The organism is Synechococcus sp. CS-205, from assembly GCF_025128255.1.
Lineage (GTDB): Bacteria > Cyanobacteriota > Cyanobacteriia > PCC-6307 > Cyanobiaceae > Regnicoccus_A.
In genome coordinates, this window is sequence record NZ_JAHLZB010000049.1 from 1 (window position 1) to 108521 (window position 108521).

A 108521-nucleotide genomic window follows, 5' to 3' on the forward strand; every position below is an offset into this window, starting at 1 on the left:
GCGGAGCCCAGGGCCGCCGCGGCGATGCGGGAGTGCTGAGCTGGTGAGTCCATCGGAGGTGAGGGGGAGTGCGGCTCAGCGTTGCAGGTCGAGCTGGCTCGGGGGCAGCACGACCCACTCCGTGATTCTGGGGTTGCCTTGGTGTTGTGAACAAGTCGATCAGAGGCACACCATCACTGCTGGGCTGTTCATCGATGACGAACCCCGCCAGGCAAGACCAGCCGCCGGTTGACAGCGCAGCAGACACACGAGGCCCTTGCTCTCCAGGAAGGCCTCCCCTGCAGGGGCGATGCTGCAGGGGTCGAGCGATCATCCCTGCCCATGTCCTTCAACCCGGAGACGCTGGGTCGTTTTGCTCTACGGGGCCTCCGCATCGGTGCCAGCACGGTGTCGATCGTGGAGCTGCTGCGCAGCGACTGGACCGGTGGCATCAGCGCCGGGGTGGCCTGGCTGGTGTTTCTGCAGGTGGAACGGCGGCTGCCGCCACCAACAGAGGAAGCCGAGGGCTGATCAGGTCCCCACCAATGGCTCGTCGTCCCCGACCTCACCTGATGCGGGCGATCGGTCGGATCTGCTGCGGGGATGCCGCCGGGGCCAGGGGCATCCAGTAGGAAGGCGCCCCATGTGGGGGCGCCTTTGCACCGGTTGCGAGTGGTCACCTTGGCCGTTGGGGTGCCCTCGGTCGGGTGTCTGGGTTCCAACGATCAGCCTGTCGGGGGCCTGGCAGGTAAGGATTCAGTCACGACGCTGGGGAGAGATGCTCGGGGCTTGACCTCCTCAGTTGTGACCGATGCCCGGGTTATGCAGCCCGGGATTTCAACGGACGGGAACCAGATGTGGCGTATGACTCAACACGTACGGGGTGGCGTTCTCGCTGCGCCACCGAGGCGACGTTCAACAGCAATTGCACCTCCTTTTGCCTAAACCGGCTCTGGCGAACCCTGGCCGGACTCTCCTGGAGGGAAAGGTTGAGTTGGCTCCCATTCCTTCCCTCAACTACATAATATTCCCACCAGCAGCAGGTGGAGGCGTCACGGCGTTCCTGTTCCCGTACCTCCCATGGCCTCTGCGCTCTGGCGGCGAACGATGACCCCACATCATTCCTTCGCTAACCCTTCGCCAACCCTTCGCTGGGAACCCTGTGTGTTTCCTTTCCCTTCGATCGCTCCGGTCGCTTCGAGCAGCAGGTCAGGAGGCTGACAGAGTCGGTGTGGCCGCGTCCTGAGACGTCCTGTTCGGTGCTGACAAAAGGCCGTGCATCGCCCCCGCGGATGCTGAACCTCGTGCATCATGAAGGCTGATGTTTCCTGGTTCCAGGGCGCTGGATCGGAGGCGTCTCTGGTGATCAGTCTGACTGGGCAAGATCATCTGCTTCCATCGCTTCTCTCCTTGATGATCATTTCCGGCCCCACCCTCACGCAGCCCGATCGCCTCGATCAGCTTCTTGCGGAGGGTCTGGCCCGGGATCCGCAGGGACCCGCCCTGCAGGATCTCCACACGAGCCTCAGCTGGCAGCAGCTGGAGGAGCGAGTGGAGCGGTTGATGGTCGCCTACGGCGCCCTGCCACTGCAGGTGGGCGATCGGGTGGCCTCATTGATGCCCAACCGTCTGGAGCTGGTGATCCACTATCTGGCCTGCCTGCGTCTCGGGCTGGTGATCACTCCGCTCAATTACCGCTACGTGGTGCCGGAGATTGACCATGCCCTGAGGGTCAGCGGGGCTGTGCTGTTGCTCTACCACCAGGAGCGCCTTGCCGATCTGCAGGCCACGGAGCTGGCGGGATCTCTTCCTTATGGGCTGATCCGTTTCGACGACGCACCGACAGAGCCGTCAACGGATGGAGAGCTGCGCTTTCACGACATGATCTCCTCCAGCGCCTCCTCCACCGCCAAAGCCACGGGCGTTGAGGTACCCGAGCTGGCCCCTGAAGCCCCCGCGATCATTTATTTCACGTCCGGCAGCACCGCCAAGCCCAAGGGCGTGACCCACAGCCGAAGGAGCTACGGAGCGACGCTGGCCAGCCTTGCCCAGGCAATGGAGTATGCGCCTGGAGAGCGCCTGATGGTGGGCTGCTCGCTGGCCCATGCAGCGGCCTCGATGTACGGGCTGGCGGCTCTCTCGGTGGGCACCACGCTGGTCGTGGCCACCGAGAGCGACAATCACAGCCTTGAGGCCGTGCTGCACCACCGGCAACCGAACCTGCTGCTGATGCTGCCCGCGCCGCTGATGGGCCTGATGCACGACCGAGAGTTGAATCCGGCAGATTTCGCCTACGTCCGCCTCTGCATCTCCGGCGGTGACAAGGTGCCTCTGCAACTGCAGCGGGATTTCGAGGCGTCCGTGGGCTTTGCCATCGACGAGTGTTTCGGTATGAGTGAGTGTGGGGTCGCCACCGTCTCCCCCCCCTCCGGCGAGAACCGCATCGGTTCAGTGGGCCGGGTCTGTCCTGGCTTCGAGTGCTGCATCCGCGATGAGGAAGGCCGGCAACTGCCCGTGGGTGCTGAGGGAAGGCTCTGGCTTCGTTCCGCGTCGGTGATGACGGGCTACTGGGACAACCCCACTGCCACGGCCGAAACCATCGTGGAGGGCTGGCTCGACACGGGTGACGAGATGCGCCTGGATGACGACGGTTACCTCTGGTTCTGCGGCCGCCGGAAGCAGATCATCGTGCATGACGGCTCCAACATCTGCCCCCAGGATGTGGAGGATGCCCTCTGTGAGCACTCCGCCGTGGAGCTGGCCGGAGCGATCGGCATTCACGACCTCATGCATGGGGAGAACGTGCGTGCCTACGTCACGCTCAAGGAAGGGGCCTCAGTCCCGACGGTTCCAGAGTTGATCAGCTTCAGCCGCGAGCGCATTGGCTACAAGGCTCCTGAGGAGATCGTGGTGCTAACCGAGATGCCCCTCAACCCGAGCGGCAAGGTGGACCGGGTTGCGCTCAAGGCGATGGCGGCCGAAGCCCCAGCAAGCTGAACTGAGCAGCTCCAGCCGTTTTCCAAGCCCCTCGATCACTCCCCTTTGGGTGCGGTGGCTGGTTGACCGCTGGGCCTCGTTGCGGGCACCGCCCTCGCAGGAGCCTCGACAAGGATGGCCGACTCAGAGCCTGTGGCAGCGCATGTCAGCAGTTGTCTGCTGACATGCGCTGCAGGATTTCACGACCACTTCCTCCAGAAAGTTATCGATAGCAAACAGAACTGGTTGGGTGTTGGCAATTCTTGCAAGCTGACTGTTCCGGAGAATGCTCCAGCCAAGGATTTCTGCTCGATTGCATGAGGCAAGCAAGAAGCAAACGAGCTTGCTAGCAAGAGAAGCACCATGCCAGCGTCTTCACCTTGTGACATATTGAAGGCGAAGTCAGACAGCTTGACTGGCTTGAGCTTTGAGCGGAATTGCGTCCGAAGGAAGGCTTGGGAAGTGGGATAACAGTGTCTCAACAAGGGTTCATTTTCTGGCTCCGCCTCTATCATTTCAGCGAGGGTCCCTCAGGGCGGAGACAGGTGAGATCACTCATGGTGTCTGATCAGTATATCAACTGCCTTGTACGGAATGTGAAGCCATGCCTGGGGCTTTCCTTTGGCCATGCTAAAGGTGAGGAAAGGAAATCAGAGGAAACATCTCGAATGCAATTGCAGCAGGCAGAAATCGACGAGTTCAAAGGACACTTCGAGGGAGAGGTGCTTTCCCCTGGCGATGGGAGTTATGACGAGGTGCGCCAGATATGGAACGCGATGACGGACCGAAGGCCTGCACTGATCTCGCGCTGCACGTCTCCTGAAGATGTCGTCCTGGCTGTAAACTTTGCGCGCAAGCATGACCTATTGGTCTCGATCCGAGGGGGCGGTCACAACATCGCGGGCAATGCCGTCTGCGACGACGGCATCATGATCGACCTCTCGTTGATGAAGAACGTTCGGGTTGACCCGAGCGCCCGCCGGGCGACCGTCGATCCCGGCTGCACACTTGCCGACTTTGACGCGGCTGCACAGGTTCACGGCCTCGCAACACCGCTGGGCATCAACTCAACAACGGGTGTGGCCGGCTTGACGCTCGGCGGCGGCTTTGGTTGGTTGAGTCGCAAGTACGGCATGACCGTCGACAACCTGCTCTCAGCTGAAGTCGTCACGGCGGATGGCAGGCGGGTGCACGCCAGCGAGACGGAAAATGCCGACCTCTTCTGGGGTCTTCGTGGCGGCGGTGGGAACTTCGGTATCGTCACAAGCTTCGAATTCCAACTCCATCCCGTCGGGCCGGATGTGCTGTGCGGTCTGATCGTCTTCCCGTTGGCCCAGGCGAAGTCCGTGCTCACGCAATTCGCCCGCTTCACCGAGACGATGTCGGATGAACTCAGCGTCTGGATGTTCACCCGGAAGGCCCCCCCACTTCCCTTCCTGCCCGAGGATGTCCACGGAACAGAGATTGTCGCGCTCGCCCTGTGCTACGCAGGCCCCCCCTCCGAGGGAGAGAAGCTGCTTGATGTCCTGCGCCGTTTCGGCACGGCTCATGGCGAGCACATCGGCGTGCAGCCGTACACCGCCTGGCAGCAGGCCTTCGATCCATTGTTAACGCGTGGTGCGCGGAACTACTGGAAGTCGCACAACTTCTCTCAACTCAGTGATGGCGTGATCGACGTCGTTATCCAATATGCCGGCACCCTGCCTTCACCGCAGTGTGAGATCTTCATCGCCGCGATCGGCGGCCAGACGGCCCGCATCGCGCCTGACGCCATGGCCTATTCGAGCCGGGACGCCAACTACGTCATGAACGTGCATGGTCGCTGGGAGTCGCCTGCCGAGGACGACTGCTGCATCGCCTGGGCGCGCGAATTCTTCGCGAAGTCACAGCCGTTTGCCAGCGGTGGTGCGTACATCAACTTCCTCACCCAAGATGAGACAGACCGCGTAGCCTTCGCCTACGGTGGAATGTACAGTCGGCTTGTTGATCTCAAGAAGAAGTACGATCCGACCAACTTCTTCCGAATGAATCAGAATATCAAGCCGGTCTGATAGAAAATCAAACACAGAAAAAGCAAACACAGAAAATCATATCCAGCAGATCATTCTTCGCGCTATCGCCGCTGCCTTGCGACCTCCTGGAGTTTCTCCAGTTGATGGTGACGTGGCCAAAGCGATAGCGGACAGATCGGGCAAGACTGGACGGCCCCACCGGCGGAGGCGTTCGGACCCGATCGAGAACTGCGGCTTTTTGCCAATGACTGGCCTGGCCGCTACGGAAATAACCGTGAGCTTTCACAGCGTCTGGGTGGTCCGCTCTCCCTCACGATCACCAGCACCTCCTGAGGCCGATTCAAGGGAGAATGGGTACATGCTCGCTCGCCAGGATCAGGGTGATCGGTGGCCAGCAGACATCCCGGCCTCGTGGTTGAGCCGACTGCAAATCACCTGAACGCCGGACAACCCCCACTGACGATCGATCCCTCCGTCAGGGGCGGCGGTTCAACGTGCTGTTCGTTTCACGGATCCACTTCGTTGCCTTGATCCATTTCCGCGGAGACCCCCATCTCCAGGTTCAGCAGCTGGCCGGCCTCCTGGTCGGGACTGATGTCCGCGACCTGGGGCGGGTTCAGCGAGCTGATCGCGCCGACCATCACCGCCAGGGTGATGGCGATGGCCAGGACGCCGACCATGATCTGCCGCAGGGTGATTTCGGGCATCGTTCCAGGCCTTAGCGCCATCGGAGGTTCGCTCCTCTGACCATAAATCCGGAGGACCCGATCGGCTGTAGATGCGGGTGGCTCACCGCTCAGTCTGAGGCCTCTCAGCCCCGTGCGTCCCGTGCGGCCGCCACTGGGTCGGCGCAGCGCTGCCGGTCGAGGTGGCTGATGTGCCGCCGTTCGTTGTAGTACAGCTCCTGAAAGCGCAGGGCGTCGCCGTTCAGTTCGGCGAACATCGAATCGATGCGGCTTTCCATGCTCAGGGCGGCGGCGGCGCTGGCCTCCGCTTCGCTTTCTTCCAGCAACCGGGCGATGCAGCGCTCCAGTGTTTCCAGCCGCTGGGACCCCCAGGCATCGAGCAGATGGCGGCAACGCTTGAGGCTGCGCTGGCGTTCGAGCACGGCGGTGGTTCCGCGCAGCTGCAACAGCGGTTCAGCCAGGGCCATGCGTTGCAGTTCGCTCGGCTCCAGCAGGGGCGTCAGCCGGTTCAGCAGCTCGTTTTCCTCCACCAGCAGCCGGTCGCCCAGCAGCCGTGGCAGGTCCAGATCGGCCAGGTCGTCGCCAGGATCGTTGCCCCGGTTGATCGCCTCGAGCCGGCCCACGCCGAGGTTGTCTTCCTCCAGTTCGCTGATGCTCGCCCAGAGCAGGCGGTGGTGGGCGATGGCGAAATCCTCCAGCTCCCGCTGGCGCAGCTCCCGCCGGATCGCGGCGCGGTGGCGGCCCGCATGCAGGTAAAGCCGCAGCAGTTCCGCTTCGGCGCGTTCGCGCAGGCCGATCTCCCCGGGTTGCTCCCAGCGGCTGGCGCGGCCATGCCAGCGCTCACCCTTCACCTGCTGACGCAGATCTTCCTCCAGTTTCTGCGCCAGCCGCGCCTGGCCTCCACTCAACCGCTCGGCCACCTGCTGGAGGTAATGGCTGCGCACGGCGCTCTGGGGCAGCTTGCCGAGCAGTTCCACCAGGGAAGCCACCGCCTGCTGGAACTGGTCGGAGCGGGCCAGATCCCTGCCCTCCAGCACCTGCTCGATCTGCCAGTCGAGCCAGAGCGGCGCCCGCTCCAGCAGGGCGCGGTACTCGCCGGCCCCGTGCTGCTGGAGGAACTCATCGGGATCCTTGCCGGCGGGCAGGTGCAGCACCCGCAGCTCCAGCTGCCCCTGCAGCGCCTGCTGCTCCACCGCCCCGATCGCCCGCTGGGCGGCGCGCACGCCGGCGCCGTCGGTGTCGAAGTTGAGCACCAGCCGTCGGCTGTCGCAGCAGCGGCAGAGCTGGGTGATCTGCTGGCTGCTCAGGGCCGTGCCCAGGGACGCCACCGCATTGGTGATGCCGGCGGCGTGGAGCGCGATCACATCGAAGTAGCCCTCCACCACCACCGCCTGGTCGTCCTTGCGGATGGCGTTGCTGGCGCGATCCAGGCCGAACAGGTGCTTGCCCTTCTCGAAAACCTCCGTTTCCGGTGAGTTGAGGTATTTCGGCTCCCCCCCGTCGAGGCTGCGGCCGCCAAAGCCGATCACCCGGCCCTGACGGTCGCGGATCGGCACCATCACCCGGTGGCGGAAGCGGTCGTAGAAGCCGTCGCCGCCCTTGCGGGGCACCACCAGCCCAGCGGCCTCCAGCAGCTCCGGCGGGAGATTCTCCACCTGGCCCAGGTGCTTGAGCAGTCCGTCCCAGCGCTCGGGCGCATAGCCCAGATCGAAGGCGTCGATGGTGCCCTCACTCAGGCCCCGCTCGCCGGAGAGGTAGGCCAGGGCGCCGGCCCCTTCGGGGCTGCGCAGCTGGCTGCGGAACCAGCCGGCCGCCAGGGCGAGAGCGCGCAGCAGCGCTTCGCGGCGCGAGAGCTGCCTGCGCAGCCGCTCCTGCTGGGGACCATCCACCGTTTCCACCGGCAGCTGGTACTTGCGGGCCAGATCCAGCACCACCTCGCTGAAGCTGGTGCGCTGCAGTTCCATCAGGAACTTGATCGCGTTGCCGCCGGCTCCGCAGGAGAAGCAGTAGTAGAACTGCTTGGCCGGTGACACCGTCATCGACGGCGATGTGTCGTCGTGGAAGGGGCAGATCCCCACGAACTCACGCCCCTTCTTCTTGAGCACCACGTGCTCGCCCACCACATCAACGATGTCCGCACGCTCCTTCACCGCTTCGATCGTGCGGGGGTGCAGGCGGGCGTGGGGTTGGGGCTGGCTCAAGGGATGGCGCTACCGCTGGGGTCGCTCAGGCCTCCATTCTGCCCCACCCCACCAGAAGTGGCGTGACCCCGATCACGCTCAACCGCCTGCCTGGCGGGCCGGCCTGTGGATGCTCGCCAGTGCCCTGGCCTTCAGCCTGATGGGTGTGTGCGTCAAGGCCCTCGGCGGCCGCCTGCCGGTGGCGGAGGTGGTGCTGGCCCGGGCGGTGGTGAGTCTGCTGATCAGCTGGTGGATGCTGCGGCGCTCAGGGCTCGACCCCTGGGGCCAGAGGCGGGGGCTGCTGGTGGGGCGCGGCATGCTGGGCACTGCCGGCCTCTACTGCGTCTACCTGGCCCTGACCGGCCTGCCGCTGGCGGTGGCCACGGTGCTGCAGTACCTCCACCCCACCTTCACGGCCCTGCTGGCCTGGCCGCTGCTGGCCGAGAGGCCGGGCTGGCGGGTCTGGGGGGCGGTGCTGCTGGGCTTTCTGGGGGTGGCTGTGCTGGTCGCGCCCGGCGGGGGCGGGGCGGCCGCGGGCTCAGCTCTTCCTGCCCTGCCGCTGCTGTTTGCCCTGGCCGGTGCGCTGCTCTCGGCCCTGGCTTACGTGAGTGTGCGCGCCCTGCGCCGCAGCGAGCATCCCCTGGTGGTGGTGTTCTATTTCCCGCTGATGGCCCTGCCGCTCAGCCTGCCCCTGGTGCTGCTGCAGCCTGTGGCACCCACTGGCCCCGAGTACGGCTGGCTGCTGGGGGTGGGGGTGTTCACCCAGCTGGGGCAAGTCGCCCTCACCTATGGCCTGATGGGCATGGCGGCCGCCCGGGCCACCGCGATCAGCTACGTGCAGGTGCCGCTGGCAGCCCTCTGGGGGGTGTGGTGGTTCCAGGAGGCGGTACCGGCCCGGGCAGGGCTGTCGGCCCTGCTGGTGCTGCTGGCCACCCTGCTCAGTCTCCGGGCCAGGCCAGTCCCGGCCAGCGGCTCCGCCTCGTCGTGATGGACCGGCTGAGGAGAGAGTCAGGAGGGAACGACGGATTCGGGAAGCATCAGCAGGGAACCGATCAGAAAACCCATCGCCCCCACAAGGGTGAAAATCAGCGACACCGTTGGAAAAGCCGGCCCCACGGTGGAGGGCAGCACAACGCTGACCAGAGCTGACAGCAGGAACCCCACACAACCAAGCAGGTTCGTGCTGGTGACCCACCAGGACAGGCTGCGGGGTTGCCATGCCCACGGGGAATGGCAGGTTTCCATGAAGGACAGATAGCCGGAGGCCATGAACAGCACCGAACCGAGAATGTTGGGCGTCCAGATCGCCAGGTCCTGGTCGTACCAGTCCAGCCCGGTGTTGAGCGCGTTGTAGGTGTTGAGGTTGAACAGCAGCGTTCCGGGGAACTGCAGGGCACAGCTGAGCCAACCCAGATCCCCGGGCCTCCACCCGAACCAACGCCAGTGGCTTCGTCTGCGCTGGGGCTGGTCGGCGACCAGAGGGGAGTTGGCGGCCTGAAACAACTGCAGGTAGGCGGCCGCGGTGAACGGGAAGGAACCCAGCAGGAACACCGTGCTCACAGCCTCCGGGCTCAGATGCCACCGGTGGGCCAGCAGTGGCTGGAGGCTCAGCCAGCTTCCGAGCCCGAACAGCACCGATCCAAGGGCGAACAACACGCCGATCCACCAGTTCAGCTCCCGTGGCATCCACAGGCATCGACTCAGGGCCATCTCCAGAGCCAAGGTGTGGGCCGCACCTTTCACAGGCAGACCCTTGCGGTGGTGGCGTGAGCGCCACAGGCTCACGATCTGCCCCTCTCTCCAGGTCACGCGCCTGGTGATGAACGGCCATGGGCCCTCCTGCACCAGGACGGAGCGTCCAGGACGGCCGGCACCGGTCGTCATCGCAGCTGTCTCAGTGATGGAATCCCGAGGCTTCTTCGCGGCTCAGCGATCTGCTGACTGGATGCCGCTGGAGATGGTCGATGGCGTTCCTGATGTCCTCCAGCAGCAGGTCGGCGAGATCACGGCTGACCCCGTGCCGCACCAGGATCCTCTGGATGGCCTGATCGGCGCAGTTGGCCGGCAGGGTGTACGCGGGCACCTGCCAGCCCCGCACCCGCAGGCGATCGGCCAGGTCGAAGAGGTTGAAGCCCGGATCCACGCCATCCTTGATCCTCCAGCACAGGGCCGGGATTCCCGTGTCGGGATCACCGCCATAGATGATCTCGAACGGGCCAAGGGTTTCGATCTCCTTCGCCAGGTGCTGGGCGGTGGCGTAGCAGGCGTTATGCACCTTGCGGTAACCCTCTTTGCCCAGACGGATGAAGTTGTAGTACTGGCAGATCACCTGGCCGCCGGGCTTGGAGAAGTTCAGGGTGATGTCGCGCATGTTGCCACCCAGGTAGTTCACCCAGAACACCATCTCATCGGGAAGGTCCTTTGCCTCTCTCCACAGCACCCAGCCGGCGCCAAGCGGTGCCAGGCCGAATTTGTGGCCTGAGGCATTGATCGATTTCACCCTGGGCAGGCGGAAATCCCAGATCAGATCCGGGCTGCAGAACGGAGCAAGAAATCCCCCGCTGGCAGCATCCACGTGGATGGGGATGTCGAGGCCGCTCTGCCGTTCATAAGCATCGAGCGCTTCTGCCACCTGCTGCACCGGCTCATACTGCCCGGTGAAGGTGACGCCCAGGGTGGGCACCACTCCGATCGTGTTCTCATCGCAGTGTTTGAGCACTTGCTCCGGTGTCATCATCAGACAACCGGGTTCCATCGGGATCTCCCGGTGCTCGATGTCCCAGTAGCGCGTGAACTTGTGCCAGCAGATCTGCACAGGACCCGTGACGAGATTTGGCCGGTCCGTGGGCTTCCCCTGCTGATGTCGTACCGCTTCCCAGCGGCGTTTCATGGCCATCCCACCGAGCATGGCCGCTTCGCTTGATCCGAGTGTGGTGCAACCGATGGCCTCATCGATCTCCGGGGCATTCCAGAGATCGGCCAGCATGCGGGCGCAGCGGGACTCGATTTCGGCAGTCTGGGGATATTCGTCCTTGTCCTCCATGTTTTTGTCGATGCACTCATTCATCAGCTGATGAACTTCCGGCTCCAGCCATGTCTGGCAGAAGGTGGCCAGGTTCTGGCGGGAATTGCCATCCAGCATCAACTCGTCATGGATCGCGGCATACACCGTTCTGGGATCCTTCTCCTGGGCGGGAAAGGTGCGCTTCGGCATGCCGATCGATAAGTCGTTGGAGGCATAGATGTCGTCATCCTCGGAGTGCCGCTCAAGTTGGCGATCTGCGGGTGATTCTGAATCGCGCTTGGGATGAAGATCTGGCTCGGAAGTCATTGAATGGCGTGGCGATTCTGCTGTGGAGACTTTATGGCAGGTTCAGGTCCAGCGCGGTCATCACCGTTGCTACCGGGCCAGCCTTGATGGGGGCTTCACGGCCTCCGCGGGCCCCGCTCAGGCCGGACGGTCGCCCGCCAGCGGCAGCGGATCCACCAGCCACTCCTGGTTGAGGCTGTCGCCGGAGGCTCCGGTTGGGCGTGCCAGCCGCCAGCTCTCGCCCCGCTCCCCACGCAGCAGGTACAGCTCAAAGGGGCTGTCCACCCGATAGGGGTCGTCCGCCAGGCGCCAATCGAACTGACCGGTGAGGTGCAGGCCCTTGCCCAGCCCGATCGGGATGGTCTCCTGGCGGTCGACGCGGACGCGGCTCACCTGGGGCCGCCGCTCGCTCGGCTCGAGCTCGAGGGCCTCGGCGATCGACTGCTGGGTGAGCTCGATCTGCAGACCCAGGGCCTGCAGCAGCACCGCCCGGGGTGGCTGGCCCGCCGCCTGGCAGCCGTTCAGTCCGAGCAGGCCCAGCCCGATCAGGGCCACCAGCAGGGCGGCCAGCAGGGGTCGCTGCCAGGGAGGCTGCGGCAGGGTGATGGCCTCAGACCGACTGGCGGGGGTTGGCGGACCGGGCAGCATGGGGCGGATCGTTGGTGGTCTCCATGATCGGCTGGCTGCAAGGCCATGTGGCAGAGCCGTGGCAACAGGGCAACCGTTGTGGTCTCCTGCTGGCCTGCTCTGGCGTGGGTTACGAGGTGCAGATCACCCGCCGCCACTGGGAGCTGCTGCCCCCGGCGGGCAGTCAGCTCAGCCTCTACACCCACCAGACGATCCGTGACGACGGCTGGACCCTGTTCGGCTTCGGTGCCCGCCACGAGCGCGATCTGTTCCGCCTGCTGGTGGCCGTGAGCGGGGTCGGGCCGCAGATGGCCCTGGCCCTGCTGGGGACCATGCCCTGCGAGGAGCTGGTGCGGGCGATCGTTCAGGCCGACCTGCGCCGGCTCTGCCGGGCGCCTGGGGTGGGCAAGCGCACGGCCGAGCGGCTGGCGGTGGAGCTGCGCGGCAAGCTGGCGGAGAGCTACGGGGCCGCCGCTGGCTTCGATGACGACACCCTCGATGGCGCAGGCGGCAGCACAGACGGCGATCCGGGGCCGACCGCCTCCACCCGTGAAGAGCTGCAGATCACCCTCACCGCCCTGGGCTACGAGCCCCTGGAGATCAGCCGGGCGCTGCGCGGCCTGGGCCGTGACGGCCTTGATCCGGCCCTCGATGCTGACGCCTGGCTGAGCGCCTGTCTGCGCTGGCTTTCCCGCGAGGCCGCCTGAGGCTGGAGGTGAGCCGCAGAGATGGTTCGCGGCTTGGTCGCCAGTCCCCTGAGGCGTTAGGTTGTCTGTTTGCACCGTCAGGGCCCGACGCCGGCATGCCGCTCGATACCACCAAGAAGCAGGAACTGATCAACTCCCACCAGACCCACGGCACCGACACCGGTTCGGTCGAGGTTCAGGTGGCGATGCTGAGCGAGCGGGTGACCCAGCTCACCGGCCACCTGCAGAAGAACAAGCACGACTTCTCCTCCCGCCAGGGGCTGCTGAAGATGATCGGTCGCCGCAAGCGGCTGCTCGGTTATCTGCGCGCCGAGAGCGAGGAGCGCTACAGCCAGCTGATCGCCAAGCTCGGCATCCGGGGCTGAGCCCAGCCATGGCGGCCAAGCGCAAGCCCCTGCCGTTCGAGCCGGAGCGCCAGCCCAAGGCCATGCCCAAGGGGTCCCAGGTGATCCCGCCGGCCGTGGCCAACCGCATGGCCCGCCGCATCGGCGTGGCCACCGGGGTTCCTTCGCTGCTGGGCATGGGCGTGTTCATCGGCAGCTACCTGCTGGTCAGCCGCGGCCTGCTCGACATCCCCCCCGTGGTCACTCTGGCCAGCTCCGGCGGCCTGTTTCTGCTCGGGGTTCTCGGGCTGAGCTATGGCGTGCTCTCCGCCAGCTGGGAGCAGGCGCCGGGCAGCCTGCTGGGCACCGAGCAGATCGGCACCAACATCGCCCGCATGAAGGCCTCGATCAAAGCCATCCGTCAGGGCGGCAGCGGCGCCTGAGGGTTCAGGCGGTCTGCAACGCCGAGTGCAGCCTGGCGGTGAAGGCGGCGTCGGTGAGGGTGCTGACCGCGGCGGCCCCATCGCGGACACAGAACTGGTGGCCGAGGCGCACGTAGCGGGACTCGCCATGGAGCCGCACCTTCGCCACCACCGGAACCCGCACGCCGGCCTCCTCCTGCTCCGGCCGGTGCCGCACCAGGCATTCCCTCAGGCGGTGCTGCACGGTGATGTCGCTGGCCTGCTCCGCCATCAGCTCCACCAGCAGCACATCGAGGTCGTCGATGGCGCGGCAGTCATCCAGGATCAGCTGCACCCGTTCGTCGCGCCGGTCCACCGACCCCCAGATCATCAGCCGCGCATCCACCATCAGGTGGTCGCTCAGGCGGGCGTAGGTCTTGGGGAACACCACGCACTCGGCGCTGCCGCTGAGATCCTCGAGCTGCAGCACGGCCATGCGATCCCCCTTGCGGGTGGTCACCTGCCGCACCTCCGGTAGCATCGCCACCACGCTGACGCGGGCCTTGTCGGCCTGCTCCTCCAGCCTGCCCAGGCTGATCGGTGAGAGCATCTGAATCGGCCGGGCCAGCTGCCGCAGGGGGTGATCGGAGAGGTAGAACCCCACCAGCTCCTTCTCCAGGCGGAGTTTCTCCTTGGGGGGATAGTCGGCCACCGGCGCCGCCTTCGGGGCGGTGCTCTGATCAGCCTGGGCTGAAGTGCCGCCCGCCATCAGGTCGAACAGGTTGCCTTGCCCGCTGGCGCGATCCCTGGCGCGGGAGCCGGCCCAATCCAGCACCAGATCGAGGTCGGCCATCAACTGGGCGCGGTTGGCGCTGGGCTCCAGCCCATCAAGGGCACCGCAGTGGATCAGCGATTCCAGCGCCCTTCGGTTGATCAGCGTGGTCGGGATCCGATCGCAGAGATCGGCCAGGGAGGCAAAGGGCCCATCCTGGACACGGGCTTCCAGCAACTGGCGAATCGCGCCATCACCGAGGTTGCGCACCGCCGAGAGTCCGAACAGGATTCTTTCTCCTTTCGGGGTGAAATCGATGCCGGAGGCATTGAGATCGGGTGGCATCACCTCGATGCCCATCGCCTGGCAATTGGCGATGTAGCGCTGCACCTTGTCGGTGCTGCCGGCATTGACCGTGAGCAGGGCGGCCATGTAGGCCACCGGGTAATGGGCCTTGAGGTACGCCGTCTGGTAGGTGACGGCGCCGTAGGCGGTGGAGTGGCTCTTGTTGAAGCAGTATTCGGCGAACAGCACCATCTGCTCGAACAGCGCTTCGGCCACCGCGGCGCTCACCCCCCGCGCCGTGGCTCCCTCCACGAACTGGCTGCGGTGTTTCTGCATCTCCGACACCTTCTTCTTGCCCATCGCCCGCCGCAGCAGGTCGGCTTCACCGAGGGAATAGCCGGCCAGATCCTGGGCGATGCGCATGATCTGCTCCTGGTAGACCATGATCCCGTAGGTCTCCTTCAGGATCGGCTCCAGGCCCGGGCAGGCGAAATCAATCGCTTCGCGGCCATGCTTTCGGTTGATGAATTTCGGGATCAGACCGGCATCGAGCGGACCCGGCCGGTAGAGGGCCAGGATCGAGGAGATGTCCTCCAGCGACGACGGTCTGAGATCCCGCACGATCTGACGCATGCCGCTGGATTCGAGCTGGAAGATGCCCTCCAGATCGCCGCGGGCCAGCAGGGCGAAGGTGTCCGCGTCGCTGGGGGGAAGATCATCGGGATCGAGGCGCTCACCGCTGCTCTGCTCCACCAGATCGAGGGTCTTGTCGATCATGGTGAGGTTCTTGAGGCCGAGGAAGTCCATCTTCAGCAGCCCCATCGCCTCCACGTCCTCCATGAAGTACTGGGTGATCACCTGGCCGTCGTTGTTGCGCTGCAACGGCACCAGCGAATCCAGCGGTTCAGCCGCGATCACCACACCGGCGGCATGCACCCCGAAGGTCTTGTTGGTGCCCTCGATGCGGCGGGCCATGTCCACCCAGCGGCGCACCTGGGGATCGTTTTCGTATTTCTCGCGGAATTCCGGCGCGGGCGACTCGGGGCCGATCATCTCCGCCAGCTTGGCGGGCTTGCCACGCACGACGGGAATCAGTTTGGCCAGGCGGTCGGCATCGCCGTAGGGAATGTCGAGCACGCGGGCCACATCCTTGAGCACCGCCTTGGAGGTCATCCGGTTGAAGGTGATGATCTGCGCCACTTTGTCCTCGCCGTAGCGCTGGGTGACGTACTCGATGACTTCCCCACGGCGTTCGATGCAGAAGTCGGTGTCGATGTCAGGCATCGACTTGCGCTCGGGGTTGAGGAAGCGCTCAAACAGCAGGCCGTTGCTGACCGGATCGATGTTGGTGATCCCGAGGGCATAGGCCACCAGCGAACCGGCGGCGGAGCCACGACCCGGCCCCACCGGGATGCCCTGGTCGCGCGCGAAGCGGATGTAGTCCCACACCACCAGGAAATAGGTGGGGAAGCCCATCTGCTCCATCACCTGCAGCTCGAAGGCCAGCCGCTCGCCGTAGAGCGGATCGATCGGATCAGAACCGCTCAGCCGCAGCCGTTGGCGCAGGCCGGCCTCGGACACTTCCGCCAGATAACTCACCGCCGTGTGCCCGTCGGGGATCGGGAAGCGGGGCATCTGCTGGCGGCCGAGGATGTCGTAGGTCTCCACCTTCTCGGCCACCGCCGCGGTGTTGGCGATCGCTTCGGCCACCACGTCCGGCTCGAGGTGATCGGCGAAGAGGCGGCCCATTTCCGCCTCGCTCTTGATGTATTCGGTGCCGGTGTAGCGCAGCCGTTTCTCGTCGGTCACGAGCTTGCCGGTGAGCACGCAGAGCAGGGCGTCGTGGGCCTCCACATCGGCGCTGCTGAGGTAGTGGGCGTCGTTGGTGGCGATCAGCTCGATGCCCAGCTCCCGGGCGATCCGCACCAGCTCCACGTTCACGATCCGGTCTTCCGGTGAGCCGTGGTCCTGGATCTCGAGGTAGAAGTCGGAGCCGAAATGCTGCTGGTACCAGCGGGCCACATCGCGAGCCACCTCGGGTCGGCCGCGCAGGATCGCCTGGGGAATCTCACCGCCCAGGCAGGCGGTGGCCAGGATCAGTCCCTCGCGGTGCTGCTCCAGCAGCTGCTTGTCGATGCAGGCCCGCGAGAAGATGCCGCGGCCGCGCATGCCGCGCAGGTGGCTGAGGCTGGTGAGCTTCACCAGGTTGCGGTAGCCGGTGTCGTTCTTGGCCAGCACCACCAGGTGATAGCGGCGTTCGCCCTTCACCCACGGCTCGTCGATCGAGCCGTTGATCACGTACATCTCGTTGCCGATGATCGGCTTGATGCCGGCCCCCTTGCAGAGCTTCAGCAGCTCGATGGCGCCGTACATCACGCCGTGATCGGTGAGGGCCAGGGCCGGCATGCCCAGCGCCACGGCCCGCTCGACCATCTGCGGCAGCTGGCTGGCACCGTCCAGCAGGCTGTAGTCGCTGTGGTTGTGGAGGGGGACGAAGGCCAAGGGCTGAGGCGTCAGACGCCACCACGGGGTGCTGCCACGTTACCGGCCACCAGATGTGGTGTCAGCCAGGCGGCTGGTTCAGGGCACCAGGGCTGCGCTGGGTCTGGTGTCCATCACCCGGGCGGCCTGCTCATAGTGGTGGGCCACCTGCAGCAGGCGCGGCTCCTCGAGCACGCCGGTGATCAGCTGCAGGCCGATCGGCAGGCCGCCGTCGTCAAAGCCGCAGGGCACGCTGATCGCCGGCAGGCCGGCCATGTTGGCCGGGATGGTGAGCAGATCGGCCAGGTACATCGCCAGGGGATCCTCGGCGTGGGCTCCGAACCGGAAGGCTGTGGTGGGGGAGGTGGGTGTGAGCAGCACATCCACTGAGCCGAAGGCCGCATCGAAATCGCGGCGGATCAAGGTGCGCACCTGCTGGGCCTTCTTGTAGTAGGCATCCACGTAGCCGGCTGAGAGGGCATAGGTGCCGATCAGGATGCGTCGCTGCACCTCATCACCGAATCCTTCGGCCCGGCTGCGGGCCGTCATCTCCGCCAGGCTGGCGGCCTGCTCGGAGCGGTAGCCGTACTTCACGCCGTCGTAGCGAGCCAGGTTGGCGGACGCTTCCGAGGGGGCGATCACGTAGTAGGTGGCGATGCCGTCGTTGAAGCGGGGGCAGCTCACCTCCACCAGCTCGCAGCCGAGGGCCTCCAGCTGGGCGGCGGCGGTCAGCACCGAGGCCTTCACCTGGGGATCGAGCCCCTCGGCCTCAAAGCATTCCTTCACCAGTCCGACCCGCAGGCCCTTCACCGGGGCCTTCAGGGCGGCGCTGTAATCGGGAACGGGGGCCTTCAGGCAGGTGCCATCGCGGCGGTCTTCCCCGGCGATCACCTGCAGCAGCTCGGCGGCATCGGCCACGCTGGTGCTGAACGGCCCCACCTGATCAAGGGAGCTGGCGAAGGCCACCAGACCCCAGCGGCTCACCCGGCCGTAGGTGGGCTTGAGGCCCACCACACCGCAGAAGGCGGCCGGCTGACGGATCGAGCCGCCCGTGTCGGAGCCCAGGGCGGCGACACATTCGCCGGAGCCCACGGCGGAGGCACTGCCACCGGAGCTGCCACCGGGCACCCGCTCGGGGTTCCAGGGGTTGCGGCTGGGCCCGAAGGCGGAGGTCTCGGTGGAGCTGCCCATGGCGAACTCATCGAGGTTGGTCTTGCCGATCAGGATTCCGCCGGCCTGCCACAGCCGTTCGGTGACGGTGGATTCGTAGGGAGGCACGAACTGCTCCAGCATCCGGCTGGAGCAGGTGGTGCGGATGCCTTTCGTGCAGAGGTTGTCCTTGATCGCCAGGGGCACTCCGGCCAGGGGCGGCAGCGACTCCCCGGCGGAGCGGGCGGCATCGACACGGTCAGCATCGGCGCGGGCGCGCTCCGCGGTGACCTCCAGGAAGGAATGGAGGGTGCCATCGACGGCCTCGATCCGGGCCAGGTGCTGGTCGGTGAGCTCCCGGGCCGACACCTCGCCGCGCTCCAGTTGCCCACGCCACTCGGCGATCCCCATCAGCCCTTGCCTTGCATCGAGCGACGCTATCAGCCAGGCTCAAAGTCTTCGGTGAGGGGTTCACCGCGGCGGACCCGCAGCAGTTCGTGCTCGATCGAGCCGGGCTGTTCGCTGCCCACATCGCCGAGAAAAGCGAGCAGGCTCGCCTCGAGATGCTCCCGGCGTACGAAGGGTCCGAACCAGTAGACGACATGGGGATCGCGGGTTTCCACCCGGGCCCACCAGGCCACCCCAAGACCGTTGGCCAGGCTTCTGAGCAGCCGAATCAAGGGGTTCATCGAACCGTGGCGTACCGCACCATTGTGCCGATCGAAGGGCACCGCTCCCGAGCTGGATCCGGGCCTGCAGACGGCACCACCATCACAATCTGATGTCTCCCTGGAAGGGGGAGGTGGAGGAGGGGGCGAAACTCAGTTCGATCTCGCCGGGCAAGGCCACCTGCAGGTCCAGCTCAGGCGCGGTCTCCGCCTGTGGGTGCTCCGTGCTCTCCTGCTGGATGGTGTCCTGGCCGTCGGCCTGGTCGGCCTGGTCAGTTTGGCTGTCCTGGTCGTCTGTCTGCCTGTCGGCCTGATTCAGAGCTGGCTGAGGGTCCTCGCTCGGCTCCTGAACCACGGGCTGGATCTCCTCGGCGGTCTCAGGAGCCGAGGCCTGAGGGCTGCTGGCTGGAGCGGCGGTGGTGGGCACCTGGGGCCGCACCAGGCGTGGCGACGGGGCGTTGCCGCTGATGGTCTTCATCCAGCCCCGCCGGGCGATTTCATAGAGCAGCAGGGCAGTGGCCACCGAGGCGTTCAGGCTGGGGGTGGCCCCCCGCAGGGGAATGCGGATCAGCTGGTCGCAGTGCTTGCGGGTGAGCATCGAGAGGCCCTGGGCCTCAGACCCTGTGACCACCACCAACGGGCCGTCGAGATCAGCCTCCATCAGGCTCACATTGCCTTCCTCGGCCAGGCCCACCACGCGGTAGCCCGCGTCCTTGAGCTGCTCGATCGAGCGGTTGAGGTTCACGACCCTGGCCACGGGCAGGTGCTCGAGGGCACCGGCCGCCACCTTGGCCACCGAGCCGGTGAGGCCCGCGTTGCGCCGCTGGGGCAGCACCAGACCATGGGCCCCCAGTGCTTCGGCGCTGCGCACGATCGCCCCCAGGTTGTGGGGATCGGTGAGGCCATCGACAGCCATCAGCAGCGGCGCTTCGTCGAGACCACGACAGCCGTCGATCAGGCTGGGCAGGTCGAGGGTTTCAGCGGCTGCGGCCTGCAGCACGATCCCCTGGTGGACGGCACCGCTGCTGATCTGACCCAGGCGCGCCCAGGTGACCTCCTCCACCAGAACGCCACTGGCCTTGGCATCGCGCAGCAGCTGCAGGAAGCGGGGTGCGAAACGCAGCTCGGGGGTGCACCAGATGCGGTGAATCGGGCGATCGCTCTCCAGGGCGGCCTGAGCGGGGTGGCGGCCCCAGATCAGGTCGTCAGCGGGCTCGGCGCCGAAGCGCTCGGAACTGCCGCTGGCCTCGGGTCCGGGCGACTCTGGCTCGTTGAAGCGTGGGGCACGGCCTGGCGGGCGCCCAGGCTGGAAGCGGGGCCTCTCGCCGTCGGGCCGGCTGAAGCGAGGCGCACCGAAGCTGGGGCGTCGGCCCCCGTCGCGGCCCCCGTCGCGGCCCTCTTGGCGACCCTCAGGCCGCCGGCCCCCTTCCGGGCGCTGGTCGTCGAAGCGGCGTGCCGAGGGTCGGCTGCCGATCACCCGCGTGGGACGCCCCGATGGGCGGCCATCCCCCTGGGGACGCTGAAAACTCTCCCGCCGGGGGGCGTCGGGGCGGTAGCCACCCCGGCTCTCCGGGGGACGTCCTTCGCGCTTGTCACGGCTGTCCCGTTCGGAGCCGCCGCCGGATCCGCCGCTGCCACGCCATTCGGGGCGGGGCCCGCCGAAGCGGGAGGGTTTGCCCCCTCTGGCGCCTCCCGAGGGGCGATCACCTGAGCCGGCGCCCTTGGGACGGCGGCGCTCGAAACGTTGGCTCATGGGTCGCTCGTCAAGGGGTCAGAAGGGTCCGTTTCGTCCAGATGTTCCAGAAGCTGGGCAAGCCGCTCGGGATTCTGCAAAAAGAGCCAGCCCACCATTGTCTCAAATCCCGTAGCCCGGCCGTAGCTGGCTGGATCTCCGCCCCGGGGGCCCCGGCCGGCCCGGTTGCGGCCCTGGCGAACCAGCGCACGCTCCCGGTCGTCGAGCAATGGCTCGAGCCGCTCCAGCGCCCTGGCCTGGGCCTGGGCCCGCACCTGGGCCACCACCGCCTGGTGGAGCTCATCCGGGCGGCCGGGCCTGTTGCAGTGCCTCAGACGCTGGTGGAGCTCCCAGACCGCATCCCCCAGCCAGGCAAGCTGCAGGGCACCGAGCCTGTCGGGCTGACGCTGATGACGGGCAGCGGGCCGGATCTGGCGCAGCCAGGAGCGTCCGTCGGATTCAGGGTTTGGCAAGGGCGGCCAGGGCCGTGTCCAGATCGGGCTGAAGGTGCAGGAACTGCTCCAGCCGCACCAGCTTGACCGTCTGGATCACGCGGGCATTGCCCACCATCACGAAGCCGACCTTGGCATCGCTGCACTGCTTGGCCAGCTGCACCAGCACCCCCAGTCCGGAGGAATCGATGAAATCGATGTGGGTGAGATCCAGCAGCACCGCCCGCTTGTCGCTGCCGCGATGTTCGGTGACGAAATCCCGGAACTGCTTGTCGGAGTAGGCGTCGAGCTGGCCGGTGAAGCTGAACAGCAGACAACTGTCCCGTCGCTCGAAGCCGCCCCGGAGGGATACGGTCAACCGGTGCAGTTCAGGAATCGTTCCAGCCCTCGCGAGGAAACAAGAGGCTGAAGTGTAAGCAGCAATGGGCGCAGCTTCACCTGCGCCCGGGGCCTCAGGGGCGTCGCTCGGCCATCAGGCGCACGAAACGACCGAAATGGTGATCCGCGTCGTGGGGGCCGGGGCTGGCTTCGGGGTGGTACTGCACCCCGAACACCGGCTGGTGGCGATGGCGCAGGGCCGCAACGGTGCGGTCGTTGAGGTTGCGGTGGGTGACCTCCACCAGCTCCTCGGGCAGGGAGGTGGCCTCGATCGCGAAGCCGTGGTTCTGGCTGGTGATCTCCACCAGCCCCTCGCCGCCGCAGGGATGGTTCAGCCCGCGGTGCCCGTAACCGAGCTTGAACGTGCTGCCGCCGAGGGCCAGGCCCAGGATCTGGTGGCCGAGGCAGATGCCGAACACCGGCAGATCGGCCTGCCCCAGCAGATCCCTGGCGAGGGCGATGCCTTCGGCCACCGCGGCCGGATCCCCCGGGCCGTTGGAGAGGAACACCCCTTCGGGCTCCAGGGCCAGCACCTGAGCCAGGGTGGCGCTGGCGGGCAGCACCGTGACCGTGCAGCCATGGGCCGTGAGCCGCTCGAGGATGGCCCGCTTGATGCCGAAATCGATGGCCACCACCCGATAGGCCCGCTCCGGCGAGGGTTGCAGGCGCTGATCGAAGTCGGTGGCGCTGAGTTGCTGCCAGGGGTAGGGGCTGGGGGTGGTCACCCGCGCGGCCAGGTTGAGCCCCTCCATCGAGGGGCTGCGGCGCACCAGTTCCAGCAGCTCGCGGGGGCCGGTGCCATCGCTGCAGATCGCTCCGTTCATGGCCCCCCGCTCGCGCAGGTGGCGCACCAGGGCACGGGTGTCCACCCCGGCGATGCCCACCACCCCATGGGAGGCGAGCCAGCCGGGCAGGTCGCCCTGGCTGCGCCAGCTGCTGGGGGTGGGCGCCAGCTGGCGGGCGATCACGCCGCGCACGTGGGGGGCTCCGGCCTCCTGATCCTCCGGATTGATCCCGGTGTTGCCCAGTTCCGGATAGGTGAAGGTCACCAGCTGACCGGAGTAGCTGGGATCGGTCATCACCTCCTGGTAGCCCGTCATCCCGGTGTTGAACACCACTTCACCGATGGCGGTGCCCCGCGCTCCGAAGGCCGTGCCGCGCAGCACGGTGCCATCCGCCAGCACCAGCACCGCCTCGTTGGAGGCTGGGCTGCCGCTGGCGGGCTGTGGGGTGCTGGCCGAAGCCGGGGCTGCAGCGCTCAAGGGGGAAGGGTCGAGTGAAGCGATCATCTCCCAGGCGACGCTCAGCTGGCTGATGCCGGCGCCTGAAGTGCGGCGCTGAGCTGCTCCAGCCGCTGCCAGGGGCGCTCGCCTTCGAGGGCCTCGAGCGCCTGCGCCAGCCCGGCCTCCGCCGAGTCGGCCCGCCCGGCGGCCCAGAGCACCAGCGCCGTGTTCAGGGCCACCACGTCGCGCTGGGCGGTGCTGCCCTGGCCGCGCAGCACGGCTTCGAGGATCCGGCGGTTGGTGCCCAGATCGCCACCGGCCAGGGCCGTGAGAGGGGCCAGCCCCAGGCCCAGCTCCTCTGGATCGAGCTCCAGGGCCCGCACCGTGGCACCCTCCACCAACCGCAGCTGATTGACCCCGCTCAGGGAGGCCTCATCCAGGCCACCGTGGCCGTGGACCACCACCGCCCGCTCCAGCCCCAGGCGGGAGAGGGCTTCGGCCATCGGCTCCAGCAGCTCCGACCGGGCCACCCCCAGCACCTGGGCTTCGGGCCGCAGGGGATTCACCAGAGGGCCGAGCAGGTTGAAGACGGTGCGTACCCCCAGACGCCGGCGCACGGGGGCGAGCTCCACCAGGGCCGGATGCCAGCCCGGAGCGAACAGGAAGGTGACCCCGCTGCCGGGCAGGGCCGCCACCACCGTTTCGGGATCGGCCCGGAGGTTGAGTCCGAGTGCCTCCAGCACATCGGCGGAGCCCACCTTGCCGCTGGCGCTGCGGTTCCCGTGCTTGGCCACCGTGGCACCGCAGGCGGCAGCCACGAAGGCCACGGCCGTGGAGATGTTGAAGGTGTCGGCTCCGTCGCCGCCGGTGCCGCAGGTGTCGACCAGCTTCAGGGGCGGGCGCTCCCCTGGCAGGCAGGAGGCCTCGCGCAACACCCGTGCCATCGCCGCCAGCTCCTCGCCGCTCACCCCTTTGCAGCGCAAGGCCGCCAGCAGGGCACCGGTGAGTTCGGGCTCCAGGCTCCCCGCCAGCCAGGCCTGCATCAGGTCCGTGGCCTGCGGTTCCGAGAGTGCCTGGCCCTGCAGCAACTGCTCCAGCAGGGTCGGCCAGGCGGTGGGGGCAGCCATCGGTGGGGGGCGGAGGTCAGAACAGACCCGGTCAGAAAAAAACCCGGGTGCGAGGCACTCCGGGCCGGGTGATGGGGAAGTTTCCACTATCCCCCGCAGCCCTGGTCCGCTGCAGTCCACTCCGCCCCCCGACGGGCCCATGCTCACGGTTCGTTACCCCTCGGGAGCGGAGGTGTCGAAACCGCTGCCCACCGCCTCAGCGCCCACCACCGCCCCGGGCCGGTAACCCCGGGCCCAGAGGGCACGGGTGCGGCGTTGCAGGTCCTCCACGCTCAGGCCCCAGAGGCGGAGGGTCTTGCTCAGATCCTCGCGCAGGTCCTCGGCGCCGGGGAAGCCGTCGTAGCGGTTGAGCAGCCGGGCCAGATCGGCCAGTTGAGCGTCGCTTGGCTGCTGCGCCGCCAGCAGGCCGTCCACCAGTTCGCGGTCGGTGGCGTAGAGGGGATGGGCCTGGGAGTGGGCGGAGGAGCCGTCGGACGGGACCATGGGGCGAATCCTTAGGTTGGTTCGATCCTGCTCCGCATCATGGCCGCCATCCGTCTGGGCCTGATCTGGCGCTACCTCCGTCCCCATCGGCGAAAGGTGTTCATGGGTGTCACCGCCCTGGTGGTGGTGAACCTGCTGAGCGTCAGCATTCCATTGCTGGTCCGTGGCGTCATCGACGACCTTCAGGACGGGTTCGCCGCCTCCATGGTGCTGCGTCAGGCGGGGCTGATCGTGCTGCTCGCCACCGTGATGGGAGGTGCCCGTCAACTCTCGCGCATGCTCGTGTTCGGCGTGGGACGCCAGGTGGAGGCCAGCCTGAGGCAGCGCCTGTTCGATCACATGCTCCGCCAGGAGCCGGGCTGGGTGCAGGTCACCGGCAGCGGTGAAGTGATCAGCCGCTCCACCAGCGATGTGGAGAACGTGCGGCGCCTGCTGGGCTTCGCGGTGCTCAGCCTTTCCAACACCGCCCTGGCCTATGCCCTCACCCTGCCGGCGATGCTCTCGATCGACCCTGCCCTCACCCTGGCGGCGGTGGGGCTCTACCCCGTGATGCTGGTGGTGGTGCGCCTGTTCGGCGGGCGGATGATGCGGCAGCAGCGGCGCCAGCAGGAGGCGCTCGGCAGCCTCAGCGACCTGATCCAGGAGGACCTCTCCGGAATCAGCGCCATCAAGATCTATGGACAGGAGGACCACGAGCATGGGGCCTTCGCCCGGCGCAACGGCCGCTACCGCGACGCAGCCCTGTCCCTGGCCCGCACCCGCAGCACACTCTTCCCGCTGCTGGAGGGCATTTCCTCGATCAGCCTGCTGCTGCTGCTGGCACTGGGCAGTGGTCAGCTGGAGAGCGGCCGGCTCAGCATCGGCAACCTGGTGGCCCTGATCCTGTTCGTGGAGCGGTTGGTGTTCCCCACCGCCCTGCTCGGCTTCACCCTCAACACCTTCCAGACCGGCCAGGTGAGCCTGGAGCGGGTGGAGGAACTGCTGTCCCGGGAGCCGCAGGTGGTCTCACCGCCCGTGCCCGAGCCTCCGGCCAGGGTCGGGCGCGGGGCTGTGGAGGCCCGTGGGCTGAGCGTGCGCTACGACGGCGCCCAGCGCGATGCCCTCCGGGAGGTGAGCTTCCGGCTGCGGCCGGGAGAGCTGGTGGCGCTGGTGGGCCCTGTGGGCTGCGGCAAGACCACCCTGGCCCGGTCCCTGGGGCGGATGGTGGAGGTGCCTGAGGGGCAACTGTTCCTCGATGGGGTTGATGTCACGGCCCTCTCCCTCGATGACCTGCGCCGTCAGGTGGCCCTGGTGCCCCAGGAGGGTTATCTGTTCACAGCCAGCCTGGCCGACAACCTGCGCTATGGCGACCCTGAGGCCGACGATGCCCGCGTGGAGGCGGCGGCCCGGCAGGCACGCCTGGACGGTGACATCCGCGGGTTTCCCGATGGCTACCAGACCCTGGTGGGGGAGCGCGGCATCACCCTCAGTGGCGGTCAGCGCCAGCGGGCGGCCCTCGGCAGGGCCCTGCTGGTGTCAGCTCCCCTGCTGGTGCTCGACGATGCCCTGGCCAGCGTGGACAACAACACGGCGGCGGAGATCCTCGATTCGATCCGCGCCGAGAAGGGCCGCACCATCCTGATGATCAGCCACCAGCTCTCCGCCGCCGCCGCCTGCGACCGGGTGCTGGTGATGGAGGACGGCCGTCTGGTGCAGCAGGGCCATCACCAGGAGCTGGTGGCCATCCCAGGCACCTACCGGCGGCTTTGGGAGCGGGAGCAGGCCGAGGAACGCCTCCACCAGGTGGCTTGATTCGCACGAGTTGTTGAACAGCGCAGACAAGCCCGCGGGGAGGGGCTTAGCTGAGGCAGATCCCGCGAGGCCGATGGAGAACCCCAAGGGCTACAACCTGCGCTGCACCCTCACCTTCGGTGACATCTACGGCCAGGTGCTGGTGTGGATGCTCGTGATCTTCGTGAGCCTGGCGGCGGGACTGGCCCTGATGGGCTCCAGCAAGCCGATCTTCGCCCTGGTGGGGGTGGGCGTGATCCTTGTGCTCTCCCTGCCCTTTCTGCTTTTTGCGTTCACCACCACCCTGCTGAACCACATCGCCCTGGAACCCGCTCCGGCCCCCGACCGCGTTGCCTAGGCTCAAGGCCTAAGCAGAGCAGCGGTGTTCGGACTCTTCAACCAGGCCCCCGGCGCAACCAAGGGCAGGATTGTTTCTGCCGAGGAGGCTCTGCCGGGACGTGACACGCCGATTCCCACGGCCAGCACCCATGTTGTGCTCGGCACCCCTCTCCAGGCGCCTCTCCTGCCTGGCCAGGAGGAGGCCTTCTTTGGTTGCGGATGCTTCTGGGGTGCGGAGAAAGGCTTCTGGCGTCTGCCCGGCGTGGTCACCACCGCCGTGGGCTACTGCGGCGGCCACACCCCCAACCCCACCTACGAGGAGGTGTGCTCCGGCCGCACCGGCCACACCGAAGCGGTGCGGGTGGTGTGGGACACCGATCAGGTGGGCTTCGCCGATCTGCTCAAGCTGTTCTGGGAATGCCATGACCCCACCCAGGGCATGGGCCAGGGCAACGATCGCGGCAGCCAGTACCGCTCGGCGATCGTGACCAGTACCGAGGCCCAGGCCGAGCTGGCGCGCGCCAGCCGCGACCATTACCAGGAGCAGCTGAGCGCCGCCGGTTTCCCGGAGATCACCACCGAACTGCTGGCCGGCAAGCCCTTCTACTTCGCCGAAACCCACCACCAGCAGTACCTGGAACGGCCCGGCAGCAGGCCCTACTGCTCCGCGCGGCCTAGCGGGGTGACCCTGGGCACGTTCCCCGGTTCTCACTTCAAGCTCCCCGCCAAGGTCTGGGATCACTACGACTGGAGCCAGCCCCATTGCGTCCTGCGCAGCCCCGGCGGCCCGATCACGCTCTGAACCACACCGGTGACTCGTCGCCGACTTGCGGGTCCTCAGCACGGAGGAACAGGATCTGCAGAGCGCCACTCAAGAGCAATGCTCCCGGCGCTGAGGCGGTGTAGCGACAGAAGCAGGTCCTGGGCGTCTCGATGGCTGGATGGCTTCAGGGATTCAGAGGTCTTGCCGCTGCCCAGCCCAGCTTGCCTGTGCTGCCGTGGTAGCCACAACAAAGCCCAGGGCCTTGGCCCCGGGCTTTGTCTGGTCAGCTGTGTAGCCGGTGAAGGATCGCAGCTGGTTCAGCGGACGTTTCGTCCGATCTGGTGTCTTCAGTTGTGGGGCGGAGCTGCCTGGCGATGGCACCTGGGGCCATGGCTCTAGCGGGGCTTCCCAATTCGGTCCGGGGCACCTGAGGCAGGGCCGTGAACGGTGCATTGGACGGCGTCGATAGGGGACGCCAGGGAAACCAGTGATCCTTGAAGATTGTTGGAGCAGGGTCCGAACGTCAGTTCGCTCCTATCACCTGCTCAGGGGGGGTGTCGTCCATGGGCTGGAACCTCCGAATCCCGATGAACACACAATCGGACGGACGTCCGCTCCACGCAAGGGGAAGCGCTCCAGGCGCAATGGGTCTTCATCTCATGACAAAGGTCTTCACCTGAGCCAGGCCAGCAGAATCAAAGTCATGGAACTCCACGCTGATCTCGCCCAGCGGGTGGTGCTCGACACCGCGGCCCTCCCCTGGAGCCCCTCGCCGATGGCAGGGGTGGAGCGGCGCATGCTCGATCGCCTTGGCGGTGAAGTGGCCCGTGCCACCTCGATCGTGCGTTATGCCCCCGGAAGCCGATTCGAGCGGCACAGCCATGGGGGTGGCGAGGAGATCCTGGTGCTGGAGGGCACGTTCTCCGACGAGCAGGGCGACCACCCAGCCGGCACCTACCTGCGCAACCCGGCCGGCTCCGCTCATGCGCCCTTCAGTGAGCAGGGCTGCACCCTCCTGGTGAAACTGCATCAGATGCACCCGCTTGATCAGCAGACCGTGGTGATCGACACCTGCAGCAGCGACTGGTTGCCAGGCCTGGTGGCTGGCCTGCAGGTGCTGCCGCTCCACGCCTTTGGTTCCGAGCATGTGGCCCTGGTGCGCTGGGCTCCGGGTACGCGCTTCCAGTCCCATGGGCACCCTGGCGGCGAGGAAATCCTTGTGCTGGATGGCGTCTTCCAGGACGAGCAGGGCAACTATCCCACCGGCAGCTGGCTGCGCAATCCCCACGCCAGCTGCCACCGCCCGTGGAGTGAGGCCGGCTGCACCATCTGGGTCAAGACCGGGCATCTGCTCACTGATTGAGCCGGGTGGATGGGCCATACGGATTTCCTCACCCACAACGGCATCAATGCAGACCCATGCCTGATCCGAGCAGGCGGTAATCCGTCACTGGCAGATTCGGCCTGCGGCTTATGGGTTCGAGGAAAGTACTTCGACTAGAATTGTGGGTAGAAAGGGAAGATCGAGCAGAATTGATTCGATGCGTTTGATGAAAATTCCAGAAGATCCGCTGGCAAACGCCATGGAGATTGAGGCCATGGATGCTGCCCTCCGTTCCCTTCGCCACAGCCCATCACACTGATCAAGGTGAATGCCATGACAGCTCCATCAGAACTTTCCAAAGTCAAGAATTACGCAGAATCAGAGGGAGGCATGTGGGATTCCGATGGCTCTAAGTTGCTTGATCCCGCTGTCGTTGAGCCGAGGATGTACCGAGCCAGTCCAGATAGCGAAAGCGGGTGGGGCTTTCACCGCCGTGCAGAGCTCCTGAATGGGCGGCTCGCCATGCTTGGTTTCGTGATCGGGCTGTTGGTCGAGGCCCTCTCTGGCCAGGGGATTCTCCACCAGATCGGTCTCGGTGCCCTACTGAATTAAGTCAGCCCGTCAGGCCCATCCCGCCCAATGCCCGCCTCCCCCTGCCCTGATCAGCAGAGGGAGGCACCTCGGCGAAAGCGATCGGCTTATTGCCGCGCCATCGCCAGCTGGACCGCCACGGCCGGATCGATGAGGTGATCCAGGTTCTCGGCCGCGTCATCGATCGCCAGCTGCACGCCCTTGACCCGGCCATTGAAGGCATTGCCACGCGGCCCATAGTCTTCCGACACTGGCGCGCCGCTGTCCTCGCCTACGTCGCAACCGTCATCAGCGGAGAAGATCATCGCCAGGCTGGCGCCGATCGGCCCTTGGCCCACCTTCTGGCCGTCGGTGTAGAGGGTGACGGTGCCGCCCTTGCCCAGGCCGCCGCCGGCGTAGGAGAACTCCATCCGCACCTGGTGTTCACCGGCAGGGATGGGCGACTCCCCCTCCACATAGAACCGCTGGAAGCCTCCCCAGTTGTAGCAGTACTTGAGTTTCCCTCTTTTGGCATACAGGCTCCAGCCGCCGATGTTGGCGCCCTGAGAGATGATCACCCCCTCAGCACCGTTCTCCGGCACCACGATCTCGGCCGTGACCGAGTGTGATTTGTTCTTGATGTTGAGAACGCAGTTCTCTGACAGGCGGCCCATCCCACCGAACAGCAGTTGCGTCTTGCCCTTGATCAGGGTCGGCCGGCCGGCCGTGTCTGGGTTGAGCTTCTCGAGCAGCCGATCGTCGATCGGCAGCACCTTGTAGCGCGTGGCCTCGATCAACCAGAGACGCTTCAGCTCGTGCAGTTTCTGCGGCATCTCCCTGGCGAGATCCTTGGCCTGGCTCCAGTCTTGACTCGTGTCGTAGAGCTCCCAGACGTCGTCATCAAGGGCAGGCGGAGCGGCCTGCACCCAGGGCGTGGAGTGGTGGGTCACAGCCGTCCATCCCTTGTGATAGATGCCGCGGTTGCCGAACATCTCGAAGTACTGGGTTTCGTGCCGCTCAGCGGCGGCCGGATCGTCGAAGGTGTAGAGCATGCTCACCCCTTCGATCGGATCCTGCTGGATTCCATCGACGGACATGGGTTCAGGCAGGCCGGCGGCCTCCAGAATCGTCGGTGCCACATCGATCAAATGGGTGAACTGGGAGCGGATCTCGCCCTTGGCCTGGATCCCCTTGGGCCAGTGGACGACGGTGCCATTGCGCGTGCCTCCGAAGTGGGACGCCACCTGTTTGGTCCACTGGTAGGGCGTGTTCATCGCGTGGGCCCAGCCCACCGCGTAGTGGTTGTAGGACTCAGTCCCGCCCAGCTTGTCGAGCCGCTCGCTCAGGTACTCAGGCGTTTCAAGCGCCTGCAGGCCATTGAAATAGCTCATCTCATTGAAACAGCCATTCAACGAACCCTCGGCAGAGGCACCGTTGTCACCAATGATGTAATAAATAAGTGTGTTGTCGAGAATGCCGAGCTTTTCGAGGCCTTCGATAATTCGCCCCACGTGATGATCGGTATAGGCCATGAACCCGGCATAGACCTCCATCTGGCGGCTCAGCACCGGGCGGAAGGCCTCCGGCATCTCTTCCCAGGCGGGGATTTCACTGTGGCGGTCAGTGAGTTCGCATTCCGGCGGGATCACACCCAATTGCTTTTGGCGGGCGATCGTCTGCTCGCGTAGAGCATCCCAGCCTGCATCGAATTGGCCTTTGTATTGATCGGCCCATTCCTTTGGCACGTGATGCGGAGCATGAGTGGCGCCAGGCGCGAAATAGGTGAAGAAGGGCTGATCGGGCGTCAGTGCTTTCTGCTGCGCGATCCAGTTCATGGCCTTGTCGGCCATGTCCTCCACGAGGTGGTAGCCCTGCTCGGGTGTCTTGTCAGGCTCCACCGGTGTGGTGCCTTCATAGAGCGTGGGGTACCACTGATTGGCTTCGCCGCCGACAAATCCATAGAAATGATCGAAGCCGCCGCCGCCCGTCGGCCAGGCGTCGAATGGTCCGACGGGGCTGGTCTGCCACACCGGCACTTCGTGGCATTTGCCGAACTGCGCGGTGGCGTAGCCATTCAGCCTCAATGTTTTGGCCAGAGGGGCCATGCTGTTGGGCAGAACCGAGCAGTAGCCAGGCGCCCCTGTGGCGATCTCGGTGATTCCGCCCATGCCGGCAGAGTGGTGGTTGCGCCCGGTGAGCAGCGCCTGGCGCGAAGGCGAGCACAGAGCGGTGCTGTGGAAGCGGTTGAACTTCAGACCGCCAGCAGCCAGTTTCTCTGCCGTGGGCGTCTGGCAGGGGCCACCGAAGGCGCTGGAAGAGCCGAACCCGGCATCATCGATCAAAAGGAGCAGCACGTTTGGCGCTCCCTCGGGCGGTCGCAACTGCTCGATCGCAGGGGAGGAGGTATCCGGATCCTTCGCGTCGTAGGTGATCAGTTTCGGCCGAGCCGTGTTGGGCATTGGCAGGTGGGAACGGTGCTTCCTGTTCTGATCCCCCATGATCCTTTGCGTTCTCCGCTGGTGAGTGGCGTGCTGATGCAGCCGCTCTGGCTGAAGCTTTGCTATTCCCTGTGGCTTTGGTGAGTCGCCGCAAGGAAACGTTAGAATAACTGGATTGAACCTCGTGGCATAGCCCGCCAGCCAATCACTGATAGGCAATTAGCCGTCGATGGCATCACCAAAAAACGCCATCTTCCTGAGCAGACTCTTGCAGAGATTGCTCGATCGACCTCTAGATTGAATCGATATGAGTTAGGTTGCTCAACCAAGTTCCATTGACAACTCTTTATGATTGTTCTCCATTCACTCCTTTTGCTGATCCACGCTTTTCACCCTTTCTCAGGGTCCTCCAGATCGTGAGTTCAGTTTTCACACCGCTGTGCAGTCGTCCTCTTTCCGCAAACGATTCACCACCATGGCCCCCAGAATGCGCAGGCTCCTGCTGACCGTGCTTCCCTGCATGCTCCCCATCGTGCTGCCATTTGGACTTGTGCCAGCGGCGGTGCGCGCCGGTGAAGTGGTGCCCAACGCGACGATGGCCAGGAGCGATCCTGCTGGCATCCCCGCTGAAGCGGCCCTGTGCAGGGAACGGATCAATTCTTCAGATTGGCAGGGTGCTGTGCAGGCCTGCAGTGAGGCGATCAAGATCAATCCAAAGTTCGCCACGGCCTGGATCGACCGCTGCAGGGCCCAGCGCGAACTCAATCAGCTCAATCAAGCGATGGCGGATTGCCTGCAGGCGATCCAGCTGGAGCCAGATCATTCAGATGCCTATCTCCGTCTTGCTGATGTGAAAGGTGCTCTCAAGCCAGGGGATTATTCCAACGTGCTTGAGCATTACGGCAAGGCCATCGAGCTCGATCCGAAGAATGCAACGGCCTACAACAACCGTGGCGTCACCCGCCAATCTCTTCAGGATTACAAGGGAGCCCTTGACGACTACAACAAGGCGATTGAGCTGGTGCCCGACGAGGCCTTGTATTATTTCAATCGCGGTGAAATTCTCTTTCTCCAAGGGCGCCGTGAACTGGGCTGCTCCAGCTTTCGTCAAGGCCGTTCACTGAACACTGACTTCAACCTGAATACGCCGGACTTTGATTCCACCTACATCAAGGTCTGCAGCTGAGAGCGCCTTGGTTGGATCGTTTCAGGGGAAGCCCTCAGTTGTTGGTGCCATGGTCTGTCGATCAGGGACCATGGGGCTGATCCTGGTAGGCCCCCCGTTTCATCGGGCTGTCCTCAGGCCTCCAGGCACGCCGATGGCGATGGTTCCCTCCTTCACTGCTTTGATCAGCCCATGACTGTTCTGTTGTTCCTGCTCGTGGGTGTGGTCGCCGGATGGATGGCCGGTGGGCTGGTGATGCACCTGGTGGCCGGGGTCCTCGGTGCCCTGATCGGTGGCCTGGCGCTGGCGGGTCTGGGCCCCTCCCTGGGCGGTGCGCTGCTGGATGGCGTGATCAGGGCGGCCATCGGTGCTGCGCTGGCGGTGCTGCTGTTGCGACTGATCAAGCGCCCCTGAGCCAGTTGCCCACTGCCGTGGCAGCTTGGAGATGGGCACACGTCCCGTGTTGCCCAGCCACTGGCTTCACAAAGAGGAGGTGTCCCCATGACCGTCCATTCACTGGATCTGCCCGAAGCCCTGACCCTGCTCGACCTGGACGACCTGCCTGAGGATTTCGGCGAGCTCTCACGCCAGGTGGCCTGGCATCAGCCCGCCACCCAGCCATGGGGTGAATCCGAGACCCAGGCCTATCGCGTGGTCTGGGAGGCCGTTGAGCAGCACGTCGAGCACCCGGACGAGAGCCTCAGCGGTTGAGCCTCTCCATGCGCCAGGTCACGAAGCTGCCCACCGGGCTCCAGAGCAGGAAGGGAATCAGCAGCACCGCCGCCGGTCGCATCTGCGAGACCACCACCACCCCCAGCGCCATGCCCCAGGCCCAGCCGGCCAGGCCGATCAGGGTGCCGTTGCGCAGGCTGCGGCTGCGGCAGATCACCAGCGTGTAGCTCTGCACCAGCACCACCAGCACCAGGTACCCGCCCATCAGCGCCAGGCTGGCTGTGGCCTGCCACACCAGCAGTGCGGAGACATAGAAGCAGAGGTAGATCACCAGCCAGATCGCCGGGATCCAGCGCTCGAAAGTCAGCCAGCGAGGCCGGTGCAGCTGCAGAAACCAGCGGAAGTCTTCCCGGGAGGGATTGAGCAGCGCTGCAACTGCCACGATCACCGCCAGGATCACCAGGGCCGCCACCATGTTTGTCGTTCTGCGGGGCTCTCCAGGCTGATCGGCCGCGGGACGTTGAAGGTGCAGGTCGTGTTGCGCCGTCACCTTTCCAACCGCCCAGGGTTCAGACCATGGCCAACGACCCCAGCCTCCATGCCCTGTTGCAGGAACGCCGTGCCGGCCTCGAGCAGGCGCTGGCAGTCTTTGATGGATTGCCTCCGGTGCCTCTTGACCTCCTCTGGGGCCGCTGGGAAGGCCGCGAGATCCGCACCGGTCATCCCATGGAGGGCTGGTTGGAGGCCTCGGGTTGGTACGGCAAGGAGTTCCTCGATGCGGAGCATGTGCATCCCCTGCTGATGCGCCTCGGGGCTGGGGAACCCTTCCCCATCCGCGCTCTGCCAGGGTCGCTTGCCCTGGCACGCCGCCTCTCCCCCCGGTCGTTGCCCCTGCCGCTGCCCTTGCTGCGCCGGGCCTTGTGGCTGCTTCGCACCGAGCACTCCCAGGCCCGGCTGCGGCGGATGGAGGTGCGCGGTGTGGTGAGCGCCACGATGCTCTACGACCATCTGCCGGTGCAGGACACCTTTCGCCGGGTGGATGGCGACACCGTTCTGGGGCTGATGCAGGAGAAGGGCGTCCAGCGGCCCTATCTGTTCCTGCTGGAACGACGTCCATGAGGCTGCGTTACGTTGATTTCCCAACGCTGAGGACGGGTGGAGATCACCGTGTGGCAGGCGGCGGCCAAGGGTGCTCCGCTGGAGCGCTCCAAGGCCACGCTGCTGGATCCGGGCCCGGATGAGGTGCTGCTGGAGGTGCTGCACTGCGGGCTGTGCCACAGCGACCTCTCGATGCTCGAGAACGCCTGGGGGGTCAGCACCTATCCACTCGTGCCCGGCCATGAGGTGGTCGGTCGGGTGGCGGCGGTGGGTGCCGGAGTGGACAGCGGTCTGCTGGGAACGACCCAGGGCCTGGGCTGGATCGCCGGCAGCTGCCGCCACTGTGACTGGTGCCTCGGTGGCAACGCCAACCTCTGCCCCTCGCTCGAGGCGTCGGTGGTGGGGCGCCATGGTGGTTTCGCCAGCCATGTCATGGCCCATCAGGACTGGATCGTGCCCATTCCCGACGGAGTTTCGCCCGCCGATGCCGGGCCGTTGTTCTGTGGTGGAATCACCGTCTTCGCTCCGCTCTTCGATGAGGCCGTCTCGCCCACGGCGCGGGTGGCTGTGATCGGCATTGGCGGGCTGGGGCACCTCGCGCTTCAGTTCGCCCGGGCCTGGGGCTGTGAGGTCACTGCGCTCACCACCTCCCTGGCCAAGGCGGACGAGGCCCGCCGTCTCGGAGCCCACCGGGTGATGGCCCTCTCCGAGCTGGGTTCCCATCCGGGCGCCTTCGATCTGGTGATCAACACGAGCAACCACGCTCTCGATTGGCCGGTCCTGATCGCCAGCCTCGCGCCCCTGGGCCGGCTGCATCAGCTCGGTGTGCCGCTCAACCCCCTGCAGATCCCGGCCTTCCCGCTGATTGCCGGACGTCGCAGCGTCACCGGCAGCCCCACCTCATCTCCGGCCTCCCTGCGCCGCATGGTGGAGTTCTGTGCTCGCCACGGCATCGCGCCGCTGGTGGAGCATCTGCCGATGGCCGAGATCAACACCGCCATCGCCCGGCTGCACCAAGGCGATGTGCGCTACCGCTTCGTGCTCGATGGACCGGCCTGATGCAGGCCCTGCCTGAGCCGGTCTGATGGTGGAGGTGGCCCTGGCAATTCTCGAGCAGGAGGGGCGTTGGTTGCTGCAGCTCCGGGACGACCTCGCGGGCATCGTGGCCCCGGGCACCTGGGGCCTCTTCGGCGGTCATCTCGACCCGGGGGAGAGTCCCGAGCAGGCCCTGCGGCGGGAGCTGCAGGAGGAAATCAGCTGGTGCTCCGGCGACCTTCACTTCTGGTTCAGCCACAGCAGTCCCCAGCGCATCGCCCACTTCTTCCGCTCGGGTCTGCCCGTGCCCCTGGAGGCGCTGCAGCTTCTGGAGGGGCAGGACATGGTCCTCGCCGGCTTCGAGGAGTTGGCTTCCGGCCAGATCTGGAGCCCCAGACTTCAGCAGGCCCGGCCCCTGGCCCCCTCCCTTCAGCTGGCGCTGGAGGCATTGCAACAGATCCCATGACGGCCGCCGACCCCTACCTCGAGTTGCAGGCCGTGGAGGCCTGGCTGGGTCCCCGGCGGGTGTTCGACAACCTCAGCCTGCTCCTCCACCGGGGGGAGAACACCGTGATCCTGGGGCCGAACGGGGCCGGCAAGAGCGCCCTGATCAAGTTGGTCAGCCGTGAGATCTATCCCGTGGTCAAGCCGGGCTCCAACCTGCGCCTGTTCGGGAGTGAAACAGTCAACCTCTGGGATCTGCGTGCCCGGATCGGACTTGTCTCCCGTGACCTCCAGGCCGGCTACGTCCCGGGAGTCAGCGCCCAAGACGTGGTGCTCTCGGGATTCTTCGGCTCGGTGGGGATCGGCCCCAGCCAGCACCCCAGCCCCGAGCAGCGCGAGCGGGTGCGTGAGCTGATGGTCCGGCTGCGGCTGGAATCGCTGGCCGAACGGCCCTACCGCCATCTCTCCGATGGCCAGCGCACCCGCCTGCTGCTGGCGCGCGCCCTGGTGCACGATCCCCAGGTGCTGGTGCTGGATGAGCCCACCGCCGGGCTCGACCTGCGCGCCAAACACCAGCTGCTGATCGACCTGCGAGAGCTGGCCCAGGCCGGCACCACCCTGCTGCTCGTCACCCATCAGATCGAGTCGATCATTCCCGAGATCAGCCGCTGTGTGCTGTTGCGTGAGGGTGCGGTCATGGCGGATGGCCCGGCGGCGGAGCTGCTGGACGAGGCCCCCCTCAGTGCCCTGTTCGAAACCCCCCTGCAGGTGATCACTGCCGGCGGTTACCGCCAGGTGCTGCCGGGGTGAGGGATCGCTGATGCCTGGCGTTCCCTGGGCGGCTGGTGCAAACTCAAGGCTTGCCAGGTCATGGGGATGTCGTCGACAAAGCAGCACCGCAGGCCCGGCTGGCCTCGGCTTATGGCCTGGGTTCCCCTGCTCGGCCTTCCCTTCGCTGGCGCGGCCGTGGCGATGTCCTCGCCCTGGTGGGAGAACTACGAGGTGCGCGAAACCTTCCTCTGCAACGACTCCAACAAGGTGGTGGTGGAGCGCAACGACGCCCAGGCCTCGCTGCTGGCCGGCCGCTCCCGCACCACCCTCTTCCGCGAAGACTCGCCCCTCCCCGGCCTGCGCTACGGCACCGATCGTCTGCGCCTGATCCTGCGCGGCGATGAACTCACCCTGGAGCGGCTGCCGCAGCGGATGCTCTGCCTGCGTACGGATCAGGTCTGATGGCATGACCCCCCTCCCCGATCGAACCGTGCTGCTGCTGATGGCGATCACCCTTGGAGTGGTGGCCGCCTTGGTGTTCTGGAGCGTGCGGCTCCAGCCGGCCCGGGAGACCCCCCTGCTCTGGAAGGAGTCGCCGGGCCGCAGTGTCCCCGCCGCTCCGGCGGGCCAGCCGAAAGGCACCCTGCTCTGAGTTCCTTGGCATCCTCCGACGACGGCCCCGACGGCAAACGACAACTCCACCCCTTGCCCAAGGGTCTGGTGGAGCTCTATGGCCTGCTGGCGGTGCTGTTCGTGCTGGTGCCCGAGTGGATGGCCGGAGGCGCGATGCGCTCGATCCCGGGGGTGAACCAGGGCAATCCCCTGCCGGTCACAGCCAGCGCCTGGCGGCGTTTGCCGGAACTGCGCCTGGCGGCCCTGAACCTGGTGCAACTGCGGCAGCTGGCCCGGCAGCTTCGCCTCTGGGGCTACGCCAGTCAGGGCCGCGACCGGCTCACCGCCCGCATTCTGCGGCGGCTGAAACGGGTACGCGCCTGGGAGTCCTGGCTGCCGCGGGGGCTGTGATAGCTTCCCTTCTAACGGGGCGTAGCGCAGCTTGGTAGCGCACCACTTTGGGGTAGTGGGGGTCGTGGGTTCAAATCCCGCCGCTCCGATTGATCAGCCGTTCATTGCTTCTTCACCGGCTTCCCCAGCCGGTTTTTTTGTGTCCTGATCCGCCACCGCTGCCAGCAGGGCCAGCAGCGACCTGCGGCTGCTGTCCAGGCGAAGACGGCCTGAGAGGGCCAGCCAGTGCTGCCAGGCGTCGCTCTGCTGGCGCTCGATCCAGTGGCTGAGCTGGGGAAACGTCTGAGCGGGGGTGGTTCCGAGCACATCCCCGAGCACTTCGGCCAGCACCTGCAGATCGTGCAACTCTCCCAGGATGTCCTGGCCCTGCCTCAGATCGCCGATCCAGTGGCTCAGGGATGGCTGGAGGTAGGGCTCGAGGTTCTCGAGGCCGTAGCGCACCCCCTTGATTCGCTTGCGAAGGCCATGCAGCGCTGGATCGTTGGGGTCTGTGCTGAACCAGCCCGGTTCCAGAAACAATCCGGCCACGGCCTTGGCACCCCACTCCCCCAGCCAGGGTTGCAAGGGCAAGGCCCCCAGGCTCGTGTAGCAGGGGCGATCCTGCCAGCGATGCAGGCGCTCCAGCAGCTTCAGGTAGCGATGGCTGCGCAGGGCTTCCGCCAGACCCTCGAAGGCCCGGCGCCGATCCCGGCCCAGGTGCTTCAGGGCAGGCCTCAGTGCCTTGGCCTCTCGCTGGGGCAGCGAGGGCAGCAGCCCAGTCTCCAGGCGCTGGCGCAGCACGTCGAGATCACGGCAGAGTCCGGTGCGACGGGCCACCCGGGCGATTCGGCGCTCACTGACATGATCGGGAAGGATCAGGGCCGGCTGGAACTGCGCCAGAACCGTGCGCAACCGCCGGAGGCTCACCCGCAGCTGATGCAGCGGTTCGGGATCCGAGTCGGCCAGCACCTCGGGCTGCAGACGGCCCAGCCGACGGGTCTGTTTCTGGATCAGCTGGGCGGCATGGGCGCCGTTGCTGATGGCATCAGGGTCCCTGGCTGGTTCCATGTTCTCCCGTGGCGATGGCTTGATTCTCGGCCCGATCCTGTCGAGAACCGATCGGTTGGGTCCGGGTTGTGATGGCCACAACCCATAGGCTTTGGCGCAGTCGGTTCAGGGCTTGGGGGGATGGCCTATGGCATCGGAGCGCTCCAGCCCGTCGGCTGAGCAAGGCGTCAACCGGGCCCGCCCTGTTGCGGATCCGGCCTTCGATGATCGTCTCAGCGACCAGCCGCTCGAGCACTGGCCTGAGCTGGTGCGTCAGCGACGTCGCTGGTTCTGGGGGGAGGGTTATGCGTTGGTGCAACTGCTCCAGCGTTTTCTGCTCGAGGCGCCCCGCCTGGCCCAGGCCCTTGGGTATGCCGACAGCGAGAGCCTGTTGCGCGAAGGCTATGGCCTGGATCTTGTGCTGGGCGAGCTGACGGACTGCCGCTCGCTGCAGGACCGGAGCGCGCAGACCCAGCACCTCTGCGCCTGCTGCCATGAACCGTTCAAGGCCCGGCGGCGCGATGCTCGCTACTGCTCCAGCACCTGCCGCTCCCGGGCTAGTCGCCACCGAAGGCGCCACAATCAGTGGCCTTGAGTCAGGGTCCCCAACCCTTCAGAGCCCAGAGCAATTCCCCGGCGTCCCAGCCCAGGTTGTCGAACAGGGCCACGGCCCTGTCATCGTCGCTCTCCAGCAGCAGGTGGGCGAAACTCTTCACCAGTTCAGCCGGTGTGAAGGTGATTCCCACCTCGCCGGCCAGCTCGGCCAGTTCTTCAGCTTTGAGGGCTCGTTTCAGCTTCTGCTGCAGGTCGTCATCAGCTTTGACCTGTTCGATGAACTGTTCAACGGCTGGAAGCATCAGTGCCACAGATCTGAGCTGATCCTTAAGCCTCCTGCAGCACCCTGGATCTGTCAATCCAATCGACTCAACGTCACTTGCCTGCAATTGAATCCGCTCAAGAGCGAGTCAATCAATGGAGCACCACCTGGTGACAAGGTGAGAGGCGCGACAATGGTGGAGACGACTCACCAATCAGGACGGGGAGCATGTCATCAAGGAGATGGATCTGAAGTTCAGGCAAGGTGGGCTGACTGAGGTGATGGAATTGGTGTTGGGAGAAGTATTGCCGGGCCTCCGATGCCTGCGAAACGCCACCTCAGAAACGAATCGCGGTGTCCTTATTCCCCGTTATGGGTGTTGTATTCAGACCGGCCCGGCTTGGCTTAGCGATAAGGTCTGGCTGAGTCATTGAACATAAATGTAGGCAACTTTGAGCCGCCAGTTACATGGCCAATGCCCGCCAGGGCAAGGAAGCCTGCGATTAATGCAGCCACGAGTGTCTTGTATCCTGTAATTTGATTTAGCTTTTGACTTGCCTGTTCTTTCATGCATGCTGAGCGAAACCCAGGATCCTCAAGAAGTTCTTCCACAAGCGCCTGGTTTTCCTCGTAGCGACGCTCGACATCGTTTCTGTACTCTTTCCAGTCAGCATGACCCAGGGCCCACTGTTTCCAGCTTGTCCACACCTGCATCGCAGCGATTGTCTCTTGATTCTTTAAGTGAGCTCCGCCTAATGAAGCGGCAGGCCCCATTGCGCCGAAGAAGGCGCCGCTGAGAGCATCTCCAGCAGTCGTTCCACGAGGCGGGGTTACGTCAACACCATGCTTGCGAAGAAACATCACTACCATTGAATCAATAGTAGGCATTGGATCAAGAGATATTCCGCGTTTCTTGCATAGCCGTTGTACGGCTGGATCCTCCTTGGTAAGGACTTTTGTCGTCATGGCCCTGAGGTGAGGTTGCTGAAGAGGTCGCCCCCTTCCACCTCATCACCATCCCCAGGTGTCACCGTCACCACATCCCCAGGATGGGGGATCTTTCGGAGGAGCATCACCAGGCGAAGCCGTGGCTGGTCAAACGGTCGTTCCCAGTGAAGCTGCTGGAGCTCCGCAACCCTGCCAAGGGCTCCAGCAAAGTGGAACTGAAAAACGGCACATGCCGATTCGCTGGCCCCTCTTGCAGTAATGGCGACAGTCGCGAGCATCCGCTCCTGACCCGCTTGGTCGACGAAAGCCGTGAAAATGTCAGCTGATCTCCATGAGGCCTTGGCCGCCTTGGGCCTGAGAACCACCCCCAGAACCCGAGAGGACCTGGCCCGGCCCGGGGTGGTGCTGCTGGCCCTCAGCTGGGCGTGGCGCATGAGTCGAGCGACTCGGTGGCTGCCGATCGAACTGCTGGCCTGCTGAACGGAGCTCATGGCGAACCCGGGGGGCAGCCCCAGAAGCCGCGGTGCTGCATGCACACACTCGGGATGTCTGCGGTGATCACGGCGTTGTCGGCCGCCCGCTTTCAGGCACCTCCCACCGCTGCCGCCAGGCGTGGTAGCCGCTGCGGACCACCCCAGACGCGGTTCAGCCATGAGCGCCGTATAATTGGTATTCACCAGGTTCAGCAGCTAGACATTAAATCAACCGACCAAGTCGGCACGCTTCGAACCAGCTGCTGTCTCAATGGAGCGAGCCCTCCAGCCAGGAATAAGCTTATAACTACATCGCTCGCAATTCAAGTTAATTAATAGACATAATACTTGCCCACATTCAGCGATGTCGAGCATCCCCAAGGCATGATAGGAAGACAAATCAGATCTCCATTGCCAAGCCCTTTGGCAGCCAGCGCCGTTGCATCAGCGCCTGAGCTGATTGCCGATCTGCCGCTCCATCTCTCACGGCTTCTCATTAGTGCCGCAGGCACGAAAGCTACTTATCATTTCATCGAGCGAGTTCCTGCTGTTAATCGCATCATCCTTGTCAGCAACCACCGCAGCTTGCTGGACGCTCCGTTGCTGATGACAGCACTGAACCGGCCAATACGTTTTGCATGCCACTACTACATGAGTCGGGTGCCAGGCTTGAGGGAGATGGTCTCAGCTATGGGGGCATTTCCTCTCGATGCACCACAAAACAGACACAAGGACTTTTTCCAGAAGGCCATCAGTCTTCTGCACGAGAAAGAAGTTGTCGGGATCTTTCCAGAGGGTGCAGAACCCATGATTCATTCATCGACACCAAATCGAATCAGGTCCTTCCACCGCGGTTTTGCCCACCTCGCCATGCGGGGTTCAGTTGGCGATGTGGCCATCCTGCCAGTAGCCATCGCTTCGCTTCAGGAGAAGACAAGCAACCTCGCCCCACTCAGCCTCTTCAAACTGGCTGACCCATCAGAACCCTTGTTTGATCGTGGTGGCTGGCATCACAGCGTTCGTTATCAGCATGTCCGCGTACTTGCGGGACACCCCATATGGGTCAAGGACAAGCAAAGAGCAGAGTATTACGGGCGACAAGGTGGCTTGCTTGCACGAGAGCTGACCAACTCTTGCCGGAATCAGATTATCAAACTGATACGCGAAGGCTGCTCTTAACTGGCTCTTTCCTCAATGCCACTCTTAGTTAATCCACTGTCATCTCCCCTTGCCGGGTCTCTCAAGCCGTCCCGTCCCCTGTTTGTCTATCTGCCAGGGATGGATGGAACTGGAGCACTATTCAGGCCTCAGATTTCAGGGTTGAAGGCCTCATTTGACATCCGTTGCCTTTCCATTCCCTCGGATGACTTGGCCGGCTGGGAAACACTTGTCGCGCAAACTGCTCGATTGATCGCCAATGAGCAGCGTCAAGTCAAGTCACGTCCCACCTACATCTGCGGTGAATCCTTTGGTGGTTGTCTGGCCCTGCAGCTTGCAGCTTCCTACCCTTCTCTTTGCCAACATCTGATTCTTGTCAATCCTGCCACCTCTGCTGTCCATCAACCATGGGTCAGCTGGGGAGCATCAATCACTCAACGCTTGCCGCCCACCCTGTATCGGCTATCAACCTTCGGATTGCTTCCACTCCTGATCCAGCCACAGCGGGTTTCTCTGTCTAATCGACAGGCTTTATTGCAGGCCATGCAATCAGTTTCTCCCAGAAGTGCTGCCTGGAGGATTTCCCTGCTCACGAAGTTCACCCTTGAGACGTTGCCCTTGGGACGAATCAAGCAGCCCGTCCAGCTGCTGGCGTCAGGTGCAGACCGGCTCCTCCCATCCCTTGATGAAGCCGGAAGACTCGTTCGACACCTTCCCAATGCGCGTACTGTGCAGCTACCAGACAGTGGCCACGCTTGCCTTCTGGAATCTGAGGTGAATCTCGGAAAGCTCCTGAAGTCAACAGAATTTGATCCTTCCAGCCGCGCACTTCCCCTGAGCCTTAGCCACAGGTATTGAGATGGCCATCTCCACCCTCGTCGGCGAGACGGGCGGGAGCAAGAGATGGAATCCAAAGGAGATCGGCAGCAACTCACGCCGTGTGTATCAGGACGAAAAGTTGATTCACGGTCCCTTGAGCCATCGATAACTTTTGAAGGATAATGCGAAAAGCTCATGTCTTATCATGGGTTCATCTCATTACCGCAGTTACACCCCAGGTGGTTCCCGTGACGTGCCCCCCATCAGTGCTCCAGTTCCTATGAGAGCTGGTGGGGATACGTCAACCTTGAGACGACGATGTGAGACGACGATGTGAGACGACGACCCGGACGTGCCCCGCCCCATCACCACGGCCACCTCGATCAAGGCCACGGTCAGGGACCCAGCCAGCGGTTCGTGATCTCTTCGATGCGGCCGTTGCGGTGCAGATCCAGCAGGGTCAGGTTGAGGGGCAGTCGAAGGTCGCTCTGCGCGGGAATCACCAGGCCGTAGTTTTCGGTGGCGAGGCTGAACGAAGCAAGACGAAGATCTGACTCGGGATGCTGATGCAGGTAGTACCGCAGCGCCGGCTGATCGAAGACCAACCCATCCACCTCGCCGCGCTTCACCAGCGCCACTGCATCAGAGAGTGAGTCGCTGACGCGCACCCGGGCACCAGCCGACTCTCCCCATCGCCGGCTGGTGGTGCCGGCCACCACCGCCAGCCGAGCCCCTCGCAGATCTTCCGGATCGCGGATGCTGGATGTCTCCACCTGCGCGAGCGAGACCGTGAAGGCCGAAGCGAGGCCGGCGGTAATCGACGACACCGCCAACAGGGTCACCACCATCCAGACACCCGCGATGATCCGTCCCGCTTTGGTGAGCGGAGCCTTGTCGCCGTAGCCGACGGTGGTGAGCGTGACCAGGGCAAACCACATCCCATTGCCCAGGCCGCTGAGATAAGTACGAGGAAACTGAGCGTCATTGCGGCGCCGCTCCGCCAGCCAGATCAGATTGCCAACCAGGAACAGTGAGAGCAGAAGAATGCCCACCGAGGAAAGCGCCGCCAGCCCGAAAAACGGACGGATGCGCTGCCAGAGCGAGGATGGCTGGGCTGGCAGGAGCACGCCCACCTCCCCGTAGAAATACGGCTGGGTGGAGGTGATCCGGCCAGGCCGCAACCGCTCGGCCGTGATGCTGATCGGCCCGATCGCCAGATCGAGTTCTCCCTCGCCCACGGCCCTCACATTGGCCTCGGTGCTGGGCATCGGCACGAGCTCAAAGTCGAGATCGTTGGCGCCGGCGATCTCCTCCCACACATCCACGCTGATGCCTTTGGCGCCTCCGGCCATCTCCCTAGAGGTGCGGATCACGAATGGAGGAGAACCGCTCACTCCCACCCGTAGTTCGCGAGCTGGGGATGGAGCAGGCCGAGCAACAGGAAACACAAGGGCCGCAGCGAGCAACAGGAGCAGGGAGCGATAGCGAGCTGCCCTCATTGGCCTGATCGCTTCTGGCGTTGGACGCTCTCTCTCAGGGCAGGCGCGAATCATGGTTCCTCCTGGTGGCACGCGAACCGGGTGCCGTTCGTGCACGTACCTCAGGCCACCACCATGCGTATCATCTCCCCCTGGATGAAGTGGTCGTATGACTTCATCAGGTGCCTGGTGTCAACTACGTAGGCGGGCGCCGTTTGGCGACAAACACGTCGGCCGGTCAGGCCAGCCTTGAGGCACAGACCCATGGCGCCGCTGCTATCCCGGTGACCCGGCCGTGAATGCGGGAGCACCTGGCTCCGTTGCCGCAGCAGCTGTCTCCAGATGGTCACTGATCCGCTGCAGGTGCTGGCTCACCCGCCGCAGCCAACGGATCGCTTCCAGCCTCTGGGTCCCCTGGTCCACAGCGACGCCGCCGCTGGCCACCTCGGCCATCACATCGCGGCGAAAGGGTTTCACCCGTTGATGAAGGCGTCGACTGATGGCATGGCTGCATTGCGCTGCCGCGCTCCATTGCTCGCTCAGAACCAGCGGCTCCAACTCCCGCAGCGCCACCAGCAGATCCTGCCGATCGGCTTGCAGGGCGTTGGTCTGGCGCACGGTGCTGGCCCGCTCCGGCTCTTCCTCGCAGCGTTCACGCAGGCGCTGCAGGTGGTCGAGGCAGTGCAGAAGTTGCAGCAGCCGCTGGGCGTCGGGTCCCTCCATCCGGCGCAGGTGAATCTGATCGAGGAACTGCTCGATGCGTGCCAGGTCCGTCTCCAGGTCCTCGAGCCCCACTTCAGGTGCCTGACCCTGGCTGCCGGCCGCCTGCAGCGCGTGGTTCAGATGGTGCATCAGCTCCAGGAAGGCCCGTTGCTGGGCCTTTTGGGCCAGGTCCAGGGCCCGCTCAGTGTCGGCGGAGGGGGGTTCGTCGAGGTCATCGGCAGCGCGCCCCTCCTGGGCGGGCAGCAGGGACTGGATCAAGCGGGCGAAGGAGTGGGTGAAAGGCAGTAGCAGCGCCACCCCCAGCAGGTTGAAGCCTGTGTGGAAGGCGGTGAGCGCGAATTCGGGATCCGCGGCGATCGCCCCCGCCAACCAGCGCTGGCCCAGGGTCAGGTACACCGGCAGCAGGACAAAGGCCAGCCCTGCGGTGGCCAGGTTGAAGACCAGATGGGCGGCGGCCGTGCGGCGGGCGCTGAGGTTGGCTCCGAGGGAGGCGATCTGGGCGGTGATCGTCGTGCCAACGTCCATCCCGATCACCAGCGCGCCGGCCTGGGCCAGATCGATCGCACCCGCGGTGAGCGCCGTGAGTGCCGTCGCCACCCCAGCCCCTGACGACTGGGTGATCACGGTGGTCAGCAGACCCAGCAGCACCAGCTGAAACCGTCCGCTCAGGCTGGCTCCGTCAAAGCGCTCGGGTTGCAGCAGCACCCCATGGCCCGCCATGGCCTCCTGCAGGGTGCCGATGCCCAGGAAGAGAACGCCGAAGCCAGCCAGGGCGAAGCCGATCTGGGCCAGCCGCCCCCGGCCAAGCAGCCGCAGGCAGGCGCCGACGGCGATCACGGGTGGCATCAGGCCGGCCAGGTCGAGCTTCAACCCCAGCAGCGCCACCAGCCAGCCCAGGCCGGTACTGCCCACGTTGGCTCCGAAGATGATGCCCAGGGAGCTGGGAAAGCTGATCAGCCCCGCCTGCACGAACCCCACCGTGGCCACGGTGGTGGCCGACGACGACTGCAGGGCCGCGGTGGTGGCCGCACCGATCAGAGCCCCTGTCCAGGGGGTGCGGGTGAAGCGCAGCAGCCAGGCCCGCAGGCTGCTGCCGGCAAGGGTGCGCAAGGACTCGGTCATCACGGTCATGCCCATCAGGAACAGACCGAGTCCCCCCAGGGCGTTGACGGTGGCGCCCCCACCCATGCTCAAGCCAGCCTGGTCAGCGCTCCGTAGCCCTCGAGCCAACGGTTCACCCGCGGTCGGATCGAAGGCGGCACTTCCTGCAGAAGCTGAGCCAGCTCAAGCGCCCCCAGCCGGCGGAGATCCCGCACGTTCACGCGCCAGAGAGCCTCCGCCTCCCGGATCAGGCGTGCCCAGGTGCGGGCCTTCTGCCAACGGGACAACTGCTGCTGGTGGCGCCGCCGCTCCGGCGGGGCCGGTCCTGCCCTCTGCTCCATCGCCATGGCTGACTCCAACGTTTGCGCTGTTGACCACAGCTTGCGCATGGCTGCAGCACTTGACAGCCTCCGGCACGGATCGAGTCGTGATCGGATGCAAATGAAACGTTCGCCTGGGTCAGGCCGGTTCAGGCGGCGTGGGACTGGGCTGGATCCGGGTCCACCGGACTCACCGCAAAATCAAGCTCCCGCACCTCCCGCTCGCTCAGGCGCCGGCTCCAGGCCTTCGCCACAGGCTGGTTCCAGCGGAATCCCGCGTCCCGGGCTCGATGGCGCTGGTCGTAAGGCAACTCGGCCCGGTAAAGGCGCCGTGGCTCCAGCCCGGCCAGCAGCAGCGACTCCAGTTGATCGCAGCGCTCGAACACCTGGGCCAGGTAGATGCAGTCGGTGAGGGCCCGGTGCGCCGCCCAGACCGGAATGCCGTAGGCCAGGGCCAGATCCCGCACCGAGGGGGTGGCCTTCAGGCGGCGCTCCCTCGGCCAGCGCAGGTCCTCCATGGTGCACAGCCAGGGTTTCTCGATCCCGGGCAGGGGGCCGCGGCCGAACCAGGACCGGTCGAAGGCGGCGTTGTGGGCCACCATCACCTCGGCGCTGGCCACCAGGGCTCGGAAATAGGCCAGCCCCGCCTCCCAGGGCTGCTCCAGCCGGCTCACCGCGGCATCGATGCCGTTGATGTCCTGGGCCTGGTTGCTCTGGCAGGGAAGCAGCAGGGAGATCTGGCTGAGCACGGCACGGCTTTGCACATGAAACAGCACCGCTCCCACTTCGATGCAGTGGTCGCGCTCGGGGTCCAGGCCGGTGGTTTCCGTATCCAGGATCAGGAGCCGCTGGGGGCAGACGCCGGGAGAGCCGCTGGCTGGGGCGGATTCGCGCGGGGCTGGTTCAGACCTGGGCGGTTGTTCGGGCGGGCCCTGAGGGGCCGCGGACGGCACCAGGCTGAGCAGGCTGATCTGCTGCCAGCGGCTGGCCGCCTGGTCCGCCGGATCCTCAGCCCCAGGACATCCCGACTGTGCTGCCATGGGCGGGCTTCCCCAGGGTGGTTGCCTCCCATGATCCCAGCTTCGGCAAGCGGATCGGTGCGATCCTGATGCTGCCTAGGGTGGCCAGCACAGTTTTCGATGCACCCGTGGGCAAGGCCATCCAGGTCGGTGACAGAGCTCCCCTGATCAGCCTGAACGATCAGAACGGAACCGAGCGCCGCAGCGATCAGCTGGGGGGTCGGCCGCTGGTGCTGTTTTTCTATCCAAAGGACGACACCCCCGGTTGCACGATGGAGGCCTGTGCTTTCCGCGACAACTACGGCGAGCTGCAGGCCCTCGGCGCCGAGGTCTGGGGCGTCAGTGGCGATGACGGCGCCAGCCATGGGCGCTTCTCCCACCGGCATCAGCTCCCTTACCCCCTGCTGGTGGATCAGGGCAACGCCCTGCGCCAGTCCTTCGGGGTGCCCGGTGCCCTGCTGAATCTGCTTCCGGGCCGGGTCACCTATGTGATCGATGGCGACGGGGTGGTGCGCCACGTGTTCAACAACCTGCTCGATGGTGCGGCCCACGCCCGCGAGGCCCTGGCCGCCCTCAGGCGGCTCGTTCCCCAGGCCTGACTCCGGTGAGCCGCTGGCGTCAGCAGGGGAGCCTCTGGTGTCTGGAGCCGCCCGATCCCTCGGGGGTGATCGAGTTCATCGGTGGCAGCTACCTGGCGGCCACTCCCCAGATCAGCTACCGGCGCCTGCTGGAGTCGCTCGGCCGGCTTGGGCTAACGATGCGGGCCTGGAGTTACGTGCCAGGTTTCGACCACCAGGCGCAGGCCACCGAGGCCTGGCGCGCCTTCCGCTCAGCCCGGGCGGGCCAGGGCGCCCCGGCGGGAGATCCTGTCCTGCCGGTGCTGCGTCTGGGCCACAGCCTCGGTTGCAAGCTGCACCTGCTGGCCCCGGACGGGGGCAGGGGCAGCAACGCCCTGGTGGCCATGAGTTTCAACAACTTCTCCGCTGACCGCTCGATTCCCCTGCTGGCCGACCTGGCCCCCCGGCTGGGGGTGCGCACTGAGTTCAGCCCGTCACCGCAGGAAACCCTGCGCCTGGTGAGCCAGCTCTACGGCGTGCCCCGCAATCTGCTGATCCGCTTCGGCCGCGATCCCCTCGACCAGAGTCCCCCCCTGCTGGCGGTGCTCCAGCAGCGCCCCGGGGACGCCAGCTCACTGGTCCAGCTGGGGGGCGACCACCTCACCCCCGCCAGCGCCGGCCTGCGCCAGAACCTGCTGGGCACCTGGGCCGATGACCCCCTGCGCCAGCGGCAGATCGACCGCCTGGCCGCCACGATTGACAGCTGGTGGCGGCAGGACGGGGGCCGGGCCGAGCGGGGGTAGGACCGCTACGGTTGCAACCGATTGATTGACAGCACCAGCAGGCTCCGACACTGTTTGTGCGATCTGATACCAAACCAGGACAGCTTGACCATGCTTGATGCCTACATTTCCGGCTGGAAACGCGCCTTCGATTACAGCGGCCGATCCACCCGTGGCGACTACTGGTGGTACTTTCTGGCCAACTTCATCGTTGCCCTCCTGCTTGGGCTGGCGGCCAAGCTGGTCAGCCAATTGAGCACACTGCAGACCCTCTATGCCATTGCCGCCATCGTGCCGGGCATTCCCCTCTGCGTGCGTCGGTTGCGCGACGCCGGTAAGGGCTGGCCCTGGATCTTCATCACGCTGGTGCCTATCATCGGCGCCATCTGGTTGATTGTGCTGCTGGTGATGCCGTCGGTGCCTGGCTGAGCCAGACAGAGCGAACAGGCACGATCAGACCCGCAGAGCATCGAGCACGGAGCGGTCCTCCAGGGTGCTGGTGTCGCCGCTCACCTCTTCGCCGGCAGCCAGGGCCCGCAGGATGCGGCGCATGATCTTGCCGCTGCGGGTCTTGGGCAGGGCATCGCTGAAGCGGATTTCATCCGGCCTGGCGATCGGACCGATCTCGCTGCCCACGTGACGGCGCAGTTCGGCGCCGAGGGCTTCACCGCCGCTTAGGCCCGCCTGCAGGGTCACGAAGGCCACGATCCCCTCGCCCTTGAGGTCGTCGGGGCGGCCCACCACGGCCGCTTCGGCCACCGAAGGATGGCTGACCAGGGCCGATTCGATCTCCATTGAGCCCAGCCGGTGGCCCGACACGCTGATCACGTCGTCGACCCGGCCCATCACCCAGTAGTAGCCGTCGGCGTCGCGGCGGGCGCCATCACCGGCGAAGTAGAGAGGCCGGCCATCGTCGCCGGTGATGTGTTCCCAGTAGCTCTTGCGGAAGCGCTCGGGGTCGCCGTGCACGGTGCGCATCATCCCCGGCCAGGGGCGGCGCACCGCCAGGTAACCGCCCTCATCCACCCCCACGCTGTGGCCCTCGTTGTCGACCACGTCAGCGGCAATGCCAGGCAGTGGCAGGGTGGCTGATCCGGGTTTGGTCGGGGTGGCTCCGGGCAAGGGGCTGATCATCACGCCGCCCGTCTCGGTCTGCCACCAGGTGTCGATGATCGGGCAGCGGTCATGGCCGATCACCTCCCGGTACCACATCCAGGCCTCGGGATTGATCGGCTCGCCCACTGTGCCCAGGATCCTCAGGGTGCTCATGTCGTAGTGATCGGGCACCTCGCGGCCGCTCTTCATGAAGGCCCGGATCGCCGTGGGAGCGGTATAGAAGAGGGTCACCTTGTGCTTCTCGATCACCTCCCAGAACGCACCGGGTTTGGAGGGCCGCGGGGCCCCCTCGTACATCACTGTGGTGGCGCCATTGGAGAGCGGGCCGTAGACGATGTAACTGTGGCCGGTGATCCAGCCCACGTCGGCGGTGCACCAGTGCACGTCGTCGTCGCGGAGGTCGAAGATCCACTGAAAGGTGAGATGGGCCCAGAGGTTGTACCCGGCTGTGGTGTGAACCACCCCCTTGGGTTTGCCGGTGGAGCCTGAGGTGTAGAGCACGAACAGACGGTCTTCGCTGGCCATCGGCTCGGCCGGGCAGTCGGCGCTCTGGACATCCACAAGCTCATGCCACCAGCGGTCGCGGCCTGGCTCCATGGCGGCGGGCTGCTCGGTGCGGCGCACCACCAGCACGTGCTCCACCGTGGGGCAGGCGCCATCGGCGAGGGCCCGGTCCACGGCGGGCTTCAGTGCCACGGGCTTGTCCTTGCGGAAGCCGCCATCGGCCGTGATCACGGCCTTGACGCCGCCATCGATCAGGCGGTCGCGCAGGGCCTCGGCGGAGAAGCCGCCGAAGACCACCGAGTGGGGCGCACCGATGCGGGCGCAGGCCAGCATGGCAATGGCCGCTTCCGGCACCATCGGCATGTAGAGGGCCACCAGATCGCCCTTGCCGATCCCGAGGGCCTTGAGGGCGTTGGCGGCCCTGCAGACCTCCCCGTGAAGTTCGCGGTAGGTGAAGTGGCGGCTGTCTCCCGGCTCTCCTTCCCAGATCAGGGCTGTCTTCTCGGCACGCGGACCGTCCAGATGGCGGTCAAGGCAGTTGTAGGCCAGGTTGGTGGTTCCACCCTCAAACCAGCGGGCAAAGGGAGGATTGCTCCAGTCGAGCACGGTGTGGAAGGGCTCGAACCAGTGCAGCTGCTGCCGGGCCTGCTCACCCCAGAAGGCATCGGGATCGGCTTCGATCCGCTCCACCAGTTCCCGGTAGGCGGCCATGCTGCCGATGCGCGCTCCGGCCGCCAGCTCCGCCGGTGGTTGGAACACCCGCTCTTCCTGCAGAACCGATTCGATCGTGATCTGGCTCATCGGGTGGAGGGCGACACCACGTCATTGTGGACTGAGAGGATGCGGCCATGACCAGCCCCGCGGCCTGCCTGTTCGACCTCGATGGCCTGCTGCTCGACACCGAGCCGCTGCATGGCCGGGCCTGGCGGCAGGCGGCCCGGATCTTCGGCCTCGAGCTCAGCGATCAGCAGTTGCTGGCGCTGCGCGGACGCCGACGGCTGGACAATGCCGGCAGTGTGATTGCCTGGATCGAAGCGGCCGGCGGCACCCCCCCCAACCCCGAGCAGTTGCTGGCGGTGCAGCAGCCGATCGCCCGTCAGCTGCTGCCCGGGGCGCGGGCCATGCCAGGGGCGCCGGAGCTTCTGAGTCGCTGCCAGAAGCTGGCCATTCCCATGGCCCTGGTCACCAGCAGCACCCGGGAGTCGGCGGGCATCAAATGCGCTCCCCACCCCTGGCTGAAGCAGATCGAGCTGATGGTCTGCGGGGATGATTCCGAGCTGGCCGAGGGCAAGCCCGCCCCAGATATCTTTCTGCTGGCGGCCCGGCGGCTCGGCGTGGCCGCCAGGGCCTGCTGGGCGTTCGAGGATTCTCCTGCGGGTGCCCAGGCAGCCCTGGCTGCGGGAGCCCTGGTGCATGTGCTCCTCCCCGACGGGATCGACCTGGACCACTACCCGCCCCAGGTGCGTTGCCTGCGCTCCCTCGGCGAGCTGGAGCTCTGAGCAGGGCCCCTCGGTCCTGGCTCCCTGGCGGCCTTCAGCTGTCCTGGCTGGAGCCAGTGAACCGCTGGTAGAGGCGAAAGCCCAGCCCTCCCCAGATCAGCGTCCAGACTGTGAAGGTGGCCAGGGTTCCCAGCTGGTTGGTCTCGATCGAATACACCCCGGCCTGGATGAATCCGGCATCGATCAGGGAGCCACCGATCCCCCAACCCAACACCCAGCTGATCAGAAAGCCAATGGCCTGGAGGTTGCCGGTCATCTGTCAGCGTCCTCTGCAGCCGATCGCGGCCATGAACTGGTTTCTTTGCTCCGACGCCACTCCATCAGGCTCTCGATCGGAGGGCTGCATCCTGGCGCTCCGGATCGGATGCCCCCTGGCTCAGGGGAGCCTCAGTGACGGACACCGACGAAACAGTCACAGAGGAGGCCATGGCCTGCTGGCGGTAGGCGCGCAGGCAATACTTGCAACCGCCCGTGGTCTGCAGATGGCGCTCGGGCGTGATCACGATCAGCCGAACGGGATGATCCAGGCAACGGATCTTGATTGGGCTGCGATAACTGCGGTATTCGATGTCCTCGTAGCTGTAGCGATGTCCAAATCGCTCCATCGCCCGCTTCAGGAACGTTTCACGATCGATCCTCACAGCCATGGACTTCCTTGATTGGCGACAGGCCCAGAACGTCAATCCACTCTCAGCCTATGGGAGAGCTGCCGGGGGGTGCCCAGGGCCTTCCATCTTTCTGAAGATTCCCGGCGGCCAGGAGTTGTCTCCTGGCCCATGGCCACCCCCGCGCGGTGGATTCCTCAGCTGACCACGACGTTGGTGACCCTCCCGCCCAGGCGGTTGACCCGTTGCAGGGCCTGGTTCATGCGGCTGAACGGAACCCGGATCACGTAAGCGCCACTGCGCACGTAGTCGTTGTTGGCGATCCCCGTGGCCGAGATGGTGACCAGCCGGCCGCTGCCACTGCTGCTCTCGCCGGACGAGACCCTCAGAGCCTCCACCCGGTGCTCCTGGGAGGGGGCCCTCAGGGAGGTTTCCGGAGCGAACTCCGAGGAAATCCCTGATTGGTTGCTCACAACCGCCTTGAACGGTCCTTCCGTGGAGACGATCACCACCCGAGCCCCGGAACCCCGCACCGGCACGGCTTTGTCCTGGTGCAGGGCTTTGCCGAGGCGGAACTGGGTTCCGCTGGAATCCCCCTTCACCGAGGCAGCCGCCCCTCGGGCCAGTTGCATCAGCCAGGAGAACTGACGACCTTCATGGCCTTTGGAGTAATCCCAGCCGTGCAGGTAGGGCACACCATCAAGACCAAAACGTTCCTGGTACTCGTTGCTGTCGATGTAGGAGTCGATCTCGGCATCGTAGCCCTGCTCCTGCAGGATCGTGAAGTGATGCAGCATCTCTGCCTTGTTCTGCGGCGCTCGACCAAGCAGATGCTTGTGGTTCAGTTCGATGAACCGATAAGGGTTGCAGTTTTCAAAGAATCTGGAGCGATACAGGCCACTCTTGGCCACGGTTCGCACCAGTTCTCTTACATTCAAATCTCCATTGCGGAACAGGGACTCTGCCCCATTCAGTCGCTCGCTGGCCATCACGTACTGCTGACCGAGCACCTGCTGATAGACAGCCCGGAGGATCGTGTTCGTGTCCTGCTCGGAGCCGTGCGACCAGCTTTCCCTGTTGCGATCATTGGCGAAGCGATCAATGCCTAAGGCGGGCGCCTGGACCAGTGCCATGGGGGAAAATGCGTGTTGGAAGGGAGGAGAAGAGGGGCGACCAAAGGGGTTCCAGACAGGCGTTTATCGAAGCCTGATGGCGAACGTTCAGACCTTGGTGCCAGCAAGACTCTACGCTGAGTGAGCGTATCCGCGCATTTCTCCATAAGCCTTCAGACAACGCAAAATCTCTTCATGCTTGAGATGTTGCTATTGCTTGCTGTGCCGTCGTTTCAGCAGCCAATCGGCAATGGTTTTGATCTTCTCAACTCGAGGCTGATCACTGAGATCGTCAAAGGCCGTGAAGCCAACCATGCCGGCAAGCAGAACGCTTGTGGATCTGTGGGTCTTGGCGATCGTCCGCTCCCCATCCTTCATCTGCTTGTCAATGGCTCTGGATGGATGTTCAGTGAGAGATTCTCCTCCTCTTGCCGGCAATTCATTTCTCTGTTGATGCGCAGAGAAGACTGATTGAAGGCCGCCTCAGCATCCGCGATTCATCATCTCTTGTCACTGGAGTCAGGATCTTCTCTTTGTCGATCGAGCCCGCGTCAGCCACTGGCTTCGTGGCGAGTGATCAGCCGGTGATCACCTTGACGATCCAGTCACTGATCCGGCGGGAGAGTGGTGCCCGCAGGTCAAAGCCGGCGTCAGGTCCGTTTGTTGACTCCTTGGCAGGAGGCGCCACCCCGCCGAAGCCTTGCCCAGCGAGGCCCATGGCATTGTAGTGATGCCGTTTTCGTTGCCGATGATTCCCAGGTCATGCCTGATCACGCTGACATCCAGTCTTGTTGTGATCGCTCTGACCGGTGTCGCTCAGCTCTGGATCCGCACGGCTGAGCACAGATTGCATTGGAGTTGCCTTCTTTATGCCTCAGGTGAGAGTCCCGGTGTCGTCACCCGATCGATTCAGACGGTCCTGCCGGGATTCAAGGCGAAGGAGAAGGAATCCGTCGATGGGGAGCGCCTCTACCGCCTCTGCTCCACGGTGCTCGACTCCGTGGCCTGGTGAAACCAGCGGCAGGCCTGGTCTGGCCTCAATCGCCTGCGGCGTGATAACTGCTGCGCACCAGGGGGCCACTGCGCACCTGCTGGAACCCGAGCTCACGGGCGATCGCCCCGAGCCGCTCGAATTCCGCGGGTTGCCAGTAGCGCGCCACCGGCAGGTGGGCCAGGGATGGGCGCAGGTACTGACCCAGGGTGAGGCGCTGGCAGTCGACCCGCCTCAGCGCTTCCAGGGTGGCCACCACCTCCTCTGGTGTCTCGCCCAGCCCCAGCATCAGCCCTGATTTCGTCGGGATGCCCGGAGCCAGTTCCCGGGCCGCCGCCAGCAACCCCAGGGAGCGCTCGTAGGTGGCGCCCCGCCTCACCTCCCCCTGCAGCCGCTCGACCGTCTCGAGGTTGTGGTTGAAGCAGACGGGCTGGGCTGCCAGCACAGTGGCCAGCCGCTGCCGCTGGGCGGCCTCTCCTTCGCCCCGGTGGGTGTGGCCCCCCCAGAAATCGGGGGTGAGCACCTCGATCGCGATCAGGGGATTGCGCTGCCGGATCGCCGCCATGGTGCCGGTGAACAGCGCGGCTCCGTGGTCGGCCAGGTCGTCGCGGGCGACGGCGGTGAGCACCACGTAGCGCAGCCCCAGCTGCACCACAGCCTCCGCCACCCGCTCGGCCTCCCGGGGGTCGAAGGGCTGCGGCGCGCGGCCCTTCTCCACCTGGCAGAACGCACAGCTGCGGGTGCAGATCGGCCCGCCGAGCAGGAACGTGGCGGTGCCGGCGGCATAACACTCACCCCGGTTGGGGCAGCGCCCTTCCTCGCAGATTGTGTGCAGGCGCTGGCCCTTGACCACGGCCTGAACCGTTTCCAGGGCGGAAGCGCTGCCGATCGGGCGGCGCAACCAGGCAGGGAGCCGTTCGGCAGGGGGGATCGGGCTGTAACGGCTGGTGCGGCGAACCATGACGCTCACTCCATCCGGCGCCGACCCTCCAGGGCCCGCGCCAGGGTGACCTCATCGGCGTACTCGAGCTCGCTACCCACCGGCAGCCCGTAGGCGATGCGGCTCACCAGGCAGAACGGACGCAGCAGCCGGGCCAGATAGAGGCTGGTGGTGTCCCCTTCGACGCTGGGGGGCAGGGCCAGGATCACCTCCCCCATCGTCTCCTGATCGACCCGGTGCACCAGGGGCTGGATCTGGAGCAGTTCTGGCCCGATGCCATCCATCGGCGAGATCAGTCCGCCGAGCACGTGGTAGCCCCCCTTGTACTCACGGGTGCGCTCCAGGGCCAGCAGGTCGCGGGAGTCGGCCACCACGCAGAGCTGACCATTGCGCCGCTCCTCGTTGCGACAGATCTCGCAGAGAGGTTCGGCCGAGAGGTGAAAACAGCGGCTGCACTGCCCCACCTGACGCCGGGCGCCGACCAGGGCGTCGGCGAAGGCGTGCACCTGTTCCTCGGGCTGGCGCAGCAGGTGCAGGGCCAGGCGCTGGGCCGTGCGGGGTCCGATCCCAGGAAGGCGCTCGAACTGATCGATCAGCCGCGCCAGGGGCCTGGTGAAGCCGCTCAGGAATCCGCCGCAACTGAGGCCAATCTAGGAGCGAGGCCACCGGCAACAATGGTGTCGGTGTGATCCCACCCCATCCGCTTGCTCGGTATCCCATGGCGCAGCGCCCTTCGTTTCCCTGGCTCCCTTCCCTGCGTCGGGGTGTGCTCGGCCTGCTGCTGGGAACCCTTCTGATGGTGGGCGGCCTGGCCGGGTGCAGCGCCGCGGCGGCCGGGCTGAATTCCTTCCAGAGCCCGGATGGACGCTATGCCTTTCTCTATCCCACGGGCTGGACCCGGGTGGCGGTCAGCAACGGCCCCCAGGTGGTCTTCCACGATCTGATCAACAGCGATGAAACCCTCAGCCTGGTGATCTCGGAGGTGAACGCCACCAACGAACTGGATTCTCTCGGCAGCCCCGTGGCGGTGGGCGAGAAGCTGCGCCGCATCGTGATCGCCCCGGAGGGCAGCGGCCGCGAGGCCGAGCTGGTGCAGGCGGATGAGCGGAACGACGGCGGCCACACCTTCTACGACCTGGAGTATGCGGTTCATCTCTCCGACCGCGATCGCCACGAGCTGGCCACCGTGGTGGTGGACAGGGGTCGGCTCTACACCCTGGCGGCGAGCACCAATGAACTGCGCTGGCCGAAGGTGAAGGATCTGTTCCGCAGTGTGATCACCTCCTTCACCCTGCAGATCTGACGCTTGGCCGATGTGCTGGTGATCGGAGCCGGTCTGGCTGGCTCCCTGGTGGCGCTGGCCCTGGCCGAGCGCGGCGCCACGGTGGAACTCCTCGATCCCTGCACAGGCTCTGGCGCCACGGGTTTCAGTTACGGCGGAGTGCCCTGGTGGGCCGGTGCCCCAGGGCCGATGAACCAGCTGATGGCGTCAGCTCCGGCGGCCTGGAAACGGCTGGAGTCCCGGCATGGTCCTCTGGGCTGGCGCCCCTGCTCCCTGAGGCTGTACTGGAGCCAGGACGATGGGGCCTCGTCGGTGGACCGGGCCCTGGCCCAGGTGGACACCCTGGTGCGCCGCCATCTGGCTGCTGATCAGGTGGAACGCCTGGGCGCCTCGCCTGTCTCGGGAGTGGCAGGAGCGCTGCGAGTCGACTATGGCCGTGTCGACGGCCATGCGCTTGCCCTGGCCTTGCCCGTGGCCCTGCAGCGGGCCGGGGTGCACTGGCGCCGGGAGCGCTGTGCCCCGCTGCGGCCGGGGGCCCTGCCCGCCGGGCAGGTGGTGCTTGCCGCCGGGTCCGGTTGTCGTGCCCTCTGGCCGGGCCTGGCCGATCGCCTGCGGGTGAGCTGGGCCGGGGTGCTGCTGCTGGAGGATCCGCGGCTCACCCGGGAGCTGCTGGGCGCCTGCAGTCTCATGCCTGCCAATGACATCCTGATGCCCCTGCTGGCGGAGCGCATGGCCCTGGAGCAGCGCGCGGAGCAGCTGCGGCAGCCGGCCTGGATCATCGACGCAGGGCTGGCCCCCTGGGGCGAGGGCCTGTTGCTGGGTCAGAGCAGCCTGATCAGGCCAGGGACCGCCTGTGGAGCCCCGCCCGAGGCTGCACCGCTGGAACAGCGCCTGCGCCGGAGCCTGGGGAGGGTCGATCCCCGGCTCGCCAAGGTGCCCGCCTGTTTCCAGCAGGTGCCAGTCAGCTTCACGGGCCGTGGACCACCGTTGGTGGGCCCTGTGCCAGAAGTGGCGGGCCTGTGGGTGTTTGCCGGACTCAGCAGCCCCTTTGCCTTGGCGCCTCCCCTGGCGGAGCTGCTGGCTGATGCGCTTGGAGGAGATCCTCGGGCCGTGGTCCGGTTGCCGGGGGCCTCAGATGATGCCGGCTCCAACTGGGGCTGAGCCTGATCTCAGAACAGGTAGCGGTCGCCCTCCAGCCTCTCGCCGGAGGATGTGGATGTGGTGCTGGCTTCAACGGAGAGGGGGGGCCAGTCGGCCTCCCAGTAACTGATCCCATGCAGATCGAAGGGGCGTCCACTGAGACGCTCCGCATCGAAGCGGGTGGTGGCCATGGCGGTGATCAGTCCACCGATTTCCATCGGTCCCAGGTCGGTGTTGAGGTCCTGGCCGGCGGCTCCGATCAGGCTGGGCAGCCGTACCAGGTTCTCGGGCCGGGTCAGCTTGCTGAACAGGGCGGCCAGCACCAGCTTCTGCCGATCGATCCGGCCCAGATCACCCTCCTCATCGTGCCGCCAGCGCAGGAAGCCCTCCAGATCGCGGCCTTTGAGGGTCTGCAGGCCAGGCTGCAGATCGATGTAGAGGCCCTGGCTGTTGTCGACGTAATACATCCGCTTGGGCACGTCCACCTCCACGCCGCCGAGCACATCGCCCATGCGGCGGATCGCCCCCAGGTTCACCAGCAGGTGATGGTCGATCGGACGTCCGAGGCGCTCCGAGAGTTCCTGCTTGACCGCTTCGGCGCCACCGTAGGCATAGAGCGCATTGGCCTTGATTCCCCCGAAACGGGCCGAGTCGATGTAGGTGTCCCTGGGGACCTGGGTGATCCGGGTGACGCCGTCGGCGATCCGGATCGAAAACATCACATCAGTGTTGCCACCGCTCACGTCGGTGCCCAGCACGAGCACATCGCGTCCCTCACCTCCCCAGGCGGCGAAGGGATTGCTGAGCTGACCGGTGAGTTTGGCGGTCTGGGTGGCCCAGTCGCCCTTGAAGACTGAGGCCAGGGGGCCGGAGAGGGCCAGACCTCCAGCCAGTCCAAGCAGCGTCGCTAAGAGAAGCGGGACTCGGCGGGATCTGGGGCTGGAGGTCATCGGCACCGAAGGAGGGTGAGGCTTCATGGACGCCTGGCCGTGGAAGCCGGCCCGACGGCCCGGAGCTCAGAGGGGAGAAAACCTGAAGCGCTGGGCATGGGCGTCAGCCATCGATGGGACTGATCCCACCGGTTGTCACGTTGATGAAACCTTATTTCATCCACACCGTCCAGATCCCATTGTCCCTGGGTGGCAATGGTCCAGTTCCCCTGCTGAACCCGGGCTGGGCTGCCGGCCCGCGTTCAGGGGGCCGGCGGGCCGCCCTGCCCGCCCCGGGCGCGCACCAGGCGTCTGGCCTCGGGCAGCGCGGGGCCCAGATCCATCGAGTTGAAGGCCGGCAGGTCCTGGCGACGCAACCAGCTGCCCCAGTGAAACTCCAGGAAGGGCACCTGGGGCTGGGCGCGGATCAGACCCTCCTGCTTCAGCTTCCAGACCAGGCTGCGGAAGGGATCGTCCTCCAGGCCGGCCAGGTCCATGGGCAGGCGCTCCGGGGGGTGGGGCCCCCGGCCGCCGGCATCGCGCAGATACAGCCAGCCGCGGCGGTTGAGCTCTTCAAGGCAGTGGGTGCGACTGGCACCGGAGAGCACCAGCACCACCGCACAGAACGCCGTGGCATCGGCATCCACGTCCAGCAGAGCCCGCAGCCGGTGATGACGGTCGATCATCCAGTGCTCCCCGGCACTGCTCACGGCCACCGGTACCGGCCGGGTGCGCAGATAACGGCGCCGTTCCGCCGCCGTTTCCATGCTGAAATCCCGGGCTCTGGAGCGCACCTCCGCCAGCCCGAGGCACAGCTGGGTGGGCTGAAGCCGTCTGATGGGCAGCTCCAGGAGGTCCTGCCTGGCCAGGGGCGGCAGCTCGTAGGGACCGGATGTCTGGGCCATGGGCGAGGGCCCGCCGCCGCTGGGGACCTGGAATCACTGTGGCTCCATGGTGGAGCATTCAGGCCAGGAGTGCCTCGTTTTCGCGCAGGCCGGCCTGAACCCTCCAGAGCCGGGCGTAGGCCCCTCCTTCGCGCAGCAGGTCGTCGTGACGGCCCTGCTCCACCATCCGGCCCTGCTCCATCACCACGATCCGGTCGGCGTGGCGCACCGTGCTGAGCCGGTGGGCGATCACCAGGGTGGTGCGCTCGGCCGTGATCTGCTCGAGCGAGCGCTGGATGGCGGCTTCTGTTTCGTTGTCGACGGCAGCGGTGGCTTCATCGAGGATCAGCACGGGAGGGTTCTTGAGAATCGCCCTGGCCAGGGCGATTCGCTGGCGTTGGCCGCCCGAGAGCCGCTGCCCCCGCTCCCCCACAACGGTGTCGTAGCCCTGGGGAAGGGCCTCGATGAACACACTCGCTTCGGCCAGGGCCGCAGCCCTCGCGATGGCGGTAGGGCTGGCGGCGAAGCTCCCGTAGGCGATGTTCTCGGCCACGGTGCCGTGAAAGAGGAACACCTCCTGGCTCACGAGGCCGATGGCGTGGCGAAGGTCGCCCAGCTGCAGCTCCTGGATCGGCTGGCCGTCGAGCAGGATCTCGCCCTGCTGCACCGCGTAGAGCCTCAAGAGCAACTTGACCAGGGTGCTTTTGCCGGAGCCGGTGGCGCCCACCAGGCCCACCGTGTGTCCGGCTGGAACCGACAGGGAGAAGTCGACCAGCAGCGGCTCGCGTCCCTGGTAGCCGAAGCCCACGGAGCGGAACTCAAGCGCGCCGCGCACCCCTGCCAGGGGCAGCGGGCGATCGCCGCCTGGGATCGCGATCGGTGTTTCGAGCAGGTCGAGCACCCGGTTGCTGGAGGCCATGGCCCGCTGAAAGTCGTCGAGTGTGCGTCCCAGGGTGGTGAGGGGCCAGAGCAGCCGCTGGGTGATGAACACCAGGAAGCTGTAGGTGCCCACGGCGATGGTGCCCCGCCAGGCCTGCAGTCCACCGACCACCAGGATCGCCAGAAAGGCGAAGAGGATGGCAAAACGGATCAGGGGAATGAAGGCGGCGGAGACACGGATGGCCCGCCTGTTGCTGCTGCGGTAGGCCTCACTCTGGAGGCGGATCCGCTCCAGTTCCCAGGCTTCGGCGGCATAGCTCTTGATCGTCAGCATGCCGCCGAGATTGTTCGAGAGGCTGCTGTTGAGATCACCGGCCCGTTCACGCACCTCCCGGTAGCGGGGAGCCAGCCGCTTCTGAAACAGAATCGAGCCCCAGAGGATCACTGGAATGGGGAGAAAGGCTGCGCCTGCCACACCGGGGGAGAGGGCCGCCATCACACTCCCCACCGCCAGCACGGTGGTGGTCAGTTGCAGCAGTTCATTGGCACCGTGGTCAAGAAAACGCTCCAGCTGGTTGATGTCGTCGTTGAGAATGGCCATCAGGCGGCCGGTGCTTCCGGCCTCGAAGAAGGCCATCTCCAGCTGCTGCAAGTGGCCGTAAGCCTCGAGCCTGAGCTCGTGCTGCATGGTCTGGGCGAGGTTGCGCCAGAGCACCCCATAGAGGTACTCGAACAGGGACTCGGCACTCCAGATCAGAAAGGAAGCGACCGCCAGGGCGGTGAGCTGGGAAGGGACCGTTCGCAGCCCCAGGTCCGCCAGCCAGGAGGTCTGCTGGCGGACCACCACATCCACCGCCAGGCCGATCAGCACTGGCGGGGCCAGATCGAACAGTTTGTTCAGCACTGAGCAGACCGAGGCCAGCCAGACCAGACGGCGGTGGGGCCTCAGGGCCTTCAGCAGCCGGCGGATCGGGGAGCGGTTGCGCGGGTGGGTCATGGAATCAGGCAGTTCGCCTTCAGTCTGAACACCACCCGATCAGCCGAGGCCCAAGGCGGGTCAGCGCTGAAGGGTCACCAGCGGCCGCCACCTCCGTAGCCGCCACCGCCGCCACGCTGACCACCGCCGCTGCGCTCACGGGGACTGGCTTTGTTGACCCGAATCATGCGACCCATCCACTCCACATCCTGGAGATCGTCGATCGCCTTCTGCTCTGAAGCGTCGTCGGTGAGCTCCACGAAGGCGAAGCCACGCTTGCGGCCGGTTTCGCGATCAAGAGGCAGGCTGCATTGACGGACTTCGCCGTACTGGCCGAAAAGATCAAGCAAATCCTCCCGTTCGGCCTGGAAAGAGAGATTGCCAACGTAAATAGTCATTCCTTGAAGGGAACCTGGAACTGATTCGTGAATGCTTGGGGTTCCTCAAGGACTGCCCGTCTGGAGCGGGTCCTTTGGAGCTGATCGATGGGAGCCTTGGAGCCTGGAATCAAATCAATTTTACAAGATGTCCGCAGATCCCGCTGGCATCGTCTTGGCGCTGTGCCCTGGGACACCGTTTTTGGCCTGCACCCCAACGTCGTTCTGGCGGGCCTGAATCGTCCCGGCGTTGATGGCGAAGCATGAAGTGGAGTGGAAGGAAATCCGAAGAAAAGAGGGCGACGGAGCAGGGTGCTCCAGTGTCATGAAACCAAAACATAAGTGATCCCGAAGCAATGCCTGCCCCCGTTCCCTGGAGCCTGGACTGGTGTGACGATGGTGAACTCGCCGCCCAGGATCGTTTTGATCTCCTCCAGACCCTGGTCGTCTGTGAAACTCCAGAAGCTCAACCAAGCCTGATTGCCGCCATCGAAACCCTCACCGTCACTCAGCTGAGTGTGGTCGGCACCGATGATGTCACCGGCCTGTGCGCCTGAGCTCAGAGGCTGTAGCGGGCCATGGTGCGCTGACGGCAGGTGGTCTGGGCCACATCCAGCCCAGCGCCCTGGTTCACCTCATCGAGAAAGCAGGAGCAGGCGAAAGTTCCGAGGCCCGGGGGCAGGGCCTTGCGGGCTGCCTGGAAGGCCGCGCTGACGGTGGCGAGACAGAGCTTGCTGACCTGCTGATCACGCTGGCTGGTGGAAGCAGAGGCCATCACGGTGGCTTCTGCTTCCACGGCCCCGGCCATGGTCAGCTCCGCCAGGCCTGCCAGAGCAAGGGTGGCCAGGGGCAACAGCAGCACGGTGGTCGAAGTGGACTTGGTCCGTTGAGCGCTGGCCGCTGTGCTGTGAAGAGCTGGCATGGAAGGGGAGAGACGCCGGATTGAAGTGCAGGGCTGACTCAGGACTTGTGGCGGGTGATCTGGAGCTCCTTGTTCATCACCCGCAGCCGCCGCAGCGCATTGAACACATCTTCGGGCATCCCACTGGGAAGATCCACAGTGCTGTGCGTGTCGAAGATCTGGATGCGCCCGATGCTGCGACCATTCAGCCCTGCTTCATTGGCGATGGCACCGACGATGTTGCCGGGCTTGACCCGGTCCTGCCAGCCCACCTCGATCCGGAACCGTTCCATGTCGGCCTCCGGAGGTGAGGAGGCTTCCAGCCGGCTGGAACCACTGCGGGAGGAGCCCCCCCGGCGATCACTGCGGCGGTCGTCGTCGTTGCCGCGCTGGCGGTCCCGGCTGGGGGAAGTTTGGCGCCAGGTCTCTGGCCCTTGAATCAGCAGGGGCCTGTCGCCGACGGCCAGTTGCAGGGCGGCGAGGGCCAGTTGCTCAGGGGTGGCGCTGATCTCGCTGCCGACCCGCTGCAGGATTTCGCTGAGAAGGGCCAGTTCCTGTTCATTGGAGCGAGGGGTCCCCACCAGGGTGGTGAGCCGTTCGCGCAGGCGATCGAGGCGACTCTGGTTGATGTCGGCATTGGTGGGCACCTCCATCGGGCTGATGGGTTTGCCGACGGCCCGCTCCAGTCCGCCGAGGAAACGTCTTTCCCGGGGGGTGAGAAAGAGGATCGCGTCACCTTGACGGCCGGCCCTGCCCGTGCGGCCGATGCGGTGCACATAGGCTTCGCTGTCGAAGGGGATGTCGTAATTGATCACCAGGGTGATCCGCTCCACATCCAGCCCCCGGGCGGCAACGTCCGTGGCCACCAGCACATTCACCTGACCGCTGCGCAACCGCTCCACCGTGCGTTCCCGCTGGTTCTGGGGCACATCCCCGTTGAGCACCGCCACGTCGTAGCCCTGTTGTTCCAGGGCTTCCGAAACGGTGAGGGTGATGGCTTTGGTGCGGGCGAAGATGATCACACCTTCGCTGCTCTCGGCTTCGAGCACACGGGTGAGAGCTTCCAGTTTCTGGCCACCATGCACCACCAGGTGGCGCTGACGGATCGTGCTGTTCTCAGCACCCTTCTGCTGAATGGTGACCTCAGCCGGGTTCTGCAGGTACTTGCGGGACAGTCGGCGGATCTCCGCAGGCATGGTGGCGGAGAAGAGCACCACCTGCCGCTGTTCCGGCAGTTGCTCCAGCACCCACTCCACGTCGTCGATGAAGCCCATGCGCAACATCTCATCGGCCTCATCGAGAACAAGGCAGCGAAGAGCGGAGAGATCGAGGGTGCCCTGACGCATGTGGTCCATCACCCTGCCGGGGGTGCCCACAACGATCTGAACGCCCCGCTTGAGGCGAATGATCTGGTCACGGAAGTCGGCGCCGCCGTAGATGGGCAACACCCGCACCTGGGGAAGCTTGGCTGCGTAGCCGTTGAAGGCTTCGGCCACCTGGAGCGCCAGTTCGCGGGTGGGGGTGAGAACCAGCACCTGGGGGGTCCGCTGCTGGGGATCGAGGCGAGCCAGCAGGGGCAGGGCAAAGGCCGCGGTCTTGCCGGTGCCGGTCTGGGCCTGGCCCACCAGGTCGCGACCGAGCATCAGCTCGGGTATGGCAGCCTTCTGAATGGGTGAAGGATCGCTGTAGCCGCAATCCGCCACAGCGGCGAGGATCTCAGCCCCAAGCCCGAACCCCGCAAATCCACCGGCAGGCTCCTCTTGAGCGCCTTGAGGCTGCTCATCAAGCGGCCCGATCAAGGTGGATTCGACGGCTATGGCCGTAAGGTCGCCGCTGGCTTCACCAGGGGTTGACTCTGGCCCTTCGAGGGCACTCAGATCGACACAGCTGGAGAGGGTGGAGTTGCTGGGCTGGATGGAAGGGGTGGTGGTGATGGGATCGCTCGCGGTGGGATGAAATGGAGGATGGGCGGGATGGGCGCTCAAGTCGATGGAGCACGCAAAGCTCTCGCTCGCGTTGGGCTGGGTCACGATGAGTTGATGGGGCCTTGGCCTGGGAATTCCTTCAACGCAGGCCGGCAGGTACCCGTATCTCGCGGCCACAGGGCCTGAAGAAAGACTGCCTTGCCCTTTATCAAAGGGGGAATAGAGATCTTAGCACCCGAACACATCCAAGCCCTCAGGCCTGGCCATCAGCCCAGTCGTCCGTAGTCATCCTCGAACCGTTCGATGTCGTTGTCGCTGAGTTCCTCGCCACGCTGCACTTCCAGGATCATCAGTCCCCGTTTTCCGGCACTGGCCCGATGGATCGCCAGAGTGGGGATGCTCAGAGTGCTGCCAGGGAAAGCACTCAGCCGCTCGCCCCGGCACTCCAGCAGGCCGTCACCCTCAACGACCACCCAGAGTTCGCTGCGGTGGCGGTGCCGCTGCAGGCTGATGCGGCCGCCTGGATGGAGCCAGAGCCGCTTGATCAGATAGCCGGGACCGCTGGAGAGGATTTCGAACCAGCCCCACGGGCGCTCGCAACGGAGCTCGGGTCGCCCGCGGGGTTCTGCCGTCCGGGCTGGCGGCCCTGCGCCCTCAGACAAAGGCGGCTGGCTTCCAGGCCTGGGCCCGGGCCTGACTGATCTCGGCGATCTTGTCGTGGGCGTGAAGGCGGCGCTGGATCTGGTTGGTGCAGCCCTGCCAGGTGGGGGGAGTGCTGCTGGCGTCGAAGCAGGCCTCGCTGCGGTCGTCCATCATCCGGCCGAGGGTGGGTTCTCCTCCTTTGGGGTCCGGCAGCAGGAGGTAATAACGGATCATGGGGACCGAGCTGGGGACAACTCCAGTCTGTCCCATGGCGGAGGGGACGCCAGCTCGGCGGTGCCATCGGCACCGATCCAGTGTGCAGGCTGGACGGCTTCTCTGTAGCAACCGCTTCATCCCGGGGCAAGGCTGCCTACTTGGATGTGACCCAGACACACGGTCTTACATGCCCAGCTCCCCGCGTCTCGACGCCATTCAGCGCACCCAGGAACGACCGGCGGCGGCGACCGCCCCTGCAGCCCCCCTGCAGGACATCTGGGCTGTTGACGTCTTCAATCTCTCCAAGATGAAGTCGTCCTTGCCAAAGGAGATCTTCAAGTCAATTCAGAAAACCATCAAGGACGGCGGCAAGCTTGACGTCTCGGTTGCCAATGTGGTGGCTCAGGCAATGAAGGACTGGGCCGTGAGCCGCGGCGCTCTTTATTACGCCCACGTTTTCTACCCCCTCACCAACTCCACCGCTGAGAAGCACGACGGTTTCATCTCCACCCAGGGTGACGGCTCCGCCATCTGTGAGTTCACTGGCAAAGTGCTTGTGCAGGGGGAGCCTGACGGTTCCTCCTTCCCCAACGGCGGCATCCGCTCCACCTTCGAGGCCCGCGGGTACACCGCCTGGGATATCACCAGCCCTGCCTTCCTGATGGCGACGCCCAATGGCGTTACCCTCTGCATCCCCACGGTCTTCGTGTCATGGACCGGCGAGGCCCTCGACAAGAAGACCCCGCTGCTGCGCTCCAACGCAGCCATGAACAAACAGGCTCAGCGTCTGCTCAAGCTGCTGGGCAACTCCGACGTGGCTCCGGTCAACTCCAGCTGTGGCGCTGAACAGGAGTATTTCCTGGTGGACAGCGCCTTCGTGAGCCTCCGCCCCGACCTGCTGCTCTCGGGCCGCACCCTGTTTGGCAATCCGTCCGCCAAGGGTCAGCAATTCGACGACCACTACTTCGGCGCCATCCCCCAGCGGGTCCAGGTCTTCATGCAGGACGTGGAGCAGCAGATGTACAGGCTGGGGATTCCCGCCAAGACCCGCCACAACGAAGTGGCCCCCGGTCAGTTCGAGATCGCTCCCTTCTTCGAGGCGGCCAACGTGGCCACCGACCACCAGCAGCTGACGATGACGCTGCTCAAGAACACGGCGCGCAAGCATGGCATGAACTGCCTGCTGCACGAGAAGCCCTTTGAGGGCATCAACGGTTCCGGCAAGCATGTGAACTGGTCGGTGGGCAACTCCACCCAGGGCAACCTGCTGGATCCCGGCAGCAGCCCCGAGGAGAACATGCAGTTCCTGCTGTTCTGCGGGGCCGTGATCCGCGGTGCCCACCTCTATGGCCCGCTGCTGCGTGCCGTGGTGGCCACGGCCGGCAATGATCACCGCCTGGGCGCCAATGAAGCACCTCCGGCGATCATCTCGATCTACCTCGGCAGCCAGCTGGAGGAGGTCTACACGATGATCAAGAACGGGAATCTCGGCAGCACCGACCACGGTGGCCTGATGCAACTGGGTGTCGACACCCTGCCGGAATTCCCCAAGGATCCCGGCGACCGCAACCGCACCTCCCCCTTCGCCTTCACCGGCAACCGTTTCGAATTCAGGGCCGTGGGTTCGAATCAGTCAGTGGCAGGGCCGCTCGTGGCCATGAACACGATTCTGGCTGATTCACTCGAGTACATGTGCAACGAACTGGAGGCCAAGATGGGGGCCGGGGAGTCGCTGGAATCGGCTGCCGCCTCGGTGCTGAAGGCCATCATGGAGGCCCATGGCAGCGTCGTCTTCGGCGGCGACGGCTACTCCAACGAGTGGCATCAGATGGCTGTCAACGAGCGGGGACTGGAGAACCTGCCGACCACCGCCGATGCACTGCTGGTGCTGGAGCGCGACTCCGTCAAGGACCTCTTCGCCCGGATGGGTGTGCTCACACCGGTGGAACTTCAGAGCCGCTTTGAGGTCTACGCCGAGCAATACGTCCTGGCCGTCGAGGTCGAGGCCAAGCTGGCCCTGCAGATCGCCCGCACCCAGGTGTATCCCGCGGTGATGCAGTACCTCGGAGATCTGGCCAATTCCCTGCGCTATCAGGAAGATCTGGGCCTTCCCCCCGATCGTGCGATGGCCGGACGCATCGCTACTCTCAACCAGGAACTCCTGGCCAACTGCACGGCGCTTGAGTCGGCCCTGGCCAGCGCTCCCCACGGTTCTGCCGCCCACATGCGGCACTGCGCCGACGGCCTGCTGCCGCTGATGCACAAGATCCGGGAGGCCGTCGATGGCCTGGAGACCCTGGTCGATGACAACGCCTGGCCGCTGCCCACTTACCAGGAGATGCTGTTCATCCGCTGAACCGGCTCGGCTGCCCTCAGACGGGCAGCCACCCCTGGCCTTCGGGGGTGATCAGCACGGCCTCCTGCCGGGCCCTGGTGAGGGCCGTGTAGAGTAGCCGCCGGTCCCAGCGGCTCTCCCCTTCCGGCATCAGCACCAGCACCTCTTGGTACTGGCTTCCCTGGGATTTGTGGATCGTGATCGCGAAGGCCGCCTCGGCAGCCGCCATCCGGCTGGGATGAACCAGACGCGATCCGGCCATGCCCTCACCGCTGTCGTCACCAGGTTCCTGGCTTCCCCAGAACAGCAGCCTGCGCTCACCCTCAGCCTTCACCACCACCCCCACGTCACCATTGGCCAGCCCCTGCTCCGGCAGGTTGCGCTGGCAGAGCACCGGCGTTCCAGGAGGCCATCCGCCTGGTCCCCGGCTCCAGTCGGCTCCCAGAAGCTGCTGGTTCAGCCTCTCCACCCCCCAGGGTCCACGACGGGTGGGGGCCAGCACCACGCAACGCTCAAGACACGCCAGCAGCTCCAAGGCCAGCTCGTGCTGGCCGGGGGTCCAGCGGGAGGCCAGCTCAGAAAGCTGCGCCTGATGGGCCTGGAGCCGCTTGAGCAGCGCAGTGGGCAGTCGGCCTGAAGCGCAGCGCCACCAGCTGAGGTTGTCCGAGTCCCCCAGCTGGCTCAGACCCTGCAGAAATCCTCGGCCGTCACCCCGCCGCAGCCGCTCGGCAGCAAGGGCAAGGGCCCCGTCATTGCGGTAGGCGGTGGTCAGCTCGATCGCGGCGTTGCCCAGGGATGCGCGCCGGGCCGGGGCCTGGAGTTCCTGAAGCACCGCCCCGGGTCCCACCGGAGCCAGTTGCTCGGGATCTCCCACCAGCAGCAGCTGGGCCGCTGGGGGAAGGGCCTCCAGCAGGGCGGCCATCAGGGGGAGATCCAGCATCGACACCTCATCCACCACAAGCAGATCCAGCGTCAGCGGCTGCTCCCGGTTGCGCCCGAATCCGTCCCCGCGGCTCTCCAGCAGACGATGCAGGGTGGTGCAGGGGATGGCGGCCAGCTGCAACCTCAGGGGCCGCGACAGGCTGGAGCCAGCCACGGTGATCGCCTGGCGCAGGCGAGCGGCGGCCTTGCCTGTGGGCGCCGCCAGGTGAATCCGCCAGGCCGGACGCTCCTCGAGCACGGCGGCCAGCATCTGCATGACGGTGCTGGTCTTGCCGGTGCCGGGTCCTCCGCCGAGCAACACCAGCCCCTGGCTGAGCAGGGCCTCCACGGCCTCCTGCTGACGGGGGTCCAGGGTGCCCCGCCGCCTGGCCCGCTCAGAGGCGGCCTGCCGGCTCTCCAGGCTCAACGGGGGCTGCACGGCAAGCCTGGCCCGTTGCTCCAGCTCGGCCATGGTGGCCTCCAGCAGCATCAGCCAGCGTCGCCAGCCCAAGCCCCGTTCGTTGAGCACCACCGGTGAGGGGCAGTCTTCCTCCGGGGCCGACGTCTGCTCCGCTCGCTGGATCCAACCGCAACGCACCAGGGCCTGGCGGTGGCCCTCAGGCCAGTGCTCGGCGCTCTCAATGCCCTCGGGGGCAGGGCCCTCCAGGGGCAGCTGCAGGTCTCCTCGCACCAGAGCCGCGCTCAGGGCTTGGATCAGCTCGTTCAGCAAGGGATCGGCCTTCAGGCCGTAGAGCCTGGGCAGGGCTTCAGCAAGGGCAGGCCCCAGGGGGGTGAGGGTGGGCTGGTGTGGTGTCATCGCTGACCCTCCCGCAGCAGAGCATCGAGGGCTTCGAGCCTCCCCAGCGGGGCCGCTTCCACGAACACCCCGGGCACCGAGAGCTCAGCCATCGTCAGGCCTGGTGGTGGACAGATGGCACCGGGGACGCCCCGCAGGAAGATGTAGACATAGCCGCCGAGATCGCGTTCGGCCCTGTAGCCCGGCAGGCGCCAGCCCAGGTAGCGGTGCAGGGCCAGCAGGTAGAGATGAGCCTGCAGCGGGTAATGGTGGCTCTCCATCACCGCCGCCATGGCGGCTCGCCCGTAGTCGGCGGGCCCACAGGCGATCGGCCGGCCCTGGGGATCGCTCAACCCCAGCCAGTTGCTTTTCCAGTCGGCCACCCACCAGCGCTCCAGTCCGTCCGCCCCCGGGGCGGTGAAGACCAGATCGATCGAACCGGTGAGAAAGCCGCGGCTGGCCACCCCCAGCCCCGCCAGACGCCGGGCATAGGCCCCGGTGAAACTCCCTTCCGGGTGTCGGCTGAACACCTGGGCCAGACCCTGCGCCCTCACCAGCGCCTCTCCTGCGGAAGCACCTGAGTCCAGGGCCAGGGGGAGATCGAAGGACATCTCGCGCAGCTGCCGCCCAGGATCCAGCTCAGCCAGACGCACGTCGCCCAGGGGGCCTCCCAGCGGGGTGTGGCGGAGCTGCTCGAGAAACCGGAGGGTGGCCGGGACGTGCTCCGGCGCCAGCCCAGCACGCTCCAGCTCCCGTTCCACCAGCTCGAGATGGGCCGGGTGGTCACCGGGCAGGCGGTGGTCAACCCGCTCCAGGATGCGGTGCAGGCAATCACCGGCACCGGCACCGCGCGGGAACGCTGCCAGGGGGCCGTCCCCCCGATCCGGGTTGATGGGGGCGTGTCCTTGATCGCGTCGGTCGTCGTCATCGCTGCCGGCGCGATCGCTTCCTGCGCGATCGATGGCATCGGTTTCGCGCCCCTCCTCGATGGCTTCCGGGGCCAGGGACTCCCCATGGGCGGCCTGGGTCCAGCTGGAGTAGCTGCTGCGACCCCAGCCCGAGAACAGAGACCAGCTGGGCACGGGGCCGGTGCGCAGGTTCCCGGAGGCCGCCGGGGCCTGCCAGCGCAGTTCGGCCGGCTGCTCGGCAGCGCCGCTGATCAGGGTGATCGGCAGGGAGCGCCGCTGGATCTCGCCCTCGAGCTGCTCGAGCCACTGCTGGTCGGAGTGATCGTCGTAGAGGTCGTCGTCCTGCTCCAGGGGCGGCAGGGGGCGGTCGCTGAACAGCCAGGGGATCAGGGGATTGCTGCCCTGGCCCTTCGCCGGACCGAAACCGAGCACCAACAGCTCCCGGGCGCGGGTGAGCGCCACATAGGCCAGCCGTTCCCGCTCCGCCGCCAGGGCGGCCTGCTCCTGCTCGGCCGCCTCCTGACCAGGTCCCCAGCGCTGATCGAGATGGACATCCAGCTGGGGCTGGCCGACGTTCGTGGGGGTCCAGCGGCGTCCTGGGGTCTTGGAGCCCCGACGGCTGGCGCCGCCCACCCCCTGCCAGAAGTAGGGACAGATCACCACGGGGAATTCGAGACCCTTGCTGCGGTGAACCGTGACCACCCCCACTGCGGAGGTCACCGCATCACTGTGGGGCTGGTGGTTCTCCGGCACCGTTTCGGGTGGGTGCAGCCGCCGCCGCCGCAACCAGTCGGCGATGGCGGCGGCCCCGAGCCGCTGCTGGTGCAGTCGCTCCTGCACCAGTTCGGCGCATTGCTGCAGGTCAGCCAGCCAGCGCCCGTTCAGGGAGAGACGGGCCAGCTCGTCGCTGCGCAGCAGCCGCCCCAGGGTGGCGAGCAGGCCGTCGCCGGGCAGGCGCTCGGCGAGGCGGGCCAGCTGGCCGGAGAGGTGATCCCACTCCTGGCTGCCGGTGCTCTCCAGCTGCTGGGGACTCCAGCCCAGCAGGGGGGAGGCGGCCAGCAGCCGCAGCCGCGCCCCGCTGCCCGGTTCGGCGAGGGCGTCGAGCAACCGCTGCAGCAGGGTGGCCCCCTCTCCGGCGAACACATCCCCCTGGCTGAGCAGGCGGCTGGCCAGGCCACGCCGCTCCAGGCTCCTGCGCAGGTCCTCGGCCTGCTGGTGCCGGTCCACCAGCAGACAGATGTCGGAGGGCTCCAGGGGCCGGCTCCCCTCACCTTCACCCAATCGCCATCCGCGCAGCAGCAGATCAAGCACCAGGGCCGCCGTCCGATCACTCACGCGCTTTTCCATCGCGCTGCGGCTGGGGGGGGGCTCGCCAGCGGCACGGTCGCCCCCCAGCCAGAGCAGTTGCAGGGGATGCTCCCCCGCAGGGAGCATCAGGGCTTCGCACCCGCTGGGGCGGGCGGCCCGCAGGGGGGACACCGACAGCGCCGAGCGGGGGAGGCCAGGGCTGAGCAGGCGGTTGATCGCGTCGAGCAGGGCTGGCGAGGAGCGGAAGTTGCGCGTGAGTCGGTGGTTGGCGGCGGCGCTCCTGCTGGCTGTGCGGTAGGTGTCGAGATCACCTCCCCGGAAGCGGTAGATGGCCTGCTTGGGATCTCCCACCAGCACCAGCAGCTGCCGAGGCCGGGCCCGTGGAGCTGCGAAAGCCCGGTGAAGGATGCGCCACTGGAGGGGATCGGTGTCCTGGAACTCATCGATCAGTGCCGCCCCGTAACGCTGGGAGATGGCTTCGATCAGGCCAGGCCGGAGGGTCCCGTCGTCGCCGGGATCCAGGCCAAGCAGCAGGTCTCCGTAGCTCATGCGGCCTCCCCGCTGGCGCCGCCGTGCCAGCTCGGCCCGGGCCCAGTGGCAGAAATGGCTCAGTACCGACTCGGCCGCACCGTCCACCAGGGCAGCCGCAGCCTCCAGCAACGGGCGTTCGGGCAGCCGTGGCCGCGGACCCTCCAACGGGGCCGCCGCCTCGCTGACCGGCCCCGGGTGGAAGTAGTCGGGAATCCAGCTGGTCCTGTCCTCCAGCAGCTCGGCGTAGGAGCCCGGACACGGCTGAGCCTGCAGCCAGGCGCCCAGCAGCTGGGCGCGTTTGAGGCGGGGCTTGGCGCTGTAGGCGCCCTTGCTCTTGATTCCGGCCTGCTTGCGTTCGCTCGCCGCGGCGCAGAGGGCCTGCTCCAGGGCCTCGCCCCGCTGGTCCCAGAGGGCCTGAAAACGGTGCCAGTCAGCCTCCCACTGGCTCAGCCACTGGGGTGGCAGGGGGCTCTCGGGGTCCCAGCCCTCCGGCAGCTCCGGGTTGGCCAGGGTCGGATCTCCCTCGAGCATCGCCAGCAGCGCCTTGAGCCCCGAAATCCGCACCCCCCGGCCGATCAGTCCCTTGAGGGCGTGGGCCGGCAGGGGCAGCACCTGCTGCTGCCAGTAGTCGTGGACCACCTGCTCCTGCAGCAGCGCCCCGTCGTTCTCCAGCTCCAGCTCCGGAGTCAGGCCCGCCTCCAGGGCCTGGCGCCGCAGGCTGCGGTGGCAGAACCCGTGGATCGTGGTGATGTCGGCGGAGCCCAGCTCCTCCAGCGCCAGCAGCAGCTGGGCGCGCAGACGCTCGTGCCCCTCGGCTGGCACCTGCTCCAGCCACTCCCTCAGCTCCTGATCGAGCCCCTCGTCGCCGGCCGGATCAGGGGCCTGGAGCAGCAGCTGGGCCTGCTGCAGCCTCCGGCCGATCCGGTCCCTGAGTTCGGCGGCCGCGGCATTGGTGAAGGTGACCACCAGCAGGGATCGCAGGGACAGCTGCCGCTCCCCCACCAGCCGCAGCACCAGATGGGCGAGTGTGAAGGTCTTGCCGGTGCCGGCACTGGCCTCGATCAGGTGCACCCCTGGATCCAGAGGCAGACCGTTGGCCGCCAGCTCCGCCGGCTGGGCTGTGGCGCTGGCGCTGCTCATGGCTTCAGCTGCTGCTCCAGCAGCGGTTCATGCAGGGCCAGTGCCAGGGAGGAGAACGCTCCGAAATCGCCACGCACCAGGGATTCTCCCGGGCAGTCGCGGCCGAAGCTGAGGGCCATCGCTTCCTGCAGTCGTTCCCCGTCCGTCCAGGGGGGAGCTCCTTCCCAGCGCTGGAGAGCCTTGCCGGCTCCATCGCCGGGACGCTTGTGTTCGGCCTCGGCGTAGGCCCAGCCGGTTTCAGGGGGCACCGGCCAGCAGTGGTGGCGATGGCTTTGCCGCCAGCTCAGCAACTGCTGCAGCTGCTCGGTGGCGGCCTCCGCCCCGATGGCCTGCAGCCGCTGCACCACCACGAAACAGTCCTTCTCGCGGCCGATCAGGATCGCCTGCCGCGGAGGATGACCGCTGGCGGTCGCCAGCAAGAGCCGCAGCCAGAGATCGAGCCGGTGGGGGGTGCGTGCCTGGGCGGTGTGAACCAGGACCAGTTGATCGCCGCGCCAGTCGAGCTCCGCCTCCAGGGGGTGGTCGAGGGGGCCGGGCTGCCAGCGATGGAGCTGGCGGCGGGGTTCCCCCAGCTGAGTCAGCAGCAGCTGAAGCGACGACCAGCGCTGGCCGAGGGCCTCCCCCTCCAGCTCGCCGGCCGTCAGGGGAGGGGCAAGGCCCCGGCCCCGCCAGATCCGGGACCAGTCGGGTGGCGTGGGGTCGTGGCCACCGCGGGCCAGCTGGTCGCGCAACAGTCGGGAGCGCTGCCGCTCATCGAGGCTGAGGGGTTCGAGGTCCTCCACCGGGTCGGCCCACTCCCTTGGCCGCAGGCCCAGCTGCCGCAGCCAGCTGTCCTGGGGCGCCATCAGCCAGCGGCGCAGATCATCGAATGGATCGCTGCCGGGATCGTTCTCGAGCGCCTGTGACGGCTCGGGTGGTTCACGCAGGGCCAGGGGTTGAATCGGTTGTGCCGCCATGGCCGGATCGTCGAGGCGCTGGCGGGCCTGCTGCAGCCGTTGGTCGCAGCTGGGGGCCGGCCGGTGCCCCGCCGCCAGAAAATTGCTCCGATCCAGCGGGTTCACCGGGTGCACCATCTGCAGCCCATCGAACCCCTCGCTGCCGAGATCGGCATGCAGCTGATCCAGCCACTGGCGTACCGGTGCCGGCGGCGGGAGGGGATCGCCCCTGCGCTCATCCCGGCTGCTCCAGCAGATCAGCAGATGATCACGGGCGGAGAGCAGTGCCTCCAGCAGCACGTAGCGGTCCTGGTCGGCCGGGTCGGGATCGCCCAGCAGGCGTTGGTGCTCCATCGGATGGAAGCTGGGTCGCTGCCGCCGGCGTGGGAACACCTCCGCGTCCAGGCCCATCAGCACGATCACCCGGTAGGGGATGGCCCGCATCGGCTCGAGGGCGCTGATCGTCAGGGCGCCGCTGCGGTGACCGAAGCGGCCGCTGTCGGCTGACAGCCGCTCCTGCAGCACCGTCGCCACCACCATGGCCGGGATCCTCAGCGAGCAGCCCGAGGCCCCCTCGCTCCAGTCGGCAATGGCCTGGTGAATCGTCGGCAGTTCCCAGGCCCGCTCGCCGCCATCGCCGAACAGGTTCTCGAGCAGGGCCCGGAGGCAGGGGCCCCAGTCGTGGGCGGTGCGGCTGCGGCGCAGCTGGCCCAGGGCCTGCCTGAGGCTGGTGAGCAGCCGGATCCAGCGCCCCTGGCTCTCGGGTGTGCCGGCCAGGGGATGGGGCGCGCAGTCGCCGATGGCCAGCCCGGGCTGATCGGGGAGCACCAGGCCCAGCAGCAGGCGATCGATCGCCCAGCTCAGGGTGTGCTGCTCGAGGCCGCCGCGCTCGCCCCCATCCAGCCCCCAGCGGAAGCCACTGGCCTGCAGCGCCCTGGTGATGGCGGCGGCCTCCTCTGGTTCCAGATCGTGGTGCTTCTGCAGAGCTGTGCTCTCGAGCAGCCCTTCCAGGCCCGAGGCGGTGAGGCGCTCACCCGCCAGGCGCAGGAGCTGGAGCAGGGTCTGGGCGATGCCGGTGTCATCGAGCTGGCTGCGGTCGGTGAGCCGCCAGGGCAGCTCAACCCTGGTGGCGTCGCTGTCGGAGAAGACCGAGGCCAGCAGGGGCGCCAGCCGGTCCACCTGGGGAGTCATCACCAGGATGTGGCGCGGCTCGAGGCTGGGGTCTGCCGCCAGCAGCTGCAGCACGCGATCCCGCACGATCTGCACCTGCCGCAGTGTCCCCGGGCAGGGGTGGAACTCCAGGGAGTGGTCATCCGCTGCTCGCTGCAGGGGCTGCTGCGCCGCTGGCTGGGCGAGTTGCTCCTGGATCTGCTCCAGCAGGCTCGCTCTCCGCTGGGCAGCGGCCGCCGCCGTGGCCGGCAACAGGAACAGATCACGTTCCTCTCCGCTGCCCAGCTGCCACTCCCCGGTGCCCTCCAGCAACTGCTGGTACTCACCTCCGAGGCGGCCGAAACGCGCCTCGAGCCCAGGGGTCTTCAGCAACCAGTCAAGGCCGAAGGGTTGCTCCAGGGCCAGGGCGTCCTGGAGCTCGCGGCGCCGTTCGATGCAGCGCTGCCAGAGGTCGGCACAGGGGGTGAGCAGGTAGATCTCCACCGGCACCACCAGGGCCAGGGCCTGGAGCAGCTGCACCTGCACCGGCGGGGCGCTGCTGAGTCCGAACAGGCGAAGGGGGGCGGGAATCCCCACGCCGCTGATCCGGCCCTGACGCAACCGCTCGATCGGCTCCAGCATCCTCAGCCCGAAGGGCTTCCGCTGCAGTCGATCACGCAACAGCTGGACCAGAAGGGGCTGCCAGCGCAGTGCCTCAGGCAGAGGATCTCCGAGGCTGTCCCCAGAGCCGCCCTGCCACCAGGCCTGAGCCATGGCGGGCCTGTACAGGCTGAGGTCGTCGAGGGCATCGGCGATCGCCCGTGCCAGTTGCCAGAGGGGGGCATCCAGTTCGCCCCCCTCGCCGCGGCACTCCAGCCAGCGTCGCAGCGGGGCGGCTTCGGGGGCCTCAACCAACTGTGGCAGCAACTCGAGCACCGGCCAGACCAGGTCGGTGGCCCGCCAGGGATCGCTGCCCTCACCCTCCTCCTCCAGGAGGTGCTGGACGAGGGCGCGCAGATGGCTGCCGGGAAAGGGGAAGCGGATGTTGGCGGCGATGCCGCCCAGCTTCAGGGCCAGTTGCTCTCCCAGCCAGCGACTGGTGGGCCAGGTGTTCACCACCACAGCCACCGTCTCGAAGGGGTCGGGGGGCGTCTGAAGCAGGTGCTCTCCCAGCAGCTGGGCGAGCAGGTCGGCCCGGTTGCTGCGATACACCGTCAGCATCGGGTCGCTGTCAGCGGGACCCGGCCACGGGCTCGGACGAACAGATCAGCCCCGGGGCCGGAAGCTGGGGCGAGATGCTGCGCAGGCCGGGCACGCTGCGCTGCTCGGTGGTTTCCGGGCAGTAGGCGGTTAACCGACCCCCATAGCAGGCGCCCGTGTCGATCTTGACGATGCCGTTGGCGCTGCGCTCCACCCGTGCCACGGGAGTGTGGCCGATCACCACATCCCCGAAGCGGCCGTCGTACTGGCTCCAGAAGGTCTGACGGATGGAGAGGTCGGGCAGCCAGCTGGAGGGATCGAAGCCGGCATGGGTCGCCACCCACCCCCTGCCCCAGTAGGCCAGGGGAAGGCTGTCCAGGCGTTCCCGCCACAGACGGCACTGGCGGCTGCCGAGCTGTCGGTAGGTGTCGCACCCTGCCAGGGCCGGATCAGCGACACCGCGCTGGCGGGTGAGTGCCCTGAGCAGGCTCTGCTCGTGGTTTCCTCTCAGCCAGACAGCTCGACCCTCCTGTACCAGCCCCCAGGCCAGCTGCATGGTGCGCTCGATCTGTGGTCCGCGGTTGATCAGATCGCCGCAGAAGAGCAGACGGTCGTCGTCCGGAAGTCTGCTGATCAGATCCTGGAAAGCTGTGGCGCAGCCATGGACGTCCCCGATCACCCAGTGACGGGAGGGCTGCGGTGGGGACGCCATGCAGAAGTTGCGCCGAAGTGAGAACTGCGCTTCCCACAGTCTGGCCCCTGGAATCAACTTCTGTCAGCCCACCACCGCCAACCGGCGGGCTGATGCTGGTACGGTCCGATCCATGCCGCTGGGATCCGATGAATCCTGCTTCCCTCCCGGTTCCCCAGAAAGTGCAGGCTCTGGTGAAGGCCCTGAACGGGGCGAAGCGCACCAATGAGGCCCTGGCCCGCTGCCGTGACGGTGAGGCGATGATCGAGGTGCTGGTGGATGCCTCCCGCAAGCTCGGTCTCGGCCTCAGCCGTGAGGATCTGCTGGCAACCCCCCCGATCCGCGACTGGATCTGGTGGAAGAACAAGGAAGCCCTGCTCACCATCGGCGACAACGTTCCCCGCTACCAGCAGGACGGGGGCCAGGGGCGCGCACCTCTCCGGACGGCAGAGGGTGAGCCCGAGCCCCGCCGCCGCTTCCTCGGACTGTTCTGAGCGCCGGCCTGTTCCGGATGATCACCAGCTGCTGGGTCCCGGAGCGGCCACCGAATCGGCGCAACCTGCGCGATCTGAGACATCAAAGGGATCTCTCAAGGAAATCCTTTGATTTGAGGACGGGATGGGCGTGGTCCAGCTGACACCATGAACAAATCGAGACGTCAGCACGTCAACACCTTGATCACCACGGATCTCCACTGGCAAAAAAATGGAGAGTTGCATCCCGACGATGTCGCTCGCCTGAGGGAGCGGTTGCTTGCCGATGCCGCCCTCAATCCGGTGCAGCTTCAGCTGCTGGATGGGTGGATGGTCACCAGGCAGAAGCAGACGGCCTGAGCGGGGTGGGTTTCGCTGCTCTGTCTCCCCGGCTCGGCACCCTCAGGCGTCGACGATCTGGGCGAAGGGATCCTCAATCGCAGCAGTGGGAGCCTCGAAGCTGCCTTTGGCCACGAATTCCAGCCGCAGCTTCAGGAAATCGATGAACTTGGAATCGGTGGAGATCACCGCCGCGGCCGGGCTCGGCACCGTGGTGGCGACCTCGGTCAGTTCGGGCGCCTTCAGAAAGGCCGGACGACGCACCAGCCAGAAGTCGATGGCTTTGCCCACCTCGCCGTAGTTGCGCACCCGTTCCCGCAGGACCTCCTCCAGGGGTTCCTCCACCGTCAGGAATTCCTCACTGGCCGCGATGAAGTGGTATGTGGTGGGGGAGGTGCTCATGGAGTGGTGCCGCTGAACAGGGGGTCGCGGCGTGGATTCTGGATCAGGGCCCGCATCTCCTTCACGGCCCTGCGCAATCCCACCGCCAGGGCTCTGGCCACGATCGTGTGGCCGATGTTCAGTTCCTCCATGCCCTCGATCGCTGCGATCGGCTCCACGTTCTGGTACGTGAGGCCATGGCCGGCATTGACCCGCAGCCCGAGGGAGCGAGCCACGAAGCTGCCCTCCTGGAGCCGGGCCAGTTCCCGCAGTTGCTCATCCCAGGCGGCTTCGGCGTAGGCACCGGTGTGCAGCTCCACCCAGCGGGCCCCGCTGGCATGGCTGGCCTCCAGCTGGGCGGCCACGGGATCCACGAACAGGCTCACGGGGATGCCCGCTCCCTGCAGACGGCCCACCAGGGACTGAAGGGCCTCCAGCTGGGTCACCACGTCAAGGCCTCCTTCGGTGGTGACCTCCAGGCGATGTTCCGGCACCAGGGTCACCATGTCGGGATGGATCCGCAGGGCGATCGCCTCCATCTCGGCTGTGGCGGCCATCTCCAGGTTGAGGCGGCTGCGCACCGTGGCCCGAAGTAACTCCACATCACGCTCCTGGATGTGGCGCCGGTCTTCGCGCAGGTGCACGGTGATTCCATCGGCACCCCCCAGCTCCGCGAGCAGCGCCAGGGTGACCGGATCGGGTTCCCGGGCCTGGCGGGCCTGGCGCACGTTGGCGATGTGATCGATGTTCACGCCAAGGCTGGCCATGGCTCCGCGGCGATGCTGTTAAGACCATTGATCCTATGGATTCAACCCGGTCTCCCCAGCGGCGGCGGTGAGTCGATGCGGCGGCGACGGTTTGATCAACCGCAGAGGCAACTGCCCGTGCCTGGAAACCAGGCCCTGTGGTGCCCTTTAGCTTTCAGCCATTGAGATGTGCGGCTTCAGGTGACGGCCGAGACGAGGGAAGTGACCCGGGAACCCGGGAGGAGCGCGCCGAATCAGCGCTCCAGCCTGGTGGCGCGGGAGGGCAATGTCTGCCGTGGCATCAGCCCGGTGCTGGCGCCGATGGCGATGCTCGTGACCCAGGATCTGGCTCTTCCGGGCTTTTTCAGTTCGATCGCGGTGCTCGGGTCCGAGCACCTGCCGCTGCAGGGGCCGGTCTTGCTGGCCCCCACTCACCGGGCCCGCTGGGACGCGCTGCTGTTGCCCCACGCCGCCGGCCGACGGGTCAGTGGCCGCGATTGCCGTTTCATGGTCACCGTCACGGAGATGAAGGGGCTCCAAGGCTGGTTTCTGGATCGCCTGGGATGTTTCCCGATTGATCAGCGGCGGCCGGGCACCAGGGTCCTCCGCTATGCGGTGGACCTGCTGGCGGCCTCGGAGCAGCTGGTGGTGTTTCCGGAAGGTCAGATCCGCCGTCAGGATGAGCCGATCCGGCTGCAGCAGGGTTTGGGGCGGCTTGCGTTCCTGGCCGCCAGCCAGGGGGTGGATGTGCGCGTGGTCCCTGTCGGCATCGGCTACAGCCAGGCCCGACCGCACTGGCGTGGCGAGGCGGCCCTGGCTTTCGCGCCCCCCCTGACCGTGGCGGGCGATGGTGGGCGCGCTGCGGTCAGGGCGTTCAATGAGCGACTGGCGGCGGCGATGCAATCAGCTGAGGAAGCGGCCCGCGTCGCGGTGGGGCGTCCCTTCGCTTCCCCGTAGAGTCCAGTCGACTTTCGGTGTTGCCCCCGTGCGCCGGCCTCACGTTGCCCTCGGGCTTGCCCTGGCGGCAACCCTGCTCCCCCTCTGCCCGATCCTGCCCCTCCAGGCCCAGGGTGAGCCCCAGAAAGTGCTGGAGGGTTCGGCGGGAACCTTCAATCTTCAGGCTGTCAGGGATCTGCTCAGCCGCGGCGATGGGGCTGTGGCCCGGGGTGACCTGGCCTCCGCCCGCAAGGATTACGACCAGGCCAGGGATGCCAGCCTGCGCTTGCTGGGGTTCTATCGGGATCTGAGTGGATCCTTCCGCGGCCTCGACGCGCGCATCCCCAGGGAGATGGACCAGAAGGGTCGCGAGTCCCTGGAGCTGCTGGCCCAGTCCAACCTGCGCCTGGCCGCCCTGCTGCGGCGCCAGAATCAGCCAGAGGTGGCAGTGCCGCTGCTGGTGGAGGTGGTGAAGGTGATGACGCCCACCCGTGAGGAGGGTCGACGCGCCTACCAGACCCTGGTGGAACTCGGCTTCGCCACGATTCCCTACACCGCCGGCGCTGATGCCCCGGCCTCGCCATAAGGCAGGCAAGCCCCACGGCTTCTAGATTCCCCGTCTTGTGGATGGACCCCAGTCATGGTGCAGTCGGAGCAGGTGAAGGAGGCGATCTGCGCAAGCCTTCCCGATGCTCAGGTGGAGGTGGAGGATCTCACCGGAGGTGGCGACCACCTCCAGGTGAAGGTGGTTTCATCCGCTTTCGCGGGGCTCTCACGCATCAAGCAGCACCAGCTGGTCTATGGGGCCCTGCGCCGTGAGCTGGCCAGCGAGGCCATCCATGCTCTGGCCCTGCAAACCACCGTTCCCATCGGTGTGAGCTGATCCCTTCGATCGTTCCGTCCCCAACCAACCCTTCTTTTCTCCTGGCACCCATGGACAGCGCCGTCAAGCAACGCATCGACAGCCTCGTGAGCAGCAGCCCGATCGTGGTGTTCATGAAGGGCTCGAAGCTGATGCCCCAGTGCGGGTTCTCGAACAACGTGGTTCAGATCCTCAACTCCCTGGGGATGCCGTTCGAAACCTTTGACGTGCTCTCCGATGCGGAGATCCGGCAAGGCATCAAGGAGTATTCCGAGTGGCCCACCATCCCCCAGGTTTATCTGAACGGGGAGTTCATCGGCGGCTCCGACATCCTGATCGAGATGTACAACTCGGGCGAGCTGCGTGAAACCCTCACGGTGGCCCTGGCCAGCTAGTGATTCAGGCCCAGCCACTTCGCTGGGCTCCACGGACCGCTGACCGGCAAGCGATGAATCAGTGGGAGGGACGATCAGTTGCGGCTGTTCTCGAACAGGGTGCTCAGGTTGCCGTCGGGTCCGATGAAGCTGGAGGGATCCATGATCCAGCGCTCGATCAGGTCTTCGAGGCGGCGTTGATCCAGGGGTTGGAGCACGGCGCTGCGGCGCAGGGCATGCAGATAGCCATCGGCATAGAGCCTCAGCTCCGACGGACTGTGGTAGCGGCTGGCCAGGTCCTGGCAGGCGTCACAGAGCGACTGAAAGTGTCGGATGGCGTCGGGATTCTGCAGCGCGGTCATTGGGGCACAGGCTGTCTGGGCGGGGGTGGCATCGATCGATACCGACTGCTCCCGGGGTGTATCAGGTAGCCTAAAGAATCACTCGTGGCCGCGTGTGGAGCTCACACCAAAGCCTGATTCCACCCCTCCCCCTTCCCCCAGCCTGAAGCTGGAGTCTCGTACGGGTGGATCCGCCATGTTGAAGCGGGTCCTGGTGGTCGACCCCCATCCCACCCTGCGCACGGTCCTGGCCCAGCGACTCCGTCAGGACGGCTATCTGGCCGCCGCCGTGGCCACGGCGGCAGAAGCTCTCCAGCTCTGTGACGACCAGACTCCTGACCTGCTGGTGAGCGCCGAGCTTCTCGAGGAGAGCACGGCCCTGCGTCTGGCGGCCCATCTCCGTTCTCCGGTGATGGTGCTCACGGCCCGCACCGGTGTGGATCCTGTGGTGGCGCTGCTCGATGCCGGTGCCGACGACGTCCTGCGCAAGCCCTTCGGTCTCGAGGAGCTGGCCGCCCGTTGCCGCAGCCTGCTGCGCCGCAGTGGCACCGGTCTGCAGGAGCGGGTCTGTGTCGGCCCCCTGGAGGTGCACCTGCTGCTGCGGCAGGTCACACTGAGGGATCAGCCCGTGGAGCTCAGCCCCCGGGAGTTTGCCCTGCTCTGCGCTCTGTTGATGCCCCCGGGGATGGTCCGCAGCCGCCATGAGTTGCTGCGTATGGCCTGGCCCCCATTCAGTGGCGGGCCCCGCTCCGTCGACACCCAGGTCCTCACCCTGCGGCGCAAGCTCGAACTGGCCGGTCTCGGCGAGGGCGGTGGCATTGAAACCGTGCGCCAGCAGGGCTACCGCTTCAGCCTGGAAACCCTGCCCGATGCACCGGAGCCTTCCATCAGCTCCCCCGGCAATGTGCGCCACCAGGCCACCAGCGCCACCTGAGCCACCTGTTCAGTTCAGGTTGCTGAGGCTGCCCATGGGCAGGGCGGCGAACACCACCACCTCGGCCAGCAGCAGCACCAGCGACAACCCCGCCAGGGCCCAGTAGGTCCAGGGCGGGGAAATCCTCCCCACTCCGGAGAGATCGAGGCCGCTGGTGCGTTGGATCTGCAGCAGGAAGGCTGGGAAGCGGGCCACCCGCTGGGGCAGCAGCAGCCGGCGTCCATCCTGTGCCTTCAGGTAGAAGACCCGTCCGCCCTGGCTTGTGCCCAGGCTGGCCAGACCCTGCACCTGATCCCAGGGGAGTTGCCAGCCCCGGCGCAGCAGCCAGGCGCACCAGAGCGGGTGTCCCACCGCGATGCCCTGGCGATCCAGGCTGACCCGTTCACTGAGCAGGGCTCCCACCAGAACGAAACCAGCCGGGAGGGCGGCCGTGAGCCAGGGCCGCAGTGCGGGCGGGGCCAGCAGGGGCAGGGGCAGCACCAGGGCCAGGTAAAGCCCCAGCAGGGTGAGCCGGATCAACGGCGCCACCGGGTAGATCTGAGCCTGCTCCGGTATTGAACCCGGTGGGTTGGTGGGCATGGGGTTCAGCCCCGACCGAACAGTTCAGCTTCGCGGCCGCGCCAGAAGGTGCCCAGTCGCATCAGGTCTTCGTGGGCATCCTGGACCCGGCGCAGGTACTCCTCGGCCCCGAGCGAGTCCTTCTCCTCCTTGAGTCGGCTCAGCCGCAACTGAAGCAGAAGCCAGGGCTTGGTGAGGGCATCGTTCTGCTCCAGGTAGCGGGCGAGATCCTCGTGGTTCGGGGTGGGGACGGGACCCATGGAGGCTGGAGTCTGAAGGGCGTTCACGCTATGGAGCGTGACCTGGGCCCGCGAGTTGGGTGGGGTCGGGTTTCCGGCGCGGCCCCCTCGGCTCAGGCTCAATCCGGCAGGGCCCAGGGGTTGAGGCCCAGGTCGGCGCCGACCCGGTGGGCACAGGCGAAGCCGCTGAAGGCCACCGCATTCAACCCCTGGCCCGGGAAGCAGGAGTCGCCCACGAGATAGAGCCCGGGGATGCCGCTGCGGTTGAAGGGCATCGGCAGCAGCCCCGGCAGGCGCAGGGCCGGCACCGGTCCATAGCTGCCCTGGTGGCGGCCCAGAAAGCGGCGATGGCTGCGGGGAGTTCCCACCTCCCGGTGGGTGATCGCTGCTCCCAGGCCGGGCAGGATCAGCTCCAGCCGACGGATCAGGCGATCGGCGGCCGCTTGCTTCGCGCTGCGGTACTCACCCGGTGAGAGCCCCTGCCAGGTTTCCATGCTCGAGGGGGTGAAGGCATGGACGATCTGCCTCCCCTGGGGCGCCAGGCCCGGGTCGAGCAGGGTGGGGATCGAGACGAAGACCGTGCCCTGCTCGGCCTCCATCGCGCTCCACTCCTCCAGCAGCAGGTGATGGCAGTGGCTGCCGGCTGGAACCGCTTCGGCCCGCACCCCCAGATGCAGGGAGAGGAAGGAGGGCGAGGCCTTGTAGCGCCGGCGCCAGGTGTGCTCGGCGGCGGGCACCTGCGCCTCCTCCACCAGGCCACCGAAGGTGTCCCAGCGGGTGGCGTTGGAGATCACCCGGGCGGCCCGGATCGTCTCTCCGCTCGCCAGCTCCACCCCCACGGCCTTGCCGTCTTCGATCAGCACCCGGGTGACCCGGGCCCGGTAGCGGATCGCGCCACCGTGGCGCTCCAGTCCCCGCACCAGGTGCCGGGCGATCGAGCCCACGCCGCCGCGGGGATAGTTGATGCCACCGGCATGACGGTCGGAAAAGACCATGCCGGCGTTGATCATCGGCGTGCGATCCGCAGGCATCACCGACCAGCAGAAACACTCCATGTCGATGAACTTCAGCAGCGCCGGATCGCGGATGTGCTGACGCGCCACATCACCCACATTCACCGGCAGCCAGCGGGCCAGGCCGAGGCAGGCCAGCGGTGCCCGGAAGAACACCTTCGCCAGGTAGGCCGGATCCTCCAGCGAGAGCAGCGGCATCGCGTCGAGGCAGCGGAAGACGCTCCAGCAGGTGTCGTAGAACCGACGGATGCCACGGGCTTCGTGGGGGAAAAGGGCGCTGAGTCGGGCGATGAAGCGTTCGTAGTCGCGATCGACCGCCACGGTGAGACCCCCGGGGAGGTGGTATTCGAGCTGGGCGGGATCGGGGATGGTCTCCTGGCGTTCCCCCACATCGGCCAGGGCGCGGGTGAGCAGATTGGTGTGACCGCGCTCGCCGAAGCCGAAGATCATCGAGGCGCCCACGTCGAAGGTGTAGCCCTGGCGCTCGAAGCTGCCGCCGCTGCCACCGGGAATCAGGTACCGCTCGAGGACCAGCACCCGCGCCCCCTTGGCGGCCAGCTGGGTGGCCGTCACCAGGCCGCCGATGCCGGAGCCGATCACCACGGCGTCCCAGTCCTGGGAGTGAGCCGGGTCGGTGGCCATCGTGCTGGCGGGGCTGGAGAGGACGCTCACAGGGATGGGCCTGGGCTGGCAGTCGAATTCGACCCTAGGCAAAGGTCAGGACAGCACTGCGGGCTTCGGGCCTGAACGGGGCCAGATCAGCCAGGGAGCGGTCGCGGTAGGCGCCGTAGCGGGCCCGTTTCTCCCGCACCCGCACACTCAGCTCGGGCATCAGGCCGAAGTTGGGTGGCATCGGCTGGAACTTCGCGCTTGGGGCTTCGGCGATGAAGTGGGTGAGGGCGCCGATCATGGTGGTGGGGGGCAGCGTGATCGGGCTCTGGCCATGGGCAAGCCTGGCGGCGTTGGTGCCGGCCAGCCAGCCCCCGGCCACGGCGGCCGCGTAGCCCTCGGTGCCGGTGATCTGGCCCGCCGCCAGCAGGGTGGGCCGCTGCCGGAACTGCAGGGTGGGATCCAGCAGCTGCGGGGCCTCGAGAAAGGTGTTGCGGTGCATCACCCCGAAACGCACGAACTCGGCGTTCTCCAGACCTGGAATCAGGCGCAGCACCCGTTTCTGCTCGCCCCACTTCAGGTTGGTCTGAAAGCCCACCAGGTTCCAGAGCCGCCCCTCGCGATCTTCCTGGCGCAACTGCACCACGGCATGGGCCCGCCTGGCCCGCCGCACATCACGGTCGTGGAGGTCACCCCAGCGCGGATCCCAGAGGCCGATCGGTTTGAGCGGGCCGTAGCGCATCGTGTCGTCGCCGCGGCGGGCCAGCTCCTCGATCGGTAGGCAGCCCTCGAAATAGCTGGCACTCTCCTGCTCGAAGTCCTTGAGCTCGGCCTGCTCGGCCGCCAGCAACGCCTCCCGGAAGACCTGGTACTGCTCCCGGTCCATGGGGCAGTTGATGTAGTCAGCGTCGCCCTTGTCGTACCGACTGGCGCGGAAGGCCACGTCGAGGTCGATGCTCTCGCCGGCCACGATCGGGCTGGCGGCGTCAAAGAAATGGCAGTCGTCGCGGCCGGTGAAACGGCGCAGATCCTCGGCCAGGGGGTCGCTGGTGAGGGGTCCGGTGGCCAGCACGGTGAGTTCGTCCGGCGCGGGCAGGCGCAGCTGCTCCACCCGCTCCACCTGGATCAGGGGATGGCTTTCGAGCGTGCGGGTGAGGCTGGCACTGAACTGACCACGGTCCACCGCCAGGGCGCCGCCGGCTGGCACGGCGTGGTTGTCGGCGCTGCTGATCACCAGCGAACCCAGCTGTCGCAGTTCTTCCTGCAGCAGTCCAGCGGCCCGATCACTGGAGAGGGCACCGAAACTGTTGCTGCACACCAGCTCTGCGAATTCGGCACTGTGGTGGGCGGGGGAGCGCCGCACGGGACGCATCTCCACCAGCCTCACAGGCAAGCCTGCCTGGGCGATCTGCCAGGCCGCTTCGGTGCCGGCGAGACCGGCACCGATCACCAGAACCATCAGGCGCGGGAACGCTTGAGCATCAGTTGCAACTGGCCGATGGCCGCACGGCCGATGTTGAACACGGCCCAGCCCACAGCGATCAGGATCGGGGCAGTAACCAGCAGGAGCCGAGCGTCCATCGAAGAAGAATCATCCTGGAACGATCTTACGGACATCCGCAGCCGCCCCAGAAAGGCTCCTGGGCGGTTGATCCAAATCGCAGCATTCAGGCCGCGCGAGCGGCATGGGTGGCGGCCAGCTGGCTGTAGTCCAGGGCGTGCTGAGACTGCGCGGCGGCCTCGCTCTCACTGAGGGTTCGTTTCGCCTTGGCCGGGATGCCCGCCACCAGGGTGCGTGCGGGCACATCCTGGGTCACCACCGCCCCTGCGGCCACCAGGGCGCCCTCCCCCACCCTCACCCCATTGAGAACGATCGCGCCGATGCCGATCAGGCAGCCATCGCCGACCTGCGCGCCGTGGACGACGGCGCGGTGGCCGATGGTCACCCTCGAGCCGATCAGCACCGGTTGGCCTGGATCCCCGTGCAGCACGGCCCCGTCCTGGATGTTGCTGTTGGCTCCGATCTCGATGCTGCAGAGGTCGCCCCGGGCCACGGCCATCGGCCAGAGGCTCGCTCCGGCGCCGATGCGCACGTCCCCGATCACCACCGCGGAGGGGGCCACCCAGGCTTCGGGGTGAACGCTGGGCTCGGGCCAGGGCAAGGAGGGCATGGGGGCGAGATGGCTGCCGGGGGATCAGCGCCCCCTGATGACCCGACCATGCTCTCTTGGAGGAGGTGACCCCTGGGTGATACTTTCCATGGGTGCTCGAAAGGGCAGTCCATCCCGGCGGGTCGCTAGCTCAGCGGTAGAGCACTCGGCTTTTAACCGATTGGTCCTGAGTTCGAATCTCAGGCGACCCATGATTCACAGAAAGCCGACGACCGTGCCGCTGCGATCCTGTCTCAGCCAAGCTCACCGGCTTTGACTGCCCTGTGGAGGGCTGGGCGACGCCCCTCTGCCTGATCAGGCTTCATGGATGATCTTCTCAATCAGCCGCCCGTCTGCCACCAACAGGACTGGAGCCGGATCCGCGACGCGCTGCGCTATCTGGGCAGGGATCTGCACCGACGCTCCTATGGCATTGATGCCCAGCGCCGTGAACTGCTCTGGGCCGAGATGGATGCCTGCCTGAAGCTGGCGGATCGGATCGGCGCCACGCTTCCGGAAATGGAGACCTGGGCCGACTGACGGCGGAATCATCGGAGACCGCATCCATGGGCAGGGGCTGTGCATGCTCCTTTTCAGGAGGGGAGTTGCCCTGACTGGCTTGTTTGGTTCATGGAAATTCAGGGCTGTGCTGATGGGCGGCATTGGCCATGGCTTAAGGTGAACCAAGTCAATGTCACCTCCTCATGGCCAGGTGGGTGATTCATGGCTATCTTGAGTGCTGAAACTCTTCTCTACTCAAGACTGGTCTTCTCTGCTCAGGCCGGATAGTTATTGCGACTCCAGTTCGCTTTCCTTAGCGGATTGCAGGGTTCCCTTCCAGCCGCTTCACCTTCTTCCCTTTTTCAATCTTCGTCTGTTGATTTATGGTTGCTCCCGCCTCAGTTGCACGACCCGGCAGAAGCGGGCGCATTTTCAACTACATCGGTCGCAACAACATCCGGGGGGATTTCTTTGGTGGCCTCACCGCGGCCGTGATTGCCCTGCCGATGGCCCTGGCTTTTGGGGTGGCCTCCGGAGCAGGAGCCGCGGCAGGGCTCTGGTCGGCCGCCATCATCGGCCTGGTCACGGCCCTCTTCGGCGGCACGCCCTCGCTGATCTCGGAGCCCACAGGCCCGATGACGGTGGTGTTCACCGCTGTGCTGGCCACCCTCACCACCAGGGCTGATTCCCCCGCCCAGGCCCTGGCCATCGCCTTCACCGTGGTGATGCTCTCCGGGGTGTTTCAGATTCTCTACGGGGTGCTCCGTCTGGGCCGCTACATCACCCAGATGCCCTACACGGTGATTTCGGGTTTCATGAGCGGCATCGGCACGATCCTGATCGTGTTGCAGATCGGCCCGCTGCTTGGCCAGGCACCTCCTCCGGGTGGCGTGCTTGGAACACTTCAGGCCGTGCCGCAACTGCTTCAGGGCATCCAGCCGATGGAAACGGCGCTGGCCCTGATCACCCTGGCCCTGCTCTGGTTCACTCCGGAGCGTGTCAAACGCCTGATCCCGGTGCCGCTGCTGGCGCTGATCGTTGGCACGATCCTTTCCCTGGTGGCGTTCCAGGGGGTTGAGCTGCGCCGCATCGGTGAGATCCCCAGCGGTCTGCCGCAGCTCACGCTGCCAGCTCTGGGACCCGATGTGCTGCAACTGGTGGTGATCAATGCCGCCTTGCTGGGCATGCTCGGCTCGATCGACTGTCTGCTCACCTGCCTCGTATCCGACAGCCTCACCCGCACCGAGCATCAATCCGACAAGGAACTGGTGGGTCAGGGCCTTGCCAACATCGTGGCCGGTCTCTGTGGTGCCCTGCCCGGATCAGGAGCCACCACCGCCACGGTGGTGAACATCCAGGCCGGGGGCCGTACGGGCCTCTCGGGCCTGTTCAGAGCGTTGATCCTCGCCCTCTTGATCCTCGCTGGATCGGGCCTCGCCTCACAGATTCCTCTGGCTGTGCTGGCGGCGATCGTGTTCAAGGTGGGTCTTGATATCGTCGACTGGGGCTTCCTGGTGCGCGTGCCCCAGCTCTCCAGAAAAGGGGCCCTGATCACCTATGTGGTGATTGCCCTGACGGTGTTGGTGGACCTGATGGTGGCCGTGGGTGTCGGCATTTTCATCGCCAACATCATCACCATCGACAAGATGAGCCTGATGCAGAGCAAGGCCGTCAAGGCTGTCAGCACTGCTGACGATGCTCTTGAACTCAGCGATCAAGACAAGCGGCTTCTCGATCAGGCCGGGGGACGCGTGCTCCTGTTTCAGCTCAATGGCGCGATGATCTTCGGCGTGGCCAAAACCATCAACCGTGAACACAATGCCATCAGCGATTGTGATGCGGTCATCTTCGATCTCTCGGGTGTTTACCATCTCGGGCTGACTGCCGCCCTGGCGATCGAGAATGCCGTTGAGGAGGCGATTGATGTCGGTCGCAATGTTTATGTGGTCGGAGCGGGCGGCACCACCCGCAAACGGCTGGATCAGCTCAAGCTGTTCCAGCTGCTTCCGGAGGATCACACCGAACTCACTCTCCATGAAGCCCTCACCCATGCCGTGGAGGCCCAGCGCAGCTGAGCCGAGCCTCCAATGGCAAGGCTCAGGCGGAGCCGAAGGCAACCTGGCAGGCGGCATTGAGCAGCTCTGCTTCAGAGGCGCTGGTCGGTTCCCGGCCATCCAGCAGGCCACGGTTGCAGTCGGCGGAGAGCTGGTAGGTGCTCCCATCAGCGGTGACAGCGAAGCTGACACCCTGGGAGCCCGAGGGCTGAACGGAGCCGTACAGCAACTGGTAGTCGGTGTTGGGCACCACGATGTGGGTGGTGTTGCTGCTCACCGCGTTATCGACGGCACTGTTGATGATGGCTGCCGTGGCCAGGGAGGCCACACCCCAGGTTGCGGCTCTTGCTCCCCACCATCCCCAGCTGGGAGACGACCATCCGCCGTACCAGCCGTGATTCCACGGCCGCGCCACGCCCCAGCCCGGGCGAGCCCAGCCGGCATTCACGTTGACATTGTTGATGTTCACACGCCGATTCGCGTTCCAGTTCGCGTTTCGGTTGACGTTCCGGTTCAAATCCCGGTTCCGGTTGACATTCCGATTCGCATCCCGGTTGACGTTTCGGTTCACGTCGCGGTTGGTGGTCCGGTTGCTGCCGCGATTGCCATCACTTCTGATGCCGCTGGCCCCTGAAGGCCGTTGGATCGACGGCCGTGCCGAGGGCGAGGACACCCTGTTGCTCCAGCCACCACTCGGACGGGTGTTCCCCCTGTTCAGACCCGAGCCGGAGCTGCTGAAGCCGCTGCGGGCTCGGGAGCCCCCACCGCTTCCGCCGCGGCTGCGCTGGCCACCCCCGCCGCGACTGCCACCCCCGCCTCGGCCACCCCCGCCGCGACCGCCCCCTCGTGCAATCAGCTCAGCTTTGCTGACTCCGTGACCTGGCTCACCAGGCTTCTCCATCGCAAGGGTTGCGCCAGCGGGCAGGGCCAGAACACACGAGAGCAGCAGGCCCAATCCAGCAGTTTCTTTCATTGGCTCACCACCTTGCAGCCGTCGTCGTAGCAGCTGGCATCGACCCGGCCGTCTTCGCCGAAGTGGACCATCACGTGGTCACGGTCTTTCATCAGGACGGGACGGGCCTGGCGGACGCTGTTGAGATAGTTGGGGTTGATGACACACAGATCGGTGCCGTCGTAACAGATGGTGTTCGTCGAGAAGCGGACCTCGGCCCGCTGAACAGGCGACCACGACTTCGTGTCCTGAGCCCAGCGATCCATACGCACGGGTTCATCTCTGACTCGGACGGTCAAGATCTCTGTGCCGATCTTGTGGCGGTAGAGGGTGGACCCTCCCTCATTGACGGCCTCGACGATACAGGCTTTGGAGTCACCACCCTTGACACTGCACTGGGTGGTGAGGCGGTAAAGAACCTCGCTTTTCCCTTCTCCGGCGCTCAGGAGACCGGTGGAGAACAATGCCGCCACGACAATGCCGCCGCGCAACAGAAACTGACGTAGGGACATGGGCAGGGTTTGCAGTCGTGGAGACATGGGGTTGAGGGTCGCAGCCTGCAGCCATCAACCTGAATTCAACGTACCAAGAGGGTCGAGCCCAGGCAGAAATCGTTTCACCTCTTCGTTCAGCTCCTGATGCCATGGGGCCATCCCTGCTCGGCACGTGGTTCAGCACATCCTTCAGCCCCCAGGGAGCGGTGGGCTGAAGAAACCAAGCGAATTCAGCCACAACCCCAGCAGGAGCAGCGGCAGAAACACTGCACCGGCGATCTGAAGCTTGACGGTGGTGGCAGACCGGTTCTTCGGGCCCATGGCCGTGGGGGAGCTGGTAGAGGAGTTGCCATCCTGAAACACCCTCTGAGCCTGGATGTCCGTCGCGTTCCCGTCCCGGTCGTGGAGCCTGCCGCCCTTGCCGCCCCTTCGACTGGCGGTGGTGGGCCACGTGGAGTGGGTCAGCTTCGTGACGGTGGAACACCTGCCGCTGGCGGGCCAGATCCAGCATGCTCTCGAGACCCTGGAGCAACCCGCCGGTGGCGGCGCCGTGGTGGCCGCTCAGTTCAGCAGGCTCACGGACCATCCAGTGGCCTTCTTCACCGCCCTGGGCCGCGATGCCCTCGGAGAGATGGCCGCCGCTGAGCTCCGTGCCATGGGGCTGGAGCTGCACGTGGCCTGGCGCGAGGGCCCCACCCGTCGGGCGATCACCTTCGTGGAGGCCAGCGGGGAGCGCACCATCACCGTGATCGGCGAGCGTCTTGCTCCTGCCGCCAGCGATCCCCTGCCCTGGTCGGAGCTGGCCGCCTGCGATGGGGTGTTCGTGACCGCTGCCGATGTGGCCGCCCTGCGGCTGGCCCGCCATGGGCGGGTGCTGGCGGCCACCCCCCGCGTGCGACTGCCTGTGCTGCAGGCCGCCGGTGTCCAGCTCGACGCCCTGATCGGCAGTGCTCGTGATCGCGCGGAGCGCTACCAGCCCGGGGACCTCAGCCCCGCTCCTCGCCTCTATGTGGCCACCGAGGCCGAGCAGGGCGGCTTCACGGTTCCCGGAGGCCGTTTTGCCGCCCTTGAGCGCAGGGATCCCCCGGTGGATGCCTATGGCGCCGGCGACAGCTTCGCGGCGGGTTTCACGGCGGCACTGGCTGCCGGCTGGGAGCGGCCAGCCGCCCTGGAGCTGGCCTGCCGCTGCGGCTCGGCCGCCCTTGATGGGCGCGGAGCCTATGCCTCCCAGTGGCGCGCCCGCCGCGGTCAGGCCTGAACCGGACCCTTGGAGGCGGCCGTCACTGGATCACCACAAGGTTCCGGGTGCCGCTGTCCTCCAGCAGTGCCGCCAGCCTCAGCAGATCGTCGCCGCGGATCAGGCCGATGCAGCCATCGGTGCCGCTTTCGGGGCCCAGCCCCGCGCTTGGATCGTGATGGATTCCCAGGCCAAGGCGCGCCGTGGGGAACTGCGGCTCCAGCCCGATCCAGAGCACCCGCCCGAGTTCCACGGGATCGTCGGGTTCGATGGCGCTGATGTCGGTGAGCCGGTAACGCCCAGGCGGCAGGGGCGCCTGGCTGCCCAGCTGGTGTCGATCCGCTCCCTGACGGGAGGCCCTGCCCACCAGGGCCTCGAAGCTGCGGCTCCTCTGCCCTGGAACGTCCAGTTGCAGCTGCCAGACCGGATCACCTGTGGCGGGTAGGAGGCGTGGACCGCGCTTGAGGGTGAAGACGGCGTCCTGCCGGGGTGAAGGATGCCCAACGCCGCCCGGGGCCAGGCGGGCGGAGGCTCCCGCCCCGGCCATGAGCGTGAATGCCCAGGCCATGGCGCAGGCCATGGGATGGACCGCCCAGCGGGCGGCCTTGCGTCCGGTTTGACCCATCGCCTCGGTGCAGGGCACTGGTCATACCGGTCTTGCCGGCGCAGGCAATGGGCCATGGCCCGGAGCTGTCCCCACCTTCCAGGTGGCTCGGCCAGGATCCCGCCAAGGGGTGGGCCCCGGCCAAGCCCCCATGGAGGCCTGGTATGGACCCGACACTGACCCGCAGCCCCGATGCGGCGGAGCTGCTCGAGATGGAGAGGATCAGCCGCCGCCAGGGAAGTGGCCTGAAGGTTGACCAGCTGATCGGAACCTGGCGTCTGCAGCACACTTGGCCGCGGGGGAGTGAGCGGCCCGCTGGCCTGGCCAGTGGTCTCCTGCGTGGACTGGGCGCACGGCTGGTGATCGAAGCCCCTGGGCCCGGACAGGAGCTGGCCGAGCTGGCCATCCACAACAGCGTTCAGCTGGGAGGCCTCGTGCTGACCTTCTCGGGGCAGGCGCGTCTGGAGGGCAAACGGCCGCTGTTGCTCTTCCGCTTCGAGCGCCTCTGCCTGGCGCTGGGCCCCTGGCGGCCCCTCGACCGTCTGCTGCCCCAGCCGCTCCCGTTCACGCAGCAGCGGGCCGGGGTGCTGCCGTTCTTTGCGCTGATCGGTGGCGGAAGGGCCAGGGGTTGGTTGGCGGCCAGGGGTCGTGGCGGTGGCCTGGCGCTCTGGACCCTCGATGGCGCTGATGACACGGGCCTCGAGGGCGCCTAACTTGCTACCAGAGCCCGGTCGCCCCGACCCTGAAACCTTTTCTGCAGGTTCTGTTTCTCACCTGGGTGGTGTTGCGTTGCCTCGACTGGTACGGCCGCTGGCGTGCCGCGCTGGCCAGGGACCGGCTCTCCAGCGAGTTCGCCCGGGAACTGCGGCGACGGGGCCTGATCCGTTCCCTGCGCTGAGGCCACGCCCGGTGCGGCGATCACCCTCGTTGATCGCTCCCGCTTGATTCGCTTTTGTTGCTGTTGATGTGGGGCACGTCAACATCGGCAAAGCTCTGTCACAACTGCCTGCTTCCAAAGGCAGGACCCGCCAGTTGCGGCCACGCTGGAGGCAGCTCATGGAGCCTTCATGCATACCCACGATCTAGAAAACCACGACAATCTCTATGCCGAGGAAATGCCGATCCAGGGCAGTGAACCTGCGATGGAAGCCCGCAGCCATGTCTCCTGGGCCGTCATCGCCATGGTGGTGATGGTGGCAGTCCTGGCTGGAGTGGCCGCCGTGGGTCATGGTGGGTCGCTGGGCTGAGTTTGAGCTCCATGACCATTGCCCCCCTGCCCGGGCTCATCACCCTGCTGGCCGTGATCACCTTTCAGGCCACTGCCATGCAGGTGGGCCGCGCGCGCCTGCGCGATGGGGTGAAGCCACCGTTGATGACCGGACCGCCGGCCTTTGAGCGGGCCGTTCGGGTGCAGCAGAACACCCTGGAGCAGCTGGCGGTGTTCCTGCCGGCTTTCTGGTTGGCGGTGCTGGTCTCCAATCCCACCGTGGCCTCGGTGCTCGGGGGCCTCTGGGTGCTGGGTCGGGTGCTCTATGCCGTGGGGTATCTGCGGGCTCCGGAGCAGCGGGCCCCGGGATTCGCCATCAGCTTCATCGCCTCGGCGCTGCTGCTGGTGATGGCCCTGGTGGGCTGCCTGATGCGCCTGCTCTGAGCTGCTGGCCTACGCTCCGCTGCCAGGTTGCTGAATCCCCCTGGCTCCCCCGATCACCCCCGTGAGCACCCGCCTGCGGGGCCGCGACCTCCTCGCCGATCCCTCCCTCAACAAGGGAACGGCCTTCAGCCGCCGCGAACGCTTGGCGTTCGGGCTCGATGGGCTGCTGCCCCATGCGGTGGAGTGCCTGGAGCTGCAGGTGGAGCGCCATTGGCAGGCCTTTCTCGGTCTTGGCAGCGACCTGGAGCGGTTCCGCTTCGCCGTGGCCCTGCGCCAGACGAACCTCACCCTCTTCCATCGCTTCCTGGAGGATCACATCGAGGCGGTAATGCCGATCGTGTACACCCCCACCGTGGGTGCGGCGATCCAGCGCTTCAGCCTCGATTACCGCTCCCCCTCTGAGGGTGTGTTCCTGGCGGCACCGGATCTGGAGAGGATCGACACGGTGCTGCGCCAGGCGGCGCCCGAGCAGGTGGATCTGATCCTGATCACCGACTCCCAGGGGATCCTTGGTATCGGTGATCAGGGCATCGGCGGCATCGAGATCTGCCTGGGCAAGCTGGCCGTCTACACCCTCTGCTCCGGCCTGGATCCCTCCCGGGTGCTGCCCCTGGTGCTGGATGTGGGCACGGATCGCCCCGGGCTGCTGGAGAACCCCCTCTATCCCGGCTGGCGTCACCCTCGCCTCGATGGCTCCGACTACGACCGTTTCCTGAGCAGCACCGTGGAGGCTCTGCAGCGGTTGTTTCCAGGGGCTCTGCTGCACTGGGAGGACTTCGGCACCAGTCATGCCCACCAGCTCCTGACGGAGTACCGCGAACGGGTGCCCAGCTTCAACGACGACATCCAGGGCACCCGCGGGGTGGCCTGCGCGGTGGTGCAGGCGGCCTCCCGAGGCGCCGGCCTGCGGCTGGAGGACCACCGCATCGTGGTGTTCGGGGCGGGAACTGCTGGCTGCGGCATCGCCGAAGGCCTGGTACGCCTGCTCACCAGGGCCGGCCTGAGTGAGGCTGAGGCGCGCCGACGCCTCTGGGCCATCGATCGCGAGGGGCTGGTGCTGGCGGATCAGCCCGGCCTCACCCCCATGACCCTGGCCCTGGCCAGGGATCCATCGGAGCGGGAGTCGTACGGGCGCGATCAATCCGGCCGGATCGGCCTCCTGGAGGTGGTGCAGGGGGTGAAACCCACCGTGCTGATCGGCACCTCCACCGTGAGCGGAGCCTTCACCCGCACGGTGGTGAAAACGATGGCAGAGGCGGTGGAGCGGCCAATCATTTTGCCGCTCTCCAATCCCACCCGCCTGGCTGAGGCCGCCCCCGCCGATCTCTACGACTGGACGGCAGGTCGGGCCCTGGTGGCCAGCGGCAGCCCCTTCGAGCCGGTGGACTGGCAGGGGAGCCATCGCCGGATCGGGCAGTGCAACAACTGTTTCCTGTTTCCCGGTCTGGGTTTCGCCAGCGTGGCGGTGGGGGCCGTGCAGGTGAGCGAAGCGATGATCGATGCCGGGCTCGACGCCCTGGCTGATCGGATTCCTGCTTCCCAGGATTCCAGCGCACCGCTGATGCCCGAGCTGACGGAGGTGCGGGCGGTGTCGCGAGCCGTTGCCGAAGCCGTGGCGCTGGCGGCCGTGCGGGAGGGCCTCGCCAGCCGGGCCGCCACGGCCGAAGAAGCGATGGAGCGGCTCGATCAGGCCACCTGGTCGGCGGCCTACAGGGATCTGGAGGCGATCTGAACCGCTGGTCGTCTGCCTCCAGGGCCGGCTTCAGAGGTCGTCTTCGACGTTGGGCTTGATCGTGCAGTCGGAGAGTGGATAGCTGACGCAGAGCAGCGCGAAGCCTTCGGCGATCTGCTCGTCATCAAGGAAGCTCTGGTCCGACTGGTCGACGCTGCCGGAGAGGATCTTGCCCGCACAGGTGCTGCAGGCCCCTGCGCGGCAGGAGTAGGGCAGATCGATCGACTGCTCCTCGGCGGCATCGAGGATGTACTGGTCGTCGGGGCAACTGAACGACTTGCCGTCTTCGAGGGTGATCGTGAAGGAGGCCATGGATGGGGATCAGCGCAGAACTGCCCTCTCTTGCTAAACAGCGCGGAGCAGCTTTGGGGTAGCCCTCGTGACAGAGGCACGCCATCACCGTGGCCGACCGGGGCAGGCACGCCTCTGTGTGGTGGCTTGAACACAACGTTCAGGGGCGACTTGCGTCCCTCCACCACGCGGACCCTCAATGGAGGAGGTCAGCACCGCTGGAGTTGTCTGTGGTCAGGGTCTTGGTTCCCATCGAAAGCCGGGTGGGGGAACGGCGCGTCGCCGCCACACCTGAAACGGTGCGCCGGCTGGTCGCCAAGAAATCCGAGGTGTTCATCGAGGCCGGCGCAGGGCTGGAAGCCGGATTCAGCGATGACGCCTTCACCGAGGCGGGGGCCTCGATCGTGGCCAAGGGCTGCCCCGACACCTGGAGCGGCGCCGAGCTGGTGCTCTGCGTGCAGCCACCTCTGCAGGAATCCGACGGGGGATCGGGGGGACTCGAGCGTCTCCCCTCCGGCTGCCTGCTGGTGGGCCTGCTTGATCCCTACCTGAACCGTGCCCTGATCGAGCGGCTCAGCAGCAGGGGGCTCTCAACTCTGGCCATGGAGCTGCTGCCGCGCATCAGCCGCGCCCAGTCGATGGATGTGCTCTCCTCCCAGGCCAACATCGCCGGCTACAAGGCGGTGCTGCTGGCAGCGAGCGAACTCGATCGCTTCTTCCCGATGCTGATGACCGCCGCCGGCACGGTGCAGCCCGCCAAGGTCCTGGTGCTGGGCGCAGGCGTGGCCGGTCTGCAGGCGGTGGCCACGGCGCGCCGCCTTGGAGCGGTGGTGAAGGTGAGTGACGTGCGGCCCGCCGCCAAGGAACAGGTGGAGTCGCTGGGGGCCCGCTTCATCGATCCCCCCAGCCGTGAGGCCCCGGGTGAAGCAGGGGGCTATGCCCGCGAGGCAGGAGCCGCCTTCCTCGAGGCCCAGCGTCAGCAGCTCACCACCCATCTGGCCGAAGCCGACGCGGTGATCACCACCGCCCAGGTGCCGGGCCGGCCCGCGCCGCTGCTGATCACCGAAGAAATGCTCTCGGCCCTCCGCCCCGGCTCGGTGGTGGTGGACCTGGCGGTGTCCACCGGTGGCAACTGTGCCGGCAGCCAGCCCGACCGCACCGTGGAGATCGGAGGGGTGCGCATCATCGGCTCCTCCAACCTGCCGGCCTCGGTGCCACACCATGCCAGCGCCCTCTACGCCCGCAACCTGACTTCCTTCCTCGAGCCCCTGTTCGCGGAGGAAGGCCTGCAACTCAACCCCGAGGATCCATTGCTCGACCCCTGTCTGATCTCCCACGCGGGCGCCTGTCGCCGCCCCGATCTCTGGCCCAGCCTCGAGGAGGTGACGGCATGAGCGGTCATCTCGGTGGTACCGCCGCCCTCTGGGTTCTGGTGCTCGGAAGCCTGCTGGGGCTTGAACTGATCGGCAAGGTGCCCCCCACGCTGCACACGCCGTTGATGTCCGGGGCCAATGCCATCAGCGGCATCACCCTGCTGGCCGCGCTTGCCCTGATCGGACAGGCTCCCACCCCTGCCCTGAAGCTGATCGGGGCCGTGGCCCTGGGCTTTGCCCTGTTCAACGTGGTGGGGGGGTTCCTCGTGACTGACCGGATGCTGGCGATGTTCCGCCGCAGGGAGGCGAACTGATGGTTGAACTGACGATCGAACTCGGCTCCGTTCTGCTTCTGGCCTTCGGGCTCAAGGGACTGGCCAAGATCCGCACGGCCCGCAGCGCCAATGGCCTGGCTGCTCTGGCCCTCGGCCTGGCGGTGGTGGGCCTGCTGCTGCAACAGGGTCTGGACGGCTGGCCCTGGATGCTTCTGGGGCTGGGCATCGGCGGCGGCCTCGGTGCCGTGCTCGCCCTTCGGGTGGCGATGACGTCGATGCCCGAGACCGTGGCGCTCTTCAACGGCTGCGGCGGCATGTCGTCGTTGCTCGTGGCGATCGGTGCCGTGCAGCTGCCCACCCCCCTGAACCTTGTGGGGCAGGTCTCGGTGCTGGTCTCGGTGCTGGTGGGTGCCATCACCTTCAGTGGCTCTCTGGTGGCGATGGGCAAGCTGCAGGAGTGGCTGGGCACCCCCGGCTGGACCCTGCGCCCCCAGCGCCATGCGGTGAACATCCTCCTGGCGCTGGCCTGTCTGGCCTGCTGCGCGCTGGTGCTCAAGGGGGTTCCCGTGGCTCTGGCCCCCCTCACGGTGCTGGCCCTGCTGCTGGGGGTGGGTCTGACCCTGCCCGTGGGCGGTGCCGACATGCCGGTGGTGATCTCCCTGCTCAACTCCTATTCCGGGGTGGCGGCTGCCGCTGCCGGTTTCGTGGTGGGCAGCGAGCTGCTGATCGTGGCGGGCGCCATGGTGGGCGCGGCCGGCCTGATCCTCACCCAGGTGATGTGCACGGCCATGAACCGCTCGCTCACCTCCGTGCTGTTCGGTGGCGCCCTTGGTGCCGGATCGAGCCAGACCGGTGATGGCGATGGTGGCCGCGAGGAGTACACGAATGTGACCTCCTGCAGCCCCGAGGAATGTGCCCTCACCCTGGAGGCGGCCGAGCGGGTGATCTTCGTTCCTGGCTACGGCCTGGCCGTGGCCCAGGCTCAGCACAGCCTCAAGGAGCTCGCCCGTCTGCTCGAGCAGCACGGCATCGAGGTGCGCTACGCCATTCACCCGGTGGCCGGACGCATGCCGGGCCACATGAACGTGCTGCTGGCGGAAGCCGATGTGCCTTACGACCAGCTGGTCGAGATGGATGCGATCAACCCCGACTTCCCGCGCACCGATGTGGTGATCGTGCTGGGGGCCAACGACGTGGTCAATCCCCGCGCCAAGAACGACCCGGCCAGCCCCCTCTACGGGATGCCTGTGCTGGAGGTGGATCAGGCCCGCACGGTGTTCGTGGTCAAACGCAGCCTGGGATCGGGCTATGCCGGCATCCGCAACGACCTCTTTGAGCTGCCCCAGACCTCAATGGTGTTCGGCGACGCCAAGCAGGTGCTGCAGAGCCTGTTGCAGGAGCTGCGCTCCCTTGGCGTGGGCAAGGTGGCTGCGGGTGCTGGCGCCTCCCGCTGAGCAACTGTTCCCGCCCTCAGGGAAGGCTGGCCAGCGGCGCCGGCCAATCCCCTGGCAAGGCCCCCTGGGTTCGTCGGTTGCGGCGGCTCCGGGGGGCTTTCTCTGTTCCGTGCGGGGCCAGCTGAGCAGCCAGCTCCCTGAGGGCCATGGCCGCATCGATCAGCAGCAGCACGGCCCACAGGAACAGCATCAGCAAGGTTCTGCCGATGGGTTCGGGCTGGCCGTGGGGTGAGTGCTGCCGGTGTGGCTCGGCGGCGATGGCTTCGCTGATCTGCACTGGTCTGGCCGCCTCCGGGACGGCCTCCACCGAGGCGGGAAGGGACTGCTCCCCGTTCACCGGTTGGGGTTGCTGGTGCGGTTGGGCCACGCTCTCCTGCTCCAGCAGGGCCTGGGTGGTCTTCCAGGGGGTGGGGGGATGCAGGCGCCAGTAGGCCGCTCCCGGGGTGCCCCGACGACCACGGCTGGAGAGGGTGGGAATCATCGCCACATCAAGACATGGATCCGAGGGCCTGGCCACTGTTCCCATCGCCATAGCCCTGTTCTCCTAGGTTAGGTGCCCCGTGAGGATTGCTCCGATTTCCCGTCTGACCCACCCAGCTCCGGGAGAGGAGCAGATCAGCCCAGGCGTTTCAGGGGCCGATCCAGCCACTTCCGGAAGCCCGGTTCAGGATTTCGCCTCCTTCGGGTTGTCTGAGCCACTGCTCAAAGCGATTGCACTGAAGGGCTACACCTGCCCCTCACCGATCCAGGTGCAGTCGATTCCGGCGGTGCTCGGCGGCCGTGATGTGATGGCCGCCGCCCAGACCGGCACCGGCAAGACCGCCGGCTTCACCCTGCCGATGCTGGAGCGGCTGCGGCATGGCCCCCATGCCCGCAACAACCAGGTGCGTGCTCTGGTGCTCACCCCCACCCGGGAGCTGGCTGCCCAGGTGGCGGAAAGTGTCCAGGCCTATGGCCGCTTCCTCGACCTGCGCGGCGACGTGGTCTTCGGCGGCGTCAAGATCAATCCCCAGATGCAGCGGCTGCGTCGCGGCGCCGACGTGCTGGTGGCCACCCCCGGCCGTCTGATGGATCTCTACCAGCAGAACGCGATCCGTTTCGACCGGCTCGAGATCCTGGTGCTGGATGAAGCCGACCGCATGCTCGACATGGGTTTCATCCGCGACATCCAGAAGATCCTGGCCCTGCTCCCTCCCAGGCGTCAGAACCTGCTGTTCTCGGCCACCTTCAATCCCTCGATCCGCAAGCTGGCCCACGGGCTGCTGCATCAGCCCCTGCAGCTGCAGGCCACACCCGAGAACCGTGCGGCCCCCCTGGTCGAGCAGGTGATGCACCCCTGCGACATGGCCCGGAAAGGAGACCTGCTCTCCCACCTGATCCGCAGCAACAACTGGCAGCAGGTGCTGGTCTTCTCCCGCACCAAACACGGCGCGAACCGGCTGGCCGACCGCCTGAGCCAGGAGGGTGTCACCTCCATGGCCATCCACGGCAACAAGAGCCAGGGGGCCCGCACCCGCGCCCTGGCGAGTTTCAAGAGCGGGGAGCTGAGGGTGCTGGTGGCCACCGACCTCGCCGCCCGCGGCCTCGACATCGAGCAACTGCCCCATGTGGTGAATCTGGATCTGCCCAACGTGGCCGAGGACTACGTGCACCGGATCGGCCGTACCGGCCGGGCCGGCCAGAGCGGCCATGCGCTCTCCCTGGTGGCCGCCGAGGAACACGAACTGTTGCGCGCAATCGAGAAGCTGATCGGCAATCCCCTTCCCCGAGCGGAGATCCCAGGCTTCGAGCCCACGATCCTCTCGGCGCCGCCGCTGGATCTCAGTGGCGGGCGGGGCAAGGGAGGCCGCCGTGGCGGTGGCCAGCGCGGTGGCCCTGGAGCTTCAGCGCCTCGGCGCAACGGGCCGCGTAGTGGCTCTCCCCGCAGCCAGCCGCTTTCGCGGGAGACCCGCCCCAGGGGTCGGGGCTGAACAGGGGGATTGGCCCCTCAGCCCAACCGACCTCAGCCCAACCGATCCCCCACCTGCGCTCCCAGTTGCTGGATCAGGGCCTCGCCCGTCGCAGCACGCTTGCCTTCCAGTTGCGCCTCGCGGATCAGGATGGGGCAGCCGCCGGTAGCCACCACCAGGCCCACGCCGCGGACCAGCTCCAGCACACATCCGGGTTCAGCGGCCTTGGCTTCGGCCACCTCGGCGCGACCCGGCTCACTCCAACGGACAGCCAGTTGGGCGCCTGCGGGGGTGAGCTGATCGCTCAGGCGCCACGCCAGGGGTTCTGTAACCAGCAGCTTGACGCGCCGTTGCTGCCATGGGGTCACGGCCCCTGGATACAGCCCCATCACCCGCCGGTGGATCGCCAGGGCCGGGGTGTTCCAGCTGATCCCGTAGTCGTCCTTCTGCAGCAGGCGGGCGTGGGTGAGGCCCTCCTGGGGCTGAGGGTGCAGTCCAAGCCGCTGCCAGCGGTGGGTTTCAGGGCCCGGCCCAGCCGCAGCAATCCGGGGCATCGCCTCCACCAGCAGCTCGGCGGTGAGCCGGCTCAGGCGCTCCCCCAGCTGGGCCGCGTTCTCCAGCAGCCCGATCGAGAGGCGCCGCTCCAGCAGCACCGGGCCCGTGTCGAGACCCTCTTCCATGGCCATGATCCCCACGCCGGTCTGGGCGTCGCCTTCGATCAGGCACCACTGGATCGGGGCGGCGCCACGCCAGCGGGGCAGCAGGGAGCCATGGCCGTTCCAGCAGCCCAGCGGCGGCTGGGCCAGCACCTCGTGCGGCAGCAGCTGCCCGAAGGCCACCACCACCGACGCCTCCGCCCCCAGCGCCGCCAGCTGCGCCTGCAGCTCGGGTTCACGCCGGATGCGGCTGGGGGTGAACACCGGCAGACCCAGCTCCAGCGCCCGGGCCTTCACGGCCGACGCCACCAACGCCGAGCCCCGTCCGCGGCGGCGATCGGGCTGACTGACCACCCCCACCAGCTCATGGCCCGCTGCCACCAGCGCCTCAAGGCTGGGCACCGCGTAGGCCGGGGTGCCCCAGAACAGGATCTTCATCGCCGGCTCCTCGCTCTGCTGGCCTCAGGCGTCGCCGGTGATCGAGAGACCTTCCACCCACACCATCGGGCAGACGCCGTCGGGGGTGACCTTGGCCTCCCCTTCGAAGCCCAGCAGTCCCTTGAGTACGGCGCGGATGTCGCCGGCCACGGTGGCGGCTTCGATCGAGCGGGCTTCACCGCCCTGGATCAACCAGCCGTCGAAGGGGAGGGAGAACGATCCCTGGCTCGCCTTGACGCCGGCATGGAGCGCCGAGAGCGAATCGATCCAGACAATGCCGTCCTGGCTGAAGCGATCGAGGCCCCGGGCACCGGTCTGCTCATCGGAGCTGCCGGCAGGGCCGATCTCGAACCAGTGGGGCCCCACCGACACCTTGGCCCCCAGACCGGCATGGCCGGTGGGTGCCGTACCGAAAGCGCGCGCCGTGGCTTCCGAGTGCAGGAAATGGCGCAGGAAACCTCCTTCCACCAGCGGCAGACGCCCCACGGGCGTGCCCTCGCCATCGAAGCTGGTGGCTCCGATGTTGCCCGGGTGCAGGCCGTTGTCGTGGATCGAAAGGAAGGGCACCGCCAGCTGAGTCCCCAGCGAGTCGCGCTGGCTGAGGCTGACCCCATCAAGGACGGCGCGGGCATTGAAGAGGCTGCTGAAAGCGCCGATCAGGTCGAGAAAGGCCTCGGGGCTGAACACGCAGGTGTAGCGGCCGGTGGCGATCGGGGCGTAGTCGAGGTGCTGGATCGTGCGCTCAGCGGCTTCCTCGATGCAACCGGCCACATCCAGCTGCCCGGCGCCATAGGCCAGACGCACGGCGCCGCTGCTGCGGGGCTTGCGGCCGTCTTCCTCGGCGCGGGCGTAGAGGTAGAGGCTGGCGGTGCTCAGCTGCTGCTCCCGGCAGGCCCCTTCGCTGTTGAGGTAGATCCGCTGGCTGCTGCGTTGGGCCAGACCGTTGTAAGGAACCGTGCTGATGGCCTGATGGCGGCCCAGCAGCTCAGCTTCGGCCTGCTTGAGGGTCTCGAGCAACTCGAGGATGCCCCGGGGTTCGCTCAGGGGTTGCTCCAGCGGGGCCAGGGGTGCCGTTGCCAGGGGCGAGAAGCCTGGGGTGTCATCGGGATTGCCGTAGGCGCTGGCGTCCCGGGCGCCGCCGAGGGCACGGGCCAGGCCGGTGGGGGAAAGATCGGAGGTGCTGGTGATGCCCACCAGCCCGTCGCCGTTCCAGGCCCGCACCGTGATCGAGCTGCGCTGGGCGCCCTTGAGCTGTTTGGCCTCTCCCCGGTCCACCTGCACCGAGGTGTCGGTGCTGCAGGCGGCGCCCAGGTCCCAGCGGCTCACCCCCAGCTCTGAGGCCAGGGTCTGCAGCTGCTCGGCCAGATCGCTGGCGTGGAGGCTGGTGGAGTTGGCCATGATCAGCGCCCCCCCACGGTGATGGTGTCCACCTTGATGTGGGGCTGCCCCACGGTCACGAAGATGCTGCCGCTCACTGAGCCGCAGAAGCCGGCTGCCAGCTCCAGATCGTTGGCGCACATCGAGATGCGCGGCATCACCTCCTTGGCCTCGCCGATCAGCGTGGCCCCCTTCACCGGTTTGGTGAGCTGACCGTCTTCGATCAGATAGCCCTCCTCCACCGCGAAGTTGAACTGGCCGGTGGGGCCCACACTGCCTCCCCCCATCGACTTGCAATACAGACCCCGGTCAACCGAGCCGATCAGCTGCTCGGGGCTGTGGGAGCCGGCGGCGATGAAGGTGTTGCGCATGCGGCTGGCGGCGGCGAAGTTGTGGCTCTGGCGCCGGCCGCTGCCTGTGCGGGCATGGCCGGTGCGCAGCTCTCCGGCGCGGTCGGAGAGAAAGCGCTGCAGGACACCGTTCTCGATCAGAACCGTGCGCTCGGGCTCCATGCCCTCGTCGTCCATCGAGAGGCTGCCGAAGGCCCCATCACTGAGTCCTTCATCCACGGCGGTGACGGCCTCGTGGGCAATCGTGTCGCCCACCTTGTCGGCGAAGGGGGTGGTGCCCCGCTCCACCTGGGTGGTTTCAAGCAGGTGGCCGCAGGCTTCGTGGAAGATCACCCCGCCGAAGCGGTTGGCCAGCACCACGGGATAGGTGCCGGCGTCCACGTAGTCGGCATAGAGCATGGATCGTGCGCTGGCGCAGAGATCCACCGCCGAGGCCTGGGCATCCCACTGGCGCAGATCATCCGGGCGACCCGAGCTGCCATAGCGTCTCCCCAGGCTGGCGCGGTGGTCCCCGTCGGCCGCCAGGGCATTGATCCCCACCGACTGGTGCAGCCTGATGTCACGGGCGAAAGTGCCGTCGCTGGCGGCCACCAGCACCTCCTGCCAGTCGCGGGCGTAGCTGCTGCGGCGCGCCTGGAAATGCTCTCCATGGTGATCCAGCAGTGTCGTGGCCTCCAGCAGCCGCGCTGTGGACTCCTCCAGGCCGGGGCAATGCTGCAGCCAATTCTCCTTGCTGGCCCCGTGGTCGCGCAGGGAGGCCAGGCCGTGGAAGCCGTGGGCGCTGAGGTTGCTGCGCGTGAGCCCCAGCATGCCCAGGGCCTGATCGAGGGCCTGCAGCAGGCCGGCCTCGCTCAGGTCGTTGGTGGAGACGAAGCCGTCGCGGTCCCCCAGGAACACCCTCAGGCCAGCCCCACGGCCGAAGGCTGGACTGACATTGGTGATGCGCTCCTGCTCCGCCAGCAGACCGATGTGGTCGGTGCTTTCGAGGAACACCTCCACCAGGCTGGCTCCGGCGGCAGCGCCGGCGGCCAGCACGGTCTCGAGCCGGTCACGCCAGCGATTGTCAAGGCTGTCGCCCGTCAGGGAAGCCGTGAGTGAGGGATTGGGAGTGGCGAGCAAGACGGTTCAGAGAGGACCGTCAGGCTAACCAGGCTGACCCTCAGCGCACGGCAGGCTGGAACTCCTCGCTGCGGATCGGCGCCATCAGGAACAGCTTGGCCATCTCCAGACCATTGGCCATCCAGTAGGGGAGCTTGCGCAGGGCCCTGATCGGGGCCGGGGCTTCACTGGCCTCGGCCTCGCTGAGGGCGGCGTTGTTGGTGACGATCCGCTCCAGGCGTGTGTAGAACTTGGGATGCTCCACATTGAGCACCACGGGGAAGACGCGGGCCGACGTTTCGTTGGTCTTGGCGATCACCATCTTGTCGTACTCGCGGGCATCGAGACCGAGCGCCTCGTAGAACTCCTTGCGGGCCACATCGCGCACGTACATGGTGGCGAAGACCGCCAGAAGGAAGAAGCGGCACCACAGCCGGGCCTGCAGGCCACGGACGGTGTCGGGCTGGGCCTTCATCAGGGCGTCGAAGAAATCGCCGTGGCGGTTCTCGTCCTGGCACCAGTTCTCAAAGAAGTTGAAGATCGGGAAGATCTTGCTTTCGGGGTGCTTCTGCAGGTGGCGGTAGATGGCGATGTAACGCCAGTAGCCGATCTTCTCGGAGAGGTAGGTGGCGTAGAAGATGAACTTCGGCTTGAAGAAGGTGTAGGCCTTGTTGGCGGTGAGAAAGCCGAGATCCAGCTGCAGGCCGAAATCACCCATCGACTTGTTCAGGAAGCCGGCATGGCGCGCCTCATCCCGGGCCATGTGGGCAAAACACTCCGCCAGCAGTGGATTCTTCTCCTTGATCCGGCGGCTCAGCTCCTTGTAGAGCAGGAATCCGGAGAACTCCGAGGTGCAGCTCTGCTCAAGGAACTCCACGAACACCTTGCGGGTTTCGGGATCGAGCTTGTCGGCGGCGCCGTCGAACTCCTCGTTGCGCACGAAGTGGTGGCGGTTGTAGTCCTTGCGGAACTCCTCGCAGATCGCTTCGAGCTCCTGCTCGTTGGGCCGCAGATCCATGGCGGCCATCGCCTCGAAATCCGTGGTGTAGAAGCGGGGGGTGAGGATCGTGTCCTTCACCGGCTCCTTGAAGGCCTGGGCTTCAGGGGCGTTGGTGCCACGGGAGGCGGTGGGCGCAGCGACGGGGGGCACCATGCGAGCAGAACATCGGAGTGTTCTCTCCATCGTAGGAGGGCTTTCAGCGCTCACGGTCCGGATGTGAAGCAGCTGTGGAGTGGTCGTTGCGGTTTGGCCTGGCGGCTCAGTTGGGCCCCAGCCACTTCTGGCTGTTCAGCCGGGAGACCACCCGTGAGACCAGCAGGGGCAGGGTCGTCTTCTTCTCGTCGATCAGGAATGACTCCAGCAGGCTCGGCTCACTGCCCCCCTCAGCCAGAGAGATGGTTTTGGCGGAGCTGATGCTGGCCTCGGTGAAGCAGAGCCAGAACCGGCGTTCTCCCGGGAAGGTGCCCATGACCTGCCAGCAGGAGCTGCCCACCACCGGCATGGCTGCCTGCACGAAACTCAGCTGCGGAGTCGCACCGCCGAAGGCTGAGATCGCCTTGAGCAGGGCCGGCAGGAAGATCTCGGGAATGAACTCGGCAAAGGGCTTGTCCTCCAGAGCCGGCGGCTTGACCTTGGCTGCCGCCGGAGCAGGCTTCGGTGCGGGGCTGGCGGAGTCGCTCACGGGATGGAGCCTCGGCTCGAAACACTGGTCCGACTTTAGGCATCCCCGCACGGCACTCCATCGCCGCTTCTCCGAGGTGCTCGAGGTCCCTGGGGTGGGCCCTCACCAGTCGTCGCTGGCGGGCACCTCCCAGCCCTCGGCATCCGGGCTGGTGGAGGGCGTGGCCGCGGGGGTGGTGGGGCCGGCAGGACCGTCGCCGCTGCCCGTGCGCAGGATCCGGAACGGCACTGAGAGGGTGGGCGGCGGATCCTGGGGCCCCCGCTCGGGGCCGGCGCTATCCGTGGGCGGCTGGTGCCTCTGGCGCCTCGCCTCGGGCTCGGGCATCTCCTCCCAGGGTTCAGATTCGCGTCGATCGCGGGCTCCAAGGGGTTGCACTGATCGCCGCCGCAGGGGCTGATCACCCGATTGCTGCAGGGCCAGGGCCGTCAGACCAGCGCTGAGGGCTGCGCCACCGCTGGCCGCCAGGGCCATCCAGGCCCCGATCGGCAGGGCCGGCGATGTCCAGATCAGCAGCCGCAGGCGACTGGGGGGGGTGGGGTTGAAGGCCGCCACCAGAAGCACGGCCAGCAGTGGGGCCAGCAGAGGCAGAAGCAGGAGGCGTTGCAGCACAGAGGAGAGATCAGTCCGCGAAACAGACCGGCAGGCGGAGCTCAGAGGCTGGCCGCGGCGGCCACCGGACCATCCCAGCGCCGCAGGGCGCCGAGGTCGTAGCCCAGGCCATCGAACACCCGGATCACCAGAAAGTCGACCATCTCCTCCAGGCTGGTGGGGTGGTGATACCAGGCGGGGATCGGTGGTGAGATGCGAGCCCCCGCCTCGGCCAGGGCCGTCAGGTTGCGCAGGTGCACCAGGTTCCAGGGCATCTCCCTGGGAGCAATCACCAGGGGCCGTCCCTCCTTGAGGTGCACATCAGCCACCCGCTCCACCAGGTCGAGAGCCACGCCGCTGGCGATGCGCCCCACTGTTCCCATGCTCGCCGGCA

At 66.5% G+C, this 108521-nt stretch carries 118 protein-coding genes and 2 tRNA genes (1 of these 120 running past the window's edge); 57 read left to right on the plus strand and 63 right to left on the minus strand.

Annotated features, from left to right (window positions below):
- The first annotated feature begins 321 nt into the window (after window positions 1–321).
- The 3 genes from KQ297_RS11540 to KQ297_RS11550 all read left to right on the plus strand — a co-directional run bounded on the left by KQ297_RS11540 (window position 322) and on the right by KQ297_RS11550 (window position 5006).
- Window positions 322–510 carry a hypothetical protein gene (locus KQ297_RS11540; protein WP_185465403.1) on the plus strand — a complete coding sequence of 63 codons (189 nt, stop codon included), beginning with the start codon at window positions 322–324 and terminating at the stop codon, window positions 508–510.
- A gap of 882 nt (window positions 511–1392) precedes the next feature.
- Complete coding sequence (locus KQ297_RS11545; protein ID WP_259739545.1) at window positions 1393–2976, plus strand: class I adenylate-forming enzyme family protein; 1584 nt, start codon at window positions 1393–1395, stop codon at window positions 2974–2976.
- Between the two features lie 647 nt (window positions 2977–3623).
- Window positions 3624–5006, plus strand: coding sequence for an FAD-binding oxidoreductase (locus KQ297_RS11550; RefSeq protein WP_259739546.1), 1383 nt, complete (start codon window positions 3624–3626; stop codon window positions 5004–5006).
- A 467-nt stretch (window positions 5007–5473) separates the two neighbouring features.
- On the opposite strand, the gene KQ297_RS11555 is transcribed toward KQ297_RS11550, so the two are convergent.
- A complete protein-coding gene (locus KQ297_RS11555; protein ID WP_259739547.1) occupies window positions 5474–5674 on the minus strand; it encodes a hypothetical protein in 201 nt (66 codons plus the stop codon).
- Window positions 5675–5778: 104 nt separating this feature from the next.
- A complete protein-coding gene (gene dnaG / locus KQ297_RS11560; RefSeq protein ID WP_259739548.1) occupies window positions 5779–7854 on the minus strand; it encodes a DNA primase in 2076 nt (691 codons plus the stop codon).
- Between the two features lie 109 nt (window positions 7855–7963).
- Between dnaG and KQ297_RS11565 the strand changes: the two genes are divergently transcribed.
- Window positions 7964–8821 (plus strand): DMT family transporter, encoded by an 858-nt coding sequence (locus tag KQ297_RS11565; protein ID WP_259739549.1) that lies wholly within the window; start codon window positions 7964–7966, stop codon window positions 8819–8821.
- Window positions 8822–8841: 20 nt separating this feature from the next.
- On the opposite strand, the gene KQ297_RS11570 is transcribed toward KQ297_RS11565, so the two are convergent.
- The 3 genes from KQ297_RS11570 to KQ297_RS11580 all read right to left on the minus strand — a co-directional run bounded on the left by KQ297_RS11570 (window position 8842) and on the right by KQ297_RS11580 (window position 11791).
- Complete coding sequence (locus KQ297_RS11570) at window positions 8842–9717, minus strand: hypothetical protein (RefSeq protein ID WP_259739550.1); 876 nt, start codon at window positions 9715–9717, stop codon at window positions 8842–8844.
- Window positions 9718–9727: 10 nt separating this feature from the next.
- Window positions 9728–11164, minus strand: a complete 1437-nt coding sequence (locus KQ297_RS11575; protein ID WP_259739551.1) for a glutamate decarboxylase — start codon at window positions 11162–11164, stop codon at window positions 9728–9730.
- A gap of 117 nt (window positions 11165–11281) precedes the next feature.
- Window positions 11282–11791 (minus strand): hypothetical protein, encoded by a 510-nt coding sequence (locus KQ297_RS11580; RefSeq protein WP_259739552.1) that lies wholly within the window; start codon window positions 11789–11791, stop codon window positions 11282–11284.
- Window positions 11792–11814: 23 nt separating this feature from the next.
- Between KQ297_RS11580 and ruvA the strand changes: the two genes are divergently transcribed.
- From ruvA to KQ297_RS11595, 3 genes are all read left to right on the plus strand, one after another.
- Window positions 11815–12477: a Holliday junction branch migration protein RuvA gene (ruvA, locus tag KQ297_RS11585; protein WP_259739553.1), complete on the plus strand. Its 663-nt coding sequence runs from the start codon at window positions 11815–11817 to the stop codon at window positions 12475–12477.
- A gap of 95 nt (window positions 12478–12572) precedes the next feature.
- A complete protein-coding gene (rpsO, locus tag KQ297_RS11590) occupies window positions 12573–12842 on the plus strand; it encodes a 30S ribosomal protein S15 (protein WP_006170432.1) in 270 nt (89 codons plus the stop codon).
- An 8-nt stretch (window positions 12843–12850) separates the two neighbouring features.
- Window positions 12851–13243, plus strand: coding sequence for a PAM68 family protein (locus KQ297_RS11595; RefSeq protein WP_259739554.1), 393 nt, complete (start codon window positions 12851–12853; stop codon window positions 13241–13243).
- Between the two features lie 4 nt (window positions 13244–13247).
- On the opposite strand, the gene KQ297_RS11600 is transcribed toward KQ297_RS11595, so the two are convergent.
- From KQ297_RS11600 to KQ297_RS11640, 9 genes are all read right to left on the minus strand, one after another.
- A complete protein-coding gene (locus tag KQ297_RS11600; RefSeq protein ID WP_259739555.1) occupies window positions 13248–16760 on the minus strand; it encodes a DNA polymerase III subunit alpha in 3513 nt (1170 codons plus the stop codon).
- 78 nt (window positions 16761–16838) lie between these two features.
- Window positions 16839–18299, minus strand: a complete 1461-nt coding sequence (gene gatA / locus KQ297_RS11605) for an Asp-tRNA(Asn)/Glu-tRNA(Gln) amidotransferase subunit GatA (RefSeq protein ID WP_259739556.1) — start codon at window positions 18297–18299, stop codon at window positions 16839–16841.
- Between the two features lie 29 nt (window positions 18300–18328).
- Complete coding sequence (locus KQ297_RS11610) at window positions 18329–18577, minus strand: DUF1816 domain-containing protein (protein ID WP_259739557.1); 249 nt, start codon at window positions 18575–18577, stop codon at window positions 18329–18331.
- A gap of 82 nt (window positions 18578–18659) precedes the next feature.
- A complete protein-coding gene (rlmB, locus tag KQ297_RS11615; RefSeq protein WP_259739558.1) occupies window positions 18660–20309 on the minus strand; it encodes a 23S rRNA (guanosine(2251)-2'-O)-methyltransferase RlmB in 1650 nt (549 codons plus the stop codon).
- Complete coding sequence (locus KQ297_RS11620; RefSeq protein ID WP_259739664.1) at window positions 20306–20728, minus strand: Mini-ribonuclease 3; 423 nt, start codon at window positions 20726–20728, stop codon at window positions 20306–20308. The genes rlmB and KQ297_RS11620 overlap by 4 nt, the downstream gene beginning before the upstream one ends.
- A gap of 19 nt (window positions 20729–20747) precedes the next feature.
- Window positions 20748–21098 carry an STAS domain-containing protein gene (locus KQ297_RS11625; RefSeq protein ID WP_185465415.1) on the minus strand — a complete coding sequence of 117 codons (351 nt, stop codon included), beginning with the start codon at window positions 21096–21098 and terminating at the stop codon, window positions 20748–20750.
- 94 nt (window positions 21099–21192) lie between these two features.
- Entirely contained in the window at window positions 21193–22407 is a 1215-nt protein-coding gene (gene carA / locus KQ297_RS11630; protein WP_259739559.1) for a glutamine-hydrolyzing carbamoyl-phosphate synthase small subunit, read from the minus strand.
- 14 nt (window positions 22408–22421) lie between these two features.
- Entirely contained in the window at window positions 22422–23468 is a 1047-nt protein-coding gene (gene trpD / locus KQ297_RS11635) for an anthranilate phosphoribosyltransferase (RefSeq protein WP_259739560.1), read from the minus strand.
- A 153-nt stretch (window positions 23469–23621) separates the two neighbouring features.
- Complete coding sequence (locus tag KQ297_RS11640; RefSeq protein ID WP_259739561.1) at window positions 23622–23951, minus strand: DUF3288 family protein; 330 nt, start codon at window positions 23949–23951, stop codon at window positions 23622–23624.
- 39 nt (window positions 23952–23990) lie between these two features.
- Here KQ297_RS11640 and KQ297_RS11645 point away from each other — a divergent pair, with 39 nt between their 5' ends.
- The 5 genes from KQ297_RS11645 to KQ297_RS11665 all read left to right on the plus strand — a co-directional run bounded on the left by KQ297_RS11645 (window position 23991) and on the right by KQ297_RS11665 (window position 28759).
- Complete coding sequence (locus KQ297_RS11645; protein WP_259739562.1) at window positions 23991–25742, plus strand: ABC transporter ATP-binding protein; 1752 nt, start codon at window positions 23991–23993, stop codon at window positions 25740–25742.
- A gap of 73 nt (window positions 25743–25815) precedes the next feature.
- Window positions 25816–26079: a hypothetical protein gene (locus tag KQ297_RS11650; RefSeq protein ID WP_185465419.1), complete on the plus strand. Its 264-nt coding sequence runs from the start codon at window positions 25816–25818 to the stop codon at window positions 26077–26079.
- 24 nt (window positions 26080–26103) lie between these two features.
- Window positions 26104–26862 (plus strand): peptide-methionine (S)-S-oxide reductase MsrA, encoded by a 759-nt coding sequence (msrA, locus tag KQ297_RS11655; protein WP_399251709.1) that lies wholly within the window; start codon window positions 26104–26106, stop codon window positions 26860–26862.
- Between the two features lie 664 nt (window positions 26863–27526).
- On the plus strand, window positions 27527–28186 hold the full coding sequence (locus tag KQ297_RS11660) for a cupin domain-containing protein (protein ID WP_259739563.1): 660 nt from the start codon (window positions 27527–27529) through the stop codon (window positions 28184–28186).
- 405 nt (window positions 28187–28591) lie between these two features.
- On the plus strand, window positions 28592–28759 hold the full coding sequence (locus KQ297_RS11665; RefSeq protein ID WP_255441460.1) for a chlorophyll a/b-binding protein: 168 nt from the start codon (window positions 28592–28594) through the stop codon (window positions 28757–28759).
- Between the two features lie 86 nt (window positions 28760–28845).
- Here the strand turns inward: KQ297_RS11665 and KQ297_RS11670 are convergent, their stop codons facing one another.
- Window positions 28846–31374 (minus strand): sulfatase-like hydrolase/transferase, encoded by a 2529-nt coding sequence (locus KQ297_RS11670; RefSeq protein WP_311134003.1) that lies wholly within the window; start codon window positions 31372–31374, stop codon window positions 28846–28848.
- A 301-nt stretch (window positions 31375–31675) separates the two neighbouring features.
- Here KQ297_RS11670 and KQ297_RS11675 point away from each other — a divergent pair, with 301 nt between their 5' ends.
- The 3 genes from KQ297_RS11675 (at window position 31676) to KQ297_RS11685 (ending at window position 33031) form a co-directional block, all read left to right on the plus strand.
- Complete coding sequence (locus KQ297_RS11675) at window positions 31676–32341, plus strand: tetratricopeptide repeat protein (protein WP_259739564.1); 666 nt, start codon at window positions 31676–31678, stop codon at window positions 32339–32341.
- Between the two features lie 171 nt (window positions 32342–32512).
- Window positions 32513–32734, plus strand: coding sequence for a GlsB/YeaQ/YmgE family stress response membrane protein (locus tag KQ297_RS11680; protein ID WP_259739565.1), 222 nt, complete (start codon window positions 32513–32515; stop codon window positions 32732–32734).
- Window positions 32735–32821: 87 nt separating this feature from the next.
- On the plus strand, window positions 32822–33031 hold the full coding sequence (locus tag KQ297_RS11685; RefSeq protein WP_259739566.1) for a hypothetical protein: 210 nt from the start codon (window positions 32822–32824) through the stop codon (window positions 33029–33031).
- Here the strand turns inward: KQ297_RS11685 and KQ297_RS11690 are convergent.
- On the minus strand, window positions 33021–33467 hold the full coding sequence (locus KQ297_RS11690; RefSeq protein WP_259739567.1) for a TspO/MBR family protein: 447 nt from the start codon (window positions 33465–33467) through the stop codon (window positions 33021–33023). The genes KQ297_RS11685 and KQ297_RS11690 overlap by 11 nt on opposite strands.
- A 101-nt stretch (window positions 33468–33568) precedes the next feature.
- Here KQ297_RS11690 and KQ297_RS11695 point away from each other — a divergent pair, with 101 nt between their 5' ends.
- The 8 genes from KQ297_RS11695 to KQ297_RS11730 all read left to right on the plus strand — a co-directional run bounded on the left by KQ297_RS11695 (window position 33569) and on the right by KQ297_RS11730 (window position 37452).
- Window positions 33569–34111: a DUF4334 domain-containing protein gene (locus KQ297_RS11695; protein WP_259739568.1), complete on the plus strand. Its 543-nt coding sequence runs from the start codon at window positions 33569–33571 to the stop codon at window positions 34109–34111.
- 36 nt (window positions 34112–34147) lie between these two features.
- Complete coding sequence (locus KQ297_RS11700) at window positions 34148–35149, plus strand: NAD(P)-dependent alcohol dehydrogenase (RefSeq protein ID WP_259739569.1); 1002 nt, start codon at window positions 34148–34150, stop codon at window positions 35147–35149.
- 25 nt (window positions 35150–35174) lie between these two features.
- Window positions 35175–35591 (plus strand): NUDIX domain-containing protein, encoded by a 417-nt coding sequence (locus KQ297_RS11705; protein WP_259739570.1) that lies wholly within the window; start codon window positions 35175–35177, stop codon window positions 35589–35591.
- The gene (locus KQ297_RS11710) at window positions 35588–36379 is read left to right on the plus strand and encodes an ABC transporter ATP-binding protein (RefSeq protein WP_259739571.1); all 792 of its coding nucleotides are present in this window, start codon (window positions 35588–35590) and stop codon (window positions 36377–36379) included. Before KQ297_RS11705 ends, KQ297_RS11710 begins: the two co-directional genes overlap by 4 nt.
- Before the next feature lie 111 nt (window positions 36380–36490).
- Window positions 36491–36802, plus strand: a complete 312-nt coding sequence (locus KQ297_RS11715) for a hypothetical protein (RefSeq protein ID WP_259739572.1) — start codon at window positions 36491–36493, stop codon at window positions 36800–36802.
- A 4-nt stretch (window positions 36803–36806) separates the two neighbouring features.
- Window positions 36807–36992, plus strand: coding sequence for a hypothetical protein (locus tag KQ297_RS11720; protein WP_259739573.1), 186 nt, complete (start codon window positions 36807–36809; stop codon window positions 36990–36992).
- A gap of 5 nt (window positions 36993–36997) precedes the next feature.
- Complete coding sequence (locus tag KQ297_RS11725; protein WP_259739574.1) at window positions 36998–37363, plus strand: hypothetical protein; 366 nt, start codon at window positions 36998–37000, stop codon at window positions 37361–37363.
- A 15-nt stretch (window positions 37364–37378) separates the two neighbouring features.
- A tRNA-Pro gene (locus KQ297_RS11730) sits at window positions 37379–37452 on the plus strand.
- Window positions 37453–37456: 4 nt separating this feature from the next.
- Here the strand turns inward: KQ297_RS11730 and KQ297_RS11735 are convergent.
- Complete coding sequence (locus tag KQ297_RS11735; RefSeq protein WP_259739575.1) at window positions 37457–38410, minus strand: CHAD domain-containing protein; 954 nt, start codon at window positions 38408–38410, stop codon at window positions 37457–37459.
- Between the two features lie 127 nt (window positions 38411–38537).
- On the opposite strand from KQ297_RS11735, the gene KQ297_RS11740 reads away from it, so the two are divergent.
- A complete protein-coding gene (locus KQ297_RS11740; protein WP_259739576.1) occupies window positions 38538–38984 on the plus strand; it encodes a hypothetical protein in 447 nt (148 codons plus the stop codon).
- Window position 38985: 1 nt separating this feature from the next.
- Here the strand turns inward: KQ297_RS11740 and KQ297_RS11745 are convergent, their stop codons facing one another.
- Window positions 38986–39246, minus strand: coding sequence for a Nif11-like leader peptide family natural product precursor (locus tag KQ297_RS11745; RefSeq protein ID WP_259739577.1), 261 nt, complete (start codon window positions 39244–39246; stop codon window positions 38986–38988).
- 365 nt (window positions 39247–39611) lie between these two features.
- A complete protein-coding gene (locus KQ297_RS11750) occupies window positions 39612–40172 on the minus strand; it encodes a hypothetical protein (protein WP_259739578.1) in 561 nt (186 codons plus the stop codon).
- 83 nt (window positions 40173–40255) lie between these two features.
- Between KQ297_RS11750 and KQ297_RS11755 the strand changes: the two genes are divergently transcribed.
- The 4 genes from KQ297_RS11755 to KQ297_RS11770 all read left to right on the plus strand — a co-directional run bounded on the left by KQ297_RS11755 (window position 40256) and on the right by KQ297_RS11770 (window position 42643).
- Window positions 40256–40480, plus strand: a complete 225-nt coding sequence (locus KQ297_RS11755) for a hypothetical protein (RefSeq protein WP_259739579.1) — start codon at window positions 40256–40258, stop codon at window positions 40478–40480.
- A 13-nt stretch (window positions 40481–40493) separates the two neighbouring features.
- On the plus strand, window positions 40494–40634 hold the full coding sequence (locus tag KQ297_RS11760) for a hypothetical protein (protein ID WP_259739580.1): 141 nt from the start codon (window positions 40494–40496) through the stop codon (window positions 40632–40634).
- Between the two features lie 416 nt (window positions 40635–41050).
- Window positions 41051–41806: a 1-acyl-sn-glycerol-3-phosphate acyltransferase gene (locus KQ297_RS11765; RefSeq protein ID WP_259739581.1), complete on the plus strand. Its 756-nt coding sequence runs from the start codon at window positions 41051–41053 to the stop codon at window positions 41804–41806.
- A 15-nt stretch (window positions 41807–41821) separates the two neighbouring features.
- On the plus strand, window positions 41822–42643 hold the full coding sequence (locus tag KQ297_RS11770; protein ID WP_259739582.1) for an alpha/beta fold hydrolase: 822 nt from the start codon (window positions 41822–41824) through the stop codon (window positions 42641–42643).
- 356 nt (window positions 42644–42999) lie between these two features.
- Here KQ297_RS11770 and KQ297_RS11775 read toward each other — a convergent pair whose 3' ends face one another.
- The 4 genes from KQ297_RS11775 to KQ297_RS11790 all read right to left on the minus strand — a co-directional run bounded on the left by KQ297_RS11775 (window position 43000) and on the right by KQ297_RS11790 (window position 47266).
- Complete coding sequence (locus KQ297_RS11775; RefSeq protein ID WP_259739583.1) at window positions 43000–43998, minus strand: transporter substrate-binding domain-containing protein; 999 nt, start codon at window positions 43996–43998, stop codon at window positions 43000–43002.
- A 360-nt stretch (window positions 43999–44358) separates the two neighbouring features.
- A complete protein-coding gene (locus KQ297_RS11780) occupies window positions 44359–45993 on the minus strand; it encodes a Na/Pi cotransporter family protein (protein WP_259739667.1) in 1635 nt (544 codons plus the stop codon).
- A gap of 2 nt (window positions 45994–45995) precedes the next feature.
- Window positions 45996–46253, minus strand: a complete 258-nt coding sequence (locus tag KQ297_RS11785; RefSeq protein ID WP_399251722.1) for a hypothetical protein — start codon at window positions 46251–46253, stop codon at window positions 45996–45998.
- 122 nt (window positions 46254–46375) lie between these two features.
- On the minus strand, window positions 46376–47266 hold the full coding sequence (locus KQ297_RS11790; protein ID WP_259739584.1) for a 3'-5' exonuclease: 891 nt from the start codon (window positions 47264–47266) through the stop codon (window positions 46376–46378).
- Between the two features lie 68 nt (window positions 47267–47334).
- Here KQ297_RS11790 and KQ297_RS11795 point away from each other — a divergent pair, with 68 nt between their 5' ends.
- The 3 genes from KQ297_RS11795 to KQ297_RS11805 all read left to right on the plus strand — a co-directional run bounded on the left by KQ297_RS11795 (window position 47335) and on the right by KQ297_RS11805 (window position 49013).
- Window positions 47335–47844 carry a peroxiredoxin gene (locus KQ297_RS11795; RefSeq protein ID WP_259739669.1) on the plus strand — a complete coding sequence of 170 codons (510 nt, stop codon included), beginning with the start codon at window positions 47335–47337 and terminating at the stop codon, window positions 47842–47844.
- A gap of 5 nt (window positions 47845–47849) precedes the next feature.
- Entirely contained in the window at window positions 47850–48605 is a 756-nt protein-coding gene (locus KQ297_RS11800; protein ID WP_259739585.1) for a DUF1350 family protein, read from the plus strand.
- Window positions 48606–48695: 90 nt separating this feature from the next.
- Window positions 48696–49013: a DUF805 domain-containing protein gene (locus tag KQ297_RS11805; RefSeq protein ID WP_259739670.1), complete on the plus strand. Its 318-nt coding sequence runs from the start codon at window positions 48696–48698 to the stop codon at window positions 49011–49013.
- Window positions 49014–49037: 24 nt separating this feature from the next.
- On the opposite strand, the gene acs is transcribed toward KQ297_RS11805, so the two are convergent.
- Complete coding sequence (gene acs, locus KQ297_RS11810; RefSeq protein WP_259739586.1) at window positions 49038–51005, minus strand: acetate--CoA ligase; 1968 nt, start codon at window positions 51003–51005, stop codon at window positions 49038–49040.
- 47 nt (window positions 51006–51052) lie between these two features.
- Between acs and KQ297_RS11815 the strand changes: the two genes are divergently transcribed.
- On the plus strand, window positions 51053–51703 hold the full coding sequence (locus KQ297_RS11815) for an HAD family phosphatase (RefSeq protein ID WP_259739587.1): 651 nt from the start codon (window positions 51053–51055) through the stop codon (window positions 51701–51703).
- A 34-nt stretch (window positions 51704–51737) separates the two neighbouring features.
- Here KQ297_RS11815 and KQ297_RS11820 read toward each other — a convergent pair whose 3' ends face one another.
- The 3 genes from KQ297_RS11820 to KQ297_RS11830 all read right to left on the minus strand — a co-directional run bounded on the left by KQ297_RS11820 (window position 51738) and on the right by KQ297_RS11830 (window position 53441).
- Complete coding sequence (locus KQ297_RS11820) at window positions 51738–51959, minus strand: hypothetical protein (RefSeq protein ID WP_259739588.1); 222 nt, start codon at window positions 51957–51959, stop codon at window positions 51738–51740.
- A gap of 64 nt (window positions 51960–52023) precedes the next feature.
- Entirely contained in the window at window positions 52024–52308 is a 285-nt protein-coding gene (locus KQ297_RS11825; RefSeq protein ID WP_399251727.1) for a hypothetical protein, read from the minus strand.
- 197 nt (window positions 52309–52505) lie between these two features.
- Complete coding sequence (locus KQ297_RS11830) at window positions 52506–53441, minus strand: phycobilisome linker polypeptide (RefSeq protein WP_259739590.1); 936 nt, start codon at window positions 53439–53441, stop codon at window positions 52506–52508.
- 120 nt (window positions 53442–53561) lie between these two features.
- Here KQ297_RS11830 and KQ297_RS11835 point away from each other — a divergent pair, with 120 nt between their 5' ends.
- Window positions 53562–53891 (plus strand): hypothetical protein, encoded by a 330-nt coding sequence (locus KQ297_RS11835; RefSeq protein ID WP_259739591.1) that lies wholly within the window; start codon window positions 53562–53564, stop codon window positions 53889–53891.
- A 322-nt stretch (window positions 53892–54213) separates the two neighbouring features.
- A complete protein-coding gene (locus tag KQ297_RS11840; RefSeq protein WP_259739592.1) occupies window positions 54214–54432 on the plus strand; it encodes a hypothetical protein in 219 nt (72 codons plus the stop codon).
- Between the two features lie 25 nt (window positions 54433–54457).
- Here the strand turns inward: KQ297_RS11840 and lipA are convergent, their stop codons facing one another.
- Window positions 54458–55372, minus strand: a complete 915-nt coding sequence (gene lipA, locus KQ297_RS11845) for a lipoyl synthase (RefSeq protein WP_259739593.1) — start codon at window positions 55370–55372, stop codon at window positions 54458–54460.
- 5 nt (window positions 55373–55377) lie between these two features.
- On the minus strand, window positions 55378–55956 hold the full coding sequence (recR, locus tag KQ297_RS11850; protein WP_311134004.1) for a recombination mediator RecR: 579 nt from the start codon (window positions 55954–55956) through the stop codon (window positions 55378–55380).
- Between the two features lie 113 nt (window positions 55957–56069).
- Here recR and psbP point away from each other — a divergent pair, with 113 nt between their 5' ends.
- Together psbP and KQ297_RS11860 are read left to right on the plus strand one after the other, a co-directional pair.
- A complete protein-coding gene (gene psbP / locus KQ297_RS11855; protein WP_399251733.1) occupies window positions 56070–56654 on the plus strand; it encodes a photosystem II reaction center PsbP in 585 nt (194 codons plus the stop codon).
- A 12-nt stretch (window positions 56655–56666) separates the two neighbouring features.
- Window positions 56667–57794, plus strand: a complete 1128-nt coding sequence (locus KQ297_RS11860; RefSeq protein WP_259739673.1) for an FAD-binding oxidoreductase — start codon at window positions 56667–56669, stop codon at window positions 57792–57794.
- Window positions 57795–57802: 8 nt separating this feature from the next.
- Here the strand turns inward: KQ297_RS11860 and KQ297_RS11865 are convergent, their stop codons facing one another.
- The 4 genes from KQ297_RS11865 to KQ297_RS11880 all read right to left on the minus strand — a co-directional run bounded on the left by KQ297_RS11865 (window position 57803) and on the right by KQ297_RS11880 (window position 61839).
- Window positions 57803–58723, minus strand: a complete 921-nt coding sequence (locus KQ297_RS11865; protein WP_259739594.1) for an LCP family protein — start codon at window positions 58721–58723, stop codon at window positions 57803–57805.
- A gap of 242 nt (window positions 58724–58965) precedes the next feature.
- Complete coding sequence (locus KQ297_RS11870) at window positions 58966–59607, minus strand: ParB-like protein (protein ID WP_259739595.1); 642 nt, start codon at window positions 59605–59607, stop codon at window positions 58966–58968.
- A gap of 58 nt (window positions 59608–59665) precedes the next feature.
- Window positions 59666–61462, minus strand: a complete 1797-nt coding sequence (locus KQ297_RS11875) for an ABC transporter ATP-binding protein (RefSeq protein ID WP_259739596.1) — start codon at window positions 61460–61462, stop codon at window positions 59666–59668.
- Between the two features lie 74 nt (window positions 61463–61536).
- The gene (locus KQ297_RS11880) at window positions 61537–61839 is read right to left on the minus strand and encodes an RNA-binding protein (RefSeq protein WP_259739597.1); all 303 of its coding nucleotides are present in this window, start codon (window positions 61837–61839) and stop codon (window positions 61537–61539) included.
- Window positions 61840–62174: 335 nt separating this feature from the next.
- Between KQ297_RS11880 and KQ297_RS11885 the strand changes: the two genes are divergently transcribed.
- Window positions 62175–62375, plus strand: coding sequence for a hypothetical protein (locus KQ297_RS11885; protein WP_259739598.1), 201 nt, complete (start codon window positions 62175–62177; stop codon window positions 62373–62375).
- Window positions 62376–62377: 2 nt separating this feature from the next.
- Here the strand turns inward: KQ297_RS11885 and KQ297_RS11890 are convergent, their stop codons facing one another.
- The 4 genes from KQ297_RS11890 to KQ297_RS11905 all read right to left on the minus strand — a co-directional run bounded on the left by KQ297_RS11890 (window position 62378) and on the right by KQ297_RS11905 (window position 65520).
- Entirely contained in the window at window positions 62378–62740 is a 363-nt protein-coding gene (locus KQ297_RS11890) for a hypothetical protein (RefSeq protein WP_259739599.1), read from the minus strand.
- 38 nt (window positions 62741–62778) lie between these two features.
- Entirely contained in the window at window positions 62779–64704 is a 1926-nt protein-coding gene (locus tag KQ297_RS11895) for a DEAD/DEAH box helicase (protein ID WP_259739600.1), read from the minus strand.
- A 206-nt stretch (window positions 64705–64910) separates the two neighbouring features.
- Window positions 64911–65306, minus strand: coding sequence for a phosphomannose isomerase type II C-terminal cupin domain (locus tag KQ297_RS11900; RefSeq protein WP_259739601.1), 396 nt, complete (start codon window positions 65304–65306; stop codon window positions 64911–64913).
- Window positions 65299–65520 (minus strand): hypothetical protein, encoded by a 222-nt coding sequence (locus tag KQ297_RS11905; RefSeq protein ID WP_185474789.1) that lies wholly within the window; start codon window positions 65518–65520, stop codon window positions 65299–65301. Before KQ297_RS11905 ends, KQ297_RS11900 begins: the two co-directional genes overlap by 8 nt.
- Window positions 65521–65689: 169 nt before the next feature.
- Here KQ297_RS11905 and KQ297_RS11910 point away from each other — a divergent pair, with 169 nt between their 5' ends.
- Window positions 65690–67858 (plus strand): glutamine synthetase III, encoded by a 2169-nt coding sequence (locus KQ297_RS11910; RefSeq protein WP_259739602.1) that lies wholly within the window; start codon window positions 65690–65692, stop codon window positions 67856–67858.
- Window positions 67859–67874: 16 nt separating this feature from the next.
- Here KQ297_RS11910 and KQ297_RS11915 read toward each other — a convergent pair whose 3' ends face one another.
- From KQ297_RS11915 to KQ297_RS11930, 4 genes are read right to left on the minus strand one after another with little or no spacing between them, the layout of a single operon-like run.
- A complete protein-coding gene (locus KQ297_RS11915) occupies window positions 67875–69575 on the minus strand; it encodes an ATP-dependent RecD-like DNA helicase (protein WP_259739603.1) in 1701 nt (566 codons plus the stop codon).
- Complete coding sequence (locus KQ297_RS11920; RefSeq protein WP_259739604.1) at window positions 69572–73441, minus strand: UvrD-helicase domain-containing protein; 3870 nt, start codon at window positions 73439–73441, stop codon at window positions 69572–69574. Before KQ297_RS11920 ends, KQ297_RS11915 begins: the two co-directional genes overlap by 4 nt.
- A complete protein-coding gene (locus KQ297_RS11925; RefSeq protein ID WP_259739605.1) occupies window positions 73438–76746 on the minus strand; it encodes an exodeoxyribonuclease V subunit gamma in 3309 nt (1102 codons plus the stop codon). The genes KQ297_RS11920 and KQ297_RS11925 overlap by 4 nt, the downstream gene beginning before the upstream one ends.
- 10 nt (window positions 76747–76756) lie before the next feature.
- Entirely contained in the window at window positions 76757–77437 is a 681-nt protein-coding gene (locus KQ297_RS11930; RefSeq protein WP_259739606.1) for a metallophosphoesterase, read from the minus strand.
- 128 nt (window positions 77438–77565) lie between these two features.
- Here KQ297_RS11930 and KQ297_RS11935 point away from each other — a divergent pair, with 128 nt between their 5' ends.
- Window positions 77566–77910 (plus strand): hypothetical protein, encoded by a 345-nt coding sequence (locus tag KQ297_RS11935; protein ID WP_259739607.1) that lies wholly within the window; start codon window positions 77566–77568, stop codon window positions 77908–77910.
- 147 nt (window positions 77911–78057) lie between these two features.
- Window positions 78058–78249 (plus strand): hypothetical protein, encoded by a 192-nt coding sequence (locus tag KQ297_RS11940; protein ID WP_259739608.1) that lies wholly within the window; start codon window positions 78058–78060, stop codon window positions 78247–78249.
- 42 nt (window positions 78250–78291) lie between these two features.
- Here the strand turns inward: KQ297_RS11940 and KQ297_RS11945 are convergent, their stop codons facing one another.
- Both KQ297_RS11945 and KQ297_RS11950 read right to left on the minus strand, forming a co-directional pair.
- The gene (locus tag KQ297_RS11945) at window positions 78292–78630 is read right to left on the minus strand and encodes an MgPME-cyclase complex family protein (RefSeq protein WP_259739609.1); all 339 of its coding nucleotides are present in this window, start codon (window positions 78628–78630) and stop codon (window positions 78292–78294) included.
- Complete coding sequence (locus KQ297_RS11950) at window positions 78627–79376, minus strand: pyridoxine 5'-phosphate synthase (RefSeq protein WP_259739610.1); 750 nt, start codon at window positions 79374–79376, stop codon at window positions 78627–78629. The genes KQ297_RS11945 and KQ297_RS11950 overlap by 4 nt, the downstream gene beginning before the upstream one ends.
- Before the next feature lie 180 nt (window positions 79377–79556).
- Here KQ297_RS11950 and KQ297_RS11955 point away from each other — a divergent pair, with 180 nt between their 5' ends.
- From KQ297_RS11955 to grxD, 4 genes are read left to right on the plus strand one after another with little or no spacing between them, the layout of a single operon-like run.
- Window positions 79557–80312, plus strand: coding sequence for a 1-acyl-sn-glycerol-3-phosphate acyltransferase (locus KQ297_RS11955; RefSeq protein ID WP_259739611.1), 756 nt, complete (start codon window positions 79557–79559; stop codon window positions 80310–80312).
- A gap of 28 nt (window positions 80313–80340) precedes the next feature.
- The gene (locus KQ297_RS11960; protein ID WP_399251747.1) at window positions 80341–80877 is read left to right on the plus strand and encodes a hypothetical protein; all 537 of its coding nucleotides are present in this window, start codon (window positions 80341–80343) and stop codon (window positions 80875–80877) included.
- A gap of 54 nt (window positions 80878–80931) precedes the next feature.
- Window positions 80932–81174, plus strand: a complete 243-nt coding sequence (locus KQ297_RS11965) for a BolA family protein (RefSeq protein ID WP_259739612.1) — start codon at window positions 80932–80934, stop codon at window positions 81172–81174.
- A 50-nt stretch (window positions 81175–81224) separates the two neighbouring features.
- On the plus strand, window positions 81225–81548 hold the full coding sequence (gene grxD / locus KQ297_RS11970; protein ID WP_185465478.1) for a Grx4 family monothiol glutaredoxin: 324 nt from the start codon (window positions 81225–81227) through the stop codon (window positions 81546–81548).
- Window positions 81549–81622: 74 nt separating this feature from the next.
- Here grxD and KQ297_RS11975 read toward each other — a convergent pair whose 3' ends face one another.
- A complete protein-coding gene (locus KQ297_RS11975; protein ID WP_185465479.1) occupies window positions 81623–81889 on the minus strand; it encodes a DUF6761 family protein in 267 nt (88 codons plus the stop codon).
- Between the two features lie 175 nt (window positions 81890–82064).
- On the opposite strand from KQ297_RS11975, the gene KQ297_RS11980 reads away from it, so the two are divergent.
- The gene (locus tag KQ297_RS11980) at window positions 82065–82802 is read left to right on the plus strand and encodes a response regulator transcription factor (protein WP_259739613.1); all 738 of its coding nucleotides are present in this window, start codon (window positions 82065–82067) and stop codon (window positions 82800–82802) included.
- A 9-nt stretch (window positions 82803–82811) separates the two neighbouring features.
- On the opposite strand, the gene KQ297_RS11985 is transcribed toward KQ297_RS11980, so the two are convergent.
- From KQ297_RS11985 to KQ297_RS12010, 6 genes are all read right to left on the minus strand, one after another.
- The gene (locus KQ297_RS11985; RefSeq protein WP_259739614.1) at window positions 82812–83381 is read right to left on the minus strand and encodes a hypothetical protein; all 570 of its coding nucleotides are present in this window, start codon (window positions 83379–83381) and stop codon (window positions 82812–82814) included.
- 5 nt (window positions 83382–83386) lie between these two features.
- Window positions 83387–83620: a hypothetical protein gene (locus KQ297_RS11990; RefSeq protein ID WP_259739615.1), complete on the minus strand. Its 234-nt coding sequence runs from the start codon at window positions 83618–83620 to the stop codon at window positions 83387–83389.
- A 98-nt stretch (window positions 83621–83718) separates the two neighbouring features.
- Complete coding sequence (gene crtH, locus KQ297_RS11995) at window positions 83719–85254, minus strand: carotenoid isomerase (RefSeq protein ID WP_259739675.1); 1536 nt, start codon at window positions 85252–85254, stop codon at window positions 83719–83721.
- A gap of 64 nt (window positions 85255–85318) precedes the next feature.
- Entirely contained in the window at window positions 85319–86680 is a 1362-nt protein-coding gene (trmFO, locus tag KQ297_RS12000; protein ID WP_259739616.1) for an FADH(2)-oxidizing methylenetetrahydrofolate--tRNA-(uracil(54)-C(5))-methyltransferase TrmFO, read from the minus strand.
- Complete coding sequence (locus tag KQ297_RS12005) at window positions 86680–86802, minus strand: photosystem II protein Y (protein WP_185465483.1); 123 nt, start codon at window positions 86800–86802, stop codon at window positions 86680–86682. Before KQ297_RS12005 ends, trmFO begins: the two co-directional genes overlap by 1 nt.
- 86 nt (window positions 86803–86888) lie before the next feature.
- Window positions 86889–87392, minus strand: a complete 504-nt coding sequence (locus KQ297_RS12010; protein WP_259739617.1) for a gamma carbonic anhydrase family protein — start codon at window positions 87390–87392, stop codon at window positions 86889–86891.
- A 119-nt stretch (window positions 87393–87511) separates the two neighbouring features.
- Between KQ297_RS12010 and KQ297_RS12015 the strand changes: the two genes are divergently transcribed.
- From KQ297_RS12015 to KQ297_RS12025, 3 genes are all read left to right on the plus strand, one after another.
- Window positions 87512–87583 (plus strand) — tRNA-Lys (locus KQ297_RS12015).
- A 112-nt stretch (window positions 87584–87695) separates the two neighbouring features.
- A complete protein-coding gene (locus KQ297_RS12020; protein ID WP_259739618.1) occupies window positions 87696–87911 on the plus strand; it encodes a hypothetical protein in 216 nt (71 codons plus the stop codon).
- Between the two features lie 344 nt (window positions 87912–88255).
- The gene (locus tag KQ297_RS12025; RefSeq protein WP_259739619.1) at window positions 88256–89947 is read left to right on the plus strand and encodes a SulP family inorganic anion transporter; all 1692 of its coding nucleotides are present in this window, start codon (window positions 88256–88258) and stop codon (window positions 89945–89947) included.
- A gap of 22 nt (window positions 89948–89969) precedes the next feature.
- Here the strand turns inward: KQ297_RS12025 and KQ297_RS12030 are convergent, their stop codons facing one another.
- From KQ297_RS12030 to KQ297_RS12040, 3 genes are all read right to left on the minus strand, one after another.
- Window positions 89970–90395 (minus strand): hypothetical protein, encoded by a 426-nt coding sequence (locus KQ297_RS12030; RefSeq protein ID WP_259739620.1) that lies wholly within the window; start codon window positions 90393–90395, stop codon window positions 89970–89972.
- A 245-nt stretch (window positions 90396–90640) separates the two neighbouring features.
- Complete coding sequence (locus KQ297_RS12035; protein WP_259739621.1) at window positions 90641–90778, minus strand: hypothetical protein; 138 nt, start codon at window positions 90776–90778, stop codon at window positions 90641–90643.
- 117 nt (window positions 90779–90895) lie between these two features.
- Window positions 90896–91417 (minus strand): hypothetical protein, encoded by a 522-nt coding sequence (locus KQ297_RS12040; protein WP_259739622.1) that lies wholly within the window; start codon window positions 91415–91417, stop codon window positions 90896–90898.
- A gap of 331 nt (window positions 91418–91748) precedes the next feature.
- On the opposite strand from KQ297_RS12040, the gene KQ297_RS12045 reads away from it, so the two are divergent.
- Window positions 91749–92630, plus strand: coding sequence for a PfkB family carbohydrate kinase (locus KQ297_RS12045; protein WP_259739623.1), 882 nt, complete (start codon window positions 91749–91751; stop codon window positions 92628–92630).
- A 22-nt stretch (window positions 92631–92652) separates the two neighbouring features.
- On the opposite strand, the gene KQ297_RS12050 is transcribed toward KQ297_RS12045, so the two are convergent.
- Window positions 92653–93234 (minus strand): L,D-transpeptidase, encoded by a 582-nt coding sequence (locus tag KQ297_RS12050; RefSeq protein ID WP_259739624.1) that lies wholly within the window; start codon window positions 93232–93234, stop codon window positions 92653–92655.
- 143 nt (window positions 93235–93377) lie between these two features.
- On the opposite strand from KQ297_RS12050, the gene KQ297_RS12055 reads away from it, so the two are divergent.
- The 4 genes from KQ297_RS12055 to KQ297_RS12070 all read left to right on the plus strand — a co-directional run bounded on the left by KQ297_RS12055 (window position 93378) and on the right by KQ297_RS12070 (window position 96596).
- On the plus strand, window positions 93378–93926 hold the full coding sequence (locus KQ297_RS12055; RefSeq protein WP_259739625.1) for a hypothetical protein: 549 nt from the start codon (window positions 93378–93380) through the stop codon (window positions 93924–93926).
- A gap of 354 nt (window positions 93927–94280) precedes the next feature.
- A complete protein-coding gene (locus KQ297_RS12060) occupies window positions 94281–94460 on the plus strand; it encodes a hypothetical protein (RefSeq protein ID WP_259739626.1) in 180 nt (59 codons plus the stop codon).
- 11 nt (window positions 94461–94471) lie between these two features.
- On the plus strand, window positions 94472–94864 hold the full coding sequence (locus KQ297_RS12065) for an MAPEG family protein (RefSeq protein WP_185465491.1): 393 nt from the start codon (window positions 94472–94474) through the stop codon (window positions 94862–94864).
- 61 nt (window positions 94865–94925) lie between these two features.
- Complete coding sequence (locus KQ297_RS12070) at window positions 94926–96596, plus strand: NAD-dependent malic enzyme (RefSeq protein WP_259739627.1); 1671 nt, start codon at window positions 94926–94928, stop codon at window positions 96594–96596.
- Window positions 96597–96626: 30 nt separating this feature from the next.
- Here KQ297_RS12070 and KQ297_RS12075 read toward each other — a convergent pair whose 3' ends face one another.
- On the minus strand, window positions 96627–96908 hold the full coding sequence (locus KQ297_RS12075; protein ID WP_185465493.1) for a 2Fe-2S iron-sulfur cluster-binding protein: 282 nt from the start codon (window positions 96906–96908) through the stop codon (window positions 96627–96629).
- A gap of 221 nt (window positions 96909–97129) precedes the next feature.
- On the opposite strand from KQ297_RS12075, the gene KQ297_RS12080 reads away from it, so the two are divergent.
- The 3 genes from KQ297_RS12080 to KQ297_RS12090 are packed head-to-tail and all read left to right on the plus strand — an operon-like array spanning window position 97130 to window position 99989.
- On the plus strand, window positions 97130–98281 hold the full coding sequence (locus KQ297_RS12080) for an NAD(P) transhydrogenase subunit alpha (RefSeq protein ID WP_259739628.1): 1152 nt from the start codon (window positions 97130–97132) through the stop codon (window positions 98279–98281).
- Window positions 98278–98574 (plus strand): NAD(P) transhydrogenase subunit alpha, encoded by a 297-nt coding sequence (locus tag KQ297_RS12085; protein WP_185465495.1) that lies wholly within the window; start codon window positions 98278–98280, stop codon window positions 98572–98574. The genes KQ297_RS12080 and KQ297_RS12085 overlap by 4 nt, the downstream gene beginning before the upstream one ends.
- The gene (locus tag KQ297_RS12090; protein ID WP_259739629.1) at window positions 98574–99989 is read left to right on the plus strand and encodes an NAD(P)(+) transhydrogenase (Re/Si-specific) subunit beta; all 1416 of its coding nucleotides are present in this window, start codon (window positions 98574–98576) and stop codon (window positions 99987–99989) included. The genes KQ297_RS12085 and KQ297_RS12090 overlap by 1 nt, the downstream gene beginning before the upstream one ends.
- A gap of 16 nt (window positions 99990–100005) precedes the next feature.
- Here the strand turns inward: KQ297_RS12090 and KQ297_RS12095 are convergent, their stop codons facing one another.
- Window positions 100006–100515 carry a hypothetical protein gene (locus KQ297_RS12095; protein WP_259739630.1) on the minus strand — a complete coding sequence of 170 codons (510 nt, stop codon included), beginning with the start codon at window positions 100513–100515 and terminating at the stop codon, window positions 100006–100008.
- 160 nt (window positions 100516–100675) lie between these two features.
- Here KQ297_RS12095 and KQ297_RS12100 point away from each other — a divergent pair, with 160 nt between their 5' ends.
- Window positions 100676–101959: a DEAD/DEAH box helicase gene (locus KQ297_RS12100; protein WP_259739631.1), complete on the plus strand. Its 1284-nt coding sequence runs from the start codon at window positions 100676–100678 to the stop codon at window positions 101957–101959.
- A 32-nt stretch (window positions 101960–101991) separates the two neighbouring features.
- Here the strand turns inward: KQ297_RS12100 and fmt are convergent, their stop codons facing one another.
- The 7 genes from fmt to KQ297_RS12135 all read right to left on the minus strand — a co-directional run.
- Entirely contained in the window at window positions 101992–103032 is a 1041-nt protein-coding gene (fmt, locus tag KQ297_RS12105) for a methionyl-tRNA formyltransferase (protein WP_259739632.1), read from the minus strand.
- 24 nt (window positions 103033–103056) lie between these two features.
- Window positions 103057–104430: a TldD/PmbA family protein gene (locus tag KQ297_RS12110; protein WP_259739633.1), complete on the minus strand. Its 1374-nt coding sequence runs from the start codon at window positions 104428–104430 to the stop codon at window positions 103057–103059.
- A 2-nt stretch (window positions 104431–104432) separates the two neighbouring features.
- Complete coding sequence (locus KQ297_RS12115; protein WP_399251789.1) at window positions 104433–105842, minus strand: TldD/PmbA family protein; 1410 nt, start codon at window positions 105840–105842, stop codon at window positions 104433–104435.
- A 76-nt stretch (window positions 105843–105918) separates the two neighbouring features.
- Window positions 105919–107010 carry a magnesium-protoporphyrin IX monomethyl ester (oxidative) cyclase gene (gene acsF / locus KQ297_RS12120; RefSeq protein WP_259739635.1) on the minus strand — a complete coding sequence of 364 codons (1092 nt, stop codon included), beginning with the start codon at window positions 107008–107010 and terminating at the stop codon, window positions 105919–105921.
- A gap of 106 nt (window positions 107011–107116) precedes the next feature.
- Complete coding sequence (locus KQ297_RS12125; protein ID WP_259739636.1) at window positions 107117–107539, minus strand: DUF2996 domain-containing protein; 423 nt, start codon at window positions 107537–107539, stop codon at window positions 107117–107119.
- A gap of 102 nt (window positions 107540–107641) precedes the next feature.
- Window positions 107642–108148, minus strand: coding sequence for a hypothetical protein (locus KQ297_RS12130; protein WP_259739637.1), 507 nt, complete (start codon window positions 108146–108148; stop codon window positions 107642–107644).
- 41 nt (window positions 108149–108189) lie between these two features.
- On the minus strand, window positions 108190–108521 hold the 3' portion of the coding sequence (locus tag KQ297_RS12135) for a flavin prenyltransferase UbiX (protein ID WP_259739638.1). It continues 292 nt past the right edge of the window; only the last 332 of its 624 coding nucleotides appear in the window; its start codon lies off the right edge, out of view; it ends in the stop codon at window positions 108190–108192.

Bases quoted from the DNA above. Each gene is read 5' to 3' on its own strand.
- KQ297_RS11540 (WP_185465403.1), top strand. From the start codon at position 322: ATGTCCTTCAACCCGGAGACGCTGGGTCGTTTTGCTCTACGGGGCCTC.
- KQ297_RS11545 (WP_259739545.1), top strand. From the start codon at position 1,393: ATGATCATTTCCGGCCCCACCCTCACGCAGCCCGATCGCCTCGATCAG.
- KQ297_RS11550 (WP_259739546.1), top strand. From the start codon at position 3,624: ATGCAATTGCAGCAGGCAGAAATCGACGAGTTCAAAGGACACTTCGAG.
- KQ297_RS11555 (WP_259739547.1), bottom strand. From the start codon at position 5,674: ATGCCCGAAATCACCCTGCGGCAGATCATGGTCGGCGTCCTGGCCATC.
- KQ297_RS11565 (WP_259739549.1), top strand. From the start codon at position 7,964: ATGCTCGCCAGTGCCCTGGCCTTCAGCCTGATGGGTGTGTGCGTCAAG.
- KQ297_RS11570 (WP_259739550.1), bottom strand. From the start codon at position 9,717: ATGACGACCGGTGCCGGCCGTCCTGGACGCTCCGTCCTGGTGCAGGAG.
- KQ297_RS11575 (WP_259739551.1), bottom strand. From the start codon at position 11,164: ATGACTTCCGAGCCAGATCTTCATCCCAAGCGCGATTCAGAATCACCC.
- KQ297_RS11580 (WP_259739552.1), bottom strand. From the start codon at position 11,791: ATGCTGCCCGGTCCGCCAACCCCCGCCAGTCGGTCTGAGGCCATCACC.
- ruvA (WP_259739553.1), top strand. From the start codon at position 11,815: ATGATCGGCTGGCTGCAAGGCCATGTGGCAGAGCCGTGGCAACAGGGC.
- rpsO (WP_006170432.1), top strand. From the start codon at position 12,573: ATGCCGCTCGATACCACCAAGAAGCAGGAACTGATCAACTCCCACCAG.
- KQ297_RS11595 (WP_259739554.1), top strand. From the start codon at position 12,851: ATGGCGGCCAAGCGCAAGCCCCTGCCGTTCGAGCCGGAGCGCCAGCCC.
- gatA (WP_259739556.1), bottom strand. From the start codon at position 18,299: ATGGGGATCGCCGAGTGGCGTGGGCAACTGGAGCGCGGCGAGGTGTCG.
- KQ297_RS11610 (WP_259739557.1), bottom strand. From the start codon at position 18,577: ATGAACCCCTTGATTCGGCTGCTCAGAAGCCTGGCCAACGGTCTTGGG.
- rlmB (WP_259739558.1), bottom strand. From the start codon at position 20,309: ATGAGCCAACGTTTCGAGCGCCGCCGTCCCAAGGGCGCCGGCTCAGGT.
- carA (WP_259739559.1), bottom strand. From the start codon at position 22,407: ATGATCGCTTCACTCGACCCTTCCCCCTTGAGCGCTGCAGCCCCGGCT.
- trpD (WP_259739560.1), bottom strand. From the start codon at position 23,468: ATGGCTGCCCCCACCGCCTGGCCGACCCTGCTGGAGCAGTTGCTGCAG.
- KQ297_RS11640 (WP_259739561.1), bottom strand. From the start codon at position 23,951: ATGGTCCCGTCCGACGGCTCCTCCGCCCACTCCCAGGCCCATCCCCTC.
- KQ297_RS11645 (WP_259739562.1), top strand. From the start codon at position 23,991: ATGGCCGCCATCCGTCTGGGCCTGATCTGGCGCTACCTCCGTCCCCAT.
- KQ297_RS11650 (WP_185465419.1), top strand. From the start codon at position 25,816: ATGGAGAACCCCAAGGGCTACAACCTGCGCTGCACCCTCACCTTCGGT.
- KQ297_RS11660 (WP_259739563.1), top strand. From the start codon at position 27,527: ATGGAACTCCACGCTGATCTCGCCCAGCGGGTGGTGCTCGACACCGCG.
- KQ297_RS11665 (WP_255441460.1), top strand. From the start codon at position 28,592: ATGTACCGAGCCAGTCCAGATAGCGAAAGCGGGTGGGGCTTTCACCGC.
- KQ297_RS11675 (WP_259739564.1), top strand. From the start codon at position 31,676: ATGCTCCCCATCGTGCTGCCATTTGGACTTGTGCCAGCGGCGGTGCGC.
- KQ297_RS11680 (WP_259739565.1), top strand. From the start codon at position 32,513: ATGACTGTTCTGTTGTTCCTGCTCGTGGGTGTGGTCGCCGGATGGATG.
- KQ297_RS11685 (WP_259739566.1), top strand. From the start codon at position 32,822: ATGACCGTCCATTCACTGGATCTGCCCGAAGCCCTGACCCTGCTCGAC.
- KQ297_RS11690 (WP_259739567.1), bottom strand. From the start codon at position 33,467: ATGGTGGCGGCCCTGGTGATCCTGGCGGTGATCGTGGCAGTTGCAGCG.
- KQ297_RS11695 (WP_259739568.1), top strand. From the start codon at position 33,569: ATGGCCAACGACCCCAGCCTCCATGCCCTGTTGCAGGAACGCCGTGCC.
- KQ297_RS11705 (WP_259739570.1), top strand. From the start codon at position 35,175: ATGGTGGAGGTGGCCCTGGCAATTCTCGAGCAGGAGGGGCGTTGGTTG.
- KQ297_RS11710 (WP_259739571.1), top strand. From the start codon at position 35,588: ATGACGGCCGCCGACCCCTACCTCGAGTTGCAGGCCGTGGAGGCCTGG.
- KQ297_RS11715 (WP_259739572.1), top strand. From the start codon at position 36,491: ATGGCCTGGGTTCCCCTGCTCGGCCTTCCCTTCGCTGGCGCGGCCGTG.
- KQ297_RS11720 (WP_259739573.1), top strand. From the start codon at position 36,807: ATGACCCCCCTCCCCGATCGAACCGTGCTGCTGCTGATGGCGATCACC.
- KQ297_RS11735 (WP_259739575.1), bottom strand. From the start codon at position 38,410: ATGGAACCAGCCAGGGACCCTGATGCCATCAGCAACGGCGCCCATGCC.
- KQ297_RS11740 (WP_259739576.1), top strand. From the start codon at position 38,538: ATGGCATCGGAGCGCTCCAGCCCGTCGGCTGAGCAAGGCGTCAACCGG.
- KQ297_RS11745 (WP_259739577.1), bottom strand. From the start codon at position 39,246: ATGCTTCCAGCCGTTGAACAGTTCATCGAACAGGTCAAAGCTGATGAC.
- KQ297_RS11750 (WP_259739578.1), bottom strand. From the start codon at position 40,172: ATGACGACAAAAGTCCTTACCAAGGAGGATCCAGCCGTACAACGGCTA.
- KQ297_RS11755 (WP_259739579.1), top strand. From the start codon at position 40,256: ATGGGGGATCTTTCGGAGGAGCATCACCAGGCGAAGCCGTGGCTGGTC.
- KQ297_RS11770 (WP_259739582.1), top strand. From the start codon at position 41,822: ATGCCACTCTTAGTTAATCCACTGTCATCTCCCCTTGCCGGGTCTCTC.
- KQ297_RS11780 (WP_259739667.1), bottom strand. From the start codon at position 45,993: ATGGGTGGGGGCGCCACCGTCAACGCCCTGGGGGGACTCGGTCTGTTC.
- KQ297_RS11785 (WP_399251722.1), bottom strand. From the start codon at position 46,253: ATGGCGATGGAGCAGAGGGCAGGACCGGCCCCGCCGGAGCGGCGGCGC.
- KQ297_RS11790 (WP_259739584.1), bottom strand. From the start codon at position 47,266: ATGGCAGCACAGTCGGGATGTCCTGGGGCTGAGGATCCGGCGGACCAG.
- KQ297_RS11795 (WP_259739669.1), top strand. From the start codon at position 47,335: ATGCTGCCTAGGGTGGCCAGCACAGTTTTCGATGCACCCGTGGGCAAG.
- KQ297_RS11805 (WP_259739670.1), top strand. From the start codon at position 48,696: ATGCTTGATGCCTACATTTCCGGCTGGAAACGCGCCTTCGATTACAGC.
- acs (WP_259739586.1), bottom strand. From the start codon at position 51,005: ATGAGCCAGATCACGATCGAATCGGTTCTGCAGGAAGAGCGGGTGTTC.
- KQ297_RS11815 (WP_259739587.1), top strand. From the start codon at position 51,053: ATGACCAGCCCCGCGGCCTGCCTGTTCGACCTCGATGGCCTGCTGCTC.
- KQ297_RS11820 (WP_259739588.1), bottom strand. From the start codon at position 51,959: ATGACCGGCAACCTCCAGGCCATTGGCTTTCTGATCAGCTGGGTGTTG.
- KQ297_RS11825 (WP_399251727.1), bottom strand. From the start codon at position 52,308: ATGGAGCGATTTGGACATCGCTACAGCTACGAGGACATCGAATACCGC.
- KQ297_RS11830 (WP_259739590.1), bottom strand. From the start codon at position 53,441: ATGGCACTGGTCCAGGCGCCCGCCTTAGGCATTGATCGCTTCGCCAAT.
- lipA (WP_259739593.1), bottom strand. From the start codon at position 55,372: ATGGTTCGCCGCACCAGCCGTTACAGCCCGATCCCCCCTGCCGAACGG.
- psbP (WP_399251733.1), top strand. From the start codon at position 56,070: ATGGCGCAGCGCCCTTCGTTTCCCTGGCTCCCTTCCCTGCGTCGGGGT.
- KQ297_RS11865 (WP_259739594.1), bottom strand. From the start codon at position 58,723: ATGACCTCCAGCCCCAGATCCCGCCGAGTCCCGCTTCTCTTAGCGACG.
- KQ297_RS11870 (WP_259739595.1), bottom strand. From the start codon at position 59,607: ATGGCCCAGACATCCGGTCCCTACGAGCTGCCGCCCCTGGCCAGGCAG.
- KQ297_RS11875 (WP_259739596.1), bottom strand. From the start codon at position 61,462: ATGACCCACCCGCGCAACCGCTCCCCGATCCGCCGGCTGCTGAAGGCC.
- KQ297_RS11880 (WP_259739597.1), bottom strand. From the start codon at position 61,839: ATGACTATTTACGTTGGCAATCTCTCTTTCCAGGCCGAACGGGAGGAT.
- KQ297_RS11885 (WP_259739598.1), top strand. From the start codon at position 62,175: ATGCCTGCCCCCGTTCCCTGGAGCCTGGACTGGTGTGACGATGGTGAA.
- KQ297_RS11890 (WP_259739599.1), bottom strand. From the start codon at position 62,740: ATGCCAGCTCTTCACAGCACAGCGGCCAGCGCTCAACGGACCAAGTCC.
- KQ297_RS11905 (WP_185474789.1), bottom strand. From the start codon at position 65,520: ATGATCCGTTATTACCTCCTGCTGCCGGACCCCAAAGGAGGAGAACCC.
- KQ297_RS11910 (WP_259739602.1), top strand. From the start codon at position 65,690: ATGCCCAGCTCCCCGCGTCTCGACGCCATTCAGCGCACCCAGGAACGA.
- KQ297_RS11915 (WP_259739603.1), bottom strand. From the start codon at position 69,575: ATGACACCACACCAGCCCACCCTCACCCCCCTGGGGCCTGCCCTTGCT.
- KQ297_RS11920 (WP_259739604.1), bottom strand. From the start codon at position 73,441: ATGAGCAGCGCCAGCGCCACAGCCCAGCCGGCGGAGCTGGCGGCCAAC.
- KQ297_RS11925 (WP_259739605.1), bottom strand. From the start codon at position 76,746: ATGCTGACGGTGTATCGCAGCAACCGGGCCGACCTGCTCGCCCAGCTG.
- KQ297_RS11930 (WP_259739606.1), bottom strand. From the start codon at position 77,437: ATGGCGTCCCCACCGCAGCCCTCCCGTCACTGGGTGATCGGGGACGTC.
- KQ297_RS11935 (WP_259739607.1), top strand. From the start codon at position 77,566: ATGAATCCTGCTTCCCTCCCGGTTCCCCAGAAAGTGCAGGCTCTGGTG.
- KQ297_RS11940 (WP_259739608.1), top strand. From the start codon at position 78,058: ATGAACAAATCGAGACGTCAGCACGTCAACACCTTGATCACCACGGAT.
- KQ297_RS11945 (WP_259739609.1), bottom strand. From the start codon at position 78,630: ATGAGCACCTCCCCCACCACATACCACTTCATCGCGGCCAGTGAGGAA.
- KQ297_RS11950 (WP_259739610.1), bottom strand. From the start codon at position 79,376: ATGGCCAGCCTTGGCGTGAACATCGATCACATCGCCAACGTGCGCCAG.
- KQ297_RS11965 (WP_259739612.1), top strand. From the start codon at position 80,932: ATGGTGCAGTCGGAGCAGGTGAAGGAGGCGATCTGCGCAAGCCTTCCC.
- grxD (WP_185465478.1), top strand. From the start codon at position 81,225: ATGGACAGCGCCGTCAAGCAACGCATCGACAGCCTCGTGAGCAGCAGC.
- KQ297_RS11975 (WP_185465479.1), bottom strand. From the start codon at position 81,889: ATGACCGCGCTGCAGAATCCCGACGCCATCCGACACTTTCAGTCGCTC.
- KQ297_RS11980 (WP_259739613.1), top strand. From the start codon at position 82,065: ATGTTGAAGCGGGTCCTGGTGGTCGACCCCCATCCCACCCTGCGCACG.
- KQ297_RS11985 (WP_259739614.1), bottom strand. From the start codon at position 83,381: ATGCCCACCAACCCACCGGGTTCAATACCGGAGCAGGCTCAGATCTAC.
- KQ297_RS11990 (WP_259739615.1), bottom strand. From the start codon at position 83,620: ATGGGTCCCGTCCCCACCCCGAACCACGAGGATCTCGCCCGCTACCTG.
- crtH (WP_259739675.1), bottom strand. From the start codon at position 85,254: ATGGCCACCGACCCGGCTCACTCCCAGGACTGGGACGCCGTGGTGATC.
- trmFO (WP_259739616.1), bottom strand. From the start codon at position 86,680: ATGGTTCTGGTGATCGGTGCCGGTCTCGCCGGCACCGAAGCGGCCTGG.
- KQ297_RS12005 (WP_185465483.1), bottom strand. From the start codon at position 86,802: ATGGACGCTCGGCTCCTGCTGGTTACTGCCCCGATCCTGATCGCTGTG.
- KQ297_RS12010 (WP_259739617.1), bottom strand. From the start codon at position 87,392: ATGCCCTCCTTGCCCTGGCCCGAGCCCAGCGTTCACCCCGAAGCCTGG.
- KQ297_RS12020 (WP_259739618.1), top strand. From the start codon at position 87,696: ATGGATGATCTTCTCAATCAGCCGCCCGTCTGCCACCAACAGGACTGG.
- KQ297_RS12025 (WP_259739619.1), top strand. From the start codon at position 88,256: ATGGTTGCTCCCGCCTCAGTTGCACGACCCGGCAGAAGCGGGCGCATT.
- KQ297_RS12040 (WP_259739622.1), bottom strand. From the start codon at position 91,417: ATGTCTCCACGACTGCAAACCCTGCCCATGTCCCTACGTCAGTTTCTG.
- KQ297_RS12045 (WP_259739623.1), top strand. From the start codon at position 91,749: ATGTCCGTCGCGTTCCCGTCCCGGTCGTGGAGCCTGCCGCCCTTGCCG.
- KQ297_RS12050 (WP_259739624.1), bottom strand. From the start codon at position 93,234: ATGGGTCAAACCGGACGCAAGGCCGCCCGCTGGGCGGTCCATCCCATG.
- KQ297_RS12055 (WP_259739625.1), top strand. From the start codon at position 93,378: ATGGACCCGACACTGACCCGCAGCCCCGATGCGGCGGAGCTGCTCGAG.
- KQ297_RS12060 (WP_259739626.1), top strand. From the start codon at position 94,281: ATGCATACCCACGATCTAGAAAACCACGACAATCTCTATGCCGAGGAA.
- KQ297_RS12065 (WP_185465491.1), top strand. From the start codon at position 94,472: ATGACCATTGCCCCCCTGCCCGGGCTCATCACCCTGCTGGCCGTGATC.
- KQ297_RS12075 (WP_185465493.1), bottom strand. From the start codon at position 96,908: ATGGCCTCCTTCACGATCACCCTCGAAGACGGCAAGTCGTTCAGTTGC.
- KQ297_RS12085 (WP_185465495.1), top strand. From the start codon at position 98,278: ATGAGCGGTCATCTCGGTGGTACCGCCGCCCTCTGGGTTCTGGTGCTC.
- KQ297_RS12090 (WP_259739629.1), top strand. From the start codon at position 98,574: ATGGTTGAACTGACGATCGAACTCGGCTCCGTTCTGCTTCTGGCCTTC.
- KQ297_RS12095 (WP_259739630.1), bottom strand. From the start codon at position 100,515: ATGGGAACAGTGGCCAGGCCCTCGGATCCATGTCTTGATGTGGCGATG.
- fmt (WP_259739632.1), bottom strand. From the start codon at position 103,032: ATGAAGATCCTGTTCTGGGGCACCCCGGCCTACGCGGTGCCCAGCCTT.
- KQ297_RS12110 (WP_259739633.1), bottom strand. From the start codon at position 104,430: ATGGCCAACTCCACCAGCCTCCACGCCAGCGATCTGGCCGAGCAGCTG.
- acsF (WP_259739635.1), bottom strand. From the start codon at position 107,010: ATGGTGCCCCCCGTCGCTGCGCCCACCGCCTCCCGTGGCACCAACGCC.